The sequence below is a fragment of the Sorangium sp. So ce1504 genome (genome assembly GCF_051521635.1).
Lineage (GTDB): Bacteria > Myxococcota_A > Polyangia > Polyangiales > Polyangiaceae > Sorangium > Sorangium cellulosum_B.
Genome location: NZ_CP150365.1, coordinates 12,868,840 through 12,984,182, shown reverse-complemented (window position 1 = coordinate 12,984,182; position 115,343 = coordinate 12,868,840). Strand labels below are relative to the sequence as shown.

Genomic DNA, 115,343 nt, shown 5'->3' with positions numbered 1-115,343 from the left:
CTGCGAGACCGGGGGCAGATAGAGGGCGTCGAGCTCCGCCCGCGCGGCCTCGAGCGAGAGGGTCGGACCGACAAAGACGATGATGCTCATACGATCTCCTTCAGGCCCGCCGCGCTCCGGCGCTCGAGCGCTCGGCGGAACCGGCGGCCAGGGATGTAGTTGGGGAACGAGTGGATCCCTTCGAGCCCGGGAATCACGATCTTGACGACGGGGATGCCGAACTCCGGCTTCGTGAGATCGAAGGCGACGACGCTGTCGATCCCGACCGCGCGCAGCCGCTCGAGCTGCCAGGCGACGTCGTCCTCGAACGTGTCGCCCGCGAACGTCGGCCCCGCGGAGAACGGGCGCTCTCCGCGCGCCGTCAGCAGCCGGCGGACGTGCCGGACCTGATCGGGGCTCCGGTGGCGGTCGTACTCGCTCCGGAGGAGGTCGTCGCGCGCGCCCGAGATGACCGTGAGCCGGGTCTGCGCGGCCTCGGTGAGGGCGCGCAGCAGCGCCACGGCGCGCGACGGATGGCAGCCTTGCCCGCCGGAGCCGTGGAGCGCCCGGACGGCGTCCTCCGTCCGCTCGGCGATCAGGCACTCGTACGAGGGGATACCGACGTCGGAGGTGGTCTCCCACGCGCCGACGGCGATCCCGGCGGCCGAGAATTTCGCGAGCACCTCGCGGCAGCCGGGATCATCGATGCTGTCGAGATCGAGCCGCCTCGCGTCCCGCTCCTCGTCGGTGAGGGCCCCCCAGACGGCCGTGGCGTCGCGCTCGACCACCTCGCAGATACCGTAGCTCACCGCCTCGAGGAGCCCGTTCCCCGACGAGAGCCCGTTGGTCGAGCAGCAGAAGATACCCGCGTTGACGCGGCCCGTCGCGGTGGCGTTGACGTGCACGAGCTCGTAGGGGACCCACACGGGGGCGCCGCGCATGAGGTCGTAGCCCTCGGCCCACAGGAGCGGGGTGTCCTCGTCGAGCGGCACGCTCGAGGTCCGCGGCAGCGCGGAGACGTCGGCTATCGCGTGGGAGCGCCGGAGCTCGCGAGAGGAGCCGAGGAGCAGCGGCCGGACGATGTTCTCGCCGTGATAGGCCTCGATCGACTCCATCAGCCCCGAGACCTTCGCCGCCGCGAGCGTCAGCCCCTTTCCCTGGCTGACCGAGAGAGAGCGCGAGTTGGGGCGGCAGACGACGACGACCGGTATCCCGATCGCGTCGAGCCCCGTGACGTTGGCGATCCGCGTGATCCCCATCGCCGGCATGAAGCCCTTGATCCGATCCAAGGTCTCCTCGGGCGAGGCCGCGCGGTGGGTGCCGTTCATGAAGCGCTTCTTCTCGGGGCCCGAGAGCCCCGGCATGGGCGGAAGCTTGGTCTGAGTCTCCACGATGCTTCTCCTTCGCTCTGCGCCCATGGCGGGCGCGGCTCGAGTTCGTTCTCCGTTCAAGTGCTCTGCAAACCGAGGACCACCGGCCTGTCGCGGCGGCCGTCGCCGCGGCAGGCGTCGCGCCGCGCGCGGGCGATGGCCGTGACGAGCCGCCGCTCCTCCGGCGGCACGCCCGGGGTGAGCTCCGCGGCGCGCGCGAGCGCGGCGGCCCTGCCGGCGTCGTCCCCCGCCGAGGCGGCGACGTCGGCCTCGAGGTGCGCCGCGGCGAGCGCGAGCAGGGGCGCGCTCCGCGGGGCGGCGCCCCCGAGCGCGGCGAGACGCGCGCGCAGCCGATCGAGGTGCGCCCCCGCCGCGCCGGCCTCCCCCCGCGCGAGGGACGACTCGGCGCGCGCGTAGAGCACGGCGAGCTCGCCGTAGGGCGAGCGCCACACGCGGGCGCGCGCGGGCCGCGCGCCGTCGAGCCACGCGCGGACCGGGGCCGCGTCGCGGCGCGCGAGACCGAGCGAGATCGCGTTCTGCGCGGCGAGCGAGGCGAGGTCGAAGAGGCCGATCCACGCCGCGTGGCAGGCCGCGATCTCGAAGAGCGCCGCCGCTTCGGCGAGCTCGCCCGCGGCCGCGACGCTGCTCGCGAGGCGCACGCGCACCATGAGGGCGCGGCGAAAATCGGCGAGCTCCTCGGCGAAGGCGAGCGCCCGGCGCTGGTGCGCGAGGCCGCGCTCGTGCTCGCCGCTGGCCGCGTGCGCGGCGCCGCGCCACGCGTGCGCGGCGGCGAGGCACTGCAGCGGTGCGTCGCAGCGCGGCGCGGCGAGCAGGGCGTCGAGCCGCGCCTCGTGCTCGGCGCGGCGCTCGTCGGTGGCGCACGCGAGCGCGGCGTCGAGCTCCGCCCAGCAGCGCTCCGCGGCGGACACGCCGGGCGCAAAGCGCTGCGGAGCGACCTCGTCCCGGAGCGCGTCGAGCGCGGCGGTCTCGCCCAGGTTGTGGAGCGCGGCGAGGAGGACGCGCCGCGCGAGCGCGCGGCGGCGCTCCGGGAGGCCGAGGCGGAGCGCCGCCTCCGCCGCCTGCCGCGCGAGGGCGGGGCGCGACATGCGGAGCATCGTCCTCGCGAGCGCCACGAGCGCGTCGGCCCGCGCCGCGGGCGAGAGGCCGGGCGACGCCAGGGCGTCGCCGAGGATCGCGGCGGCCTCGTGCAGCGCGCCGGCGCGGCAGAACGCTTCGCCCCGCGCGACCGTCGCAGGCCCCGGCGTCGCCGCGGGGGCGGCCGCTTCGCCTCCGGGCGCGGGCGGGGGCGCGACGCGGAGGAGCCCCGGCCCCTCCTCGATCTCGGCCACGATCGCGGCCCACCCGGGGCTCGGGCGCCCGCTCGCGGCGATGACGAGGGCGAGCGGCTCCGTCTCCAGGGCGCGCGCGAGGAACGCGACGGCGTGCTGCGTGTCGGCGTCGGCGCCGTCGACGTCGCGGAGGACGAGCACCGTGGGCTCGAGCGTGTGCTCCGCGAGGAAGACCCGGAGCGCCTCGGCCACGGAAGCCGGGTCGGGCGGCAGCGGGCACTCCGGCGCGTCGTGCGCGGCCTCGATGCGGCCGAGGGCAGCGAGGAGCGCGCCGCCCGCCGGGTGGGCGTCCGCGAGGGCGCGCAGCAGCGCGAAGGGCGCGGACATCCCGCCGGCGGGCGCGGCGGGCGCGATGAACCGGAGGCCGTCGCGGCGGGCCGCGTCGCGGAGCGCGTCGAGCGCGGCGCCTTCGCAGGGGTCGAGGAGCGCGGTGACGGGCCGGCGCTGCTCGGCCGCGCGGGCGAGGCGCTGCCACGCCTCGCCCGGCGAGACGCCCGGCGGGCGAGCCCGCGGCGGCTCGTGCGGGGCGCCTGCCTCGGCGAGCGCGTCGGCCACCCACACCTCGAAGGCGAGCGTGAGCCCGAGGCGGTTATGGAACGTGTGGGCGAGGTTGAGCACGACCGTCGCCAGCGGCACGCCGAGGGCTCCGCGCCGCGACGCCTCGGCGAGCTCGGGCAGATCGGCGTCGAACGCGGCGAGGAGCGCGCGCTCGCCGTCGACGAGCTCGCCGAGCGCGGCGAGCCCCTCTCCCCGCACGAGCGCGCGCACCAGCGCCACCGACTCGTCGTCCGGCGCTGCGCAGACGAGCTCCATGCCCGAGATCGCGCGGGCGAACGTGCGCCAGTGCCGCGCGTACCCCGCGAGGAACGACCGCCGCGCGTCGCCCGCGACGCCCGCGCGCGCGAGCAGCGCGTCGAGCGCGCACGCCGCGACGAGGGCGCGCGCCCGCGGTCGCCCCGCCGTCTTCCGGATGCAGCCGAGCGCGAACCTGCTCGACGCGAAGAACTGCCGCTCCGCGATCTCCATCCCCGCGGGCCCTCCGTGCTTCTCGAGCTCCGGCTCGTACGCGGCGGCCTCCGTGCGCGACACGGCGGTGCAGCACGCCGCCGCGGCGTCCACGCGCGCCGCCTCGTCGACGGGGTCGTGCCCGGGCGCCACGCGCACGCGCAGCCGCAGGTGGTCGCCTCCCTCGGCGTACCGGAGGAAGAAGAACCGATCGATCGCGCCGCGCTGCTCGAGCTCGGACACGAGCGGATCGATCAGCCCGAGGAGGAGCGCGTCCGTCCCCTCGCCCTCGAGGCCCCGATCGTGGAACAGCTTCCGGTAGATCCAGCTCATCGCGCGCTCCTCTCGCCGTCGATCTCGACAAGCAGCTCCGCCGCGTGCGGCCTCCCGTCGAGGCGCAGCCACGACGCCTCGGGCTCCGGCAGGAGCTCGGTGAAGACGAGGTACCCGCTCCTCACGTCGCCGGGACCGCCGAGCAGGCGAGCCAGCCCGATCAGCGTGAACGGGCTCTCCCAGTCGACGTACATGTTCGTCTCGGTGAAGCCGTAGCCGGCCACCTCCCGCCCGACGTACCGGGCGAACCCCCGGCTCGGGAGATCGAGCTCGCGCCGCAGGCGCGCGATCGCGCGGAAGTACGACGCGTACGGCTGCTTCGGCTCCTTGCGCGGGATCGCGCTCACCGGGATCGCCCACCGCGCGCGCTCCACCACGACGCGACCGACCGTGAGGCGCGGGCGCCGCGGGGCCAGCGCGACGCCACGGGCCAGATCGAGGCGATCGAGCACGTTGTAGAGATCCGCCCGCTCCGCCACCGTGTCGTCGCGGAGCCGCGGCGAGAGCGCGCGGAGCAGGAAGTGCGGATCGGGGAGCGCGGCGTCCCGCAGGAAGCCGAGGTGGATCGGCTCGATCTCGCGGCCGAGGCGCCGCGATCGGAGCCGGAGCTCGACCGTCGCCGCGTCGAAGCGGAGGGAGAGATCGCGGAGCGGCAGGACCTTGTCGCCGGGCGCGCTCGGCTCCCACGGGAGCTCGAGCGCCCACTCCGTGAGGCGCGGGTGCACCTGGAAGTTGAGGCCGAGCGTGGGCGAAAGCTCGACGGGGAGCGGACCGTCCTCCTGCGCCAGGCGGCGGCGGATCGCCTCGAGGGCCTCGGGGGCGCGCCCCTCGGCGTCCGCGAGGTAGCGCGACAGGTACTTCGCGCGCCCGGCCTGCGCGCCGTTGAGCACGACGCGCGGCTCTCCGCCGTCGCGCGGGCAGGGAGGCGCGATCTGGAGGAAGAGCGCCATCGACGACGGCGCGTCCGGGGCGGCGAGCCCCTCGAAGAGGCCTGGATCGAGGCGCACGACGTCGCCCGTCGCCGCGGCGGCGACGCGGCCGAGCTCCGCGTCGATCCAGCGGATCGGCTCGGACGCGCCGCGGATGACAGCGACGCGCCGCGGGTCCTCGAGGATCTCGGTCACGAAGCCGCCGACGTCGTCGCACACGCCGTCACGGCCGAACCGCTCGACGAACGCCGCGCAGAGCCGGCGGTGCGCGGCCCCGCAGGCGCTCGCGCGCACGAGGCGCACGACCGGCTCGAGCGCCTCGGCGAGCGCCCCGCGTGCGGCAGGGAGCTCCGCGCCGAAGGCGCCATCCACCATGACATCCTCGAGCATGGACGAGCGCCCAGGGCCGCGGCCGAGCTCGGCGGCGAGGCGCGCGCGCGCCTCGACGCCGGCGGTCGCGTAGTCCTCGAGGCGCCGCGCGACCGAGCGGAGCTCGTCCGGCGCGCCCGCGCACCCGATCTCGCCTAGGGCGTCCGCCGCGGCGCGCAGCGCCGCAGGGGTCGGCCCCATCGGGACGCTCGCCGGCTCGAGCATGCCCGCCTCGACGAGCTGCTCGAGGACGTCGCGGCACGCTCGCTCGTCGGCGTCGTCCGACGCGAGCGCCCGGGCGGCGTCCTCGAGCGTGCGCCCCTCGGCGCCCTCGACGAGGCGGGCGACGGCGGGGGTCCACCCGAGCGACATCAGCTCGCCCGACCCGGCGCGCGAGAACACGACCGACGGCGCGGCGCCCGCCGCGAAGCGCCGGAGCGGGTTCATCCGGAGCGGCAGGCGCGCGCGTGCGTGGGCGTGAGCCGACGGCTGAGAAGACATCGCGCGCGCGACGAGCTCCCCGGCGTGCGCGAGCGCGAGCTGCGGGAGGCTGCGCCACCGCGCCTCCTCGGGCGTGCGCGGCGTGCGCGGCGCGCGCGCCACGTCGCAGACGCCTGGGGGCAACGCGGAGAGGTCGAGCAGCGCGACGCCAGCGAACCCCGCGAACGGCGTCGTCCGCGCCGTCGCGCGGAAGACGTAACGCGCGATCGTGGCCTCGCGGATCTGCTGCGCCGAGGTGAGCGGCGCGCCGCTCGGGATCTCCGCGAGCTTCTGCGCCGTGGTATAATGGTCGGCGCTCGAGAGCAGGATCCCGCCGAGCAGGCGCGAGCTCCCGAGCGTCTTCCGGAAGCGCTCCGACGCGGCGATCCACTCCGCGGTGAACGTCGCCTCGTAGCGCTCCTCCAGCGCGGCGCACCGGGCCGCGCGCGCGTCGACGAGCGCGAGCGCGGCGCGCGCCCCTTCCGGCGGCGCTGTCCTCGCGCCCTCGAGCGCGCCGGCCGCCACGGCCTTCCCGTTGAACAGCCGCCGCTTCACCTCGAGCGCCGCGCGGCGCAGCGCCTCGTCCTCGCAGCCGCGCACGACGTCGAACATGCGCGCCGCCGCGTCCGCCCGCGCGGCCGCGAGCTCGAGCTCGGCCACGGCGAGCTCGCGCTCGACCGCGGGGCTCTCGCGGAGGCGGAGCCCGGCGAGCGCGTCGGCCGGCATCCCCGCGACGCGCAGCGCGCCCCACGGCGCGATCTGGAGCCCGCGGCTCATCGCGGCTGCCCTCCGCGAGGCGCCTCTCGGGAGGTCGGCTGGCGGTGCCCTCCGACGGCGAACGCGAAGAACGCCGTATGATCGCGGCCGTCGAGCCCGAGGACCTCGTCGACGACCGCGGGGGCGAAGCCGCCGGTCGCCGTGTAGGTGAGGCCGAGCGTCTCCGCGACGAGGTAAAGGCGGTCGGTGAGCCACCCCGCCGCGAACGCCGCGCCCCGGTAGCCGCGATCGCCGAACGCCACGAGCCACCGCCCGATCGGGACCACCAGGAAGAGCACCGCCGCGCCCATGGCGTGCTCGCGCTGCAGGATCGCGGTCTCGGCCATCCGCGCGCGCGGCGCCGGGCCGATCGGCGCGAGGCGGTGGTCGCCGCGGTCGTACCGGTGCGCGCCGGGCGGGACACCGTCGACGTCGAAGACGACCGGAAACAGCAGCGGATCGAGCGTCGCGTCCGCGAGCCCTGCCGGCCGCGCCGCGGCGGTCGCGAGCAGCGTCCCGAGCGTCGCCGCGTCGAGGGCTCCCGCCGAAAGCCTTCCGCTCCGCCGCGCGGCGATGACCGACGCGAGCGAGCGCTGGACCGGCTCGAGCGCGCGCGGCGCGGGCAGCGAGAGGGCGCGCTCCGCGTCCCCGGGCAGCGGCGACGGCGCGGGGAGCGCCGGCTCCGGCGACGGCCGCGCCTCGGGGTAGCGGCTCGCGACGACGAGCTCGGCGACCCCCCGCAGGGGCTGGGTCGCCGCGGCGAGCGTGGACGAGATCCTGTGATCAGCGAGAGACATCGCGGGCCTCCGTGGCTGCGCCCGTGAGCGCGATGAGGAGATGCGGTGCGAGATCGATGCCATCGACGCCGACCACGCGCGCGACGACCTCGTCGTCGAACGTCCAGACCGTCGTCGCCGCGAGGCCGAGCTCCTGGGCGAGGAGCTCCACGCGGTGGGCCATCAACCCGGCGTCGAGCAGCGCGTAGGTGTACCCGCGCGCGTAGTACTTCGAGCACGCCCGCGCGACCGAGCCGACGACGACGATCACGGCGCCCGCGGACTCCACGGCCGCGGCGTGCTCGGCGCTCCCGCCCGCGAGCACGGCCCGCGCGAGGGCGCCCGCGGCCACGCCGGCGCGGAGCGGCGTGAGCGCTCGCGCGGCGAGCTCGAACCGGTGGACGCCGGCCGCGATCCCGGGGACCCGCGCGGCGGCGACGTACGCCTCCGCCGAGCCGAGGTTCCCGGCCGACGCGGTGGTGCGACGCACGTGCGCCTCGCCCTCGGCGCGGCGCTCGACGCGCCCGCCGAAGCTCAGCTCGAGCAGCGCGCCGAGCGCGCCCGCGTCGAGCGTCCCCGTCGCGTCGCGCCGGCGCGACAGCGCGGCCCCCACCGGCGCGCCGAACGCCCCGCCGAGCGGCGCGGCGACCTGCGCGGCGTTCGTCGCGCCGGCGCCCTCCGGAGGCCGCCGCGGCGACGGCGCGGCCGGCGTGCTCTGCAGCTTCCGCACCTCCGGGCTGATGTGCGCCTGCATCCCCGCGTGCTGGCCGATGTGCCACGGCTGGACGACCGTCGTGTTGTGGAACATCCGCGCGAGGCTCTCCGCGTGGCCGGACGAGAGCGTCGCCGTCCGCGGCGGCGCGTCGCCGCCGCAGAGCGGGCAGCTGGGCAGCCTGGTCATGAAGGGGTGGAGCGCCGTCTCGCCGGCGCCGGGCCGCCACACCTCGACGTGCTCCAGCGGGGCCACCGCGAGCAGGCCGCTCGCGTGGAAGATCACGTGCTGCGCGACCCGGCTCACGAGCGCGCGCCCCCAGAGCGCGCGAAGAGCGCCGTCGTCGAGCGCCGGATCCGCCGCGGCGGCGCCGATCTGGAGCCGGACGCACGCCGGGCACGCGGACGCCCCGGGGATCGTGAGCGGCCCGATCGTCCACGTGCCGGGGTTCGCCGCGAGCATCGGGACGCGCGCCGCGATGCACGCGCGCGCCGCCGCCTCGAGCGCCTCCTGGTCGCCGATCACCACCGCCAGATCGACCTCGCCCTGCGCGAGCTCCCCGGCGCTCGCGGCGAGGCGGACGTCGGCGACGCCCGCCTCGCGGAGCATCGTCACGAGCATCCCCGCGAGCTTCGCGTCGCCGTCCCCCATCGCGCGCACGCGCGCGCCTTCGAGCGCCCGCTGCGCTTCCCCCCGGCTGCGGTTGCGCCCGGTCCGGCGGAGATACCTGCTGAAGAACGCGCGCTGCGCCCGGCGCGGCTCCTCGGCCTCGTCGGCCGCGGCGCCCTCGCCCTCCTCGAGCATGCCGTGCATGTGCATCAGGTGGATCGCGTCCCGCAGGTCGGAGGCGACGACGCCCGGAAACGCGGCCTCGACGTCGCCGACGGTGCGCGTCCCGTCGAGCAGCGGCACGAGGTTCTCCATCACCCACGGGAGCGACGCTCCCTGGATGATCTGCGCCTCGCCGCCGAGGACGTGGAGCTCTCCGCCCGGGAGCGTCACGCGGAGGAGATCCTCGACGAAGCGCGGGCGCTCCGGGCAGCGGAGCTCCCAGTAAAGCTCGGCGAAGCGGCTGAGATCGCGGGCCTCGTAGGCATCATCGGACGGGCTCATCGGTCACCTCCCACGCCGGACGATCCGGCGATCGCGAGCGGGTGCTCGGCGAAGTACCCCGCGAGCGACGCCCCGCGCCCCGCCGCGTGCTCGCCGGCGGCGCACCGCCCGCACAGCCCGACGCGGGCGAAGCGCCGCGCGCGGAGCGCGCCCGACGTGACGTCGCACTCCCAGAAGCGCCCCATGCGCGCAGCTCCGGCGCGGGGCGGCTCGGGCGCGCCGCGCTCCTTGGAGAGCGCGAGCGCCTCCGCGGCGAGCAGCGCCGCGGCCTGCTCGGTGACGGCCGCGAGCTCGCCCTGGAACCAGGGGCCAAGGTCGCCCGAGGCCCCGAGCGCCTCGATGGCGTCGTGCGCCTCGAGGTCCAGCGCGACCGAGCGCACGCGCCGCGAGAAGCAGGCGAAGCACGGCGTGCGACCGGGGACGATGGACGGCCCGATGCGGAGCTCGTGCGCGAGCAGCGTGCCCGACGTCCAGGCGACGCGCGCCGCGAACGCCGCCGCGTCGAGCGCGAGCGCCGCCGCGGGCCGGGGGCGATCGGTCGCGAGGACGATCACCGCGTCGGGCAGCGCCTCCGGCGCGCCCGTGCCCAGCGCCGACGTCGTGACCCGCGCCCCCGCGCCGGTCAGGAGCTCCGCGCAGCGAGCGCCGAGCTCTCCGTCACGGAGGACGTGCACCGCGGGCGCGCCGGCGGCGCGCTCCGAGGCCGGGCTCTCCTCAGGCGAACGGGATCGGATCATCGGTGATCGACTCCTCTTTGCGAGCGCCGTACCCGAGCCTCTCCGGCGCGTCGTACAGGCGAGGGTGCGCGAGGTACCGCGCGTGGTGGGTGAAGCTGATGGGCAGGAGCTCGGGCACGATCACCTTCACGACGACGATCCCGAAGTCGCGGACCTCGGGCATCGTGACGTCGACGGCGACCACCTCCATGCCGAGCGCGGCGAGCCGCGCGACGATGGCCGCGAGCGGGTCGTCGCCCTCGATGGGGTGGGGGAAGGCGGTCGCGACCGGCGCCTCGCGGGTGGCGAACGCGAACCGCGCCGGGCCGTCGGGTCCCGCGTAGAGGCGCCCGAACGACTCGGGTGTCTGATCGGCGTCGGTGAAGAACGACGCCCGGGTGACCGGCGGAGCGGGCTCGCTCAGCGCCACCCGCAGGCTCCCCACCTCTTCGAGGACGCGCGCCGCCGCGGCCTCACCGTCGGGGCGGCAGGCCGCCATCGCGATCGCGTGCGGCGCGCTGTGCGCGCACGTCTGCACGGCGCCGATCACGGGGACGCCGACGTCGGTCGTGAGATCGAGCAGCGCCGTCTCCGTGCCCGCGGCCTCGGCGCTGCGGAGGAGCGCCGCGACGAGCGGGCTCCGCGCGCTCCCGGGCGCGATGCGCGGCATCCGGAGCTGGTGCAGCCAGAACAGCGCGAGGCTGTCGCGCTCGATCACCTCGCACAGGCCGGAGAGGATCGCCTGCCGGAAGCTCGCGCCCGCCGCGAACCCCGTCGAGAGCGGGAAGAGCGCGTGCTCGCGGATCGGCAGCGGCAACCCCATGTACGTCGCCGTGAGCGGCACCCAGATCGGGCGCTCGTGGGTGAGCGAGAAGCCGCGCACCCAGAGCTCGTCGCGATCCGGATCGGGCTCGCGCAGGTGGAAGGCCGACGGCGCGCGGGCCCGCTCGCGCGCAGAGCAGCGCGGCAGCCGCGCGGGGTCGAGCGCGCGATCGCCGAGCGAGCGCGGCGTCGCGCGCAGCACCCCCTCCGTCGGGTACATGACGCCGCAGTAGCGCTCGAGGGCCTCGCAGACGGCCCGGATCTGGGCCGTGGTCTCGTCGACGGCCGTGCCGGAGCCGGTGAGCGACCCGAGCTTCGTGCCCACGCTCGACGGGCCCGGGTGGAGCGCCGCGGGCCTGCCGAGGAACGCGGTGAAGCCGTGCATCTGCCCCTCGAAGCCGGGGGGAAAAATGAAACGCCGGACACGGCGGATGATCCCGCAGCGCTCGTCGATGAGCGGCGCGAGGCGATCGATGAGCGAGATCTCCGGCATGGCGGCGGCTCCTCGAGCGGGGCGGGCGGCGCCCCGGGAGCCCGGACGCACGACGCGCGTCCGGGCCGCCCAGGGTGCGCCTACGGGTTCACTTCTTGTCGGCGCCGAGCTCGACGCCCTTGGCGATCGCGGCCGAGACGAGGGCGTCCTGGCCCATGACGTCGATCGCCTTGTCGTGCATGCGGATGACGCTCTCGAGCTGCCCCTCGTCGAGGCTGTCGAAGGACGAGTTCGACGAGACGCTGATCGAGCTGACCGAGGAGAAGCACCCGCTCGTACAGGCGGAGCTCAGCGGGACGGCCTGAAGCGTCTCGTTGCTCTTCTCGCCGATCTTCTTGAGGGTGAGCTCGAGACGCTGCACGCCGGCCTTCGTGTCGACGACGTCGGTCGCGCCGGCGGTCGTCTGCGTCTCGAACATCGACTCGGTATTCTGGATGGTGAGCATGGCAATCTCCTTACAGACGTTGACTACGTATCGACGCGCGCGGTCGCTCGCGAGGATTCGCGAACGACCGCGCGCGCCCTCTCGGATGCGCTCCGAAGAGTCCTTGAGGTCCAAGGCGGCATGTCGCCTGTGACACCCCGTGTTCGTCGAGCCGGACAGCGAGCGTGCCTTCCGGCGCCGCTCCAGCCCCGAAGCTCGCGGTCCTTCAAGCAACGCGCATGCCGCGGAGCCCGAGCTCACGACCGCAGCCCGGGACCGGCGGAGCGCCGCCCAGGGCCGGGCGACATCCCCAGGATGCGGCCCTCGATGCGCAACTACGCGCGCAAGTGAGCGAGGTTTCGCTCAACATGCGCACGCAGATCTCCGAGGCGCCTCGGGGACGAGGAGCGCGTATCGTTCCCGCGAGGCACCGAAGCACCATGCGAAAAGACCGGCTCGCCCTTTCTCTCCTGCAGATCGCGCTGCTCGCGGCGTGCGTGCAGCGCCTTGACCCGGGCGACGGCGCAGGGACGGACGCAGGGCCCGCGTTCCCGTGCCCACCGGGCGCGCTCGAGACCGGCGCGGACTGCGTGCCGGCGGGGGTCCCGCCCGGGCGGTGCGGGAGCGGCTTCACGCCCGATGGAGCGCAGGGCTGCGTGCCCGTCCTGCCGGCGGAGGCGGGCCCGCCAGGTCAGATGGCCGTCCCCGGCGAGGCGGCGTGGCGTGAGGTCGCTCCGTGCGGGACGGGCCCGTGGGGCGGCGCGCCGATCGATGAGACGACCGAGTTCGTCGACGCGGCCTACGCCGGGGCGGACGGCGACGGCACGGAGGCCAAACCGTGGACGACGATCCAGGACGCGATCGACCACGCGGCCGAGGGCGCCCTGATCGCGATCGCGGAGGGCAGCTACGTCGAAGAGCTGCTGATCTCAGGGCAGCCCGTGCGGCTCTGGGGCCGGTGCCCCGCGCGCGTCGAGATCGTCGGGCCGCCAGCGGCGATCGCCGTCCAGGTCGACAGGGGCGCGAGCGCCACGGAGATCCACGACCTCGCTGTCCGCGGGCAGGGCATGGGCCTCGGTGTGGCGAACGCGCGCGATGTCTTGATCGAGCGGGTCTGGGTCCACGACACCAGCGATGTCGGCGTCCTCGCCGCAGGCCTGGAGTCCGAAACGAGCCTGACCGTGCGCGGGGCGCTCGTGGAGCACACCACGGGCGCGGGCATGGTCGTGGCGGACGCCGCCGTGACGCTGGAGGGCACCGTCCTGCGCGATATCGATCTCGCCACTGGGGACCCGGGGCACCCGTTCGACGGCCATGCGATAGCGATGCAGGTCGAGTCGTTCGAGCGCCGCGCGAGCGTGACGGCGCGATCCGTCGTTATCGAGCGCGTCGGGGGGCTCGGGTTCAGGTTCTCCGGGGCGGACGGCGTCGTCGAGGACAGCGTCGTCCGCGACGTCGCCTGGCTCGCGGCGGAGCTGCCGGGCACCGGGCTCACGGCGACCCATATCCCGGGGTTCGATCCGGGGACCCTCACGGTCCGGGGCAGCGTCCTGGAGCGGAACCACACCGCCGCCATCGCGATGATCGGCGCAGAGGCGACCATCGAGGCGACGGTCGTGCGCGACACGGGCCTGGCGCCGACGGAGGGCGATCCGGGCCACGGCATGGGCCTCTACACCGAGCCGAGCCGCGTCGACGGCCGCCCCGCCCGCGTGGCGCTGCGGCACGTCCTTGTCGAGCGGAGCCGCGAGAGGGGGGTCGTCATCAACGGCTCCGACGTCGAGATCGACGGCCTCCTCGTGCGGGAGATCCTCCCCGGCGCGCCGGACTACGGCGCCGGGATCGAGATCACGCACGATCAGCGGCGCGCGAGCGCCCAGGTGCGCGGCAGCGCGGTGGAAGGCAGTTACGGGATGGGGATCGCCGTCTTCGGCGCTGACGCGACCCTGGACTCGACCGTGGTGCGCGACACGAGGCCGCTGCCGTCGAACGAGGAAGTCGGCCGGGGCGTCAATGTCCAATCGCTGCCCGACCTCGGCGAGCGCGCGAGCGCGCACCTGCGCAACGTCCTTATCGAGTCGAGCAGGGACGGCGGCCTCTTCCTCAGCGACTCGGACGCGACCGTCGACTCGACGACGATCACGGACACCCTGGGGCGCACGCTCGACGGCGGGAACGGCTACGGCTACGGCATCATCGCCTACAACAACGAGACAGGTCAGGCGGACGCCCTCGTCCGGGACAGCGTGATCGAGCGGAGCACCGCGGCCGGCATCTACAACGTCGGCGCGACGGTGCGGCTCGCGTCGACGACCTTCACGTGCGAGCCGCTCGACCTCGTGAGGTACGTCGATGAGCGCTCCCCGGCGGTCTACGAGGATCTGGGCGGGAACGTCTGTGGCTGCGATGGCCGCACCATCGACTGCAAGGCGGAGCCGACGCGCCTCGAGCCCCCCCGCGCGCTGCCGCCGCCTCCGCCTCTGCCCGCAAGCGAGGACTGAGACAGCCATTCGCCGGGTACCACGTCAAGCCCCTCGCCCGCCTATCGGTCGATCTCGGGCGCCACGACGTCGAAGCTCGCGATGAGCGCCACGAGGTCGGCCAGGAACAGCCCTGGGCTCTTGGCCTCGATCATCGCCATCGCGGTGAAGCTCCCTGTCCGGAAGCGCGCCCGATACGCCTCCTCCGCGCCGCGCCCGATGACGTAACAGCCCATGTCGCCGCGGGCGCTCTCGATGCGAGCGTACGCCTCCCCGTCGGGCCGCATCTTCTTCGGCAGCTTGCCCAGGATGTCGTCCTCCGGGTGCTCGTCGATCTTGTCGAGCGCCTGGCGGAGGATCTTCGCCGACTCGCGGCACTCCTCGACACGGACGTAGAACCGGTCCCAGCAGTCTCCCACGGCCCCGTAGCGCCCGCGGCCCACGGGGACGTCGAACTCGAGCTCGGGGTAGACCGAATAGGCGTCCTCCTTGCGGAGATCCCATTTCACGCCGGACCCGCGCAGGTTGGGGCCGACGAGCCCCCAGTCCTTCGCCTCCTCGGCCGTGACCACGGCGACGTTGGCGAGGCGCTTGATGAAGATGTCGTTCAGGCTGATGAGCCGGTCGAACTCGACCATGATCGGCTCGAAGCGGTCGAGCCAGTGCCTCACCTTGTCGGCCCACCCCTTCGGCATGTCGAACGACACGCCGCCGATGCGGTGGTAATTGAAGGTGAGCCGCGCGCCGCACAGCTCCTCGATGAAGTCGTTGATGTACTCCCGCTCTCGCAGCGCCCACGGGAAGGGCGTGACCGCGCCGACGTCCATCGCCATCGCGCCGAGCGCGATCATGTGGCTCCCGATCCGGTTGAGCTCGCAAGAGATGACGCGGAGGTACTGCGCCCGCTTCGGCACCTCGATGCCCATCAGCTTCTCGCAGGCGCTCGCCCAGGCCTCGTTGGCGAACATCGCAGCGATGTAGTCGACGCGATCCGTGTACGGCATGAAGCCGCTGTACGTGCAGCGCTCGCCGATCTTCTCGATGCTCCGGTGCAGGTAGCCGACGTCCGGCACCGCCTTCCGGATGATCTCGCCGTCCGTCGAGATGACGAAGCGGAGCACGCCGTGGGTCGACGGGTGATGAGGCCCCATGTTGAGGGTCATCTCGTCTTCCATCTCGGCGCCCGGCTCCGCGCCCCCGCGGTCGACGCTGAAGATGACCTGGCTCATGACGCCTCCGCGTCCTTCTTCGGGAGCTTGATCTTGAAGAGCTCGACGGGGTTCGGCCGCTGCGTCGGGATGCCGCGGTACTCCGCCTTCTCCTGCCAGTCCTTGCGCAGGGGGTGCCCCTCCCAGTCGTCGGGCAGGAGCAGGCGGCGGAGATCCGGGTGCCCCTCGAAGCGCACGCCGAGCAGGTCGAAGCACTCCCGCTCCTGCCAGTTCGCCGCCGACCACACGTCGACGAGCGTCGACACCGCCGGGCTCTCCCGGTCGAGGAACACCTTGAGGACGACCCGGTGCTTCTTCGCGTACGAGTAGATGTGATAGACGACGACGATCTTCTCGAGATCGGGATAGTCGACCCCGGTGATGCACTCCAGGTAATCGAAATCGAGCTCCGGCGCCTCGCGCAGGAGCCGGCACACGGGCTCGAGCTTCGCGGGCGCGACCTTTAGCCAGGCGTCGCGATCCTTCGGGGACACGGGGTGGAAGTCGAAGACCGCGTCTTCGCCGAGCTTCGCCTGGAGCGCCTGGAAGATAGCTTCGGGTGACATGGGAGATCCGGGAGGTGTCGAGAGGAGAGGGCTCAGCCGCCCGTCGCGCCGCGGCGGCCAAGGGCCCGCTCGCTCTTGATCTTCTCCTGGATCTTGAGGAGCCCTTCGAGCAGCGCCTCGGGGCGCGGGGGGCAGCCGGGCACGTAGACGTCGACCGGGATGATCTGATCCACGCCCTTGCAGACCGAATAGGCGTACTGGAAGAGGCCCCCGCAGTTCGAGCAGCTGCCCATCGAGATGACGAAGCGCGGCTCCGACATCTGGTCATAGAGGCGCTTCACGCGGGTCGCCATCTTGTAGGTCAGCGTCCCCGCGATGATGAACAGGTCGCTCGACCGGGGGCTCGGCCGCGGCGCGGCCCCGAAGCGCTCGAGATCGCCGCGGGGGCCGCCGGTCTGCATGAGCTCGATGGCGCAGCAGGCCAGGCCGAAGAGCATGTACCAGACGCTGTTCGACCGGCCCCAGTTGAGCAGCCAGTTGACGGTCTGATCGACGCTCGTCGTGATGACGCCGCCGCCGTCGCTCTCGTACTTCGCTTCCCACCCGCGGGGCGGGGCCATCAGGTTCAGGTTCGATGTCATGACTCCGCACCTCCCTCGGCGACCGCCGCCTGACCCGGGAGGCCCGCCGGCGCGCCTCCGCTCGCGTCCGCGAGCGGCGCGCGCGGCTGGCCCCGGCCGCTCACGTTCTGAGCCCCGCGCGGATCCCCCTTGATGGATCGGATCCAGTTGAAATCGCCCTTCACCCAGACATAGGCGAAGCCGAGCATCAGGATGGCCACGAAGAGGAAGATCTCGATCAGCGCGAAGAGCCCGTTGCCCTGGTCCACCCAGCGCTTGAACACGGCCGCGACCGGGTAGATGAACGCTATCTCGACGTCGAAGATGATGTAGACGAGCGCGATGATGTAAAAACGCGGGTTGAAGTTGAACCACGCGGGCCCGACAGGCGCTTCGCCGCACTCGTACGTCTCGACCTTCTCGGCGTACATGTTGTTGGGGCGCAGCAGCTTCCCGAACAGCAGAGAGCCGAGCATGAAGCCGATCGCCACCAGAAAGAACGCGGCAACGCTGGCGTAGGCCATCAACATCGGGCTGAACCTCGCTCGGCTCGCCCCCCTCGTTTCAGGCGAGAGGGGTCGGATCCAGGGGGTTATATGTAGGTGAAAAGCTGCACCGCGGCAAGCCAGCAGACCCTGGCCGCGCCGGCGCTGCTGCTCGGGATCGACAGGACGCGCCGGGCTGGGATATCGCTCGAGCGTGGGTCTCGTTGACGTGACGGTGCTCGCGGCCGTGCAGGGGGCGGCGCAGGCGCTGCCCATCTCGGCGACCGGGCACGGCGCGGCGGCCCGGCTCTGGCTCCGCGCGGCCGACGGCGACGCCTGGGTCATCGCCGCGCAGGCGCTCGCGGCGGCGGCGGCGCTCGCGCTCGCCGTGCGGCAGCGGCTCCTCCACGCGCTCGGCGAGGGCGCCCGGGCGCTCACGACGCCGTCGCTCTTCAGGGCGTCGCCGCCGGCGCGCGACGCGGCGGGGCTCGCGCTGGGCGCCGCCGTGAGCCTGATCGTCGCGGCGGCGCTCGGTCCGTACGTCGCGCCGTGGCGGGACGCGCCGCTCGCGGTAGGGCTCGGCCTGCTCGCCACCGGCGCGGCGCTCGCCAGCACCGCGCTCGCGCCGCAGCGGGACGGCCGCGACGAGACCGACGCGCCGTCGATCGCCGGGGCGCTCGCGGCCGGCGCGGCGCACGGGGTCGCGGCGCTGCCTGGCGCGTCGCGGGTCGGGGCGGCGCTCGTCGTGCTGCTCTGGCTCGGCGTCCGGCCCGCGCGCGCCGTCGAGCTCGCGCTCGCGCTGAGCCTCCCCGCGCTGCTCGTCTCGGGGCTCGCCGAGGCGCGCGCGTTCCACGGCCCGGCGCCAGGGGCGGGCGCCGTGGCGCTCAGCCTCCTCGCCGCCTTCGTGAGCGCGGCCGCGGCGGCCTCCGCGCTCCGCGCCCTCGCCGAGCGGCGGCGCGTCGGCGCGCTCTCGTTATGGGTCGTCCCCCTCGGCCTCGCGATGGTGGCCTACGCGCGCGCGCTGCCCGGCCTCGCCTGAGCGACCCTCGGCGGCCGCGCCGCAACCGTGCGACCCTCTTCGCCGTCCAGACCGCACGTCCAACCGCGGAGAAGCGCCGATGACCCCGACCGACCCCTCCATCCATGTCCTGATCCTCGCCGGCGGCGCGGGCACCCGCTTCTGGCCGGCGTCGCGCGCCGCGCGCCCGAAGCAGCTCCTGCCGCTGCTCGGCGGCGAGCCGCTCCTCGCCGCGACGGCGCGCCGCGTGCTCCCGCTGTGCGCCCGCGGCGGGCGCGCGGGCTGGGAGCGCGTCTGGATCGCGACCGGCCAGCACCTGGTCGCGCCTACCCGCGCGGCGCTGCCCGAGGTGTCCGAGCGGCGCCTGCTGGTCGAGCCAGCGCCGCGCAACACGGCGCCGTGCATCGGCTGGGCGGCCGCCACCGTCGCGCGCGACGACCCCGAGGCGGTCGTCGTCGTGCTCCCGAGCGACCACCACATCGCCGACGTGCCGCGGTTCCTCGAGGCGCTGGGGGCCGCCGTCGCCTCGGCCCAGGGCGGCGCGATCACGACGATCGGCGTCCGCCCGACGCACCCGGAGACGGGCTTCGGCTACATCGAGGTGGACGAGGCCGCCGGGGCGGAGGGCGCGGCGCCCGCGGAGCCCCGCCGCGTGCGACGCTTCGTCGAGAAGCCGAGCCGCGAGCGCGCCGCGGAGTTCGTGGCGAGCGGCCGCTTCCTCTGGAACGCGGGGATGTTCATCTTTCGCGCGGGCGACATGCTGGCCGCGATCCGCGCCCACCTGCCGGCGCTCGCCGCGGGCCTCGACGAGATCGACCGCGCCGCCGCGCTGGGCCCGGGCGACGAGGCGGAGGCCGTCCTGCGGGTGTTCCCGAGCCTACCGGCCGTCAGCATCGATCACGGCGTGATGGAGCACGTCGCCGGGCTCGCCGTGGTGCCCGGCGACTTCGGCTGGAGCGACGTGGGCAGCTGGCAGAGCGCCTGGGAGCTCGCCGACAAGGACGAGCGAGGCAACAGCGCGCCCGCGGGGTCGGTGCTGATCGACGCGCACGGCAACCACGTGGTCGATCTTCGCGCGCGCGCCGCGCCCGACGATCGCCGGGTGATCGCGCTCGTCGGCGTGGAGGGCCTCGTGGTGGTCGAGACCGACGACGCGCTGCTCATCGTGCCGCGCGATCGGGCCCAGGAGGTGAAGCACGCGGTCGACGAGCTGAAGGCGCGAGGGCAGGGCCGGCACACGTGAGCGCCCTACCCGCGCGGCTCCCCCCGCCGCGCCACCGCCCGCGCGTAGATCTCGCGCCGCGGTAGCCCGAGCTCCACCGACAGCTCCTCGGCGATGTGCTTGGCCCGCCTCCCCTGGGCGAGCTCCCGATCGATGCGCGCGTCGAGCTCCTCGTCGCTCGGGCGCGCGCCCTCCGCGGCCGGCGCCGCGGGCGCGAGCACGAGCGTGATCTCCCCGAGCCACTCCCGCTCGATCGCCGCGAGCTCCTCCACGCTGCCGCTCAGGATCTCCTCGTGCACCTTCGTCAGCTCGCGCGCGACGACGGCGCGCCGCCCGGGCATCCGCTCGGCGAGGTCGGCGAGCGTCTCGCGGAAGCGCCGCGGCGACTCGAACAGCACCACCGCCTCCGGCGTCGACGTGACGAGGGCCAGCGCCTCGCGCCGCTCGCGCCCGCCGCGGGGCAGGAACCCGACGAAGCGGAAGCCCCCCGTCACGAGCCCCGACGCGCTCACCGCCACCATCACCGCGCTCGGCCCGGGGATCGCCACGACGCGCGCCCCCGCCTCCGTCGCCGCGCGCACGAGCGCCGTCCCCGGATCGCTCACGACAGGCGTGCCGGCGTCGGTCATGAAGGCGATCGACTCGCCCGCCGCGAGCCGCGCGGCCGCGCGCGCCGCGTCCGCCTCCGAGGCGTGCGCGTCGAACCGGTCGACCGGCTTGCCCGAGACGCCGAGGTGGCCGAGGAGCGCCCGGGCCCGCCGCGTGTCCTCCGCGAGGATCCGGTCCGCCCCGCGCAGCGTCTCGACCGCGCGCAGCGTGATGTCGCCGAGGTTGCCGATCGGCGTCGCCACGACGTAGAGGCACCCGCGATCGCTCGACCCGCCCTGCTCGCCGCCGCTCGACACGGCCTAGTCCATCTCGACGGCGTCGCCGAGCTCCTCCTGGAGGTACGTCCGCAGCTTGGACTGGAGCCGCGCCTCGAGCTGGCGCACGCGCTCGCGCGAGATGCCGAACTCGTTGCCGAGCTCCTGGAGCGTGAGCGGATCCTCGGCGGCCATGCGCTTGTCGAAGATGATCACGTCCTTGCCCTTCAGCGTCTCGCGGAACTTCGAGAGCCGATCGTGGACGAGCCTGCCCATCTCGCTCGCCTCGTACGCGGTGTCCGGGCTCGCCCCCGACGACACGAGCAGCTCGACGCGCGGGATCGTCCGGCCCTCGAGGTCGCCGACCGGGGCGTCGAGCGAGGCCTCGCCGCTCGCGAGGCGGCGGTCCATGTCGACGACCTCCTTCTCCTCGACCGACAGGCGCTTCGCGATCTCCGCCGCCGTGGGCTCGATGCCCATCGCCGAGAGCTTCGCCTTCTCCTTGTTGAGGTTGAAGAAAAGCTTCCGCTGCGCCTGCGTCGTGCCGAGCTTCACGAGGCGCCAGTTGTTGAGGATGAAGCGGAGGATGTACGCGCGGATCCACCAGGCCGCGTAGGAGGAGAGCTTCACGCCGCGGTACGGGTCGTAGCGCTTCACGGCCTGCATCAGGCCGATGTTCCCCTCCTGGATGAGGTCCATGATGTTCTTGTAGGCGCGCCGGTACTCGTACGCGAGCTTGACCACGAGCCGCAGGTTCGCCGTCACGAGCCGCGCGGCGGTCGCGACGTCCTGCGTCTTCGTGTACTTGATCGTCAGCTCCTTCTCCTCGTCCGGCGTGAGCAGCGCGTGGCGCTGCACCTCGCGCAGGTAAGCCTGCAGCGGGTCCGTGCGCGACAGCGCGGCGTCGCCGCCGCCGCGGCCCTCGCCGCCGCTGGCCCGCGCGGAGCGCGGCAGCTCGATGTCGTTCAGATCGACGCTCGCGTCGTCGATCACCTCGCCGACGACCTCCACGACGTCGCCCTCGTCGACGTCGCCCGCCCTCGCGGCGCCGCTCTCGGGCGCGCCGTCCGCCTCGTCGTCGTCCTCGCGGTCGTCCTCGCGCGGGCCCTCGTCGTCGCTCGCCGCGGGCTGCGCCTCGCCGCCCGAGCGCCCGCCGTCCTTCGCGGTGGAGCGCGCCCGGCGCTTTGCGGCAGGCCGGGGGGCCGCGTCCGAGTCGGGCCGGAGGTCCGCGCCTTCATCCTCCGCTCCGGCCTCGGGCCCCGCCTTCGCCACCCCGTCGGGCTGGGGCGCTCCGGTCCCCTTCGTTCGCTTCGTTCGCGGCTCGCTCTTGCTCTTCGCCACCAGGACCTCGTCCTCGAAGTTCTAGTACAGCCCCGTCGCACCGCGCCACCTGTGCCGGCGCGTGGGCGCTTCGCGATCCGGAGGCTACCCGCTCCGCGATCCGCAGGTAAGGAAGAGAGCGCGCGAGATCGGAGAACGTGCTACACGCCAGCCTCCTCCACGTGGACTCGCACCGCCCTCCGCGCCCGCGCTCGCTGCGCCCCTGGTACCTGGTGGCCACCATGCTGCTCACCTGGCTCATCGGCGTGCGCGGCTTCATGGCCGGGTGCGGGACGGCCATGTACCTGCGCGCCGGCATGGCCCCCGACGTCATGGCCGTGGCCGAGCAAGCGCGCGACCAGGGGGATCCGTTCCAGTTCACGTTCCTCGTGCTCGAGGCCGCGCAGGCGCGCGCGCTGAGCCTGTACCAGGACGTCTCCTTCCCCCTCAGCATCGGGAAGCTGCTCCTCGGCGGGCTGCTCGTCGTCGCGAGCGGGCTGGCGCTCGGCGGGCGGCCCGGCACGCGCGGCTTCGTCCTCCAGGTCCTCGTCGCCAACCTGGCCTTCGCCGCGGTCGAGTACGCGCTCACGCGGGGCGTCCGCGGCGCCTGGATCGACATGGTGGCGCAGGCGGGGGCGCTCCTTCCGCCGGACATCCCCGAGCGCGCGGGCCTCACGAACCCCGGCCTCTGGTGGACCGCCGAGCGGGTGCGCTTCGTGATCTTCGAGCTGGCCGTCCTCGGCTCCGCCGCGGTGGCGCTGACGCGGGAGCGCACCAAGATGTACTTCCAGGCGATCGCCCGGACGGTCGACCCCGGCGACGAGCCATGAGCTCCGCGGAGAGGATCGCCGGCGCGGATCCTCGATCGACGCTCACGCAGGCCGAGGAGCGGAAAGTCGCCATCCTCCCGGACGACCTCGCCAACCAGATCGCGGCGGGCGAGGTGGTCGAGCGGCCGGCGAGCGTCGTGAAGGAGCTCGTCGAGAACGCGCTCGACGCGGGCGCGCGCCGCATCCGCGTCGACATCGAGGGGGGCGGGGTCGGCCTGGTGCGCGTCGCGGACGACGGGCGCGGGATGAGCCGCGAGGACGCCTCCCTCGCGGTGCTCCGCCACGCCACGAGCAAGATCGCCCGGCTCGATGACCTCCGCAGCATCCAGAGCTTCGGCTTCCGCGGCGAGGCGCTCCCGAGCATCGCCTCGGTGAGCCGCTTCTCGCTGCGGACGCGGCGCGACGGCGAGTCCGAGGGGACGGAGATCCGGATCGAGGGCGGCGGCGCGGCGCAGGCCATCCCCTGCGGGTGCGCCGCCGGCACCGTGGTCGAGGTGCGCGATCTCTTCTTCAACGTCCCCGCGCGGCGCAAGTTCCTGCGCGCCGTCGGCACCGAGTCGGCGCACGTGTCCGAGATCGCGCAGGCGGTCGCGCTCGGCGAGCCGGGCGTGACGCTGATCCTCTCGCGCGACGGGCGCGTCGCGCGGGAGTGGCTGCGCACCTCGAGCCGCGCGGAGCGGGCGCGCGCGATGCTCGCGGGCGAGGAGCTCGCGACGTGCGCTGGCCAGCGCGGGCCGCTCACGGTCGAGGCGTTCGTGTCGCGGCCGGAGCGCGCCCGCTCGGGCGCCAGCTGGCTGTGGATGTTCGTGAACGGCCGGCACGTGCGCGACCGCTCGCTGGCGCGCTCGATCGCGCTCGCCTACGGCAGCGTCCTCGAGCCGGGCCGGTACCCCATCGGCGCGGTGTTCATCGATCTGCCCGCCGAGCTCGTGGACGTGAACGTCCACCCCCAGAAGGCCGAGGTCCGCTTCGCCGACGGCCGCGCCGTCGCCGACGCGCTCTACAAGATCGTCGCCGCGCAGGTGGCCGCGGCGTTCGGCCTGCCCGCGCCGGCCCCCGGCGGCTTCCAGGGCCGCAAGGGCAAGCTCTTCGAGGACGCGGCGTCCCCGCCCGGAGACGCCTGGGTCTGGTCGAGCGGCCCTGCGGCGGAGGCGCCCGCGGCGGGCGCGTCGACGCCCACGGCGGGCGCATCGGGCGAGCCGCAGGCGCCGCCGGGCGATCCATGGGGCCTCGGCGGCGACCTCGGCGGGGTCCCGCCGGCACGTCCTCACGCTGCGCCAGCCGGGCCGGCGGCGCCGGCGCAGCTCGGGGCGTGGGCCGACATCGCGGCGCTCGATTTCCCGGCGCGCGGCGGGCCGGGCGAGCCGCCGGGGTCGCCGCCCGTCCCCTACCCGGATCTACCGGCGCGCGGTGCGCCGGTGCTCGCCGCGGCCGAGCGCGTGGTCGCCTGGGGGTCGCTGCGCTTCCTCGCCCAGGTGCGCAACACCTTCTTCGTGTGCGAGGGGCCGGACGGCATCTACTTCCTCGATCAGCACGCGGCGGCGGAGCGCGTGACGTTCCACCGCCTGCGCGCGTCGTACGACGGGCGCGACGTCGCCACGCAGAAGCTGCTCTTCCCGGTGATCGTCCAGGCGGCCCCCGCGGAGGTGTCGCTCGTCGAGGAGGCGCAGGAGGCGATCGCGCGGCTCGGGCTCGACGTGCGCCCGGCGGGCGCGGCGCAGCTCGCGGTGCACGCGGTGCCGACGCTGCTCCGCCGCGCGGCGCCCGAGCGCCTCGTGCGCGACCTCGTGGACGAGCTCAGCCACTCGGGCGAGCGCGCCTTCTCGGGCGCGGTGGACCTCGCGCTGGCGACGATGGCCTGCCACGGCTCGCTGCGCGCGGGCGACCCGGTGGCGCCGGAGGAGGCGCGGGCGCTGCTCACGGCGCTCGACGAGGTCGACTTCGCCGGCCACTGCCCGCACGGTCGGCCCATCGTGATGCGCGTCGGCTGGCCGGAGCTGGAGCACCGCGTGGGGAGGCGGTGAGCGAGGCGGCGCTCGACCTCGCCCCGGACGCCGGCGCGGCCGCGCCGCCGTCGTGGGAGACGATCGCGCCGCCGGCGCCGGGTGAGCTGCTCGTCGTGGTCGGCCCGACCGCGAGCGGCAAGACCGAGCTCGCCATCCGGATCGCGGAGCGGTTCGGCGGCGAGGTGGTGAGCGCCGACAGCGTGCAGATCTACCGGGAGTTCGACCTCGGCTCCGGGAAGCCGACGCCCACCGAGCGGGCGCGCGCGCCGCACCACCTGGTCGACGCGGTCGATCCGCTCCAGGCGATCGACGCCCAGCGCTTCGCGGAGCTCGCGGAGGCGGCGATCGACGACATCCGCGGCCGCGGCCGGGTCCCCGTCGTCTGCGGCGGCACGTTCCTCTGGGTGAAGGCGCTCGTGCTCGGCCTGTCGCCCGCGCCGCCCGCCGATCCCGAGGTGCGCACGCGCCACCGCGCGATCGCCGACGCCGAGGGGCGCGCCGCGCTCCACGCGCGCCTCGCCGCCGTGGATCCGGAGAGCGCGGCCCGCCTCGCGCCCAACGACCTCGTGCGGGTCAGCCGGGCGCTGGAGATCTACGAGCGCTCGGGCCGGACGCAGAGCGCGTGGCACGCGGAGCACGGCTTCCGGGAGCGCCGGCACGCCGCGCGCCTGCTCGCGGTGCACCGGGACCGCGCCGAGCTCGACCGCCGCATCGACGCCCGCGTCGCCGGGTGGCTGGAGCAGGGCTGGGTGGACGAGGTCCGCTCGCTCCTCTCCCGCGGCTACGGCGACGCGCGGGCGATGGGCTCCGTCGGCTACCGGCAGGTGCGGGAGCACCTGGAAGGGCGCCTGCCGGCCGACGAGCTCGCGCCGGCGATCGTGCGCGCCACACGCACCTTCGTGCGCCGGCAACGCACGTGGTTGAGGGACCAGGCAATCGCGTACGTCGCGCTGCCATGAGCCATAAACCATAATAATTCCAATATTTTACACCAGGACCACCCGCCGGCGAGGCGCCGCGGGCGCCGCTCATGCGCGCTCTTCGCCGGTCCCACCGCCGCCGCGGCGCCGGCCCGCTCCGGCCAGGGGAGCGCGCCACCGGACCTCGCCGTCGCAGCGCGGGCAGGCCGCGGTGGACGGCCGCGCCTCCTGGGCAAACGCGACGCGCCCGCAGTGCGAGCAGACGGTCATGTGGCGCTGATAGATGTCCGGGCCCGAGAGGATCGCCGCGGCGAAGAGGCTGAGCACGACGTCGCTCAGGAAGTCGCTCTCGCACGGCGCCGGCAGCCAGCCTGATCGGTCGCCCACCACGGTCCAGCGGACGCGCGCGCTGTACAGCGCTGCACGGAGAAACTTCCCCTCGGGGTCCGGTGCCACGAAGTCGAGCAGCGCGCTCCCCACGCGCCGGCGCGCGCGCGCGGTGAGCGCCGCGACCGCCTCGGGCCGCTCGTCCAGCTCGCCGAGCGCCACGCTCTCCGCGCCCGGCTCGCGCACCGCGCGCGGGGGCCTCATCCACCCCGGAGCGATCACGTGCTCGCCGAGCCACGCCCTGAGCTCATGCGGCTCCCAGGGGCGGGTCGTCACCTGCATGAACTGGAGCGCCCCGGCCAGGCTCGGGCTCGCGAGCATGCGCCCGCGCAGGGCGACGAACGACCGGGCCCTCCCGGCATCGGCGCGCGCGCTCCACCCGAGCCTCCTGCTCCGGCTCGCGAGGTCCGTCGGCGCGGCGCCGGCCATTGGGATCTTCAGGGAATTGCTCATGAGTTCCATGGGGTCTTCCGCCCCGCTGTGCGCCGCGGGGAGCGGCCGGCGAACCGGCGATGTGCGGCGCGGTAAGCGCCCGGCGTGCCAGCCGCCGCGGAGGCCCGGATCTCCTCGCGCGCGCATGCGGCGCGCGCAGATACGGCATGTTCGCGCGCGCCGGCGGCGCCGCTGAGGCCTCGAAACCGCCGTCCGCCGAGCGCGGTTGCGGGGTCCAAGCATCAGGGGGGCCACCAGCGCGTCATCGACACCGCAGCTCGCTGGGCTTCATGGGCTCACCCCGGCGGCGCGGGCGCGCGCGCGCCCAACGCCGCGCCGCGCCGCGCCGCGCCGCTCCGGGTCGACAGCCTCCCTCGGACGATGTCGAACCCCAGAGGGCGAGAGGGCGGGGCCCTTCTCGCCTTTTTACGTCCATGCTAACCGCATCTCACCTCCGACAAGGAACGGATCGAGAGAGCTCACCACGGAGCACGGCGTCTCCTGCTCCACGCGAAAGGACGACCATGACGCGAGAGTTGAATGACGTGCAGGCGATCCAGAATGTCGTTGTCCGGATCGCCCACCACATCGATAAGCGGCGCTGGACCGAGCTCCGCGGCCTCTATGCCGACGTCGTGGTGGCCGATTTCACGTCGGTCTTCGGGGGCGAGCCGCAGGAGCAGAAGACGGACGATCTGCTCGCGGGCTGGAGCAAGTTTCACGACGCGATCGACGCATCACAACATTTCCTCGGCCCCCTCGATATCGAGGTGAAAGGAGAGCACGCCTCCGTGGAGTGCCATGTCCGCGCCCACCATCGGTTCGCGCGCGCGCCGGGCGGCGAGGACTGGCTGGTCGCGGGCCACTACCGCTATGAGCTCGCCAGGCACGCCGGCGGCTGGAAGATCTCCAAGGTCAGGTTCGAGATGTCGTACCAGACCGGCAACACGAACATGTTCGAGGAAGCGCTCAGGTGAGCCCGCCGCGGGTCACCGCGGGTGTTGCGGCGCGATCGCCAGGCCGAGCGCGTGCGCCGCGCGCAGGGCCGCGACGCGGAGGTGGCCGTCCGGCAGGCGCTCTCGCCCCGCGACGAGCTCGATCAGCGGCACCCACGAGAGCCGCCGAGCGGCATCGGACCCCGGCGCGAGGTCGGGCACGGCGGCAGCCGAGGCGGGCGCGCCGGCCGAGGCAGGCGCCGCGGTGACCACGAAGGCGAGCGGCTGGACCAGCTCCGGGGTCAGCCCTGCCGAAGGGCGGTAGGCCCCGCCGAGCTCGACGGCCGCCCCCACCCGAACGCCGTACTCGGCCTGCAGCCGCTCGCGCACGAACGCCTCGGCGGCCGAAAGCGCGCTCACGCTCCGCGGCAGCCGCCACGCCGGCGCGACCAGGATGCCGCTGTCGCCCGAGAAGCTCTGGGCGGCCGGCAGATCGTGGTCGTCCACGCCGAGCACGACCTCCCCCGACGGCGCCCGCGCGAGCAGCGCCGTCGAGACCGTGAGCACCCCGAGCGGCCGAGGCACCACGTACTCCAGCTCCCGCGCGGCCACCACGCCGCCGTCTGCGGTCAGCTCCTCGAAGCGCGCCCGCCGTACCTCGAGGAACCCCGCGCTGGCGCTCGGGTCCACCCGCGAGAACCTCCGGCGGCTCGGGCGCCCGAGCAGCGCGGCGAGCGACGTCGGCTGCACGGCGGCCACGCCGCCGTCGTCGTCGCCGGCGCCGGCACCGCCAGCAGCGCCCGCGCCGGCCGCCGCGAGCGGGATCTCGTCGCCGATCCACGGCCCGAACGGCAGGCCGAAGCGCGCCAGGAGGTCGTAGACGTTCAGCTCGAGCCGCGCGTCGGGCAGGCCGCCGACCTGCGCGGCGCGGAGGAGCTGGCGCGCCTCGATGGCGCGGATGCGCCCCGAGGTGCCGAACCCCGACACGTCCTCCGAGGGCGCGTTCACATACGTGGGCTCGACCTCCACCAGCATCGAGCGCACCTCTTCGAGGATGCCGCCCGGCGACGGGTAGTACGTCGTGCCCGGGATCATGCGCTGGATCGCCGCCGCCCGCACCCCGGCCGCCCGCTCCAGCGCATGCTCGACCGTGTGCCCGACCGGGAACTCGGTCTGCACGACCGCGATCGGCTCGGCCAGATAGTCCGCCGGCCCGCTGCCGTCGAGGGGAGGCGTCTCCTCGCGGCAGGCGCGCGCGATCGGCCGCGGATAGCTGGTCCGCGCCAGCACATACGCCGTCTCACCCGCGAAGAAGAACGGCACGATGTCCAGCGTGGGGTGCGGCCGCGCCGCCAGGTCGAACACCTGCCCTGTCGCCCGATCCTGGTGGTGCTCGATCCGCAAGAACTGCCGGGCGCCCTCCGCGGGCGCGAGCCGGAACGCGACCCCTTGACCGGCCTTCACCTTCTCTCCGACGATCAGGTAGTTGGTGGGCGGATAAGGCAGGCAGGCGCCCGTGGTGTCCCGGAGCTCGAAGCGACCGACGAATCGGTTCCGCACGATCCAGGGGTTGCGCAGCGGCGTCGACGACAGCACGCGCAGGCCGAGCCGGGCAAAGAGCGCCTCGAACTGCGCTTGAGAAAAATAGGTATACTCCTCCTTGACCTCGGCTTCCCAGTCAACGCGGTAATCCTTCCTCAACACGAACTCGACAGCATGCTTGTGGGCGAGCCGGTACCGGCGCCACCCCGGGCGCGGCGCGGGGAGCGCGCCGGAGGGCTCGCGCGGGGCGCGCGCCAGCGGGAACCCCGGCTCCGGCGAGAGCGAGCGAAACTCGCCCGCGAACCGCTCGAGCAGCGCCGCCGTCGAGGCGCTGCGGGGATCGCGGCCGTCGTCGCCGTCCTCGGCGGGCACGTCAAGAAACACCGTCTCCGGCCCGGGATCGACGAAGTCCCTCACCACGAGCACCCCGCCCGGCGAGAGCTGCTTCACCTGCGCCGCCAGCGCTTCCGCGGCGTTCGCGTGGCGGTAACCGCCGTAGGAGGTGACGTGGTGGAGCACCGACGAGTCGAAGACGCCGTCGAGGCTCTCGGGCGGGAATACCGTCGTGGCGATGTCGCCCAGCTGAAAGCCCAGGTTCGGCTGCTGATGGGCGCGGCGCGCGAGCTCGACGACCGTCGGATCGATGTCGACGCCGATCACCTCGAGGCGCGGGTAGAGCTGGGCCAGCGCGGCGCTGCCCTGCCCCGAGCCCATGCCCATGTCGGCGACGCGGCCCTCGCACAGGAGGTGCGCTGCCGTGAGCGCGACCTTCTGGCGCATCGACGCGTCCATCGCGGACAGGTACCGCGCGTACGCGGACAGGTCGTCTCGCCGTTGATCTGCCTCGTACCCCGCCGGCGCGCGCGTCGTCATGGTGACGAGTGTACGCCGGGCACAGGACGGGGGTCGACGGCGGCGTGCGCCCGGGAGCGCGCAGGCGCCCGGGCGCGACGCGGCGGTCGCGGGGAACCGGAGCGCGCGCGCCGGGAAGCGGCGCGCCGGCCGCCTCAGCTGGCCGAAAGGCCCGGGAGCGGCGACTTGGACCGCAGGTTCGGATCGCCGAAGCCGGCGAAGTCCGTGACGCCCATCGCGTCGCACAGGCTGAGCAGCACGCGCTCGTGCCGCTCGCCGCTCTTGATGTACCGGCCGCCAGGGGCCGTCTTCAGATAGCCGCCTTCGCCGCTCGCCAGGACGAACTTCATCTCGTTCTGGTTGTGGTTCGGCGAGTCGCCCATGTCGCGGCACCACGCGATCAGCGTGTTGTCGAAGAGCGTCCCGGAGCCGTCGGCCTCCGGGATCGCCTTCAGCTTGTTGATGAGGTCGACGAACCGCTGCGACAGCCACTTCTCCAGCTTGATCAGGTCGAGGTGCGCCGGTGCGCCGGTGTGGATCATGGCGCCGTGCTCGTCGCCCTTCAGCCCGATGTCCGGGAGATCGACGTTCATGGCCTGATCCGAGCCCCACTGGATCGCGCCGACGCGGGTGATGTCGCACGCGAACGCGCCGACGAGGAGATCCATGTGGAGCAGGTTGGCCTGGAGCGGGTTGGCCGGATCGGTGGAGGGCTTGGTCGGCACGCTGCAGCCGCCGGTCTGGCCGGACGACGCGTTGGACAGCCGCTCCTCGATCTGCCGGATCGAGTCGATGTGCAGCTCCAGCTTGTACTTCTGCTCGGAGCCGAGGTTCCCCTCGAGCGCCTTGATCTCGTTCTTGAGGTGGTCGAGGACGCTCTTGCGACGGCGCAAGAGATCGTCTGACGACGTGTTCGACGGGATCGCCGAGCCGAACAGGGTGGAGTAGGCGGACGTCGGAGAGGCGATGCCCGGCAGGTTGTCCTTGCGATAATACGGCGATCTCCCGCCGTTCACCGTGCTCTCGGCCCCCAGCAAGAGCGAGGGGATCTGCGTCTTCGTGCCGGCGGCGATCAGCTTGTCCGCGATGAACTGGTCGACGGAGATCAGCTTGGCGGGGTCGCTGAAGCCGAGCCCCGTCAGGGCGTCGGGCGCGCCGTGGTTGTTCCCCGGATTCCCGCTGGGGAGGCCGTCCACGAGCACGACGTGCTGCTTCACGTCCGCGAGCGGCGACGTCGACTCGCTGAACGTGGGGGCCTCGCCCGAGACGCTCGTGGGCTTCCAGATCGATGGCGCGGTCCCCATCGTGCAGAACAAAAGGAGCCGCTTGGGCTTCCGCCCGGGCGCCGCCTCGGCGATGGAGTCGAGGAATGGGTTGAACAAGAAGCCGGCACCAACGCTGGCCCCCAGCCCCTTGAGGAAATCTCTACGACGACTGCTGCGCATGAACGACCCTTTCACGCTACCGATCTCGCGCCAACGGAGCTCGCCGCGACAGGTGCGTGGGGGCGCACCTGTCGCGGCGAGCGGCCTCGCGCCCTCGGTGTCAGGTCGCGGCGATGCCGGGGAGCGGCGTCTTGCTGCCCAGCGCCGGATCCCCGAAGCCGGAGAAGTCCGTGACGCCCATCGCGTCGCACAGGCTGAGCAGCACGCGCTCGTGCCGCTCGCCGCTCTTGATGAACCGGCCGCCAGGGGCCGTCTTCAGGTAGCCGCCGTTGCCGCTCGCCAGGACGAACTTCATCTCGTTCTGGGTGTGGTTCGGCGCGTCGCCCATGTCACGGCACCAGGCGACCAGCGTGTTGTCGAGGAGCGTCCCGGAGCCGTCGGCCTCGGGCGTCGCCTTCAGCTTCTTGATGACGCCGACGAACTGCTGGTGCAGCCACTTCTCGAGCTTGATCAGGTCGAGGTGCGCAGGGGCGCCGGTGTGGATCATGCCGTTATGCTCCTCACCGCTGAGCCCGATCTCGCTCAGGTTCGCGTTCATCATCTGATCCGAGCCCCACTGGATCGCGGCGATGCGGGTGATATCGCACGCGAACGCGCCGACGATGATATCCAGATGGAGCTGGTTGGCCTTCAAGCCATTGGTCATGTCGCCGCTCGGCGTTCCCGGGACGGAGCAGGCGCCCGTCCCTCCTCCGCCTCCCGGGGTCATGGTGTTCGAGAGCCGCTGCTCGAGCTGGCGGATCGACTCGAGGTGCAGATCCAGCTTGTACTGCTGCTCCTTCCCCAGGTTTCCCTTGAGCGACGTGAGCTCTTTCGTGAGGTTGTCGAGGACGCTCTTGCGCCGCTTCAGCAGGGCCTCGGCGGCGCCGTTGTCGTTGCTGCCTTGGTTGTTGGACGGCGTGAAGCCCGTGAACACGGTCGAGTAGGCGGACGTGGGGGAGGCGATCGGCGACAGGTTGGTCCCCTTGTAGAACCCCGTCTTGCCGCCCTCGACGGCGGCGCCGAGCAGGAGCGAGGGGATGGGCGTCGACAGCCCGCTGCCCTTCAGCTTCTCGACGATGTACTGGTCGACCGAGATCAGCCCGTACGGGCCGTTGCTGTAATAGCCCATCCCGGTGAGGCCGTCGGCGGACCCGTGGTTGTTGCTGGGGCTCCCGCTGGGGAGGCCGTCCAGCATCACGATGTGCTCCTTCACCTCCTCGAGCGGCGAGGTGGACTCGCTGAACGTGGGGGTCTCGCCGGAGACGCTCTTGGGCTTCCAGATCGAGGGGGCCGTCCCCATGGTGAAGAAGATCAGGAGCCGCTTCGGCTTCTTCCCGGGAGCCGCGTTGGCGATGGAATCATAGAAGGGAGAGAACAGAAGGCTGGCCCCCAGGCTGGCCCCGACACCCTTGAGAAACTTCCTACGACTGTGGCTGCGCATGACCGATCCTTTCACTCGCTACCGATCTGTTCTTGGGTTGCAGCCGTGGGGTCACGGACCTTGAACTCTGCGGGTGAAGTGCGGCGCGCGCGTCAGCGCGAGCCACACGCTCTTGAGACGGAACTCGTCCGCCGCGGCCTCCTCCTGGACCTTCTCGTACGTGCAGCCGTCCTGCTCCCAGGTGCCGCCGAACGCGTAGTACGACCAGTAACGGACCATGCACGCCTTGACGTCCTCGCTCGCCGCGAGGTAGTCGGCCAGCTCGGTGACGCCGCTGAAATTGAAGTCTTCGCCGGTGGGCGGCTCGACGACCGTGCCGGTCACGTCGACGGGGATCCCGTTCTCATCGTTCCGCCAGCGGCCGAACGTGTCGTAGTGCTCGAAGCCGACGCCGATCTTGTCGGTCAACTTGTGGCAGCCCGCGCAATATTCGGCCTTCGTGTGCTGCTCGACCATCTCGCGCGTGGTCGCCGGCGTCTCCAGGGGCTTGACGTTCGGATCCACGCCGGGCGGCGGGGGCTCGAGCGGCTGGCAGAGGAGCCGCGTGCGGACCATCTTGCCGCGCTGGGTCGGCGAGGACAGCTTCGCGCTGCCATGCCCCGTCAGGAAGCTGCCGTGGGCCAGGATGCCCCCGTCGCGCTGCCCTGGGGTGAGCGTCACCTTCGTCAGCTCGGTGCCCCCGGCGCCGTTGATGCCGTAGTGCGAACCGAGGCTGGAGTTGATGAACGTGTAGTCCGCCTGCAGGAGGTTGGCGAACGTGCCGTTCTGGTTGAACGCGGTGTCCACGACGAGCGCCTGCGTCTCGGCCATCATGTCCTTGCGCAGGGCGTCCGTGAGATCGAAGACCGTGTTGTCCTTCACCGCGGTGACGAGGCGGTTCAGCTGGAGCCAGCCGCGCATGAACCGCATCATCTCCTTCTCGGCGAGCGGCCTTGTCGCCGAGTCCTCCAGCAGGCGCAGCGCGTGCTGGGCGATCTGCTCGCTGGTCAGGTTGGCGCCCTGGGCGGCGGCCGCGTCGGCGGCCTGCAGCAGCGCCTCGTCCGGCATGGTCCCGGTCAGCAAATACGAGAGGTTGCTCGCGATCTCGTGCGGGGTGAGCTCGTAGACGCCCGAGCCGCTCGCCTCGGTCCCGATCTCGTGGCGATAGAGGAAGTACGGCGACTGCAGCATGGCGCCCACGACCACCTTGGCGCCGTCCTCGAACGACGTCTCCGCCCCGAACAGCGCGTCGTAGGACGCGACGCGCTCGTCCGTGAGCTTGTCGCGGAACGCGCGGCGGCCGAAGTCGCGGATGAACTCGGTCCGGCAGCTCGCGTCCAGGGTCCTGCACGTCGTCGTGGTGATGCTGGCGAGCTTGTTCGTCACCGCCCAGTCGGCGGTCGTCTCGGCCCAATCCATGATCTGCTGGGCCGTCAGGTCGCGAATCACGAGCGCGTTCGCGTCGGCCGAGAACCCGAGCACCTGCGGATCGTTGAAGATGCTCGGAAGCGCGACGGACTGGTCCTTGAACAGATCGCGGACAGTGGCTTCAAATTGATCCACCGTCAGGCGACGCACCACGCGCGGGCCCGGGGTGCTCTTGTCCGCAACCTCGCATTCCGACACCTCCGGGATCTCCGGGGGCACGTCCGGCGGGTCGCCGATCGGCGGGCCGCCGCCGTCGCCGCCGCTGCTGCTACTGCCGTTGCCGGTGCCGTCGCCGCTGCTACTGGTCTCGGAGGGCGTCCCGTCGGGATTTCCGAGGTTGCCCAGGCAACCGAGCGGGCCGGCGAGGAGAAGCGCCACTGCGGAGTAGCGGCGACACGCTTTCGCCGAAACTAAGCTATTAAGCGTGCTCATCATTGCTTGAGAAAAGCTGATGTCTCTCATGTTGTCAAGCCCCGATCAAGCGGTGTCGCCTCGATAATCCATGCGCATACCCGCGCGCTTCAATGGCCTGTCACCGAATCGTCCGCGTCATTTGTGTTGTTTGCGTTGATTGCGTTCGCCGCGTTCGAATCGTTTTCAGCGTCGTTTTCAGCGTCTTTGCCCTGCCCGCTCGCCCGCATGCGTCATGGTGGGCCCTTGGCAGCTCTCCCCGGAGCGAAGTCGAGTTCGACGCTCCGCGTTGAGCCGACTCGCGGTGTCACCCGCCACGCCAGAGAGCTCGACCTCCCACCGGATCCGAGGTCGAACCGGAGCCGCTGGATCGCCAGGCGCGTTTCGACCTCAGGGCTCTGGGCGAGCCGCTGGGCAAGGCCTTCGTCGTCCATGAGCGTCGACAAGCGATCCACGGCGGGCGGTAAAGCAACCCTCGTGCCGAGTGTTCTCGCGGGGTTACCTCGCGCCGCTATGCCCGGTTTCTGGATTTTTTCGAAGGTTGCGAGGGGTGGACGCCGAGGGGTCCAGGAAGGGCGATCCACCGCTTCCGCGATCCATCCGTGCGCCGCTGCAACCGGGCCCCCAGGGCCAGCCGCGTCAGCCCTTGGACCAGGCGCTGATCGAGCGATAGCTCGCGACGGACTCCTCGATGACCTCCAGGGCGCGGTTCCTGTCGTACATCGTATCTACCTCTGCGAGCTTGTTCTCGAGCGTCTTGTAGTCGATGAAGAACCGCATGAGCTCCTTGGTCACGTGCGGCGGCAGCTCCTCGTGGGTCAGGTAATGGGCCACGGAGGGGTCGTCGACGGCGACCGCGATGATCTTGTCGTCGACGCCCTTGTCGTCGCGCATGAAGAAGCCGCCGATGGCGCGCGCCCTCACGATCGTGAGCGGCACGACCGGCTCCTGCATGATGACGAGGACGTCGAGCGGGTCGCCGTCGCCCGCGTGCGTCTGAGGGATGAAGCCGTAATTGGCCGGGTAGTGCACTGACGAGTAGAGCACGCGGTCGAGCATCAAGAGCCCCGTCTTCTTGTCGAGCTCATACTTGCACTTCGATCCTTTCGGGATCTCGATCACCACGGGGAAGAAGTCGTGTCGGCTGTCGGGGAGCAAGATGTCGTGAAGCGGATGGGTCATTGAATCGTCCTGGGCTTTCGCCCCCGCCCGGGAGGCGGGCGAGGGGCGCACACGATACCAGGAGTTCGATCCGGTGAGATCGGGGTCCAGACACCCCCGTATTCCCGCTCTGGGACGAGATGAGCCACGCCGCCGCCGGGGCCCTCCCGGCGCGGGCCGGCGGGGGGCGCAGGACCGACGTTGGCGAGCATGGGCAAGGGCGGTCGCTCGTGCGATGAGCTAGCGCGAAGCCGCCGGGTCAGACTCGCCGGCGGATCTCCGGATACCAAGTGCGCTCCCCATGAGACCGTTCCCCACACGCGCCCCAGCCGCGCGACCAGAGCGAGCGCCCGCGCTGCGACGCACGGCGCCCAGGGCGCTGGTGGTCCTCGCCCTGGGCGCGGCCCTCGGCGGCCCCCCCGCGGCAGCGGCGCGCGCGCCGGACGCGACGTCGGCCAAGCCGCCCTCGCCCGTCGCGAGCGCGCAGGCCGGGGCGCCCTCCGACGACGGCGCCTCGGCGGCCGCCGCCCCGCCGGCCGAGGGCCGACCCGTGGTCTCGCCGGTGCAGCGCCCGGACGAGCGCGACCTCCGCGACGTCCGACAACGCGCTTGCTCCTTCACGCTGCCCGTCTGCGTGCACGCGCCCGCGGACGTCCCCGGCGCCGCCCTCCTCGAGAGCCTCACCCACCTGGAGGCCGCGATGCGGGCCTACGACGCGCTCGGTCTGCCGCGCCCGCTCCCCGATGGCGCGCGGGGCGGCGGCCCAGCGTACGATCTCTACCTGGAGCGCGGCCCGCGCCGCGGCCCGACGCGCGTGGGGCACGATCTGCGGGCGCTCGGGGAGCGGTTCGACGCCGCGAGCGCGTTCGCCATCATCGCAGCGCCGGGGCGCGGCGGGTGCGCGAGCGCGTCCGACGCGGCCTACGCGCTCGGAGCCGCCGTCGCCGTGCGCCTCGACGCCGGGGCGGAGGAGGGCGCGATCGCCATGACGGCGAGCTACCTCGCCGCCATCGCGGCGCCCTGCGCGGCCGAGGAGCTCGCCGCGGTCGACGCCTTCCAGCGGGCGCCCGAGCGGGCGCTCACCGGCGCGGCGCTCGGCGCGCTCGACGGCGGCCTGCTCTTTCCGTGGTACCTCGACGACGCGTACGGCACCGGGACGCCGGCGCAGGTCGCGACGTCGCTGCTCGCCATCGCGGCGCAGTCCACGCCCGCGGGCGCGGCGCGCTTCCACGCCGAGCCCGACACGTTCGATGCGCTCCGGGCGTCCCTGCGATCGCGCGGCGAGGATCTCGACGACCTGCTCCTCGAGTTCGCCATCGCGCGAGCGTTCCTGGGCAGCCGCAGCGACGGCGCGCACCTCTCCGACGCCGAGCGCTTCGGCGATTTCGGCCGGGTTCGCTTCGAGTGGTCGCTGCCCTACGCCACGCTCCCGCGGCGGGTCGCGCCCCTGCGCCCGATCGAGCCGACCGGCGCGACGTATCTCTGGCTCGATCTCTCGGCGGAGAACGCGGCCGCTCGGCCGGATCTCAGGACGGCCGAGATCACCTTCGTGGCCGACTGGGAGCTGCCCGCGCTGTTCCGCTGGGCGATCGTGAAGGTCGACGTACACGGCGCCGAGGCCGGCCGCGTCGACGTGGCCGGCGTCTTCGGCAGCAGCCGCGCGCAGCGCACGGTGGTGGGGCTCGACGGGCTCTCGGGGCTGCTCGTCGTGGGCGTCAACGCGGGGAGCATGATCCGCAGCCTCCCCTTCGATCCCGACGACGCGCCGTTCATGCCGCACGCGTACACGGTCTGGCTCTCCAGGTAGGCGCCGCGCCGGCCAGCGCTCGCGCCGGGCGCCGGCCGGCGGCGCTCTCGCCTCGGCCTGCGCAGGCCGCCGGCCGGCGCGTCACGCCCTCGCCTCGGCTCCTCGCGCGATCAGGTGCTGCGCGAACCACTCGCCGGCGAGCCGGGCGACCGCCGCGAGCGCGCCCGGCTCCTCGAACAGGTGCGTCGCGGAAGGCACGACGGCGAGGCGGCGCGGGCCCGCGAGGTCGTCGAGGGCAGCCTGGTTCAGCGCCAGCACCTCGGTGTCCGCGCTGCCCACGATGAGCAGCGTCGGCGCGCGCACCATCGCCAGGGCCGCGCCCGCGAGGTCGGGCCTGCCGCCGCGCGACACGACGGCGCCCACGACGCGCGGCCGCGCCGCCGCGGCGATGAGCGCGGCCGCCGCGCCGGTGCTCGCGCCGAAGTAGCCGACCGCGAGGTGACGGAGCTCGGGGCGCGCGAGCGCCCAGTCCGTCGCCCCGAGCAGCCGCCGCGCGAGCAGATCGACGTCGAAGCGGAGGTGGGCGCTCCGGCGATCCTCCGCCTCCTCCTCGTCGGTGAGCAGGTCGAAGAGCAGCGTGGCCAGCCCCCACCGCCAGAGCGCCTCCGCGACCGAGCGGTTGCGAGGGCTCCTGCGGCTGCTGCCGCTGCCGTGCGCGAAGATCACGAGGCCGCCCGCCCTCTCGGGGATCGCGAGGTCCCCGGGCAGCGCCGCCGTCCCTGCCTCGACGAAGAGGGGCCGCTCCGCCCCTTCCGGCCTCGGGACCTCGCGCCGCGCCTCGGCGAGCAGCGTGGCGACGGCGTCGTCCGACGTCTGCGAGAAATCCTCGTAATAGGCGCCGATCGCCTGGAGGCCCGGGTCCTCCTCGATGCAAGCGATGCCGTCGACCTCGCGGCTGAGCGACGACAGGCTCGACGGCGCGGCGACCGGCGCGGCGAGCACGAGCCGCCTCGGCGAGCGCTTGCGCAGGTCGCGCAGCGCGGCCCGCACGGTCCCGCCGGTCGCGATGCCGTCGTCCACGACGATCACCGTCCGCCCCTCGACGCGGGGCATCGGCCTGTCGCCCCGGTACCGGCGCACCCCGCGCTCCACCTCGGCGGCCTGCCGCTCCGCGATCTCGGCGAGCTCCGCCTCGGAGATCCCCAGCATCGCGACGAGGCCCCGATCGATGTACACCTCGCCCCCCTCGGCGATCGCGCCCACGCCGAGCTCCGGCTGCCCGGGTGCGCCGAGCTTGCGCACGATCCACACATCGAGCGGCGCGCCCAGCGCGCGCGCCACCTCGTAGCCCACCTCGACGCCGCCGCGCGGCAGGGCGAGCACGAGCGGCGCCTCGCTCCTGTACCCCGAGAGCAGCTGCGCGAGCCTGCGCCCCGCGTCCCTGCGATCCTCGAACAGCTTCGCTCGCCCCATCGCCCCCTCCCCTCACGTCCGCTCCTGCGACCCCTTCAAGAGCGGTGCCGCGCGGCGCGGGCTCGGCCGCGCGCGACGCGACGAGGGGCGGGGGGTTGACCGCGATACGGGCTCGACCGCGCCCGTCAGCGCCCCATCAACCGAACAGGCTCCACTCGTCCTCGATGAGCGAGAGCGCGTTGATCAGCTCGACCGCGAGCTCGCGCTCGAGCCACTCGTCGATGCGCTGGCCCGCGGCGATCGCGCTGAAGCCCGCGCGTGGGATGCGCTTCGCGAGGTGCGAGAGGCACGAGCCGGTCCGATCGAGGCGCGCGACCCAATCGGTGTCGCGATAGGCATATCTGGCCTGGTGGAACAGCGAGCCGCTGAGCGCCGAGATCCTGTCGCGGACGACGTCGGCGGGCTCGGCGCGGGACGCGATCGCCTCGCGCACCTCGCCGATGGCGCGCAGCACGAGGCAGACCGGCGCGCCCGGATGGAACGAAGTGCGCTTCGGTGAGAACGTCAGCCCGTCGAGCGCAAGGAAGTACCAGGCCTGCGGCGAGGACACGCGATAGAGGTATGCGGCGTTGCAGGCGTCGGCCGCCCTCATCGCGATCTGCCAGGCGCCTTGCTCGTCGATGCCGTCCTGCTCCGCGGGCATCCCGTCGATGCGCTCGATCCCGGCGCCGCTGGCGAGCGGGTCGGCCCACGCCATGACCAGGACCGAGGTCGCGCACGACCAGCTGCACAGGAGGCGCGCGCTCGCCTCGGCGGACACGCGCCCGCTCGGCGCGATCCAGACGAAGCGCCCCTCCTTGAGATCGGCGCGGTACTCGTGGAGCGCGGCGCCGTGGCCTTCGAGCTGCTGGAAGAGCTCCTCCCCCCGCGCCGCCCAGCGCTGGGCGAGGACCTCCTCGGCGCTTTCAGAGGGCGTGTCGTCCCAGTCGAGCTCAGGCGGCCGGGGCGGCGAGAACTCCGCGTCATCCGCTCCGCTCTTCGCCTTCGCGTTCCGGGGTCGGCGCTTCGGCGGCGCGGCGCTGGCCTGCTCGCCAGCGCGCGCTCTCGGGGGGCGCATCCTCGGCGCCGCCGGTGGCTCGGCCGCCGCGCGCTTCCCCGGCGCTGCCGGTCGCTTCGCGACGGCGGCCTCCACGAGCGAGGTCGCGCCCTTCGCCTTCCTGGGCCTGGCGCGCGAGCTTGCGGGCGCCCCCCGCTCCTGCCCGTCGCGCAGCGCGGCCGGCGGGCCCGCCTTCGCGCCCCCGCGCTCGCCCGCCTTGCCATGACGCCGCGCGCGCGCGGATCCGCTCGATGCCTTGACGGTGCGCCTGGGTTCGGCCGATGTCCCTCGACCGCGCGGTTTGGGCATTGCGACAGGCTATCACGAGCTCGAAGCGCAATATCGATGGAGGCGCCCCGGGAAACGCACATGGTGAGCCGAGCGCCAGATCGCTCGGAGCGCAGGTCCTGGAGCCCGGAGCCGGAGCGCGCGCCGCCGGGACGCGCATGTCGCGCGTGTTCAGGTCGTGTTCAGTTCGCTTCGCCGAGGGCGCGCCGAACTACCTTCTTGAATTTCGCGAGCGGCTGGGCTCCGCTGACCAGGTAACCGTTGATCACGAACCCGGGAGTCCCGGTGATGCCGGCGCTCCGGGCGGCCTGCGCGTCGGCCTCGACGGCGGCGCGATGGGTGTGCTCGTCGAGCGCCTTTGCGAAGCGCGCCGCGTCGAGCCCGAGGCTCGCGGCGTGCTGCTCCAGGGCCGCGCGGTCGAGGTTCGATGCGTCGTGAGCCTTGAAGAGCAGGTCGTGCATCTTCCAGAAGCCGGCCGGCCCTTTCTGCGCGAGCGCTTCCATGGCCGCTTCGGCGGCCAGCTGCGCCTCCGGGTGGAAGGGGAGCGGCAGGTGGCGGTAGACGACACGGACCTTGCCCGGGAACGCCTTGATGAGCTCGTCCATCGTGGCGGTGGCGCGCGCGCAAAAAGGGCACTGGAAGTCGGAGAACACCTGGATGACCACCTTGCCCGCAGCCGCGCCCTTGCTGGGGTGGCCCTTGGGCGCCGGCGGCACGGACACCTTCGGCGGCGGCGCCGGCGGGACCGCCTGCTTCTGGATGGCCTCGTACACCTTCGCGCGCGGCGTCCCGGCCACGACCATCGCCTCCGCCTTGGCGATCTCCTCGTCGATGATCGCCTGGAACTTCTCGATCGGCTGCGCGCCGACGAGGCTGCGGCCATTGATGAAGAAGTGCGGGGTCCCCTGGGCGCCGAGATCGTCGGCGAGATCCACGTCGGCCTCGATCTTGGCGGCGTGCTTGTGCGAGGCGACGGCGCGCTTCACCGCGTTGACGTTCAGCCGGAGGTCCGCGGCGACGGCCTCGAGGGCGGCGTCGTCGAGGGCGGCCTCGCCGGCGAGGAGGCGATCGTTGGCCTGCCAGAAGGCGTCGTTTCCCTTCTGGGCGCGGGCCTCGCGCGCGAGCTCTGCAGCGGGCTCGGCCCGGGGGTGGAACGGGAGCGGGTGGTCCTTCCAGACGACGCGCAGCTTGTCGCCGTACTGCGCCCTGAGCTTCTCGACCGTCGGCGTGACCCGCCTGCAGAACGGACACTGATAGTCGCTGAACAGCACCATCGTGACGAGCGCCGTATCCGCGCCGCGCACGGGCGAGTCGCCGACGGGCACGAGGTGCACCACGCCGCCGTCGCCTTCCTCTTCGGCGTCGTCGGGCTCCTCGGCAGGAGGAGCGAAGTTCTTCTTCGCGAGCGCCGCGTAGATCTTCTCCGGCGGCGTCCCCTCGGCGCGGAGCGCCTGCGCCGCGGCGAGCTGCGCGTCGATGATCTCCGCGAACCGCTCCGCCGGCTGCGCGCCGACGAGGAGGACGCCGTTGATGAACGCCGCCGGCGTGCCGTTCACGCCGAGCCGCCCGGCGAGCGCCATGTCCGCGTCGACCTTCTGCGCCGCCCTGCTCTGCTGGACGAGCTGCGGGATCTGGCCGGGGGTCACGCCGGCCCGCCGGAGCGCGGTGGCCTGGACCTCCGGCGAGAGCCGCTCGTCGGCCGTGAAGATGGCGTCGTGAAACGCCCAGAAGGCCTTGGGACCCGCGTGCGCGAACACCGCCATCGCGGCCTCGGCCGTCGGCCGAGCCTGCTTGTGGAAGGCGAGCGGGAAGTTCTTCCACACGACCCGCAGCCGCTCCGCGCCGTACCGCTGCTCCAGCTGCCTCAGCGTGCCGCCCAGGTGCTTGCAGAAGGGGCACTCGAAATCGGAGAACACGACGATCGTCACGGGCGCGAGCCGGCTGCCGCGCGCCGGATCCGCGCGGGTCACCGGCACCGGACCGGGGTCGCCGTCCGCGACCATCACCTCGTCATCGAACGTCGCTCCCGGATCAGCGGCTGGGCCCGGCTGCCGCGCGGGGGCGCCGCTGCTCTTCGCCTGCGAAGCGTCTGGAGGGGGCGGCGGCAGCGCGGAGCTGCAAGCCAGGGCGAACAGCAACGAGAGCCAGGCGACGGCGGCGATGGCGCGGCGAGACATCGCGCGAGTGTACTCCGGTTCCGCGATGACGCCTTCGCCGCGCGGGCGTCGCTGTGCCCAGCGCGGAACGCCTCGCCGCGCCGCCAGGCGCGATTGACGCCCTCGCCGCCTTCGGCCATGACGGGCGCGGCGCGCCGCTCTGCCGCGCCAGGAGAGCGCACCGGAAAGCCATGGAGAAGGTCTACAGCGCCGCCCGCGTCCAGCCGGAAGAGCACAGGGACGTCCTCGCGCAGCTCTGGAAAGAGAACCTCGCCCACGGCGAGGTATCGCAGGAGCTCGTGGAGCGGCGGATGCGCTGGTTCCAGGAGCAGAACCCGGCCGGCCCCCCGCGGACCTGGATGGGCTTTCACGGACCGGAGCGGGAGATCATCGGGAGCGGCTCGTTCTATCCGCGCGACCTGGTTGTCGACGGGCGCAAGCTCAAGGCCGGCGTGCTCGGCGACTTCGGCGTGACCAAGGCGCACCGCATCGCGGGGGCCGCCATGAGCATCCAGCGAGAGCTCGCGAGGGGCTGCCGCGACGCCGGGGTCGATTTCGTGTTCGGCTTCCCCAACAAGGCCTCATTCCCGATCTTCCAGCGCGCCGGCTACAAGAAGATCGCCGATTCCATCATCTGGGTCCGGCCCCTGATGGCCGCGTACAAGCTGAACGAGCTCGCTGCCTCGTCGGCAGGCGAGCAGCGGAACATCGTGAGCGCGGTGGTGCAGCGGGTCGCCGAGCGGGCCGCGTCGGCGGTCCCCCACCCTCGCTGGCGCGCGCTCTGGGAGGCGGCGGAGCCGGGCGCCCCGCCCGCCCCGCTCGCGCAGGCGCTGTCGACCGCGGCGGAGCGCGCCATCCAGCGGGCGACGGTGAAGCCGGACAACCTCCTGGTCCGGGCCGCGGGCAGCGCCCTCGATGCCTCGATGGCGCTCCGGGACACCGCCGCGCTGCTCGCGAAGGGGAGCCGCGTGCGCACCGAGCTCGTGGACGCCGCCGATCACCGCTTCGACGCGCTGTGGTCGCGGGCGAAGCCCTGGCCGGTCGTCGGCGAGCGGAGCGCCCAGTTCCTGAACTGGCGCTATGCGCAGCTCGGCAACGTCCGATACCGCTTCTTCTGCATGCTCGACCGGCACGACGGGCGGCTGCTCGGCTACGCCGTCTACTCGGTGCGGAACAACAAGGTCGAGATCAGCGACCTGTTCTGCGAGGACAACGGCCCCACGTTCGACGCCCTGCTGCTCGAGTTCTGCCAGGCGATGCGGCGAGAGGGGCACGTCTCCGTGGGCATGCTCCTCGTGACGCCCCCTTCGTTCAGCGCCCGCCTGCGGGCGCTCGGGTTCTTCTCCCGCCCCCACCCGCCGAACGTCGGCTCGCGGTGGCTCATCGTCCACCTCGATCCCGCCTTCCCCGACGAGCTGCGGCGCGTGCTGCTCGACGCGGAGAGCTGGTTCATGACCGACGGCGAGCTCGACGTCTGATCGCCCGGGCTCCCGCTTCCCGGGGGATCCCACCGATCCGCTGGACCACCTCCTCCCGCCGGTTACCCTTGCCTCTCCATGGATAACGAGGCGCCGGCCCTGTCCATCGCGCGGCTGCGCTCCGTCTGGGATGCGGAGGTAGGCCCCTCCGCGCGCCGCGCGCTCACCGCGGCCGCTTGCGCAGGGCTGTTCGGCGCGGCGCACGTGGCGCGCGTGGGGTCGCCGCTCGCCCGCGGGCTCGCCGGCGCCGGGCTCGCGCTGCTGCTCGCGGCGATCGCCGCGCGGGCCATCCTCGTGCGGCTGCGGCGCGGCGACGCCCGGCGCACGGTGCGCGAGATCATCGGTCGCACGGACGAGGCGCTCGGCGCCGCCACCCTGCGGGCGCTCACGCTCGCGGATCGCGCCGCGGCCGACGATCGCGTCGGCTCGCCGGAGCTCGCCGGCCTGCACCTCCGGCGGCTGCTCGGCCGCGCCTCGCAGGCGCGCGTCGTCGAGCGCGCGCGCCAGGCGGCGACGCGGTGGGCGAGCGCGGGCCTCGCCCTCGGCGCGGCGGCGCTCGCGGCGGCGGCGATCGAGCCGTCGCGCGTCGTCGAGGGGCTGGACGTCCTCGCCGCCCGCGGCGGCGAGGCTCCCCTCGATCTGCCGTGGATCGAGGAGGTCGAGATGACGGCGGCGCCGCCCGAGTACCTGCACCAGGGCGCGGAGGAGCTCCTGCCGTTCGCCCCGACGATGCAGCCCCGCGGGACCGTGATCACGGTGCGCGGCCGCCCCGTCCGCGCGGGGCGCGCGCTCGTGCTGACGGACGGCGGCGCCGAGGTGCCGTTCGTCGACGACGGCAAGGGCAGCGTCGTCGCCCGCTGGACGCTCGGCGAGTCGACGACCCTCCAGGCGGCCGCGCGCTTCGGGCAGGTGCGCGTCCGGCAGGCCGACGCGCAGCGCGTCGTGTCGATCCCGGACGACGCGCCGCGCGTCACGCTCGAGGGCGCGCCGCGCACGGTGAAGCTCCTCGACGAGCCCAGCATCCCGCTCCGCTACGAGATCACCGACGATCACGGCCTGCGCGAGGTCGATCTCGTCCTGCGCGCCGGAGCGAAGGAGGAGCGGCGGGTGCTCTCGCGGCCGGCGGCGGACGCGAAGGTCGACCGCGGAGGCTACGAGCTCCGGGCGCGCGATCCCTTCTTCCGCAGGACGTACGTGCCCGTCGAGGTGCGGATCGAGGCGCGGGACAACGATCCGATCGAGGGCCCGAAGTGGGGCAGGAGCGAGGCCATCCTGGTCGTCCCGCCGCAGGTGGGCGAGCCCGAGGCGCTGCGCTACGCCGCGCTCGTGAAGGCGCGCGACGCCCTCACGGATCTGCTCGCCGACCGCATCGGCCAGAGGACGCCGGAGGCGGGCGGCGCCAAGGCGCACGCGGCGCACGAGGCCGAGGTGCAGGCGACGGCCAAGGCGGCGGTCGAGGCGGCGCTCTCCGCGGATCACGGCGGGCTGCGGGTGCGGGGGCGCGTCGCGTCGCTCGCCCGAGGTCAGCTGGCCCGGCTCGACGCGGCGCTCGCCGCCGAGCGGAAGTCGACGACCCGCGCGGCGCACCAGGAGCTGCTCGACGAGACCGAGGGCGCGCTGCTCGCGTTCGACGCCGGCCTGCGCGGCCTGGGCCACCGCGACGCCCGGGCCGTCGCGCAGCGGCTCGCCGACGTCGCGGACGAGGCGGCGGCGGCGGCCGAGCTCCTGGGCAGCGGCGACCGCGAGGGCGGCGAGGTCCGCCTGGAGGCGGCCGTCGCGGTGCTGGGCGGCGGGGGGGTCGAGCTCGGCAAGCTCGGCGAGCTCGGCCTCGACCTCGGCGAGATCGTCGCGAACGACCTGCGCCGGATCGCGCGCGCCCGCGGCGCCAGCGACTGGCTGCACGCCGAGCTTTCGGCGCGCGACCTCGCGGCCCGGCTCAGGCGGCCGGAGCCTTCGTTCGGCGGCGGCGGCCGCGGCGGGGTGGAGTCGGGCGCGCCGCGCGGGCCTGACCCCGGGGACGCGTCGAACGCCGACGAGAGCGTCGCCCAGAGCGAGCGGGATCTCGAGGAGCTCGCGCGCGATCACGCCGCCGAGACGAACGCGGTCGCCGAGGAGCTCTCGCGCGCGTCGCGGCCCGAGGACATCGCGGCGCTCCGGGAGGAGGCGAAGAAGCACGCGGAGGCGATCCGAGAGGCCGTGCGGGACCTGCCGCAGCCGGGCGCGGCGCCGGGCTCGGCCGAGTCCGCCGCGGCGGCTGGCAGGGAGCAGGCCGAGGCGATGGCCGGCGCGCTGGAGCAGGGCCGCCCCGAGGAAGCGGTGACGAGCGGCCGGGGCGCGATGCGCTCGCTGGGCGACGCGAAGCGGCTCGGCGCGCAGGCCGGCGGCTTCTTCCCCGAGGAGCGCGCCGCTCGCGAGGCCGGCGAGGCGCAGCAGGCGCTCGCCGAGGAGCTGGCCTGGGCCGAGGAGGCGCTGCGCAAGCTGCGGCAGGCGGCGGCAGAGCGGGCGCGGGACGGCCTTGGAAAGTCGAGCCAGCGCGAGGGGTCGCTCGCTGACCGCGCGCGCGATCTCCGCAAGCGGGGCGAGCGCGGCGACGGCCGCATGCCCGAGGAGATGCTCGATCGCCTCGACGAGGCCGAGCAGGCGATGCGCGACGCCCAGCGCGCCCTCGCCGAGGGGGACGGCGAGGGCGGCAACGAGCGCCAGCGCGACGCGCAGCGGCTGCTCGAGATGTCGCGCAGCGAGGACCAGGGTCAGGACGGCGACGCCGAGTCGGAAGGGGATCGAAACATGGCGAGGAAGGCCGACATCCCGGACAAGGACAAGCACAAGGGCCCCGAGGAGTTCCGCCGTCGCGTGCTCGAGGGGCTCGGGGGGACCTCGGAGCCGCGGCTGCGAGAGGCGGTCAAGCGTTACGCGGAGGGGCTCCTGAAATGACGCGCACAGGCGGTGGGGCGGCCACGGCTCGGCGCGGGGCGACGGCGATCGCGAGGCGCGGCCTCCGGGCGGCGATCCTCGCCGGGCTCGCGACGGCGTCGGCGACCGCGTCCGGACGCCTCACGGTCGGCGATCTCGATCGCGCGGCGCGGGCCCGGGCCGCGATCCTGGAGATCGACGTCCCCGCGGCGCGGGACGCCCTGAAGGACGCGGATCCGGCGGACCTCGCGCTCGCGCTCGAGCGCGGCCGCCTCGCCATCTACGAGGGCGACTGCGACGCCGCCTCGGCGATCCTCGCGCGCCCCGATCTCGCGGCGACGGCAGAGGGCGCGGCGCTCGGGGACATCGCGCGCGGCTGCGCCCGGGCCACCGCGGCGACGGTCGTCGTGAACGACGAGGAGCGCGGCGTCTGGGTGCGGCTCCAGGACGACGACGATCGCGCGCTCGTGCCGCTCCTCGTCGACGTCGCGGCGAGGACGCGCGACGTGCTCGCGAAGGACCTCGGCGTCGAGCTCCTCCGGCCGCTGCGGATCGATCTCGTCCGCGATCAGTTCACGCTCTCCGCGATGACGGGGCTGCCCGAGGACGCGGCGCGGACGACGGGCACGGTCGCCATCGCCAAGTGGGGGCGGGTGACGATGCTCTCGCCGCGCGCCACGCCGAGCGGCTACCCCTGGCTGGACACGCTCGCGCACGAGATAACCCACCTCGCCCTGTCGCGCGGGACGCGCGACAACGCCCCGCTGTGGCTGCAGGAGGGCGTGGCCAAGCGCGAGGAGGTCCGCTGGCGCGAGCCCGACCCGCTGGACGACGTACCGTCCGCGGACGCGATCGCCTTCCTGGGCATCCAGAGGGGCCTCGGGCGTCCGCTCGACAAGATCGGCCCCTCGATCGCGATGCTCCCGAGCGCGGAGGAGGCGGCGGTCGTGTTCGCCGAGGTCGCGAGCTTCATCCGTTACTGGACGAGGGAGGCGGGCGACACGGCGCTGCCGCAGCTCCTGCGCCGGCTCAAGGACGCGAGCAGCGACGCGGACCTCGAGCGGGCGATCGCCGAGATCTCCGGCGCGGACCTCGCGGCCTGGGACAAGCGCTGGCGCGCCTACCTCGCCAGCGTGCCGGCCGACGTGCCGCTCGACCTCGCGCCCGGCGCGGACATGCCGCACCGGCAGGAGGTGAGCAAGCGGGTGCGGCTCGGCCAGCTGCTCCACGACCGCGGCCACCGCGCCGCCGCCGCGGTCCAGCACGCGCGCGCGCAGGCGCTCGCGCCGCACGAGCCGGCGGTGCGCTGCTTCCTCGCCGCCGCCTTGCTGGCGTCGGGCGAGCGCGCGAGCGCCTCGCCCCTCGTCGAGCGGGTGGAGGACGTGCACAGCCGCTACGGCCGGTGGTGGTCGCTGCACGGGCTGCTCCACGGAGGCCCCGACGGGGACCGCGCCTTCTCGGCGGGCACGGCGCTCGATCCGCTGAACCCCGACGTGGCCTGCGAGGAGAAGCTGCCGCCCGATCTCCCCGGCGATCCCCTCCGTTCGGCCCTCTGCGAGGCCGCGCGCCGCAGGGCGCGCTAGCCCGTCGCGTCCGAGATCCAAAAAAAGACGGCGAGCCGAGGAAATAGCGCCGCTCGACGCAATGGCGCGCGAGCGGCGGTTTGTTCGCGAGGGCGCCCGCTCCGGATTCCGTCGCGCCGGAGCGCGCTCCTACGGTGCGCGGGATGCCGAACCCTGGTCGCATCCCCTTGATGATCGCGCTGGGCCTCGCCCTGCCGGCCCCGGCCTACGCCCACGGCACGCAGCGCGCGCCGCAGCCGCGCGTGCACAGCGAGTTCAGCGCGTCCTCCGTGCTGGCATTTGGCCTGACACCGACGGCGGGCCTCGGCCTCTCGCCCGCCGCCGCTCTCCGCTGGTCCGACCTGTCCGTGTCGCTCGAGGCGCGGGCGCTCGTCGCGCTGGGCGGCCCTCCGAGCGATCTGCCGAGCGCCGGGCCGCGGCGCATCAGCGTCGGGCTGGGGGTCATGTCGCTCTGCAGGCACCGGGACGACGTCTTCCTGTGCAACGTCGTCCAGCTCGGCGCTGTCCGCGCGCCCGTCTCAGAGAGCGTCACCCAGGCGGAAGGCGACGTCCTCTGGCTGCTCACCTCCGGCGCGCGCGGCGGCGCCGAGTGGCGCATCGCGCGGTACCTCCAGCTGCGCAGCTTCCTCGAGCTGCACGTCGTCCTGGCGCGCCCTCTGCTCACGGCCGGCGCGGCCGCGCGGTGGAAGACATCGGCCGTCGCGGCGATCGCCGGGATCGGCCTGACGTTCCCGGTGGACCCGGGGTGAGGAGGGTCGCGCCTGCGCCCCGCGGCCCGCGTCTCCGCGGGCCTCGCGCGGCGCGGGCGTCGGGCCGGAGGAGGTCGCGCGCACAGCGCGGCCTCAGTGCTTCGCGCGGAGCGCGCGCGCCAGGGTGTTCCTGCCGACGCCCAGCCGCTTCGCCGCTTCCGTCTTGTTCCCCTCGCACGCCCGGACCATCGCCTCGACGTAGCGCCGCGTCACCTCGTCGAGGGTGAGCCCCAGCGGCAGCGCCACCCGCGCGTCGCCCTCGGGCGCCGCGGCGGCGTGCGGCGGGGCGCCTTCGCCCCGGCGCGTCGGGAGGTGCCCCGCGGAGATGCGGCCGTCCGGCGCGAGGGCGATGGCGCTCTCGACCCAGTGCTCGAGCTCGCGCACGTTGCCTGGCCACGTATGAGCGCGGAGGTGGCGGAGCGCGTCCGGATCGAAGCGCGGCGACGGCCTGCCGTACCTCGTCGCGTAGACGTCCGCGAAGTGCCGCGCCAGCGTCTCGACGTCGTCGGGGCCGCGCTCGCGCAGGGCCGGCAGATCGATCTCGACGACGCGCGCGCGGTAGTAGAGGTCCTTCCGGAAGCGCCCCTCGGCGACCGCGCGCTCGAGGTCGCAGTGCGTGGCGCACACGACGCGGACGTCGGCGCGGAGCGACTGGCGACCGCCGACGCGCTCGAAGGAGCGGTCCTGCAGGAAGCGAAGGAGCTTGCCCTGGATGTCGAGCGGCAGGTCCCCGAGCTCGTCGAGGAACAGCGTGCCTCCCTCGGCGAGCTCGACCTTGCCCGGCACGCGCCGGTCCGCGCCGGTGAACGCCCCCCGCTCGTGGCCGAAGAGCTCGCTCTCGACGAGCTGCGCCGGCAGCGTCGTGCAGTCGACGGTGACGAAGGGCCTCGTCTGGCGCCGCGAATTGACGTGGATCGCCCGGGCGAACAGGCTCTTGCCGGTGCCTGTCTCCCCGCGGAGCAGCACGGTCGCGTCGGTCTGGGCCGCCAGCTGGACCTTCTCGTACACGGCGGTCAGCCGCTCGCTCCGGCCGACGATCCGATTGAACGGCCCCTGCAGCACGACCCCCGGGCCGCCGCCCTCGGCAGCGCGGAGCGTCGTCAGCGAGAGGGCGCGGGCGAGCTGCGTCGCGAGGGCGACGAGGTAGCGCTGGTCCTCCTCGTCGAAGGGCGCGCCAGCGCGGTTCAGCAGCTGGACGACGCCGCGGACCGGCGCGGCGCCGTCCTCGCGGATGGGCGCGACGAGCATCGAGCGCGTCGTGTAGCCCGTCGCCCGGTCCGCCGACGGATCGAAGCGCGGGTCGCGCGAGGCGTCGTCGACGCGCACGACCTGTCCGGTCGTGGCCACGTGCCCGGCGATGCCGCGCTCGAGCGGCTGCCTGAGCGAGGGGAGCTCGGGCAGCAGGGCGACGCGCGTCACGAGATCGCCGCGCTCGGCGTCGACGAGCCAGATCGTCGCGCGGTCGGCGCGGAGCGCCTTCGCGAGCCGCTCGCACGCCGTGCCGAGGAGGGCGTCGAAGTCGACCTCCCGGGCGAGGAGGGAGGCGAGATCGACGAGCAGCGAGAGGCGCGACATGGATAGCGGAGCAGCGTCCAGCATAGAGGGCGCCGCGCTTGTCGTCATCCGCGTCATCACGCGGCCCGCGCGAGGGCCTCGACGTGGATGCAGAGCCCCTCGCGCGCGGCGACCGAGCCAGGGAAGAGCTCGCGGGAGAGGCGCTCGATCTCCGCGACGCCGGCGTCCGTCCGCTGCGGGTCGTGATGGAACAGGACGAGCTTCCGCGCGCCGCACGCCCGCGCGATCTCCGCGCCCGCGACGTACGTCGAGTGCCCCCAGCCGACCTTCGAGCGCCCGCCGTCGCCGCGGTACTCCTCCGGGGTGTACTGCGCGTCATAGATGAGCACGTCGGCGCCGTCCGCGAGCGCGCGCAGCGCCGGATCGACGCAGGCGTAGTGCTCGGTGTCGGTCGCGTAGACGACGCTGCGGCCCTCGTGCTCGACGCGGTAGGCGAGGACGCCGCCCGGGTGGTTGAGCTTGGCGATCCGCACGTGCACCTCGCCCACATCGAACGCCTCGCCCGGCCGCGCCTCCCGCACGGCGATCTGCGCGCAGAGCTCGTCCATGCGGACGGGGAAGCTCGGCGCGGCCATCTGCGTCGAGAGCACCTCGCGGAGGCTCCCGACCCCGTGCGCGCTGCCCACGAACGACAGCCGCGAGCTCGGCAGGTACGCCGGCACGAAGAACGGCAGGCCCTGGATGTGGTCCCAGTGCAGGTGCGACAGCAGCACCGTTGCCTCGACCGGTCCCTCCCGGAGCAGGGCATCTCCGAGCTTGCGTACGCCCGTCCCTGCATCGAGGATGATCCGCGACGATCCGCAGCGAACCTCCACGCAGCTTGTGTTTCCGCCCACCGCAGCCGTCTCCGGCCCAGGCGAAGCGATGCTCCCGCGAACTCCCCAGAACTTGATCTCCATCGTTGTTGCGAGCCTCCTCGGCCCTCTTCAGCGAGCGGCGTGCCAGGAGGCATGTACTTGAAATCGCTCAGCTTTTCTGCTGCGCCCGCGGAGGTCGATCGAAGTTGCAGCGCGAGGTCCGGATCGCCGCTTCAGAATGGAGCGCGTCGAGCGGACGGCCCGCGGGCCCTCGCGCCCCCATTTGCGCGGAGCGGCGCTTCGCGATTGACGCGCTCGCAGCGACGTGGAGAAACGTGGGGCGCGGGGGACGGGCCTGGCGTCGCGCCTCGGATCGCGCTGTGCGTCGCGTCAAGGCTGAGCTCCCTCGCTGGTTGGGGACCGCGCCGACGCTGGAAGGTTCGCCTGACCCGAGCGTTGACCAAGGTCCTTCCTGAGGCCTAGCATTCCTGCACCGCTCTCTTTCCCGCATCGTTACCGCTGCTCCGCACAATGACCGTTGCCACCTACGCCGCCGCACAGCTGTTGCGGGTGCTTCCGCGAGAGCGCATTACCCGGGCCGTTGGCCGCCTCTGCGACGCCAGAGCACCCGCCGCCGTCTTGAACACGGTGGTGAAGCTCTACGCGCGCGCGTACCGCGTCGACATGGACGCCGCCGAGGTGCTGACGAGCCCTTACGAGAGCTTCGACGCGTTCTTCACGCGCAAGCTCCGCGAGGGGATGCGCCCTGTCTGCTCCGATCCCGGAGCCATCACCAGCCCTGCCGACGGACGGGTCGAAGCGATCGGCCCCGTGACCGAGGGCGGGCGGCTGACCATCAAAGGGCAGCCCTACCGCGTGGAAGACCTCGTGGGCGACCCCGCAGAAGCCACGCGCTATGACGGCGGGCAGTTCGCGATCGTCTACCTGTCGCCCCGCGACTACCACCGGGTCCATTCGCCCGTCGCCGGGCGGGTGAGCCTCATCCGCTCGATGCCGGGGGAGCTGTTCCCGGTGAACGCGATCGGCGAACGCCACGTCCCGGGCCTCTTCGCGCGCAACCGGCGCGTCGCGATCGTGATCGACACGGAGCGCCAGGGGCGCGTTACGGTGGTGATGGTGGGCGCGATGATCGTCGGACGGATCACGGTGAGCGCCGTCGACGCGCGCGACGTGCCGCTCGGCCTGCACACGATCTCGCCGGCACTTCCGGTCGCGTGCGGCGAGGAGATCGGCAAGTTCCACCTCGGATCCACCGCGGTCATGTTCGTGGAGCGCGGGGTGGCGCCCCCCTGGAGCAGGGCTCCTGGGCCGATCCTCTACGGCGAGCCGCTGGACGGAGGGGGCCAGCGATGACGAGCGAGCGGCCGCGCAACCCCCTGGCTACGCCCGCCCAGGAAGGCGGCGCCTCCGGAGAGCCCGACGCGCCGCTGCCGGGCGAGGCAGGGAACGCGGCCGCACCGGCGCCGCAGGGAGAGCAGGGCTCGCTCCTCGCGCGAGCGTCCGCTCCACGGCCCGAGCGCTCGCCCAGCGCGCGCCCGCAGCTCGCGACGACGACGCCGCTGCCGCGCCTCGATGTCATCGCGGGCATCGCGGACGGGAGCTCCAGCGGGCAGATCGCGGAGATCCCGGACCTCGATCTCGACCCGCGGATCGCCGGACCGCCCACGGAGCGCTCGCGGCACGGCGCTCCCCTGCCGACGAACCCCAGCTCCAGGCGGTCCTGGCAGTCGCTCGCGACGGAGGTGGAGCGGGCGGCGGAGGTGGAGCGCGGCGAGGGCGCGAAGACCGGGCGACGGCGCTCGCGACGGCTCGTGAACGTGTCTGGAGACGCAGCGCAGCAGGGCGACGATCAGGTCGCCACGCACGACCGCGCCACCGTGCCCGAGGATGCCGCGGCGCAGCGCTCGCGCGACGAGGCGGACGACGACGGGTGGCCTAGCGCCTCCGAGAGGCGGCCCAGCTACCCGACGCTCGATGCCCCCAGGCATCCCAGCGAGCCCGCGCTGGATGGATCCAGGCCCCCCAGCAAGCCGGCGGCGGCGACGGCGGCGGCGGCGAACCTGGCCGAGCTGGTCGCGCCCCGTGCGGTCCCGCGCCCGTCACCGAAATCCTCGAGCATGCCGCCGACGCCGGCGCCGAGCGGACTCATCATCGATCCCGATTCGGTCGCGGTGATCCGGCCGCTGCAGATTGTCAACATCGAGTCGGACCTGCCGCCGGTGCCGCCGGTCACCTTGGCCATCGAGCCCGCCAGACCGCCGCTCTTGACCGATCCGGCGGAGCACGAGTGGCCGCCGCTCCAGTTCAGGATCCGGCCGGACGATGTCCCGACCGGGATGGGCCTCGAGTCGTTCCCGGAAGGCCTCTCCGAGGGCCCGCCGACGGCGCGCGACGCCGCCTTCGACGCCCTCCAGCCGCAGCCTCGAAGGCGGCCCAGGAGGCAGGCCTCGGCGCCGGAGATCGACGCGCACCCCTTGGACTGGCCGCTGGGGGCGGGCGCGGACGAGGTCGCGGAGCTCGAGCCCGAGTCCGAGCCCGTCGCCGAGGCGAAGGCCGAGCTGTCGGGCGCTTCTCCCGCGGGCGGCGAAGGCCAGCAGGCGCAGGGCGACGCGACGCGCATCACCGTGCCGCCGAGGAGCACCGAGGTCGAGCTCGAGGAGGTCGAGCCCGAGCGCGACGCCGAGCTCGCCGACCCGGGCTCGGCCGCGCAGGCCGATCCGCACGCCACGCACCCCAAGAAGCCACCGCCGCCTCCCTTGCCGCCGCGGCGCCCGCGCGCGCAGGCGCTGGCATCGCCGGATCTCGCGACGTTCACGAGCTCGGTGCCGCCGCCGCCCGCGTCGGCGCCGCCCGTGTCGGCGCCTTCGTCGCACGGCGAGCCGTCCGCGTCCGCGCGGCCCGCCGCGGCGCCCGCCGCGGCGCCCGCGGCGAAGCAGGTCGAGCACGATTCCGGCCCCTCGACCGAGCCCGCCGCGCGCCGGAAGCGCCCGTGGTGGGAAGAGCTCTTCGGCGACGACTTCCTGCGCACGCTCGACAAGATCGACAGCAAGGTGGTTCGCCGCGAGGTCGATTTCATCGAGGAGCGGCTCGGCGTCGAGAAGGGCGCGGTGATCCTCGATCTCGCGTGCGGCGCAGGCGGCCACGCGATCGAGATCGCCAGCCGCGGCTACAGCGTCGTCGGCTACGACCTGTCGCTCGCCATGCTCGCCCGCGCCGCCGACGAAGCGCAGGACCGCGGCCAGAAGCTGAACTTCCTCCAGGGCGACATGCGCGAGATGACGTTCGAGGAGACCTTCGACGGCGTCTACTGCTGGTCGACGAGCTTCGGCTACTTCGACGACGAGAAGAACGCGGATGTCCTCGCCCGCATCCGCCGCGCCCTCCGCCCGGGCGGGATGCTCCTGCTCGACATCGTCAACCGCGACTATGTGGCGTCCCGCCAGCCGAGCCTTGTCTGGTTCGAGGGGGACGGCTGCGTCTGCATGGATGAAATGCATGTGGATTTCTTCACGAGCAGGCTCAAGGTGAAGCGCACCGTCATGTTCGAGGACGGCCGCTCGCGCGAGCTCGACTACTCGCTCCGCCTCTACGGGCTGCACGAGCTCGGCAAGGTGCTCCACGAAGCGGGCTTCAAGGTCACCGAGGTGACCGGACACCCTGCGCACCCCGGCGTCTTCTTCGGCTCCGAGTCGCCGCGGCTCATCGTCCTTGCCGAGCGGAGCTGAGGCGCTAGGGCTCCCCGCGAATGAGCTTCGAGGCCGCGATCGCGCGCGCGCTGCCGGGGATCCCGCGCAGCGCCTCCCCCGTCGATCAGATCGCCTACGCCCGCGATCTCTGGCCGCGGCACCACCTCGCGGTGACGGAGGGCCGCATCGCCGAGCACCGGCCCGGGATGATCGTCTGGCCGTCCTCCGCGGAGGAGGTCGCCCAGGTGGTGCGCTTCTGCGCGGACGAGGGGCTCCCCTTGGTGCCTTTCGGGGCGGGCTCGGGCGTGTGCGGCGGCGTGTTGCCGGACGAGCGCACGGTCGTGCTCGACCTCAAGCGGCTCTCCCGCCGCCGCTCGCTCGATCGTCAGGCCCCGTCGGTCGAGGTCGAGGCCGGCGCGCTCGGCATCCGCTTCGAGGAGGAGCTCAACGCCGAGGGCTTCACGCTCGGCCATTTCCCGTCGTCCATCCTCTGCTCGACCGTGGGGGGCTGGGTCGCGGCGCGCAGCGCCGGCCAGTGCTCCGGGCTCTACGGCAAGATCGAGGACATGGTCGCGTCGCTCGAGTGCGTCGTCGGCCGCGGCGAGATCGTCCGCTTCGATCGGCGCGCGCGAGGCCCGGATCTCACGCCGCTCCTCATCGGCAGCGAGGGCGTGCTCGGCGTGGTCACCGCCGCGACGCTCCGGCTGCACCCGGCGCCGCCGGCGCGCGCGTTCGCCGCGTTCTCGTTCCCCAGCGTCGAGGCCGGATGGGACGCGATGCGGGCGATGTTCCAGGCCGGCCTCCGCCCGGCGGTCTCGCGGCTCTACGACCCGTTCGACTCCTTCATGGCCCGGCTGGGCGCCGTGCGCCGGCAGCGCGCCCACGCCGGCGCAGCCGATGAATCCTCCGAGGGGGCGGCCGCTCGGGGGCACGGCGCGCGCGGCCCTGGGGCCGGCGCCGCGGTGCTGCGCGGCCTGCTGCGCGCGCCGGGGCTCCTCAACCAGATCGTCGACGGCGTCGGGTCGCGCGTGCTCCGCGGCGCGACGCTCATCCTCATCTTCGAGGGCACGGCGCGCGCGAGCGCGGACGACCTCGCCCGCGCCGCGGCGATCGCGGAGCGCGGCGGGGCCAGGCCGCTCGGCGAGGAGCCCGCGCGCCACTGGCTCGCGCACCGCTACAGCGTGAGCTACCGCCAGGCGCCCGTGTTCATGGCGGGCGCGTTCAGCGACACCATGGAGGTCGCCGCGCCCTGGTCGCGCCTCGACGGGCTCTACCGCGCGGTGCGCGGCGCGCTCGGGCGCCACGTGTTCGTGATGGCTCACCTGTCCCACGCGTACCCGGACGGCTGCAGCATCTACTTCACCTTCGCTGGCAGCGCGCCGAGCGTCGCGGCGGCCGAGGCGAAGTACGACGCGGCCTGGCGGGCGGCCCTCGACGCCGCGATCGACGCCGGCGGGACGCTCTCGCATCACCACGGGGTCGGCCGGAGCAAGGCGCCACGGCTCGGCGCCGAGCTCGGCCTCGGCGTCGACGTCATCCATGCGCTCCGCGGCGTCTTCGACCCCGCCGGCGTCATGAACCCTGGCAACCTGCTCCCGCGCGAGGCGTCCCCCGCCGCGCGGCGCCCGCTGCCGCCGCCGCCCGCGGCGCCTGTGCTCGACGGCGACTCCATGCTCGTGCACGCCGCCGGTACCGATCGCCTCGGCGACATCGAGCGCGCCCTCGAGCAGCGCGGCCTCACGCTGGCGATCGACTTCAGCGCGACCTCGCCCGAGCTGACGCTCGACGCGTGGATCGCGGCGGGCGCCCCCGGCGCCCCGGATCCGTGGAGCGATCCGGTCGATCACCTCGTCGCCGGGTTCACCGCGCGGCTCGCGTCCGGCGCCGAGCTCGCGGTGCGGCCCGCCCCGCGGCGCGCGGTGGGCCCCGATCTCTTCGCGCTGTTCCTCGGCGTGGGTGGGCGCGTCGGCGCCATCACGTCCGCGCACCTCCGTGCCCACGGCGCGTCGCGGTCCCGCGCCCTGCCGACCGCGCTGGCGAGGCAGCCGTCGCTCCGTGACGACGAGGCGGCGTGGCTCGACGCGGCGGTGAGCGCCGCCCGCGGCGTCCGCTGAGCGCGGTCGGCGCGGCGCTCACTCGGAGCGCGGACGGCGCGGACGGCGTTCAGCCGGGAGGCCAGGCCATCGGCCTTCCACCCATCACGTGGACGTGGATGTGGAAGACCGTCTGGCCGGCGTTCGCGCCGCTGTTCACCACGGTCCTGAAGCCGCTCTCCGCGATGCCGGTGAGCTCTGCGACCCGCCGCGCGGCGAGGAGCAGCCGGCCGAGGACGGCCTCGTCCTCGGCCGTGGCCTGGGCGATGCCCGCGATGTGGCGCTTCGGGATGACGAGCGCGTGCGTGGGCGCCTGCGGGTTCACGTCGTGGAAGGCGATGACGTGCTCGTCCTCGAACACGACCTTCGACGGGATCTCCTTGTTCGCGATCTTGCAGAAGATGCACATGGCCGCCTCCTACTCCCAGGGTGCTTGCGAGTCACGCCGCGCCCGGTCACGCGGCAGCGCCCTGGTCCCGGGGTCCGGCTCTCCCGGCTCCCCCTCGCCAGGAGACTCCAGCGCTGCGCCGGCCTTCCCCTCGGGCAGCAGCCGGGCGAGCGCGCGCTCGATCCGCGACGTGTCCGCCGGCTCGGGGAGGAGCTCATGCGGCAACGCGGCGCCTGTCGCCGAGCTCGGCGCGGCGCCCCCGCCGCCCGGCTGCTCGGCCCGCGGGACCGCCCCGCGCGCGACCGCGGTGCGGAGCACCGCGAGCTCCAGGGCGTCGAGCGCGGCGGTGCGCTTCAACCCGAGCGACGGCACGTCGTAGGTGAGCAGCGCGCCGCCGCTCGCGGCGGGCGCGAGCCCGGCGCGGTCCGCGCCCGCGACCAGCTGCCGCACGATGCTCCTGAGCAGCGCCGCCCGCCGCCGCACCCGGCGCGCCTCCGGATCGGCGTACAGCGAGAAGAAGCGGTTTCGCGAGAAGGTCGACGGCGCCAGCACGAGCGCGACGAGCAGCGCCTCCAGATCGACGGGCGGCGCCCCTCTCTCGATGGACGGCGCCCCCATCACGTGGCGGGCTCCAGCGCGGGCCCCGAGAGCCCGCCGCGCCGCAGGAGCTCTGCCTGGCGGTGCGTGCGCAGCGCGCCGATGAGCTCGTCGAGGTCCCCTTCGATGATCTTGTCGAGCTTGTGCAGCGTGAGGCCGATCCGGTGATCCGTCACTCGGTTCTGCGGGAAGTTGTAGGTCCGCACCTTCTGCGCCCGCTCCCCCGTGCCGACCATGGTCCTTCGCTCGGCGCTCTGGGCCTCTTCCTGCCGGCGCTGCTCGAGCTCGAGCAGCCGGCTCCGGAGCACCTTCATCGCCTTCGCCTTGTTCTTCAGCTGGGAGCGCTCGTCCTGGCACTTCACGATCATGCCCGTCGGCAGGTGCTTGATCTGCACGGCGCTGTTCGTCGTATTGACGCCCTGGCCGCCGGGGCCGCCCGACGCGGCGATCGAGATCTCCAGGTCCTTGTCGTCGATGTGCACGTCGACCTCGTCGGCCTCGGGCAGCACGGCCACCGTCGCGGTCGAGGTGTGGATCCGCCCCTGCGTCTCCGTCGAGGGGACCCGCTGAACGCGGTGGACGCCGCCCTCGTACCGGAGGTGGGAGTAGACGTCCTGCCCCGTGATCAGCGCCGCGACCTCCTTGTAGCCGCCGGCGGAGGCCTCGCTCAGGTTGAGCACCTCGACCTTCCACCGCTTCGTCTCCGCGTAGCGGCAGAGCATGCGGAAGAGATCGGCGGCGAAGAGCGCCGCCTCCTCGCCGCCCTCGCCGCTGCGGATCTCGATCACGGTGTTCCGCGTGTCGTTGGGGTCCTTCGGGAGGAGGAGCACCTCGAGCTCGGCGGCGAGCCGCTCGCGCTCGATCTCGAGCTCGGGAAGCTCCGCCTGCGCGAGCTCGGACAGGTCGGGATCGCTCAGCGCCTCGCGATCCTCGGCGATGCGCCGCTCGACGTCCCGCAGCCGGGCGAAGGCGGCGACGACGGGCTCGATCTCGGTCCGCTCGCGGTTGAGCCGCTGGAGCTCGGCCGGCGCGGAGAGCACCGCCGGGCTGCACATGAGGTGCTCGAGTTCCTGAAAGCGGCGCTGAACCGCCTCGAGTTTCGCGATAGGTAGCATCTGCAATCCGAAGACGACGCGGGGTTGGACGGCGGCGAGGGGCCCGGCGGAGCCGGCGCGCTAGCCGTGGGCGCCTGCGTAGCCGGGGTCGGCCAGCAGCTTGGAGTAGTCGGCGAACACCCGATCGGGCTGGACTGGAGCGGCCACCGAGGCCTCGCGCCAGAGCGTCGCACGGAGCGACGCGAGGGCGATCTCCAGCTGCGCATCCTCGGGCTCCGCCGTCGTGATCTTCTGGACCAGGAACCCCGGCCAGAGCAGCGCGCGGAGCGGGCCGGTGGTGCAATAACGCGCGAAGATCCGCTGGATCTCGAAGGTGACCGCGGCGATCAGCGGGAGGAACGGCAGCTTCATCAGGAAGAACGTGACGCTCTCGACGAGCCGGCCACCAGGCAGCTTGGGCAGGAGCGCGCCCAGGGACGCCCCGGCCACCGAGAACACCACGATCGACACGAGCGCCACCATGACCAGGAACGTCGTCCCGCAGCGGGGGTGCATGGCCGTCTTCCGGCGCGCGTTCTCGACCTCGAGGACCTCGTGCGCCTCGTAGGTGGAGATCGCCTTGTGCTCGGCGCCGTGGTACTGGAAAACGCGTCGAACCTCGGGGATCTGGCGGATCAGCAGGAGGTAGCCGACGACGATGGCGAGCTTCGCCACGCCGGTGATCGCCTGGAACGCCGGCGACGTGACCTCGAGACCGAGGCCTAGGAGCTTGTTGACCAGCTCGGCGCCGGCCTGGGGCGCCGCCACGAAGAGCAGGACCGCGAAGAGGATCGGGATCATGCCCATCCCTCCTCCCCGCTTCTTCCCCTCTGCGCCGCCGCCCGGCGCGGGGCTGCCCGTGACCTGCGCGGGCTCCACGTCCTGCGCCGCGATCGCCGCCATGCTGAGCGCCAGGGAGGTGAGGTTCACCCCGCCCGCCTGCCCTGCGCTCGGGCGCTTCGACTCCGGCCCCTTGGCCGAGCCCGCCTCCTCGGCCGAGAGATCTTGCTCGTAGAGGTCCGCGGACCAGCGGAGCGCCTGGGATCCCAGGCGGAGCGACTCGACGAGGGTCGCGACCCCCCGCACGAACGGCCAGGTGCGCGGCCCCTTCGAGACGGCGGTCATCGGCTGCTCGCGCACGACGAGCTCTCCCGAGCGGCGCCGGCAGACGATCGCGACCGAGCTCGGCGACCGCATCATGACCCCTTCGATGACCGCTTGGCCACCGATATACGGACGTGCAGGCTGATCGCTCATACGCGTTCCAATCTAGCGCATAACACGGCCAGCGCATCGGCCCGACCGACCAGCGCCGCACAGGTGAATGTGCCGACGTTGTCATGTTCGCGTCCGCCGCGCGCGACGTCTCGGCCGCTCACGCTCCGCGCAGGGCTAGCGGGCGCTAGGCGAACGAACCCATCCGCCACGCCCCGGGCGGGCGCGGCGTGACGGGCGAATCCGGTGAAAGAAGGGATATCGGGCGTAGAGGGACGATCGGCCCGGCTACTTGCCTGCGGTCGCGTACTTCTTGCGGAAGCGGTCGACGCGGCCGGCGACGTCCATGATCTTGTGCTTGCCCGTGTAGAACGGGTGGCAGGCGGAGCAGACGTCGGTGGTGAAGCTGCCGCGGGTGGAGCGGGTCTCGACGACGGCGCCGCACGCGCAGGTGATCGTGGAGGCCTTGTACTCGGGGTGGATGCCGGGCTTCATGGTGAGTCCTTCGGGTGTTGCGAGGGAGGGCGCCTATAGCTCAGCGCGTCTTGGACCGCAAGAAGCCCCTCAGACGCGCCCGCTCTTCTATCTCTCGTCTCGTCCGGTTCTCGTCCGGCCCGCTCGACATCGTTTGCACGAGTTTGCGCGAGTTCGCGCGGATTTGCGCGAAGCCGTGCAGCGAGGTGGCTCTGGCGTTGCCGGCCGAGCCCGCCGCGCTTCCCCCAGGAGCTAGGCCCCCGGCTCGAGACGCTGGCGGTGCGAAGCGCGGACACCTTAGGTGCGGCGCGACCGGGCTCCGGTCAAGGTGCGGGCAGCCCCAGCCCGCGCGCACGGCAATTGCTAGGGGCGGCGTTGACGCTCGGGCGCACATGGTTAGTTTCGCGGTCGCGAGCCAGCGAGCTCGCGAAAACTCGGCGAAAGTATCCGGATTCCCAGCGGTTTTGACGGCTCTGGAGCGGTGGCTCGCGGCAGCTGTCAGCTGAGCCCTGCTGGCCGGTCGGGTCTTCTCGCCCCCCGTGGTCATCAGGCCGTCGCGCAAACAGTTCTCGGAGGGTTCAACGTCATGGGCAAGATCATCGGCATCGATCTCGGCACGACCAACAGCGTCGTCGCGGTGATGGAGGGCAAAGAGCCCAAGGTCATCGTGAATGAGGAGGGCTCGCGCCTCACGCCGTCCGTCGTGGCCTGGGACGACAAGGGCGAGGTGCTCGTCGGGCAGATCGCCAAGCGCCAAGCGGTCACGAACCCCACCAACACCATCTACTCGGCCAAGCGCTTCATGGGTCGCCGCTACGAGGAGGTGCAGGAAGAGGCGAAGCGCGTCCCGTACACGGTCAGCAAGGGCAAGAACAACGACGCCTCGATCGCGGTGCGCGGCAAGCAGATGTCGCCCCCCGAGGTCTCCGCGAAGGTCCTCCAGAAGCTGAAGAAGGCCGCGGAGGACTACCTCGGCGAGAAGGTCACCGAGGCCGTCATCACCGTGCCGGCGTACTTCAACGACTCGCAGCGCCAGGCGACCAAGGACGCGGGCCGCATCGCCGGGCTCGACGTGAAGCGCATCGTCAACGAGCCCACGGCCGCCGCGCTCGCGTACGGGCTCGACAAGAAGAACGAGCAGGTCATCGCCGTCTACGACTTCGGCGGCGGCACGTTCGACATCTCGATCCTCGAGGTCGGCGACAACGTCGTGCAGGTCATCTCGACCAACGGCGATACCCACCTCGGCGGCGACGACGTCGACCACCTCGTGATGGACTGGCTCGCGGCCGAGTTCAAGAAGGACACCGGCATCGACGTCTCGAACGACAAGATGGTCGTGCAGCGGCTCAAGGACGCCGCGGAGCAGGCGAAGATCGAGCTGTCGAACGTGCAGGAGACGACGATCAACCTGCCGTTCTTGACCGCGGACGCCTCGGGGCCGAAGCACCTCCAGAAGCAGCTCACCCGGGCGAAGCTCGAGCAGATGATCCGGCCGCTCATCGACCGCACGCTCGAGCCGACCCGCAAGGCGCTCGCCGACGCGAAGAAGTCGCCGCAGCAGATCGACGAGATCGTCCTCGTCGGCGGCTCGACCCGCATCCCGCTCGTCCAGGAGACGGTCAAGAAGTTCTTCGGCAAGGAGCCCCACAAGGGCGTGAACCCGGATGAGGTCGTGGCCGTCGGCGCCGCGGTCCAGGCGGGCGTGCTCTCGGGCGACGTGAAGGACCTCGTGCTGCTCGACGTCACGCCGCTCTCGCTCGGCGTCGAGACGCTCGGCGGCGTGATGACCGTGATGATCTCGAGGAACACCACGATCCCGACCCAGAAGAAGGAGATCTTCTCGACCGCGACCGACAGCCAGCCCAGCGTCGAGGTCCACGTGCTCCAGGGCGAGCGCACCGAGGCCCGCTACAACCGGACCCTGGGCCGCTTCCACCTCGAAGGGATCATGCCGGCGCCCCGCGGCGTGCCGAAGATCGAGGTGACGTTCGACATCGACGCGAACGGCATCCTCTCGGTCCACGCCAAGGACACGGCCACCGGCAAGGATCAGCGCATCACGATCACCGCGTCGGGCGGCCTGAAGGAGGACGAGATCAACCGGATGGTCAACGAGGCGGCGACGCACGAGGCCGAGGACAAGCGCCGGCGCGAGGAGATCGAGCGGCGCAACAAGCTCGATAACCTCTGCTACACGCTGGAGAAGACGATCAGCGAGAACAAGGACAAGCTGCCGGAGGGCGACGTCTCGGCGCTGAACGGGATCATCGCCGAGGGGCGGTCGGCCATCGAGAAGCAGGACGACGCGGCCGTGAGCGCGGCGCTGGAGAAGCTCGAGAAGGAAGCGCACCGCATCGCGAGCGTCATGTACGAGAAGGCCGGCCCGCCGCAGGACGGCGGCGGCGCCGCGCCCGGCGGCGCGCCGGGAGGCCAGCCGCCGCCCCCCGCCGGCGGCAAGGGGAAGGATTCGGTCATCGACGCGGAGTTCGAAGAGTCGAACTGATCGCCGCGAGGAGCCCGCTCCTCGACGGTGTGCGACGAGCGCGGATTCCTCCGCGCGCGTTCGCCAAGCGGCAAGCGCCAAGCGCAACGAGCGCGGATTCGTCCGCGCTCGTTCGCATTTGGAGCGGCCGCCGCGCGGGGGGCGGCGCATGCAACCGTCGCCTGCGCGGCGCGCTCCTTGGGCGTCGACTCGGATGTCCGGGAGCCGTATAACCGGCGCTCATGCGAACTCTCCTGCCGATCGCCCCCCTGGTCCTGATGGCCGGTTCCCTCGCCTGCGGGCCGTCCCCCGCGCCTGTCGCGCCGACCGCAGGACAAGGCGAGGTCAAGGCCGGGCCTGCCCAGGTCGCCGCCAGCCCAGCGTTCGATCTATCCCCGGTCGCCGAGCCGGCCGACATCGTCGGCGTGCTCCGCTGGAGCAACCCCGCCGCCACGCTGTCGAGCATCGCGACGTGCGCGGGGCTGCCTCCGGCGCTCGCGGAGACGGGCGCGCAGGCGTTCTCCTCGGGTGTGCTGGGCGAGCTCGTGAGCCCTTCCATCGACACGGACCAGCTCGCCACGGTGCTCGCGCTTGACGCGCCGGTGCACCTGATCGTCGCGCTCGATGACAGCTCGAAGCGGGGCAAGCCCGTGGCGGCCGTGTCGTTCGGGCTCACGTCGCTCGAGCGGGCGAGGGGCGCTCTCGAGGCGGGCGCCGCCCTCACCGAGGTGAAGCCCGGCATGTGGAAGATCGGCGGCAAGGAGCCCTCGTCATCGAGCTGCTTCCTCGCCGCGTCCGCCGGCTCGGCGCCCGCGCGGCTCCTCTGCGGCGATCGGGACCGCGACGTGACGGCGCTCGGACCGTACCTCGCGCGCACGCTGCCGACGCTCGCGCCCGAGGCGCGCGATCTCCACGGCGAGGTCCGCTTCGTCCCGCTCAGCACGAAGTTCGGCGGCATGGCGAAGCAGCAGCTCGGCGGGCTCCCGATCCTCGCGCAGAGCCAGCTCTCGATCGGGCAGCCCCAGTTCGACCGGGCGCTCACCGACGCGGCGACCTCCGTTCAGCAGGAGCTCGAGGCGCTCATCAACGACGCGAGCAAGGCGGTCGTCGATCTCCAGGTCGACAACCAGTCCTGCGTGAACCTCACGGCTGCCCTGGAGCTCCGGGGCCAGTCGTCGTGGCTCGCCAAGACGATGGCCGACAGGGCGAACCGCGCCGCGGCCGCGCCGGCGCTGTACTGGCGCGCGCCGAAGGACAGCGCCGGCGCGTTCTTCGACCACGGCTACGACCCGGCGCACTACGGCGGCATCCTGAAGACGCTGCGCGAGATGCTCGAAGGGTGGCTGGAGAAGGAGAAGATCGGCAAGCCCGCCGATCGCAAGGCGCTCGCCGACCTCCTCGCGCTGCCGATCGACCAGGGGCCGAGCGTGTCCGCCCACGGGTACCCGGACGCGCCTCCTGCCGCTGCCCAGGCCGGAAAGCCGACGCCGAACGAGGCGCTCGACAAGATGATGGGGGGCTTCGTCGGCTGGAACCTGTTCGGGTTCGAGGAGGCGCCCGACGCGCTCATCAAGTACGTGAAGAACGCCGTCACCGCCTACAACACGCCCGGGCTGCGCAAGCGGCTCCCGGAGATCGACATCGATCCGAAGGATCTGCCGACGGTCAAGACGGTTCAGGCGCCGAAGGAGCTCGGGAAGTCGTCGCTCGCCGTCGAGATCCAGATCGTCCGCGATCTACCGCCGCTCGACGGCGACGCGGGCTCGACCCCCGCCGCCAAGGGCAAGCAGAAGCCCAAGCTGACGATGACGCTCCACCTCCTCGTCATGGGCGAGGAGAAGACGACGTGGGTCGCCTTCGGACACGACAAGGGCGACCTGCTGAGGCGACTCGCCACGGTGAAAGCGGGCGCGCCCGCCGCAGCGACGCTCGCGTCACGTCCGGGGCTCGAGAAGCTGAAGACCGGGAAGTTCGCCTGGGGTGGATTCTCGACGCTCGCCCCGATCACCCGCACGTTCCAGAGCGTGCTCTCGACGCTGGATCAGCCCGGCGCGGCGCCGGTGGCGCTGCCTCAGGAAGCTCGAATCTTCGGCGAAGCGCTGGCAAAGCTCCCCCACAAAGGGGAAGGGCTGATGTTCGTCACGACCCAGCAGCAGGGCGGCGCGGCGCCGCGGGCCGAGATTTCTATCAACGTGTCGAAGCCCGTGCTCGAGGACATCGGCGCGCTGGTCGCGGCAGGGCTTCGAATGGCCGGCATCACGAAGCCATAGGCTCGTGGATGCGCTATCACCACAGCCAGTAAGCTGGCGCGGCTGCTCCTGCTCGTTCGTGTTCCCTGGTCACCACGCCGCGCGTGCTTCGTCCGCCCACGTTCAAGATCGGTACGCGAATTGCCACCGAAAATATGAGAGGAAACAATGAACAACCGTGAAGGTGCGAGTCGCGACGGAATGAGCCCGGCGCGGCCAGAGACGTCCGCCACGACGGCAGCCGCCATGCCGAGGCCGCCCGTGCGCCACGCGGCGCCCGAAACGGACGACTCCGATCTGCCGGACCTGACGCCGGAGCAGCTCGACGAGCTCAGGCAGGCGCTCGAGGAGCGCCGGGCGAGCCTCGTCGCCAACATCGATGAGCGGCAGCACGCAGAGCGCGACATCTCGCGCGAGGTGGGCGACGAGATGGACGAGGCCAACGCCGAGGGCGCGACGTCGCTGACGTCGAAGCTCCTGGAGCGCGATGTCCGCGTGCTCGCCGAGATCGACCGTGCTCTCGCGAAGATGAAGGAGGGGAGCTACGGGATGTGCGAGGGCACCGGCGAGCCCATCGGTTACCGCCGCCTCAAGCTGCGTCCCTGGGCGCGCTACAGCGTCGCGTACCAGGAGCAGATCGAGCGCGAAGAACGGACCGGCGGCGGCGCCTGATCGCTCCCCGCCAGCAGGCACCGCACGTCCCTCCCCGCCAGCGCGGGCGAGAGGCGTGCGGCCTGCGTTAGCGGAGGCGCATGTCCGCGGGAGCGCTCGAGCTCGTGCCGAGCGCTCTGGTCCGCGCAGCGGTCACACGCACGAGCAGGACCCGCGCGACGAGGCACCTCATCCGCCCATCCGCTGGATGAACGGGACGATGCGCTCGACGAAGGGCTGCTTGTGATAGCGGTCGAACTCCGCCCAGGTGCAGAGCGTCCGCGGATCCTTCACGCGATCGACGAAGAGCACGCCGTCGACGTGATCCTTCTCGTGCTGGAAGGTGCCCGCTGACAGCCCGCGCACGATGCGATCGATCGGCCTCCCGTCGCGATCCAGGCCGGTGAGCCGGATCTCGGTGGTGCGGTCGACAACACCCCTCAGGTTCGGGACGCTCAGGCACCCTTCGTAGTTCTCGAACGTCTCCTGCGTGAGCGGCTCGATCACCGGATTGACCACGACAGTGAGCGGGATGTTCGGCTTGTACGGATAACGGGGGTTGTTCTGCACCTCGACCGCGAAGATGCGCACCGGCACATGGACCTGGGTGGCGGCGATGCCCGCGCCGTTCGCGTCGCGCATCGTCTCCACCAGATCGTCGATGAACGCCTGCATCGCAGGGGAGGAGAGCTCTTCTGGCGTGACCTCACGCGCTCGCTGCCTGAGGACAGGGTTGCCGATGTGGGCGATTTTCAGGAGCGTCACGCGGCGATCGTACCATGGACGCGCGCCGTCGGCCTGGCCGGCCATGGCGGCGCCCAGGCGCTGGTCCATGCGGCGTGCGGCGGCGTCAGCTATGGAGACGGGGCATGCACTACTTCCCTGACGAGCCTTGCGTCCCCGAGCAGCAGCAGGCGACCGCCGCCATGCACCTCCGCTTCGAAGACGTCAGCCAGAACGGGCGGGTGATGCTGGACGCGCTGCCGCACGGCCTCGGGCCCGCGGTCTGGGTGAAGCTCCTGCGGGCGAGCCCCGTCGAGGCGCTCATGCTCACGCAAGGGATCATCCCGATCCTCACCCGCCTCATCATCGAGGGCGGAGAGGGGCCGATCGCGACGCGGGAGCCGCTAGAGCTGCAGGGCCGCTACCAGCTGGCGCACACGGAGGACGCCACCTCCCAGGTGAACCGGCTGATCCTGGCCATGTGGCTCTCGGCCAGCGGGCGCCGCAGCCGGACCTACGGCCCGCCGCCGCCCGGCGCGGGCGAGCCGATCCAGGTCGGTCGCGTGTTCGCGGAGCACGTCTTCACGCGGCCCTTCGCGGCGCCCGAGGCGCGCAAGGTGCTGCGCTTCGAGTCCCCGGATCTGCCGGCGGTGCCGCCCGAGCGCTACGACTTTCGCTCGCCGGAGGCGTTGATGGGCCTGCCCGAGGGCGCGGAGCCGCTCGACGCGAAGCCGACCCTGGATCCGATCCCGGTGGCGTTCGGCCTGGATCACACGGACGGGAACCAGCACGTGAACTCGCTCGTGTACCCGCGGCTCTTCGCGGAGGCCGCGCTGCGACGTCTCTCGGCGCAGGGCCACAGCACGGCGGTGCTCGCCCGGAGGGTGGAGATCGCCTACCGCAAGCCGTGCTTCGCGGGCACGCAGGCGAGGATCATGCTGCGCACGTTCACCCTCGGCGGCGCGCTCGGCGCGCTCGGCGCGTTCGTGCCGGACGCGCCGGAAGACCCCGCCGGCGCAGCCCCCGGGGCGCGCGCAACCTGCTACATCCGCACGCTGTTCCAGGGCTGAGCCGGCGCGAACGCGAAGACGGCGCGCCCTCTGGAAGGACCGGCGTTCCGGGTCGACGCCGCGCGCAGCGGCGCGCGCGATGACCGGCCCGCTACGCGCTCACCGTGCGGGGAAGGCCGGCGCGATCGGCGATCTCGTCGTGGAAGGCGCGGAACGTCGACTCCTGGGGCCAGGAGGGCGCGTCGGCGAGGAGCTCCTCGACGCGGGTGAGCTCGCCCTCGTCGATGGCGACGACGGCCGCGGCGTAGCGCATGGCCCAGAAGACGAGCGGGCTGGCCTCGCTCGCGCGCTCCAGCAGCGCGCGGTCGCCCGGCACGCTCGTGTGAGCGAAGGCGCGGGCGAGCGCGCCGGCTGCCGATCGCAGGGTGACCACCCGGCTGCGAAAGGGCGAGCTGATGTCCGGGAGAGGGAGGCGCGCCAGGCGACCCGCCTGCGCGAGCGCCGTGTCGCGATCGCCCTCGAAGGTGCAGAGGAGCGTGTCGAGGAAGAGGCGGTGCTCGAGGGCCGCTTCCCACGCGGGCCCCCGCTCGGCGGCGGCCATGGCCGCGCGCGCCTTCTCGACCCAACCATAGGCCGCGAACGCCGTCGCCGTCATGAGCGGTGCCATCGTGGCGGGGTGCGGGACGCGGTGAAGCGACGACGACCAGCGCCGCAGCACCGAGCCCACATCGCCCGAGCGCAGCAGCCGGCGCAGCTTGCGGCGCGCGAGCCAGCGAGCCGCGGCGAACACGAGAACCACGCTGAGCACCGCCGCCATGATCACCGGCTGCTGCCAGGCGAACCGGAGCGCGGCCGCTGCCAGCGCTGCGGAGCCGATGAAGAGAAGCACCGGAATCAGCCGGCTGCCCCGTCCCTCGTCCTCGGAATCGAACGGATTCACGACACCTCCAAGCGTACGGGGCTTCCTGAACGAGGCAAGCCCTGGCCGATGCCGCTCCAGGTCGATCGCTCGGCGCACACCACCACCCTTTGCACACCCCGATCGCAGCTCACGCTCACACCTCACTGGCACCGCCCTCACCCCCGATGGCTCCGAGGAGGGAACCCAACGTGGGCGACGCTGCGTTCGCGAAGGGCGCCGAGACGCCATGGCCCACGAATCGCCGCCGCGCGCGCCGTGGGGCTCGACATGGGGATGAGGTTCGACTACGAAGTCCCTGCGTCAGGCAACAGCGCCTGGACCTCATGGGTCCGCCGACAGCGCGCCGTGAACCCCGCCAGGCCCGGAAGGGAGCAACGGTAGCGGAAAGCGAGTGTGGCGGGCCCACTTACTTTTTGTCGGTCAGTTGTGGGCCCGACGCGCTTCTGCGCTCACCTCGGGACGCGGTCCCAGAGCCGGGCCGCCGCCGCGCTGATGCAGGCCTCAAGGGGCGTCGAGCGCCGCCGGCGCGATGGGCGCGACGGGCACGGAGAACAGCGCCTCCGGGCTCGTCACGATGCGCGGGACATCCGCGTCGCGCAGCGGGCTTATGCCGTCAGCGGGCAGACGCTGCTGCACGATGCCCGCCGCTTCGTCGCCGCCCTCCAGCGTCACGGCGGAGAGGCGGCTGTCCAGACCGACGCCGCCGTCGATGAGCACGCTCGCGCGGCGTGACGGGCTGATGGAGGGGTTGAGGGACTCGAGCCCGTTGCCGCTCAGGACGAGCCCGAAGATCGCGGCCTGCGCGCGCTCCTGCCAGCTCACGCCGTCGCCGACGACCTCCTGGGCGAGCCCGCCGTCCGCGCTCACCACCGCCGAGTCGGCGAAGGTCCCGGCGATGCGCATGCCGTCGATGATGATGCCGCGCGCGTCGCCGCTCATCCCCAGGCCGATGGCCCGGTTCTTCTCGAGGAGGCCTCCCGTGAGCTGGACGGTCTGCTCCGGCGTCGTGTGCTGGATCCAGATCCCGGGCTGGTTGCCGCTCACCTCGAAGCCCTCGCCGCTCTCGCCGAGGGCTGCGTTCGCTCGATCGATCAGGAGACCGAACCCGGTGTTGTCGGCGACTTTGAGGGCCGCCGCGTCGAGGGTCGAGCAGCCGGACACGGAGATGCCGCCGCTCGGATCGAACCCGCTCAGGCCATTGCCGCTGACCTCGACGCCAGACATCGAGGCGCGCGCCCCGACGAGCGACACGCCGACCACCTTGCTGTCGCGGACGAGCGCGTCCTCGACGTGGAGCTCCACCGGCGCCTCGCAGTCACAGCCGCCGGTGCACTGCGCCCACAGCCCCGGCCCCTGCGAGCCCGAGACGACGGACCGCACGACGGAGACGCGGCCGGCGTCGAACGCGCTCAGGCCGTACCGCGCCGAGCCCTCGATCGCCGACGCGACGAGGTCGAGCGACGCGCCGAGGCCGAGCGTCACGCCGTCGGACGCGCTGCCGACGACGCGCACCGCCTCGATCCGCGCCCGGGCGCCGGCCGCGATCCGCACGCCGCCCTCGCCCACGGTCAACGCCCGGAGGACGGCGCCGTCGCCGGCCGCGAGCGAGACCGCCGCGACGCTCACGGAGCCAGCGCCGCGGCCGAGCAGGCTCACGCCGGGGGGCAGATCGATCGGGCCGTAGGCGCCAGGGCCGAGCGCGATGCACGCCCCAGGTCGAGCGGCGTCGGTGGCCTGCGAGAGCGCGGCGGCGCTCGAGACCTCGATCACCTCGGCGCAATCGACCGACGCGGCGCAGAAGTCCCCGCCGCAGAGCGCTCCCGCGGGGACACCGATGCACGCGCCAGACGCCGCGCGCGCGCCAGGGCACCCGCCCGGCGGTGCGGGATCCGACGCGCACCCGAGCGCCGCCGAGCCGAGCGCGGCCGCGGCGGTCAGAACGATAGCTGCCTGATTCCAAGACTTGATCATGACGAACGTCTCCCGCGCGGCACGTCGCGCTACCTGACGAGAAAGGGTCAGCGCCTCAGGGATCCGAGAGCAGCGCGCGGCACTCGGCCGCCCGCGCCGCGAGCTCGCCGTCCCGGAAATGCGCCGCCAGCGAGGCGGAGAGCTGCGCCACGGCCGCCTCGGCGCGAGGGCGGGTCGAGGCGTCGCGGAGGGCCGCGCGGCAGATCCGCGCGAGGCCGAGCGCGACGTCCGCGAGGTACACGCGCCCGCCGCCCACCTCGGCGAGTCGCAGCGCCGCGCAGCCGGACTCGAGCGCCTCCCCGACGTGGCCGGCCGCGAGCAGCGCGGCGGCGAGGTTGCGGTACGCGTCCGGGAGATCGGCGCCAGCGCCGGCCTGCTCGCCCAGCCTCACGGCGCGCCGCGCGTGCTCCAGCGCGGCGTGCGGGCGCGCGAGACGGAGCTCGACCTCCGCGAGGTTGTTGTGGCCCGACGCGATCGCCTGGAGATCACCGAGCCGCTCCTTCAGCGCGAGCGCTCGGGCGAACACCTCCCGCGCGCCGCCGAGATCGCCCTTCGCGAACAGCACGGCCGCGACGCCGTTCAGCGCGAAGCCCAGCGCCTCTGGGTACGCGCGCTCGTCGACGGACCGCGCGGCCTGGCGGTAGCAGCGCTCCGCCTGCACCACCCGACCGCGCGAGTAGAACACCGTCCCGAGCGCGAGGAGCAGCTGCGACGCCGCCACGCGGCGGCGGTCGTCGCCTCGATGCAGCGTCCGGCAGATGCGCAGGCTCCGAAGCGCGACCGCGCGACACGCGTCGAGGTCGCCGGCGCGCCGGTGGAGCGCCGCGAGCAGCCCGTACATGGGGAGCGTCTCCGGGGCGGCGCCGCCGCGCTCCGCGAGCGCGATCGCGCGCTCGATCAGCGCGCGCGCGTCGGCCGTCGCGCCGCGCACCTTGAGCACGAGGGCGAGGCGGAAATCCACGCGCGCATCCCAGAACAGCGCGGCCTCCGGGCCTTGCGCGGGCGGCGCGGAGGCGCGCCGCTCGACGCGGAGGATCCGCGTCCGCGCCTCGAGGTACGCGCGCTCCGCCTCGTCGAGTCGGCCCGCCCTGCGGAGGGCGTCGCCGACGTCGAGCAGCAGCGCCGCGCGCTCGTGCCAGGCGAACAGCCGGCGCTCGTCGCCCCCCGGCGCGGTGGCCGACGGGGCGCGCGCCGCGGAGCCCCTCGCCGGGGCGCCGTCCGCCGCGCTCGCGTGGATCTCCCGGGCCCGCTCGAAGTGCCGCAGCGCCTCGGCGTTCTGCCCGAGCGACGACGCGCTCGCCGCCGCGCGCGTGTAGGCGAGCGCCGCGCTCCGCGCGTCGCCGCCGCGATCATGGTGGAGCGCCGCGAGCGCCTCCCCGAGCCCCCGCGGCGCGCGCGCAGGCGAGCGTCCCGCCGAGACGCCGTCGACCCAGGCGGCGACCGCGCGGTGCATGGCCCGGCGCACCTTGAGGCTGAGCGTCTCGTAGGCGATCTCCTGGGTCGCCGCCTCGGCGAAGACGTACTCGCAGTCCTCGGGGAACGTCGACGCGTCACGCGCCTGGATGATCTGCTGATCCCGGAGCCGCCGCAGCACGTCTGCGGTGCTCGATCCGCCGCCGTCGAGCGGCGCGGCGCCGCGGAGGTGGTCGATCGCGCCCTTCCAGAACGTCCTGCCGACCACGGCCGCCTGCGCCAGGACCGCGCGCGCCTCGCCGTCGAGCCGATCGAGCCGCGCCTGGACGATGCCCTGGATCGTCGCCGGCAACGAGAGCCGGGCGAGCTGCTCCTCGTGCAGGATCCAGGGCTCGCCGAGGCGCCGCTCGAGCGCGCCGGCGTCGATGAGGAGGTACAGCGTCTCGGTCAGCGTGAGCGGGTTGCCCTCGGCGCGCTCCGCCAGGGCACGGATGGCCTCGGCGGAGCAGCGCGCGACGAGGCGGAGGCGCTCGCGCGCCATGTCCTCGATGTGCCGCCGCGGCAGCGGGCCGAGATCGAGGCGCGCGTGGCTCGCCTTCCCTTCGCCCCAGTGCGGCCGCCGCTCGTAGAGCTCGGGCCGGGCCGCGCCGACGAGCAGCAGGGGCGCGTCCGACAGGCGCACGGCGAGATCGTCGAAGAGGTCGAGGCTGGCGTCGTCCGCCCAGTGGATGTCGTCGAGCAGCACGACGACGGCTCCGCGCGCGGCCATCGCTCGCAGCAGCATCGCGACGGCCGCGGCCACCCGCTTCGCCACCTCGGCGCCGCCCTCGTCGGGGACGATCGCCGTCGCGGGCGCGGCTTGCGCCGCCGGGCCCGGGCAGAGCACGGCCGCGACCTCCGCCAGCGCGTCCTCCAGGGCGAGCGGGTGCGGCGCGCCGCCGGCCTCGCCTCCGGCGTCGACGCCGAGGACGCCGCTCGCGAGCTTGCGCAGCACGACGTCGCGCGCGTCGCCGTCCTGGACGCGGAAATGAGCGCGGAGGAGCGACGCGGCGAGGTGGTAGCTCGCATCCATCGACAGCGACGAGCACGCCGCGCCGAGCACGATGCACGGCTCCGCCTGCGACAGCGCCCTCGTCCGGACCTCGTCGAGGAGACGGCTGCGGCCGATGCCGCCCGCGCCGATCAACGAGACGAACATCGCGCGCCGCTCCGCGATGACCGTCTCCAGCGCCTCCGAGAGGCGCTGCACCTCCCCCGCCCGCCCGATGAAGCGGGTGCCGAGGCCGAGGAAATCGGATCCCGCGCCCGATCCGCTCGCGAGCTTCAGCACACGGAAGCCCGGCGCGCCGTCGCCTTGCGGCTCGACCTGGAAGAGCCCGGCCACCTGCCGGAACGTGGGCTGCGCGATCATCACCGCGCCGGGCACGGCGGCCTGCTGGAGCTGCGCGGCCGCCCTCAAGGCCTCGCCGGAGGCGTCGACCGGGGCGCCCCGCCCAGTCGCGCCGCTCACGAACAGCCTCCCTGTGCTGATGCCCACGCGCAACCTCGGCCGGGAGCGCGGCGGCAGCTGGACAGGGAGCGACCCGGCGTCGAGCGACGCGAGCTCCAGCCCGGCGCGGACAGCGCGCTCGGCGTCGTTGTCGCTCGCGCGCGGCGCGCCGAACAGCGCGGTGACGACGCCCTCGCTCCTGCCCTGCACGACGCCCCCGAGCGCCTCGACGCGCTCGCGGACGAGCTCGCGGCACGCCTCGCGGAGCTCCAGCTCCTGCTCGGGATCGAGCGGCTCCTGCCCGTCGTCGCCGGCGACGACGATCTCCGCGGAGAGCACGGTGCAGACACGGTACTCACCCGCGGGCGCCGCGACCTTCGCCCCGCCCGCGGGCGCCGCGACCTTCGTGGCGTCCGCGGGCGCCGGGGCGGCCGGGAGCGCCGCGCTCGGACCCCGCGGAGACGCCTGGTCCGCCCTCGGCGAGATCGCGGAGAGCGGGGCAGCCGGCGGCCGGAGCGCGGAGCCGGCGCGCGCGGACGCGAGCGCTTCTCCGAGCTCGCGCGCGTCCCGGAAGCGCGCTGCGGGCTCGACCGCGACGGCCCGCGCGACGACCGCCTCGAGCGCGGGGCTCGCCTCGACGCCGAGCCCCGCGAACGACGGCCGCCTGCGCGGGTCCACGGCGGCGAGGTAGAGCTCGGCCCAATCGCGCCCGTCGATCGGCTGCTTCCCCGAGGCCAGCTGCAGCAGCACGAGCCCGAGCGCGAACACGTCCGTCCAGGGCCCCGTCGCGCCGAGCTTCGGCTCGAACTGCTCCGGAGCGCCGTAGAGCGGCGTGAACACGTGCAACGTCGGCGACGTCGCGAGCACCTGCGTCGTGTCGCTGGGGCTCACGCCCCGCGCCGCGGCCACGGCTCGCCTCGTCTCCGCGAGCGCCTTCGACAGCGGCATCGACGCGTCGATCACCTTTGCGATGCCGAAATCGACGACCTTGATCGTCGTCGCGCCGGGAATCTCGACGAGGAACAGGTTCGCCGGCTTGACGTCGCGGTGAGAGACCCGCTCGTCGTGCGCCATCGCGAGCGCGCCCACCGCGGGCGCCAGGAGCTCGATCGCCTCGTCGACGGAGTACGGCGCGCGCCCGGAGGCGCGCCGCGCCTCGATGTGCTGCGCGAGCGTCTCTCCCTCGAGCCACTCCATGACGATGTACGGCGTCCAGCAGCCCTCCGGCGAGGTCGCGGCAGAGACGTCGAGCGCCTGGACGATGCCCGTCGTCCGGCGCGAGAGCCGGTGCAGCAGCCGGGCCTCGCGCTCGAACGTGTCGAGCAGCGACTGCCGCTCTTCCGGCAGGAGATCTGCGGGGATCTTCAGGCACTTGACCGCCACCTGCTCCTGGAATCCCAGGTGGGTCGCCCGGTAGACCACGCCGAACGTCCCCTCGCCGGCCACGGCGTCCACCAGCAGCTTGCCGCCGATGGTGCTGCCCACCCAGCCGAACGGGTCCCGCGCGATCATCCGCGGAAATTCTACTGCCCGCGCCGCGGCACCGGGAGCGCGCCGCCTCGCAGCGATGACGATCGCTGCCCCGCGCGCGCTGGACCACCTCGACCGCCACGGCCGGGGAGCCCCGCGAGCCCCGCGGGCGCGAGGTGCGCGCGACGGCAGTCGCCCTGCGCGCGCGTCCGTGCTACGCAGCCGGCTGCTGGGCGTGCCCTCGGTCCTGGCGACCGTCCCGCGAACGCTGCCGCAACGGTCCCCGGAACGGATCGCACGCGCGCAGCGGCAGGGCGTCGCTCGTCGTCCGGCGCGACTCTGGGGTGCGATGTGGCTGAGCCGGAGATTCTTTCCCGCGATGGTGGCTCGCTCGAGCTCCTGATCATCACCCAGAGCTCGATGAGCACCCGACAGCTGCCGGGCTCGGGCAGCGTCGTCCTGGGCAGGGACGAGGACGCCGGCATCTGCGTCCCCGACTCCTCGGTGTCGCGCCGGCACGCGGTGCTGCACCTCGGCCCGCCGCTCCGGATCGAGGACCTCGGCAGCAGCAACGGGACCCGCGTGCGCGCCCGGCACTGCAGCGCGGCGACCGAGCGCCTGATCGATGTGGGCAAGAGCACGCCCGCGCGGGGCGCTGCGGTCGAGCTCTCGCCCGGCGACGTCATCTACCTCGGCGCCGCGCGCGTCGTCCTCCGCCAGAAGGGCGGCGAGCGGGACGCGGGCAAGGACGTCATCGTCAAGGACGACGCGATGCGCGCCGTCTACGAGCTCGCCGAGCGCGTCGCGAACGGCCCGATCAACATCCTCCTGCTCGGCGAGACGGGCGCCGGCAAGGAGGTGCTGGCCGAGGCGATCCACAGGGCCTCGCCGCGCGCGAGCCGCCCGCTCCTGCGCCTGAGCTGCGTCGCGCTGTCCGAGTCGCTGCTCGAGAGCGAGCTGTTCGGCCACGAGCGCGGCGCCTTCACCGGCGCCGTCCGGGCGAAGCCGGGGCTGCTCGAGACGGCCGAAGGGGGCACCGTGTTCCTCGACGAGATCGGCGAGCTGCCGCCCTCGATCCAGGCCAAGCTGCTCCGGGTCATCGAGGAGCGGAAGGTGATGCGGGTCGGCGGGCTGACCCCCATCAAGATCGACGTCCGCTTCGTCTCGGCCACGCACCGCGACCTCGAGGCCGAGGTGAGCCGCGGCGCGTTCCGGCAAGACCTGTATTTCCGGCTGAACGGCGTGACCCTCTCCATCCCGCCGCTGCGCGAGCGGCCCGGGGAGGTCGCGGCGCTGGCGCAGCTCTTCGCGGAGCGCACGGCGAAGGAGCTCTTCCCCGGCGAGGCGAGCGCCGCGTCCGTTCCGATCTCGCCCGCGGCCCTGGCCGGGCTCCAGCGCCACAGCTGGCCAGGCAATATCCGGGAGCTGCGCAACGTGCTCGAGCGCGCGGTGATCCTCGCCAACGGGGCGCCCATCGGGCCGGAGCACCTGCTCCTCTCCCCGCTGGCCGATCCCACCCGTCCATCGCATGCCATGCCCCTTCCGGCGCGCCCGCCGCAGGCGCCCTCGAACGCGCGTGCGCCGGCGCCGGCGCCAGCGTCTACGATTGCGAGGAGCGTGCCCGACGGCGCGAAGAGCGCGCCGGACGGCGTGGACCCGGGCCCCACCCGGCTGCGCGACGCCATGGAGGCCCACGAGCGCGAGCGCATCGTCCAGGCGCTCGAGCAGTGCATGGGGAACCAGACGCGCGCCGCGGCGCTGCTCGGGATCTCACGGCGCACGCTGGTCGAGCGGATCCGCGTGTACGGGCTGCCGCGGCCGCGCAAGGCCTGAGCGTTGCGCAGATCGCCGCGCAACCTGGCGTCGACTGCGCGAGGGCTCGCTCAACCGAGCGGCCGCCCGCGCAACACCTCAGGCGGGCGTCTCGCGCCGCTCCAGCGGGGCGAGCTCGATCCCGAGCTCCGTGGCGAACCGGAAGATGCGCTCGTCGCGGTAGAACTCGCCGAAGACGACGCGCGAGAGCCCGGCGTTCGCGATCATCTTGAAGCACCCCCAGCAAGGCGAGGCCGTGACGTAGACCGTCGCGCCGTCGATCCGCACCCCGTTCCGCGCGGCCTGGATGATGGCGTTGGCCTCCGCGTGGATCGTGCGCACGCAGTGGCCGTCCTCGATCAGGTGCCCCTCCTCATCGCAGTGAGGCAGCCCCCGGATCGAGCCGTTGTACCCGGTCGCGAGGATGCTCTTGTCGCGCACGATCACCGCGCCGACGTGCTTCCGATCGCAGGTCGCCCGCGACGCGACGACCTCGGCGATGCGCATGAAATATTCATCCCACGAAGCCCGATGCGTCATCGCTCACCTCCACGACGGGGGATCCGCGCCCGCCGCCCCCTCGACGTCCCTTCGACGCCAAGCGACCCGCGCTCGCCGATCCCTCCAGAATGTTCAGGGATCCGCCCTCCGGTCCCCCTCGCGAAGGGCCCGGCGTCGCGCGCCCGCGGCCCCGGCTGAGCCGCGCCGCGCGCCCAGCGCGCGCTTCTATCACGACGCCGGGCGCCGCGGAGCCCCCCGCGGGCACGGGACCGCGCGAGGCGCCTCGACAGCGAGGCCCGGCGCGTGGTAGCGCGCGGGGGTGAGCTCCGCCGCCCCCCGAAGGTCAGATCGCCGCATCCTCGTGCTCGGCTCCGGGGGGCGCGAGCACGCCCTCGCGCGTGCGTTCGCCCGATCGCCCTCGGTCGCCGAGGTGATCGTGGCGCCCGGGAACGCCGGGACCCACGCGCCAGCGGGCGCCGGCCGCGCCCCGATCCGCCGCGTCGACCTCCCGTCCCTGTCGCCTGCCGAGGCGACCCGGCTCGCCGTCCGCGAGCGCGCCGACCTGGTCGTCGTCGGCCCCGAGGCGCCGCTCTGCGCCGGCGTCGCCGACGCGCTCGCCGCCGAGGGCGTCGCCGTCTTCGGGCCGAGCCGCGAGGCGGCGCGCCTCGAGGGGTCGAAGGCGTTCCTCAAGGAGTTCGCCGCCCGCCACGGGATCCCGACCGCGCCGTTCCGGATCGTGCGCTCCTTCGACGAGGCGGCCCGCGTCATCCGCGAGCGCGGCGCGCCCATCGTCGTGAAGGCCGACGGGCTCTGCGCCGGCAAGGGCGTCGTCGTCGCGACGACCGTCGACGAGGCGCTCGCGGCCGCCAAGGACATGCTCGTGGATCGCCGCTTCGGCGACGCCGGCGCGACCGTGATCCTCGAGGACGCGATCCAGGGCGAGGAGGCCAGCCTGCACGCCATCAGCGACGGCGAGGCGATCTTCGTCCTGCCGGCGGCGCGCGATCACAAGCGCGTCGGCGAGGGCGACACCGGGCCGAACACGGGCGGCATGGGCGCGTTCGCGCCGAGCGCCCGCGTCACCCCGGCCCTGACCGCGCGCGTCGAGCGCGAGATCCTCCGGCCGACGATCGACGGCATGCGGGCGGAAGGGAGGCCCTTCCGCGGGGTGCTGTTCGCGGGCCTGATGATCACGCCCGCCGGGGACCCCATCCTGCTCGAGCACAACGTCCGCTTCGGCGATCCCGAGTGCGAGGCGCTGATGGAGCTGCTCGAGGGCGACGTCGCCGAGCTCTGCGCGTCTGCCGCGGCGGGCGCGCTCGCTCCCGGGGCGGCGCGCGTCGCCCCCGGCCGCCACGCGCTCACCGTCGTGCTCGCGGCGCGCGGCTACCCCACGGCGCCGGTGACCGGCGACGTCATCCGCGGCCTCGACGCTGCGGCCGCGGTGGAGGGCGCCTTCGTGAACCACGCGGGCACGGCCGAGCGGGACGGCGCGGTCGTGACCGCGGGGGGCCGCGTGCTCGCCGTCACCGCCGCGGGCGACTCGCTCGCCGAGGCGCGGGAGCGCGCCTTCCGCGCCGCGAGCGCCATCGACTTCGACGGCAAGGTGCTCCGCCGCGACATCGGGGTGGACGGAGCGCGCGCGGCCGGGTGAGGCGGCACCATGGAACCCATCGTCGATCTCGCCCCAGGCGCTGAGGAGAACCCGCTCGCGGCCTACCTCGGTCACCTCATCCGCGAGCACCTCGCGCGCGACCCGAAGCGCGCCTCCGATTTCCGGGCGCTGCGCGGGTCGGTGCTCGTCGTCGCGCAGGACGCCGATACGTCCATGACGATGCGCTTCGACCACGGGCGGCTCACCATCCACGACGGCGCCATCGGCATCCCGTCCGTCACGTTCTGCGGCGACGAGTCGGCGCTCCGCCGGCTCCCCGACGTCGCGTTCCACCGCTGGCTGCGCCTCCCGAAGCTGGGGGTGCTGCACCGCCGACAGAGCGGCCCCCTGCGCGACCTCGCGCGCCTCGTGGCCCGCGGGGAGCTCAAGATCTACGGCCTCGTCGCGCACCCAAGGCTCCTCCTCAGACTGCTCCGGGTCCTCTCTCGCCTCCCCTGAGAGCCTCGCCCAAGCCGGTAGCAACGCCGCGCGACGACACGCGGCACCATGCGACGACGATGCGGCGACGATGCGGCGACAATAACTGGTGTGATACTGTAAGGCGGAAGCGGACGTCCCGTCCGCATTGCACGGCCGTTCTTGTGGGCTTGCAAACCAATGCTACACGGCCCGAAAGCTGTCTTTTGACGGCCTGTTGGGCTGTTGGTATGGCTCGATCATGGGCATCCGATTGCGCTACCTCGCCCACGATCTCGAGGTGCCGCTCGGCGAGTTCTTCATCGGACGGAGCGCGGACTGCCAGCTGTCGCTGGACGACCCGCTGGTGTCGCGCAGGCACGCGCTGCTGACCGTCGGTGAGGGCGGCGTCGCGATCGAGGATCTCGGCAGCCGCAATGGCGTGCTCATCAACGGGGCTCGGATCGCGGGGCGCCAGATCCTGTCGGACGGCGACAAGATCGCGATCGGGGGGCAGGAGATGTTCCTGCTCGGGGCCATCGAGCCGAGCTCGGCGCACTCGCCGCGGAGCGCGCCGCTCTGGACGAGGCAGCAGAACGCGCGCACGGTCGACATGAGCGAGATGCCCGCAGGCGAGGACGACGGCGCGACGGCCATCGCCTCCCGGAGGTCGCTCCCCGGGCTCGTCCCCCAGCACCCGGACAAGCGCGTGCACGCGCTCAGCCTCATCGGCAGCGTCGCCGACAAGGCGCTCGCCCTGGGGCGCGTCGACGAGGCCGAGCGCATCCTCCAGCGCTCGCTCAGCGACATCCTCACGAAGGCGCGGGACGGGGGCGTCGGCGCCGTGCAGCCCGAGCTGGTCGAGAAGGCAAGCATGTATGCGGCCCGCCTCGCCGCGGCGACGGGTCGGGGCTCGTGGATCAACTATATTTTCGAGCTGAATACCCGGCTCGAGCTCCTCCTCCCCGCCTACCTCGTCGATGAGCTGTATAGTGTCCTGCGCAAGGTGAAGGCCGTCGACATGTCCATTCTCCGTGGCTATGCGAAGCGGCTCCGCGAGCGCGCAGGCGAGCGTACGCCGGCGGAGCGGTTCATCCTCCAGCGCATTGAAGGGCTCGAGCGCCTCGGCGCACTGAAATAGACCATGCCTTTCCGCCTCCGGTACTTGGCGCACGATTTCGAGCTCCCCGAAGGGCCCTTCGTGATTGGCCGGAGCGGCGACTGCCAGCTCTCGCTCGATGACCCGCTGGTGTCGCGGCGCCACGCGACGCTGCAGGTGCGCAACGACGGCGTGGCCTTGCACGATCTCGAGAGCAGGAACGGCGTGTACGTCAACGGCACGCGCATCTCCGGCCAGCGCGAGCTGACCGACGGCGACCGCATCATCATCGGCAGCCAGGAGATGCTGCTCTACGGCGGGGAGGAGTCGCGCCCCCACGACGCCTACGGGGTCGAGTTCCGCCGCGCGACGGCGACGCTCGGCGCGATGGCGCTGACCGAGATGCGCAAGATGTCGGACGACCCGACGGAGCTCACGAGCCCGACGGGAGACGGCGGATCCAAGGGCTTCCAGTCGCTGCGCCTGCTCGCGAGCCTCGCCGACAAGGCGCTGGCGATGGGCCGCAGCGAGGAGGCAGAGCGCATCCTGCAGACGGTGCTGATCGACATCCTGAGCCGCGCGCGGACGAACGTGCCGCTGGAGATGCCGGCCGCCGAGCTCGCCGCGCGCTACGCGGCTCGCCTCGCCGGCGCCACGACCAAGGGGACGTGGGTCAACTACGCGTTCGAGCTCTTCACGATCGCGCGCCGCCCGCTGCCCGGCCCCGTCGTCGACGAGCTCTACACCGTCGTCCGGCGCGTCAAGACGCTCGATATCCAGCCGCTCAGGATCTACCTCGACGACCTCCGCCGGATGGCTCCGTCGTTCGGTCCGACCGAGCGGTTCTTGATGCAGCGGATCGAGGGTCTCGAGCGCCTCGTCGCGGCGAAGTAGCCTCCGCATCGCCGCCGTGCGTCGCGGGAGCGGCGGCCTCTGGCGGCACGCGCGACACGCGCGAGGCCGGCGGCTGCGCCGCGCGAGCGGCCCCGTGTGGGGCAGGCGGCGGCGACACACGTGGAGCCGGCGCCGCGGAGGGCTGGAGCGGCGGCGACACACGTGGGGCTGGCGCCGCGGAGGGCTGGAGCGGCGGCGGTGCGTTGCGGGGACGCGCGATCGCCTCGGCTTCCTGCCAGCCGAGGTTCCTCGCGGCGGCCTTCGCGATCGCGTCGCGCAGCTCGGTATCGGCGACCTTCCCGAGCTCTCGCCGCACCTCGACCGGGAGCGGCGCCTCCTTCGGGGTCGGGCGGACCTCCTCGCGCCACGGCGGCCGCGCGACCGGCTCCACCTTGCCCACGCGGAACCGGAGGGACTGCACCGGGAGGCCGCGCGACCGGAGCTGCGCGGTGATGGCGTCGCCGAGCAACGAGAGCTCCTGCGCCCACATCGAGCTCGCCGCGCGGACGTGGAGCACGCCGCGCTCCAGCTTGAGCGGCCGCGCGCGCGCGGCGATCCGGGACCCCACGGCCGCTTCCCACTCGCGGAACGGCATCGGCGAGGTGTCGACCTCCGCCGGCGCCGAGAGCGAGGACCCGCGCTGGATCAGCGCACCCAGCCGTTCGATCCCACCTCCGCTCCGACGCGACATGCGCGCCGAGCGTAGCAGCCTGACAGCGCCGTGCTCCGGCAGAGCGCGCCGTCCAGGCTCGCCCAGCGTCACGGACGGCCAGCCCCTACGGCGCCGCCTTGTGACCAAGGCGGCCGCCCGCCAGGGCGAACCACCCGCCCTCGGCTGCCTGGCGACGAACGATCGTGAGGGGCGCTCTCGGTACCGAAGGTGGGACTCGAACCCACAAGCCCTTGCGGACAGCGGATTTTGAATCCGCCGCGTTTGCCATTCCGCCACTTCGGCTCAGCGCTGCGATGTCAGCGAGCTCCTGGAACCGTAGATCACCGGGCACGATCCTGGCAACGGTTTGAGCGCCTGAGAGCCTGAGAGGCTGCGAGCTTGCGAGCCCGAGAGCGGTCGCGCGGGCAGGAGGCGCGGCGAAGCCAGGAGCAGCGCCGCCGCGCCGCCGCCACGCATCGAGGCGCGGCCTGCGATCGCGGCGCGGCGAGAGGTCACACCACGAAATCCAGCATCTGGAGGCGCGTCAGGTAGTCCTGGAGCGCAGAGGCGTACTCGTCGATCAGGAGATCGAGCTTCACCAGCGCGCCGTGATCGTCGACCGCGTCGATGGTCCCGCTCACCGGGATCTCGCGCGCGGGCAGGACGAGCACGCCGCTCCAGTGCGCGCCCTTCGCGACGTCGCGCAGACCGGCGAGGCGCAGCCAGCCGTCCGAGAGCTCGACGACGGGGATGAGGGCGCCGCTGTCCAGACGGACCGAGCTCTTCAGCGTGTGAGCCGGCTCGACCATGTAGTGGGAGCGCCGGTTCTTCTCGATGAGCTCCTCGAGGGTCGCGCAGATGACCTTGCTCAGCGGCGTCTCCTCGCTGTCGAGCACGAGATCGAGGAGCCGCTTCATCGCCTTCTGCGTGCGGATCAGGTTCGCGCGGGTCTCCTCGAGGCGGCGCGCGTCGCGCCGGATCTTGCCGGCCACGACGTTGAGCAGGTTGTTGTAGAAGGGGTACGCGACGTCCCCGTGGTCCTCGAAGAAGTCCTGGAGCTCGGCAACGCCGATGCGCCAGATCTCCGAAGGCTGCGTCGTCACCGCCGTCGTCGTCCGCCGGAAGCCGGTCAGCGCGCCGAGCTCGCCGATGGGCGAGATGGGGCTCAGGCGGAAGCGCGTCTCGCCCGCGTCGAGCAGCGCGACCTCGCCCCGGACCAGGAGGAACAGGTGCGCCGGGGCGCTCCGGGCCTCGAAGAGCACGTGGCCGGACGGGACCTCCTGGCGCTGGAACGCCTTCATCAGGTCATCGAGGTGATCCTCCGTGATTCTCTCGAACAGCGGGATCGCGTGCAGGTCGGATGGGCGGACCGCCATGGGATGACACTCCTCTTCAACATGGGTCGGGCTCCGCGTCCGCTTCGTCGCGGGACACGGAGCCTTGCGGCGCGCACGAGCTCTGCGTGGACCGCGGGAGCGGCATCCTACTCCAGGTCCCGAGCCGAGGAAGAGGGATGGCCTCGCCGCAGCGAGGTGCGCGCGCAGGACCGCGAGCCCGCGCACCTTCTCGCATCGTAGCCGCGCAGCGCGTCGTCGCGTCGTCGCGTCGGCGAGCGGCGAGCGGCGAGCGACGATCGCGCGGTCGCTCGGTCGACGGTCGGTCGGCCGACGGGCGCCGACGCGCGCCCGAGCGCCGTGGAGGTTTGCCCCGCTGGCAGGATCGGGTAGGTGCCGGTAACGTCGCCCGGGTGATGCCGTCCGTTCGCCAAGGGCTCCCCGCCGCGATGCGCGTCTCGCCGCTGCGCCGCTCGCTGCTGCGGCTCGCCGCCATCGGCCTCGCCCTCCTCGCCGCCTCGTGCGGCTCCGCGTCGTCCGGAGCGCCGGTCAGCGCGGAGCCGGCGCCGCCGCCGAAGCCGCGCAACGCGGCCGCGATCGCGCAGTCGATCGCCGGGGGGAAGGTCTCGGTGCTCGTCTACGGCGACAGGACCCGGGGACACCCCATCATGGCGCGGCTCGCGGGGCTCGATCTGTGGGGCCCCGTGCTCACCGGCACGGGGCTCGATCCGGAGCGGGACGTCGAGCGCGCCTTCGTCACCGCGCCGCGCGCGGACGCGGCCCACGAGGCGGTGGTCGTCGTCCAGCACAGCGTGCCGCCGGATAGGCTGGCGTCCGGCCTCGACGCGCTCCTCTCGCGCAGCCAGCCGCCAGGGACCCGGGAGAGCGGGCTCGGCGTGCCGGCGGTGCGCGTGACCATCAAGGGGCACACGCGCGTCGTGGCGACCGTGGAGCCCGACTTCCTCGTGGTCTTGCCGGTCGCGCGGGCGCGCGAGGCGCGGCGCTTCCTGGGCACGGGCGGCTTCCCCGATCCGACAGGCGACGAGGCCGCGATCGCCGCGGCGATCGACCCGGCGCGGACGCTGAAGGGACCGCGGGAGGCGCCCCGGGTGCCGCCCACCCTGAGATCGCTCGAGGCCACCGTGACGCTGACCAAGGACGGCGGCGCCACGGTCGCGCTCGACGGCGCGAGCGAGAGCCCCGAGCTCGCCGCCCGCGACGCGGCCTTCCTCAACGAGGAGATCGAGCGCGCGACCTCGTTCCGCATCGCCATCGTGACGGTCCGCGTCGTCGACCCGATCGTCTTCTTCGCCGAGGGGGACCGCGTGAAGTCGAACCGGCGCGTGACGCCCGGGGAGCTCGACAAGCTCTTCGGCCTGCTCAGCGCCGTGCTGCCGCGGTAGGCTGCCGCCCGATGCGACTCGTCAAGATCGGAATCGCCAACGTCAACGCGACCGTCGGCGCCGTCCGCTCGAACACCGACCGGTGCCTCTCGCTCGCCCGCGCGATGGCGCGCGACGACGTCACCCTGGCGGTCTTCCCGGAGCAGGTGATCGGCGGCTACGCGGCCGAGGACCTCGTGCAGTGGCCGGCGTTCGTCGCGAGCCAGCAGCGCGAGCTCCGCCGGTTCGCCGAGGAGACCGCGCAGCTCCGCACCGTGTTCGTCATCGGCGTGACCGTCGGCGTTGGAGGCGACCTCTTCAACGCCGGCGCCATCGTCCACGCCGGCCGGGTGCTCGCCTTCTCCCCCAAGGAGAAGCTGCCGACCTACAACATCTTCTACGAGGCGCGGACGTTCTCGCGCGGCATGCCGCTCATGGAGCTCGACGCCGACGGCGTGCTCTGCGGCGATCGCGTCTACGCCTTCGATTTCGGGACGATCGCCGTCGAGGTGTGCGAGGACATCTGGTCGCCCGACGGCCCGATGCGGCGCCGCTGCTACGCCGGCGCCGAGATCGTCTGCAATATCTCGGCGTCGCCGTTCCGCGCCGGGGTGACGGGCACCCGGCGCGAGATGATCGCGACCCGCGCCTCGGACAACCAGTGCACGATCGCCTACGCGAACCTGGTCGGCGGCAACGACGGGCTCGTCTTCGACGGCGGCGGGTTCATCAACCAGAACGGCCGGCCGATGCTGGAGGCGCCGCGGTTCCGCGAGGGGTTCTCCGCGTCCGTCGTCGACCTCGACCGGACCACGCGCTGCCGCCGCGAGGCGAGCACCTGGCGCAGCGATCTCGAGGAGTTCCGCCGCGCCTCCGCGCGCATGGTGCAGGTCCTCCGGATCGACGGGGAGACCGCGGACCGCGCGCGCCTCGCCTACCCCGCCCCGCCGGCCGGCACGACGCCGTTCCTGCCCTCGGCGGCGCTGCCCGCGATCTCCGCGCGCGACGAGCTGCTCGACGATTTCTACGAGGCGCTCGCGCTCGGCGTCGCCGACTACTACCGCAAGATCGGCGCCTTCAAGAGCATCGGCCTCGCGCTCTCGGGCGGCCGCGACTCGCTCCTCACGCTGCTCGTCGCCTGGCGCGCGGTGCAGCTCATCCACCCGGGCCTCGAGGGCTCGGCCCTGCGCGAGCGGATGGGGGCGTCGCTGCGCGCGTTCTTCATGCCCTCCCGCTACTCCAGCGACGCCACGCACCGCGCCGCCGCGCAGATCGCCGACGATCTCGGGGTGTCGTTCGCGGTCATCCCTATCGAGGACGCGTTCCCCCGGGAGCTCGAGGCCGCCCAGGCGATGGTCGGCGAGGGCGGGCAGCTCACCGAGCTCACGAAGCAGAACGTGCAGGCGCGCATCCGCGGCGGGCGCATGTGGAACTGGGCGAACACGAGCGGCGCGCTGTTCCTGCAGACGGGGAACATGAGCGAGAAGGCGCTCGGCTACACCACGGTGGGCGGCGACCTCGAAGGAGCGTTCAGCGTCATCGCCAACCTGCCGAAGACGGTGGTCATCGCGCTGCTCGAGCGCCTCTCGCAGCGCTTCCGCTTCCAGGGCATCCAGCAGACGCTCGCCACCACCGCCGGGCCGGAGCTCGCCGAGAACCAGTCGGGCGAGGCCGAGCTCATGCCGTTCGAGGTCCTCGACGCGTGCCTCCACCTCTACGGCGCCGAGAAGCTCGCCGCCGACGAGGTCGCGGCAGCGCTCCCGAGCCTGTTCCCCGACAAGGACCCCGCCGCGCTGCGGGCCTGGGCCGAGAAGTTCGCGACGCTGTTCTCGAGATCGATCTTCAAGTGGGTGCAGTCGCCCATCGCGATCCACCTCGGCTCGCTCGATCTCGACCGCGAGCGCGCGCTGCAGCTGCCCGTGGTGCAGCGGACCGAGTGGAAGGGCGGCTGAGCCAGCCGCCAGGGCGCGGCCGCCGCCCTGCGCCGCGCGATCGGCGCTTCGATCCGCGGCGCGCCGGCGGGCAGCGCGTCAGTTGGCGGCCTTCTCGACGGAGGCCAGGGGCCCCTGCCTGCCGTCCTTCCCGTCCCTCGAGGCGCTCTCGATCCCGTCGTGGCCGGCAGCCATGCCAGGAGCCACGGGCGTCACGGCGGGGCGGATCAAGCCGTCCGCTGAGAAGCGCTCGAGATCCTCGGTGACGCGGCGGAGATAGGCCTGCTTGATGTGGAACGGCAGGAAGGCGCTCTTGAAGCCGGCCACGATGGTCGCCTTGATCTCCTTCAGCCCGAACCCCATCTTCGTGTGGCAGTGCCAGAGCTCGTGGGACACCGTCGTGTCGGTGACGAGCCGGTTGTCGGTGTTGACGGTCACGCGCAGGCCGAGGCTCTGGTAGAGCTTGAGCGGGTGCGAGGCGAGGTCGCGCACGGCGCCGGTCTGCACGTTCGACGACGGGCAGCACTCGAGCGGGATGCGGTGATCGTTGATGTAGTGGAGCAGGTCGCCGTCCTCGCGCAGGCGGCAGCCGTGGCCGATCCGGTGCGCGCCGCAGACGTGGAGCGCCTGCGCGATCGACTCGGGGCCGTACGCCTCGCCGGCGTGGATGGTGCAGTTGATGTTGTTCTGCCGCACGAGCTGGAACGCGGCCTTGTGGTGCTTCGCCGGGTGGTCGTACTCGGCGCCGGCCAGGTCGAACCCGACGACGCCGCGGCCCTTGTACGCCACCGCGAGCTCCGCCATCTCCAGCGACGACTCCGGCGAGATGTTGCGGATTCCGCAGACGATGACGTTGCTCTCGATGCCCAGCGCGTCGCGCGCCGTCCTGAGCCCGGAGAGCACCGCCTCGACCACGCTCGTGAGCCGCAGGCCGAGGCGGGTGTGCAGCATCGGCGAGTAGCGGACCTCCATGTAGCGCACGTTCTCGCGCGCGGCGTCCTCCGCGAGCTCGTAGGCGACGCGGTGGAGGGCCTCCTCGGTCTGCAGGACGCGCAGCGTGATGTCGAACGCCTTGAGGTACTCGACGAGCGAGCCGCAGTTCTGGCCCAGGTTCATCACCCTGCGCAGCTCCGCCGGCTCGTACGTGGGGAGCTCGACGTGGTGGGTGCGGGCGAGCTCGATGATCGTCTCGAGGCGCAGCGAGCCGTCGAGGTGGACGTGCAGATCGGTCTTGGGTAGTTGCCGGAAGAACTCCAGGGGGAGCTTGCCGGCTAGCTCGGGATGATCACTCATGAGCTATTCTGTCACCCGGCGACCAGCCGCGAAAGGCAGCGCAGGGCGCGACGTCGCTCACGATCGCTCTGGCGAGGACGAGGAGGGCGCGGCGCCGCCCTCGCCCGCCGCGCCGCGCGAGCGATCCCTTCCGCCCACGAGCACGGCGACAGCGGCCGCGCCGAAGAGGGCGACGAAGAGCCACGGGAGCGGCAAGCTCATGTCGTCCCCGGCGGCCTCACGGCGCAGCGCATCGCGGATCCGCTCGGGGTTGTACGCCACAACGAGCCGCCGGCCGACGTAGGTCGTCGGGAGCCCGCGCGCCTCCATCCGCCCATACAGCGCGACGTCCGCGTCGATGGCGGCCTGGGTCTCGGGCGCGGCGAGGCAAGCCGCGAGCTCCGCGGCGGAGAGGCCGAGCGGCGAGAGGACGGACGCGACGCGCTCGTCCGTGAGCTTGCTGGGCGCCGCGCTGTAGAGCAGCGCCGCGGCCTGCTCGCGCTTGTCCTCGGGCGTGCAGACGTAGGCCTTCGCGGCGGGGAGCGCGCCGGGGTGGATCGGGAGCGGCACCATCTTGCGCACGTGGCGCACCCTGTCGCCGTAGGGTTCCTCGATCTTGCTCAGCTCGGGGTGCAGCCTGCGACAGAAGGGACACTCGAAGTCGGTGAAGGCCACGATCGTGATCTTGCCCGGCTCCTGCAGCGCCGCGAGCTCCGGCGGGAGCGGCGGAATGACCGGGTGGCTGCCCCAGAGGAACGGCAAGCCGATCGCGGCCGCGGCGGCCGCGCCCCACACCGTGACGCCCAGCGGCCCGCCCTGGGCAGCGCGCTCGAACGCCCTGGCCGGCATGCGCCGCGCCTGCCGCGCGACGAGGGCGGACGTGATCGCCGCGGCGAAGGCCGCGAGATCGACCGCGATGCACCACGCGCAGAACGCGCCGATCACGAAGCTCTGGAGCCCGAGGAGCACCGCGGCGGCGAGGCCGCCGACGGCCGAGGCGGCCGCGATCGCGGCGTGGTGCCAGCGCGCCCGCGCGAGCAGCGAGGCGGTGAGGAGCGTCGTGAAGGCGGTGAGGCCGAGGTTCGGCAGCGGGACGCCGAGGAAGCGGCTGTACGGCGAGATCCTGACGGCGAAGCACCCCGACGTGACGCCGCAGAACGCGGGATCGCCCGCGTTCTGGTACTCGACCACGAGCGCCGCGCTCGCCGCGATGGCGACGAAGAGAGCGAGCCGGAAGAGCGTGACGAAGAACCGGGCGCGCCCAGCCTGCCGCTCGTCGCTCGAGGACAGCGACGCGGGCGCCTCGGGGCTCGCCTGAGGCGCCTCCGCGCGCCCAGGCCGTCCGTCGCGTCCTTCACGTCCTTCACGCCGGTCGCCGGCCGGACGCACCGCGAAGACGTTGCCCCTGCCGGCGAGGGCGACGAGGAGCACCAGCGCGAGGAGCAGGGCGATCGAGTTCAGCAGCATCGGTCGTTGCGGGTGCGTTGCAGGTGGAGGAGGGGTGGGTTCGAGGCATACCGGACCCGGGCGGAGACAGCCAGCGCGAGGAGACTCGTGCTAGTCGAGTTTCATGCGTTCTTCATCTCGCGGAGATCCCCCGACGACCGGCTCCGGCGCGCGCCGCCGGGAGGCCGTGGTCGACCTGCTGTCCTCGTTCAAGCGCGCCCTGCACGCGAACGAGATCGCCGAGCGCCTCGGGGTCGAGCCGAGCCGCTACGCGAAGCTGCAGCGGCTGCTCGAGGAGCTGTCGCTGGAGGGCAGCATCGTGGCGCTCCCCGGGCAGCGCTTCCGCACGAGCCAGAAGCAGGTCGAGGCGCGCGGCGCCGAGCGCGAGGGGACGCTGACGGTGCACCCGCGCGGCTTCGGCTTCGTGGCGCTCGGAGGGGCGGCCGAGGACGTCTACATCTCGCCCGAGGCGATGGGCGGCGCGCTCCACGGCGACACCGTCGTCGTGCGCGTCTCGACCCGCTCGCGGCGCGGCGTGGAGGGGGAGATCGTCCGGGTCGTCAAGCGGCGCCACGCGCGCGTGGCGGGCGTGCTGCGGCGGCGTGGCAGGAGCGCGTGGCTCGAGCCGGACGACGGGCGCGTCCGCGGGCCCATCGTGATCGTGCCGCGCGAGCCGGGCGGGCCGCTCGTTCCGCCCGACGCGGAGGACGGCGCCGCGGCGGTCGTGTCGATCGCCCGCTTCCCGGACCTGGCCGAGGAGAACCCGGAGGGCGTGCTCGAGGCCGTGCTGGGGACGCCCGGCGACCCGAACGTGGAGGTCGCCAAGATCCTGGTGCGCGAGGGGATCGAGGAGGAGCACGCGCCCGAGGCGATCGCCGAGGCCGAGGCGTTCGGGGGCGAGGTGCCGGCCGAGGCGCTCGAGGGGCGCACAGACCTCACCCACCTGCCCATGCCGACGATCGACCCGGAGGACGCGCGCGACCACGACGACGCGGTGTGGGTGATCCGCGAGGAGGACGGCTCGTACCGCGCCTGGATCGCGATCGCCGACGTCTCGCACTACGTGCGGCCGGGCACCGCGCTCGACCAGGCGGCGCTCGCGCGGGGCAACTCGGTCTACCTGCCCGATCGCGCGATCCCGATGCTGCCGCGGGCGCTGTCGTCGAACCTGTGCTCGCTGCTGCCGGGCGTGATCCGCCTGTGCCTGTGCGTCGAGGTCGAGCTCGACGCGACGGCGACGGTGCGGCGGGCCCGCGTCATCGAGGGGTACATCCGCTCGATCGCGAAGCTCACCTACCCCGGCGTGGCGCGCGCGCTCGGCTTCACCCCCGAGCCGCCGCGCAGCCCCGAGGCCGAGGCGCTCAGGAACGACCTTCAGGTGATGTGGGACCTCGCCCGGCTGCTCCGCGGCAGGCGGATGCGGCGGGGCGCGCTCGACCTCGACCTGCCCGAGGCGAAGGTGGTGCTCGACCCGAAGACGGGCGCGCCCGTCGACGTGCAGAAGCGCAGCCACGACCCCGGCGTGGCGAAGGCCTACCAGCTCATCGAGGAGATGATGCTCCTCGCGAACGAGACGTGCGCGCAGTTCGTCGTCGACCAGGGCATCCCCACGGTCTTCCGGTACCACGCGCCCCCGGACCAGGCGAAGCTCGAGCGCTTCGCGACGATGTGCGGCGAGCTCGGGCTCGCGTTCGACCCGGAGGACGCGGCCGACCCCAAGCGGCTATCGGTGTTCCTGAAGAAGCTCGACGCGCACCCGCAGAAGCAGGTGCTGCACATGCTGCTGCTCCGCGCGATGAAGCAGGCGGTGTACGACATCGCGAACGTGGGCCACTTCGGGCTCGCCTCGAGCGCGTACCTGCACTTCACCTCGCCCATCCGGCGGTACCCGGACATCACGGCGCACCGGGCCATCCGCGCGGTGCTGCGCGGCGAGCGCGTCGACAGGAGCGAGGCGGCCACCGAGCGGCTGCGCGAGGCGGCCATCACGGCGTCGGAGCGCGAGCGAAAGGCGATGGAGGTGGAGCGCGAGGTGGTCGACCTGCACCGCGCGCTCCTCATGCGCTCCCGGCTCGGCGACACCTTCGAGGGCACCGTCACGGGCATCGTGGGAGGGGGCGTTTACGTCAACATCGAGGATCCCTTCGTCGACGTGCTCGTCCGCATGGAGTCGCTCGGCCCGGATCAGTACGAGATCGACGACGAGGGGCTGCGCGTCATCGGCCGCCGCTCGGGGGACCGGATCGCGATCGGCGACGCGATGCTCGTGCAGATCGAGGACGTGGCCATCCTCCGGCGCGCCGTCTATGGCCGGCGCCTCGCCGGCGAGCCGGCGGCGGACGAGCCGAAGCCGCGCCGGCAGCGGCGCGACGCGGCGGACGCACGGCCCCCCCGTCGTGTCAAGATCAGCAAGAGCACCAAGCCCGTGAAGAGCGTTAAGACCAGCAAGCGCACCAAGGGCGGCAAGAGCGCCAAGGTGCGAAAGAAGCAGCGGTAGCAGCCCGCCCGAGGGCTCGATTCCCTGCCAGGCTTTGCCGCTCGAACGCACGAGCGCGCAGCACCTCTCCAGCCACGCTCGATCTCGCGGACAAGCGCGCGAAACCTCGTCGAAATCGTTGAGACGAACCGGCGAAACAGAACCGGTCGAACCAGTCGAAATCGTCGAAACGGCCGAGACAGCCGAGACAGTCGAGGCAAACGGTCGACCGCGGCGCTGCGAGGCGCGCATCGCCGACGCCAGATCCAAAGTCACACCCCCTCCGTGCCCCTCTGCGATTGACACCCGCTCAAAAGAGAGAGTGCTCCAGCATTTCCCTTGCGTTCAGAGAACCACTATGTTCTCAACTAACTCATTCTAGGAGAGAGGTAACCAATGCCCAAGCCGACGTATCCCGCTTACAACGCTGGTGACTTCCTGGTCGATTACGAGGAGAAGGTCTTCGAAGACGTCAAGGCGAAGCCGGGAGAGAAGGCGCTGGTTACCTTTCACACGGTGGCCTTCGAAGGGTCGATCGGCCTCGTCAACGTGCTGACGGCGATCCGCCTGCAACGTAAGGGGTTTGAGACATCCATCCTGCTCTATGGGCCGGGCGTCACCCTGGGGCTCCAGCGCGGCTTCCCCAAGCTCGGCAGCGAGGCGTTCTCCGGGCACCTCGCGGTGAACCAGCAGATCGGCCGGTTCATGGAGGAGGGCGGCAAGGTGTACGCCTGCCGGTTCGCGCTGCAGGCGCTCTACGGCCACGGCGAGCACGCGCTGATCCCGGGCATCAAGCCCATCAGCCCGCTCGACGTGCTCGACATCCAGCTGATCCACCGCCGGGACAACGCGTTCATGGTCCACTCCTGGACGCTCTGATCCGAGCGCGGTCCATGGAGTTCAACCGCAAAGTCCGGGCGGCCGCGGTGCAGGCCAGTCCCGTCCTCGGCAGCCGGGACGGGACGACCGAGCGAGTCGTCGCCGCGATCGCCAGGGCCGCGAAGGAAGGCGCCGAGCTGTGCGTCTTCCCCGAGGCGTTCGTCCCGTATTACCCGTACTTCTCCTTCGTGCTCCCGCCGCCCGCCATGGGGAAGGAGCACATGCGCCTTTACGACGAGGCGGTCACCGTCCCCGGCCCGGTGACGCGGGCCGTGGCGGCCGCCGCGCGCGCGCACGGGGTGGTCGTGGTGCTCGGCGTGAACGAGCGCGATCACGGGACGCTCTACAACGCGCAGCTCGTCTTCGACAGCGACGGCTCCCTGGTGCTCCACCGGCGCAAGATCACGCCGACCTATCATGAGCGCATGATCTGGGGGCAGGGCGACGGCTCGGGGCTCAGGACCGTGGACACCGCGGCCGGGAGGCTCGGGGCGCTCGCCTGCTGGGAGCACTACAACCCGCTCGCGCGGTTCGCGCTCATCGCGCAGCACGAGCAGATCCATTGCAGCCAGTTCCCCGGCTCCCTTGTCGGGCCCATCTTCGCCGAGCAGATGGAGGTGACGATCCGGCACCACGCGCTGGAGTCGGGCTGCTTCGTGGTGAACGCCACGGCCTTCCTGACGCCGGAGCAGGTCCGGGAGGTCGCTCCGAACGAGCAGATCCAGGGCGTGCTGCGCGGCGGGTGCATGACGGCGATCGTGACGCCCGAGGGCGTGCACGCGTGCCCGCCCGTGACCGACGGCGAGGGTATGGCCGTCGCGGAGCTCGATTTCGCCCTGATCACGAAGCGAAAGCGGATGATGGATGCGGCGGGGCACTACGCCCGGCCCGACTTGCTGCGGCTTTGGATGGATACGGCGGAGCGCTCGATAACGCTCGGCGCGGGCAGCCCCAAGGCCTCCTCCCTTGCCCCTGCGGCGGTGGACCATGGATACCCAGACGCTGATCACCGAGCTCCAGTCGTTCGGCCTGAGGCTGGCTGAAGCCCCCGAGGGCGCCCCCGAAGCGGGCGCCGCGCCCCCGCCGGAGCCCGCCTCCGGCGAGGCCTCCGGCGAGGCCTCCGGCGAGGGCGACGGCCGCCGCGCGGCGTGGACCTCGCGGCGCGGCGGCGCGGGGCCGACCCAGCACGTCGCGGCGACGCTGCGCGGGGCCACGGTGATGATCCCGATCCACACCGACCAGGCGGCGGCGTCGCCGTTCGTCGCGCGGCTCGGGCGCGACGGCGCGGGGACCGTGGAGCGGGACGGCCAGGAACTCGCGCCCATCGCCCTCGTGAAGACGCCGCGCTTCTACGCCCTCTCGACGAAGGACGGCATCCCCTACCCCAAGATCGCGCTGCTGCACGGGGCGGACGTCCTCGCCTCGACGGTGCTCCAGACGTGCATCCGGTACACGGAGCGCGAGAAGGCCTGCACGTTCTGCGCGATCGGGCAGTCGCTCGCGGCGGGGCGCACCACCGCGAAGAAGACGCCGGAGCAGCTCGGCGAGGTCGCCGAGGCGGCGGCGCGGCTCGACGGGGTGCGGCACGTGACGCTGACCACGGGCACGCCGCGGTCGGCGGATCGCGGCGCGGCGCACCTCGCCGACTGCGCGCGCGGCATCAAGGCGCGCGTCGATCTGCCGGTGCAGGCGCAGTGCGAGCCGCCCGACGATTTCGCCTGGTTCGAGCGGATGCGCGCCGCCGGCGTCGACAGCCTGGGCATGCACCTCGAGGCGGTCGAGGACGAGGTGCGCGCGGCCGCGATGCCGGGCAAGGCCGAGGTGAGCGTGGCCCGCTACTTCGAGGCGTTCGAGGCGGCCGTGCGCGTGTTCGGGCGCGGCCAGGTGTCGACGTACCTCATCGCGGGGCTCGGCGACTCCCTGGCGTCGCTGCTCGACGCGAGCGAGCGGCTCATCGCGCTGGGGGTCTATCCGTTCCTCGTCCCGCTCGTGCCCATCCCCGGGACGCCCGGGGCCGATCGCGCGCCGCCCTCGGGGGACTTCATGCGGGCGCTCTACGAGCACATCGGCCCGCTGCTCGCGCGGGCGGGGCTGCGCTCGACCGACGTGAAGGCGGGCTGCGCCCGCTGCGGCGCCTGCTCGGGGCTCTCGGGCTTCGAGGCAGAAGGCCGGCCCGCGGCGCGGTCGGGATCCGGCGCGGCATGGACATCAACCTCGGAGAGCTCCGATGACGCCACGTTACAGCTTCGAGCTTGTGCAGAGCAGGGACACGTACCTCGAGTACCTCCGCTTGCGCCGGGCCATCTTCTGCGACGAGCAAGGGCTGTTTAAGACCACCGACGAGGACGACTGGGACGCCTCCGCGTTCCCCATCGCCGCCCTGGAGCACGGGGCGCCCGGGGGCCCGCGGCTCGTCGGCACCGTGCGCATCTACGAGGCGGAGCCCGGCCTCTGGTACGGCGGCCGGCTCGGCGTCGAGCGCGCCCACCGCAAGCAGGGCGTGGTCGGCCGCGGCCTCGTCCACAAGGCGGTCACCACCGCCCACGGCTGGGGGTGCCACCGGTTCCTCGCGCTCGTCCAGGCGGCCAACGTCCCGTTCTTCGAGGGCATCCACTGGCGCTCCCTCGAGGAGCGATCGCACCGCGAGCGGCCGCACCACCTGATGGAGGCCGACCTCGACAGCTACCCGCCGAGCGACGAGCCCCGCCCGCCGCCCGGGCAGAGGTTCCGCTGATGCTCGGCGGCGTCGCGGCCGAGCTGCGCGGCGCGATCGGCGTCCTCGCGAAGCGGGACGTGCAGATCCCGGCGCGGTACCTGTCCGGCGCGCCGGGCGCGGCCGGCTCCGTCGAGCGACCCGCGGCGCTCGGCGACGACTGCGCGGCCATCCCCGACGGAGACGGCTACCTGCTCCTCGCCGCCGAGGGGATCTGGCCCGCGTTCCTCGAAGGGGACCCGCGGTTCGCCGGCTACAGCGCCGTGATGGTCAACGTCAGCGACGTCTACGCGATGGGCGGCCGCCCCATCGCCGTGGTCGACGTCGTCTGGGGGACCTCGGCCGGCGCGCTGGAGCCGGTCTGGGAGGGAATGGTCGCCGCGTCGCGCGCCTATGGCGTGCCGATCGTTGGAGGGCATACGAGCGCGCGCAGCCCGTACAACGCCCTCGCCGTGGCCATCGCGGGCCGGGCGCGGCGGCTCATCACGAGCTTCGCGGCGCGCCCCGGCGACGTGCTCGTCGCGGCGATCGATCTGCGCGGCGAGATGCACGCGGGGCACCCGTTCTGGAACGCCTCGACGGGCGCGGATCCGGCGCGGCTCCGCGGCGACCTCGAGGTCCTGCCCGCCCTCGCCGAGGCGGGCCTGTGCGACGCGGGCAAGGACATCAGCATGGGCGGCGTCGCGGGGACGCTGCTCATGCTCCTGGAGACGTCCTGCGCCGGCGCGGTGCTCGATCTGGAGGCCGTCCCGAGGCCGCGCGACGTCCCGCTCGCGCGCTGGCTGCTCGCGTTCCCGAGCTACGGCTTCCTGCTCAGCGTGCGCCCCCGGGTCGCCGGCGAGGTGCTCTCGGCGTTCGCGCGGCGGGGCATCGCGAGCGCGGCGGTCGGCGCCGTCGACGGCTCGCGGCGGCTCACCCTCCAGGCCGCCGGCGAGCGGCAGACGCTCTGGGACCTCTCCGCGGAGCCGCTCACCGGGCTCGCGCGCGAGGGCGCGCGATGAGCGCCCGCGCTGCCTCGGGCGCGCCGCTCTCGGTCGCGCTCCTCACCTACTCGACCAAGCCGCGCGGCGGCGTCGTGCACACGGTCGAGCTCGCGGAGGCGCTCCACGACCTCGGCGTCTCGGTCTGCATCTACGCGCTGAACAAGGACCAGGGCGGCTTCTACCGCGCGCCGCGCTGCCCCTCGGTCCTCGTGCCCGCCGCGCCCCCGCCGGCGGGGATCGACGCGGTCGTGAAGCAGCGCATCGCGGAGTTCGAGGACGGGCTGCGCCGCCTCGGGGCGCGGCACGACGTCTGGCACTCCCAGGATTGCATCAGCGCGAACGCGCTCGCGGCGCTGCGCGCCGAGGGGCGCGTCCCCCACTTCCTCCGGACCGTGCACCACCTCGACGACTACGACAGCCCGTACCTGCGCGCCTGCCAGGACCGCTCCGTGCGCGAGGCCGACGCGTGCCTCGTGGTCAGCGAGGCGTGGAGGGAGGCGCTCCGGGCCGAGCACGGCGTCGACGCGGCGATCGTCCCGAACGGCGTGAGCCTGCGCCGCTACACGGCCACGCCCGACGAGCGGGACGCGGCGCTGCGCGCGCGCCTCGACGCCACCGGATCGCCGCTCTTCGTGACCGTGGGCGGCGTCGAGCCGCGCAAGAACTCGATCGGCCTGCTCAAGGCGTTCCTGTCGGTGCGGAAGCGGCTGCCCGGAGCCCAGCTCATCATCGCCGGCGGAGAGACGCTGTTCGACTACGAACCTTACCAGCGCGAGTTCGAGGCGATCGCGCGCGCAGGCGGCGTATGGCCCTCGCCTGCGGGCGCGTCGCCGCCGCCGCTCGTCCTCGCGGGCGTGCTCCCCGACGCGCTGATCCCGCCGCTCTACCGGCTGGCCGACGCGTTCGTCTTTCCGTCCGTCCGCGAGGGGTTCGGGCTCGTCCTGCTGGAGGCGATGGCCTCGGGGGCGCCGGTGGTGAGCTCTGCGCAACCTCCCTTCACCGAGTTCCTCGCCGACGGCGAGAGCGCGCTGCTCGTCGATCCCTCGAGAACAGACGATCTCGCCGGCGCAATGGAGGCTATCCTGGACGAGGGCGTGAGGCGGCGCCTCCGCGCCGCGGGGCTCGAGACCGCGGCCCGGTACACGTGGGATCGTTCGGCCCGCATCGCGGCCGGCGTGTACCGCGAGTTCCTTGGATCCCGCCAAACCTAGAGCGAGCGACGTATGCCGGAGATGCGCTTCGTTATCGAGTGGCCGAGCGGCGAGCAGCAGGTCTGTTACTCTCCGTCGCTCGTCGTGAAGGAGCACCTCGACGTCGGGGAGAGCTACGATCTCGACGACTTCGTGTCGCGTTGCCGGACGGCGCTCGATATCGCGAGCGAGCGGGTCTTGAAGAAGTATGGGTTCCCCTGCAGCCTGGCGCGGGCCGAGGCGGCGCGCATCGCGAGCGCGGCCGCGCGGTTCCACGGCCGGAGCGGGGCCAAGGTCCGGGTCCTCAGGTTCGTCGAGTGACGGAGTCCTCAGGTTCGTCGAGTGACGGAAGGAGCAGGAGATGGTGACGAAGTCGAAGATGGAGCGCCTCCTCAGCGAGCGCCAGTTCCTCGTTTCCGCCGAGCTGACGCCCCCGCGTCACTACGATCTGGAGAAGTTGCTGAAGCACGCCCGAAATATGGCGGGCTGTGTGGATGTGGTGCAGATCAACGATCACCTGCTCTCGCAGGCGCGCTGCGCCAACATGGCAGTCGGCCATTTCGTGAAGCAGGAGGGGCTCGAGCCGGTGCTCCAGTTCTCGCTCCGCCACAAGAACAAGATCGCCCTCCAGGGCGACCTCCTCGGGATGGCGGCGCTCGGGCTCTCGAACATCATCGTCCTCGGCGGCTACCCGTGCGCCATCGGCTCCGATCCCGACGCGAAGGAGGTGAGCGACGTCGACAGCTACGCGGCGATCGAGCTGACCCGCCGGCTGACGCGCGAGGGGAAGCTCTTCAACGGAGACGTCGTCTCGCCGGCGCCCTACTTCCACGTCGGGACCATCGATTTCCCGTGCGCGGAGCAGGCGATCGCCGGGGCGATGGACCGGCTCGCCGCGAAGATCGACGCGGGCGCGAGCTTCATCCAGGTGCAGGCGGTGTTCGAGCTCGCGTCGATGCGCCGCTGGATGGCCGCGGTGGTGGAGCGCGGGCTGCACGAGCGGGCGCACTTCATCGCGGCGATCTTCCCGTTCGCGGGCGTGGATCGGCTGAGCTTCCTGCAAAAGGTGCCGGGCCTCGTGGTCCCCGAGCACCTGATCGAGCGCGTCCGCCTGAGCGGCGACGCGGAGGGGGAGAGCTACCGGATCACGCTGGAGCTCATCCGCGGGCTCCGCGACATCCCCGGGCTCTCGGGCATCCACATGCGGTCCATCGGCGCGGAGGACTGGGTGCCCCGGCTGGTCGACGAGGCAGGGCTCCGGCGGGCGGCATGAGCCTCCAGCGCGGGGCTCCGCGCGCCGGACGAGGCCCGGGGGCCGGTGCCTGGTGCCTGGTGACGGGCGCTTCGGGCGGCGCGCTCAGGCCTTGCGGGCGATCCAGAGCAGCGCGAGGCCGTTCATCCGGCGCTCGCGGCGGTCGACCTGGAGCCCTGCGCCGCCCAGCTCGCCGCCGAGCTTGTCCTCGGTGTGACGGTAGGTGACCTCCGCCGCGTCGGCCCACGCCAGCATCGCGTGGGCCGTCGACGGGTTGTACCGGTGGCCGCGCAGGTAGCCGGCCATCGCGGCGCGGCTCATCGTGGCCGCGGGCTCGAGCAGCGCCAGGCGGCCGCCCGGGCGGAGGACGCGCGCCGCCTCGGCCAGCACCGGGCCCGGCTCGGGCAGGTGCAGGAGCAGGTTCGACGCGGTCACCACGTCGAACGAGGCGTCGGGGAACGGCAGCCGCGTCGCCAGCGCCTCCCGGAACGTCACGTTGTCCAGGCCGAGCGCCTTCGCCCGCTGCGCGGCGCGCTCCACCATCGCCGCCGTCGCGTCGATCCCGATCGACTCGTGGCAGCGGCGACCCATCTCGCGGGTCAGGCGGCCCGTGCCACAGCCGAGGTCGAGGCACCGCTCCTCGACGCCCGGATCGACCAGCGTGACGAGCTCGTCGATGAGCGTCGCATAAGGGCCCTCCGCCTGCATGCGATCGAAGAAGTCGACGAGCTCGTGGAACGGGGTCGCCTGCTCTCGCGCCGCGTAGCGATCGCGCCACCGCCAGACGTCGTCGAGGGCCTGGTACGTGCCCCGGTAATACAGGAGCGGCGCGCCCGCCTCCCCCCGGCCCGACGCGAGCACGCGACCGACGTAGATGATGTGATCACCCCCGTCGTACGTGTGCTCCACCTTGCAGTCGAGGAAGGCCAGCACGTCCTTGAGGATCGGGCTGCCCGACTCGGCCACATGAGCCTCGGTGAGCACCGCCTGCCGATCGATGTCCGTGCCCTTGCCGGCGAACAGGTCCGAGAACTCCCGCTGCTGCTCCCGCAGGATGTTCACCGCGAAGACCCCGGACGCCGCGATGGCCGCGCTCGTGCGCGACCGCCTGTCCGCGCAGAACAGCACGAGCGGCGGGTCGAGCGAGACCGCGCTGAACGAGTTCACCGTCATCGCCTGCGGCGTGCCGTCCTGCACCGTGGTCACGAGCGTGACCCCGGTCGCAAACTGGCCCAGCACCTTCCGGAACTCCGCGGGATCGAAGAGCATGGGGCATAGTACGCGCTCGGCGCCCACCAGGGATCCAGGATCTGCGCAGCGCGCGCGCTGGCGCCGCGCACCGCGATGCGCGCATCCTGCGGCGGCGCCGCGCAGATCACGCGCCGGCGCCGCGCAGCGCGCGCACTGCGGAGCTCACTCGGCGTCGCGCCGCGCCAGGTCCGGCGCGAAGGCCGGTATGCAGAGCGCGAAGTACTCGCTCTCCTCGTCGAACGGGTTGCTGTAGCGGACGCGCTGATCGGGCTCCGTCCAGAGGGCCTGGCCGGCCGAGACGTCGACCGCCTCGCCCGCGATCTCGGCGCGCACACGGCCGCGGATCACGAGCGTCAGCTCGCCGAACGAAGGCGTCTGCGCCGGCTCGCTCCAGCCCGGCGGGGCCACCATGTGCGCCAGGCTGAACCCCTCCGTGCCGGTGTTCACGCGGCCGAAGATCTCCTCGATGAGCTTGCCGCCAGGGACGGGGATCCGGGCCCTGGAGGTGACGAGACGGTAGGGATGCGCCATGGGGTACCTCGCGATCACATCGCGCGCGTCCGATCATCGGACACACGGTAGAGCTGCATGAGCAGGTGACGGCCGCCGTACGGCTGCAGGTAGCGGATCGCGCCCGCCTTGCTCGCCATGAAGCGATGGTAGCGCCGCGCCGGCACGGCGATGAGATCGCCCGCGCCGACCCAGATCCGCAGCCAATCGTCGTTCGTGCAACGGATGTCGTAACAGCCCTGTCCCTCCACGAAGAGCCGCACCTCGTCGCCCAGGTGACAGTGCTCATCCGCCTCTCTCGCGCTCTCCGCCTCGTCGCGCGGCTTGCTCCCGTCGCGGCGGACATCCTCGTGCTCCGTCCATCCGCGCTCCGCGACCACGCGCTGCAAGGTGAGCGCAGCTGCGCCCGGGTCGAACGCGCCGCACTGGATCCCTTCCGCCTGAAGCTCCGCCTCGCTGGCCTCGCCCTCGCCGTCAGCTCTCATTCGGATCGCACGCATGCGCACCCCTCCGGGACTGCGCTCTTCGAACCCTGCGCGCGCGCGACGTCAAGACGCTAAGAGCGCCCCAGCAGCCACAACAGGCCAGCAATGCTGAGCGCCAGCACACCAAGCGCGAGCAGCGCAATGAGCGCCTCTGTGAAGCCCCATCCACTTCCCTGCGCCGCGCGAGACGCCGGAGCCGCTTCAGCGGGCTGCGCGAGCGGCGAACTCGTGCTCACCGAGGCAGGCGGAGGCGTCGGCGTGGAATGCGCTGCCTTCGGCTCCTCGAGCGAAGGCGGCTCGAACACCGCGTCTGGACGGAGCGGCTCACACGGGCTGCGCTCGATCTCCGCGAGCGCCTCGGCGGCCGGGTGCTCGAAGATGAGCCGATCACCCGAGATCGCGAGCACCTGTCCAGGACGCCAGATCGTATCGAACTGAGGCACTGGAACGCCGTCGAGCGAAGCGCCCGAGCGCGATCCGAGATCTTGAACCGAGAATTGATCACCCCTGCGGGTAATGGCCAGATGACGGCGAGAGACGTCCGGGTCGTCGAGGACGAGATCGGTGTCCTTGGCGCGCCCGAGGATGTAGGGCCGCGCCGCCTCCTCGATCCGCAACGCGCGGCCGCTGTCGGGGCCCTCGACCACGACCACGCGCGGCGCCGGATCCTCCCCTTGTGCGGCGAGGCCGCGCGCGACGAGCTCGAGGGCGAGCTCCTTGGCGGCGGCCGCCGGGGCGGCCTTCGCGACCGCCGGCTCGATCCGGAGCACGAGCCACACGCGCCCGATGCGGATGCGGTCGCCGGTCTTCAGGGGCATCGCCGTGCGCAGGGCGATGCGTGTCTTGCCGAGGAACGTGCCGTTCTCGCTGCCCTCGTCGAGGAGCAGGTACGTGGCGCCCCGCTGCCGGATCGACGCGTGCCGTGGGCTCACGCTCGTGTCGGGGAGGCGCACCTCGCAGCCCTCCGCGCGGCCGATGATGACGCGGGGCGCGTCCAGCGTCAGGGAGAGCTCGCCGCCGTCCGCCTTCCCCGCCCCGCCGGGCGCGAGCACCACGATCGTCAACGCCATCGATGCTGCCTGCGCGCGAGGGGGCGGCTCGGCCTCAAATCGCCGCCGTACGACGCATCCGCTCGGAGGCGCTGAGGAGCTGGCGCACCGCCTGGTCCTGCTGCCGCGCCGCCTCCTCGATGCGCTTGCCGGCCTCGACGAGCTGCTCGCCGCCGCGCGTCTGGCTGCGGTGCGAGGTGTTGAGGCTGTTGACCATGTGCGAGATCTGCTCGATCGCGCTCGTGATCTGGCGACCGCCGCGCGCCTGCTCCTGGCTCGACCGCTCCACGTGCTGCGTGATGGTCCGCATCTTCTCGGCGCTCTTCATGATGAGCTCCGAGCCGCGCGCCTGCTCCGCCGTGGCGGCGGCGATCTGCTGCACCGTCTCGGCGATGCGCCCGATCGCGTCCGTGACCTGCTTCGACCCCTTGGCCTGCTCGACCGTGGCGCGGGCGATCGCGCGCACCATGTTGGTCGACTTCTGCGAGCTCTCGAGGATCTTCTTGAGGGCCCGCTCTGCCTCGTTCGAGACCTCGACGCCGCGGTCGACGTTGTGAGCGCCGCGCTCGACGGCGGCGATCGCGTTCTTCGACTCGGACTGGATGGTCTTGATGAGCTCGGCGATCTCCTTCGTGCTGCCGCCGGCGCGCTCGGCGAGGTCCTTGATCTCGTCGGCGACGACGGCGAAGCCCTTGCCGTGCTCGCCGGCCTGGGCGGCGATGATCGCGGCGTTCAGCGCGAGGAGGTTGGTCTGCTCGGCGACGTCGTCGATGACGGCGAGGATCTGCCCGATCGCCTCGATGCGGAAGCCGAGGTTCGAGATGACCGCCACGGCCTCCTGGCTCGACTCCTTGATGCGGTAGATCTCGCCGATCGTCTTCAGGATCGCCTCGGCGCCCTTCTCGGCGTCGGTCGCCACCTCCTCCGAGAGCCGGGCCGTCTCGTTCGCGTTCGACTGGACCTGGTCGATCGAGACGTCCATCTGGTTCATCGAGGAGCTCGTCTCCTCGGCCGTCAGCGCCAGGGCGTCGACGTTCTTCGCGACCTCGCGGATGGAGTAGGCCATCTCCTCGATCGAGGAGACCGTCTCGCGCACGCTCGACCCGAGCTCGCCGACGTTCTCGGCGACCTCCTCGTTCGTGGCCGTCATCTCGAGGATGCTCGAGCTCGACTCCTCCGCGCTCGACGCGAGCGACTCGACCGACTGCGCGATGTTGGCGAGGGCGGTCGTCATCTCGCGGATGTACACGGTCGCCTGCTCGCTCGCGTGCATGACGCTGCTCACGCCGTCGCTGAGCTTGGGCAGCAGCTCGTCGAGGAGCACGGTGGCCTGCGCCAGCTCCGAGCGGCGCTGCTTGTCGCGCAGCTCCGCCTGGGTGATCCGCTCCGCGATGCCGCTGAGCTCGGAGTAGAGGCGCGAGAGCTCGGGCGACGAGCCCGGCGGGACGCGCACCCGCTCGCCGGCGGTGGCGCGGAGCACGGCGTCCACGAGCGCGTCGACGTCGATGTCGGGGCCGCGCTGCGCGAGCTCGTTCACCTTGCGGGTGAGCGTCGAGCACTCCCGCTCGAGGGTGTCGCGCTCCTTCGCGATGCCGTCACGCTCCCGGCTCAGGTTGTCCCGCTCCCGCTCGAGGGTGTCGCGCTCCTTCGCGATGCCGTCGCGCTCCCGGCTCAGGCCGTCGCGCTCCCTCGCGAGCTTGTCGCGCTCCTCCGCGAGCGCGTGGCGCTCCTCCGCGAGCTCGAGCTGGCGGCCGGCGATCTCGGCGATCTGCTCGTAGGTCTCGGCGACGTCGGCGGGGGCGCCCTCGGGGAGCTTGGGCCGCTTGCCCCGGGCGGCGCCGCGGAGCGCGTCGCGCAGGCCTCCCAGGGGGACGCCGCCCTTGCCCGCGAGGCTCGCGTACACCACCGCCACCGCCGCGGAGAAGCCGAAGACCATGAACAGCTGGCCCGAGAACTCCGCCAGCCACTTCGACGCGAAACTCAGCCCGAAGCCGATGAGCGCGAGGAGGACGGCGATGGGGATGGAGAGCTGCTTGGAGTTCATTTCGTGCGTTCCAGCGCGGTCGAGCTGCGGCGCGCGCGTTGGCCGGCGCGCCAAGGGCGACCCCGAAGGACGACCGAGCGTAAGAGGCGAGTGCCCCCCGGTGCAAGGAGAGCGCGCGGCAGAAGCGCGGCGAGCGCGGCAAGGGAGCCGCGGGCAGGCGAGCCGCGAACCGAGATCTCCTGGGCAGAGGCGCAGGGGGCGGGCCCGCGCGGTTGGGGGAAACGCGATGAACTTGGACGATCTCGACCCGATGGCGTATGCACGGAGGTTGCGGCGGAGAAGGAGCCCGCCGCGGGGGCTCGGCGCGGGCGCCGATTCCTCTAGGTTCGACCGCACCGACCCTGAACACCGCCGCGGACCGCGGCGGCCGCCCGGCCGTACCGGCGGCCGGGCGGGCGTGGCCGTCCCGCCATGTCCCTCGCCGCTCGCCTCCTGCTCGCCTTCGGGCTCGTCGCGATCATCGCGACGGCGTTCGTCGGGCTGACCCTCCGCGAGGCGTCGCGCGAGATCATCGAGGGCGGCTTCGCCGAGCGGATCGACGCGGCGCATGCAGGCGTCCGGCGGCAGCTCGCGTGGGAGGCCGACGCGCTGCGCGACCTCCTGCCGCCGCTCTGCCGGCACGACACGTTCGTCGACAAGGCCCACGTCGAGCTCGAGCGCGCCAAGGGCGACCCGGACGCGATGGACCCCGGGAGCCGCATCGCCCTCGGGCGGCTGGTCCCGAGCCAGGCCAAGGCGCTGCGCCTCGACGAGCTGTCGCTCGTCGCGGGCGACGGGAGCGTCCTGGGGGCCGAGGACGCCGCGCGCATCGGCGCGCGCGACAAGCGGCTCGCGGAGCTGATCCAGGCCCCCGGGGGCGCGCCGCGGCTCCGGCCGGCGAAGGCGGGCGGCGAGCCGTCGCTGGAGGTCCACTGCGCCCTGTCGAGCCACGGGGTGACCATCGGCCTCGTGGGGGCGCGGCGGATCGGCCCGGTCCTCGCGCGGATCGGCGAGGCGTACCATGTGCGCCTCACGGCGGCGCGGGAGGGGGAGCTCGCCCCTCAGAGCAGCGAGGCGGAGGTCGTGCGCGTCCTCCATTTCGCGGAGATCCCGGGCCTTGACGTTGTCGCGTCTGTTCCGCGCGATCCGCTGAGGCAGGCGCTCGCGCGGCTGGATCGCGCGATCGCGCTGACGGGCGCCACGGTGCTGGCGATCGCCGTCGCGATGGCCGTCGTGCTGGCGCGCAGCCTGTCGCGGCCGCTCGTGGCGCTGGCCCGCGAGACGCGCGAGGTGATGAGCGGCGCGCCGCGGCGCGTGGAGGGGCGCGGGGGGCGGGAGATCGCGGATCTCGCGGCGGCGTTCAACGCGACCATCGACGAGCTCGCGGCGATGCGCAAGCGCCTGGCCGCGACCGAGCGCATCGCCGCGCGGCGCGAGGTCGCGCGCCAGATCGCCCACGAGATCAAGAACCCGCTGGCGCCCATCCGTGCGGCGGTGGAGACGCTGCGCCGGCTCCGTCAGCGCGACGACCCGGCGTTCGACGACTACTTCGCGGAGGCGACGTCGACGGTCCTGAACGAGGTGCACCGGATCGCGAACATCGTGACCGAGTTCACCCAGTTCGCGCGCCTGCCGCCGCCGAACCTCACGCCCATCGACCTCGTCGCGGTCGCGCGCGGGGTGGTCACGCTGCACGCCGCCCCGGCGTCGGGCGAGGCGACCTCCGGCGCGGGCGCGACCTCCGGCGCGCCGTCGCCGCGCGTGGAGCTCGTGGCGGATCCGATCCCGGAGGTCTCGGCCGATCGCGATCAGCTGATCCAGGTCCTCACGAACCTGGTCCAGAACGGGCTGGACGCCGCGAGCGCCATCCGGCGCGACCCGCGCGTCTCGGTGACGATCGGCCCGCTGCCGAACGACCGCGTGCGGATCGTGGTGCGCGACAACGGCCCGGGCGTGGCCGAGGAAATGGTGCCGCGCCTGTTCGAGCCCTACGCGACCAGCAAGGACAAGGGGACGGGGTTAGGCCTCGCGATCGCGCAGCGGATCGTGTTCGAGCACGGCGGTGAGATCACCTACCGCAAGGCCAAGAAGGGGGGCGCTGTCTTCGAGATCTGGCTGCCCATCGCGGGCCCTCCTCTCCTGGAGAAGCCGCTGGGTGACACCACGGTGCGACCGCGGCCGCAGGCGCCGCGGTCGGGGGCGTGAGGGGCGGCTAGAGAGGCTGGTTGTCGTATTCGCAGGCCGAGCTGCAGCCGTCGCCGCTCGTGTTGTTCGCGTCGTCGCACTCCTCGTACAGGCTCTGCCGCACGCCGTCGCCGCAGTACGGCCCGTAGATGCACCCCGGCGCGCACTTGCCGTAGCCGCCGGTGTTGTTGCCGTCCCCGTCGTCGCACTGCTCGGGGCCGTTGACCACGCCGTCGCCGCAGCGCGGGCCGTAGACGCAGCTCGGGCCGCACTCGCCGTAGCCGCCGTCGTTCACGCCGTCGTCGCACTTCTCGCCGAGGTCGGCCTGCACCACCGAATCGCCGCACTGGGCACCCTTGCGGCAGTTCTCGCTGCAGCCGGTCGCCTCGTTCGGGGGATCGCACTGCTCGCCCCACTCCTCGTCGATGTGGCTGTCGCCGCACTGGGCCGCCGGCGTGCAGTCGGGGAAGCAGCTGCCGTAGAAGCCGTCGTTCACGCCGTCGTCGCAGGTCTCAGCGCCGTTGACGGCCGCGTCGCCGCAGTACGGCCCGTACGAGCAGTGCTGCGTGCACCCGTTGTAAGCGCCGTTGTTGTCGGCCTCGCCGAGGTCGCAGTCCTCCTCGTCGGGCTGCACCACGCCGTCGCCGCAGCGCGGGCCGTAGAGGCACATCAGCGCGCACTCGCCGTAGCCGCCGTCGTTGACGCCGTCGTCGCACTCCTCGCCGTAGCTCGCCTGCACCACCGCGTCGCCGCAGAGCGCCCCGAGCTGGCAGCCCACGCAGTTCGGGTCGGCCGGGTCGTCGCACTCCTCACCCCACTCCTCGTCGACGTTGCCGTCGCCGCACCGCGGGGCGGGCGTGCAGTTCGGGTTGCACGTGCCGTAGAAGCCGTCGTTGCTGCCGTTGTCGCACTGCTCGGGGCCGTTCGTCGCGCCGTCGCCGCAGTACGGCCCGATCTCGCACTCGCGCGTGCAGCCGCCGTAGCCGTTCGCCGTGTTGCCGGAGCCGAGGTCGCACGCCTCGTACGGCGCGTTGACCGCGCCGTCGCCGCACCGGGGCGGGGCCACGCACCCCGGCGCGCAGGCGTTCGAGGCGTTGGCGTACGCGCTGTTGTTGATCCCGTTGTCGCAGGTCTCCGGGCCGTTCCTCTGACCGTCGCCGCAGTACGGCCCGAGCTGGCAGTTGTTGCACTGGCCGTAGCCCGTCCCGTTCTCGCTGCCGTCGTCGCACTCCTCGCCCGGCGTCACGACCGGCTCGTCGACCCCGCACTGCGGCGAGCACACCGACGTGCCGGCGCTGAAGCCCGACAGCGTGAGCTGGTAGTTCGACCCGACGACGTGGCGCTCGGCCTGGAACACCGCGATCTCGTAGACCTTGCCCGGCTCGAGGTTCAGGTCGACCTCGTAGGGGGTGCGGGCGTCCGCCGGGCAGGCGTTCTGGGTGCACGGGGTCACGCGGGCGTCGCCGTTGTCCAGGATGGTCACGCTCTCCTGGAGCTGCCCGTGAATGCCGCCGATGTCCGCGGTCAGCGTGTTCTTGATGAACACCCAGACGTCGTCGTCACCGAAGAAGGTGAGCACCGGATCGGCCGCGGCGCCGTTCGGATTGAACTGGAACCAGTACCGGACCTCGCTCGTGAAGTAGTAGTTGTGCGAGGGGTTGCTCTGCTGCGCCTTCTCCAGCCCGGCGGAGACCAGGTTGCTGAGCACGGGATCGCCATTCGGCGGGGTGGGGTCCACCGGCCAGAACGGGCTCCGCTGGTACACGTACCTGCCGGCCTGCGGGGTCAGCTCGATGGTGGTGACGAGCGTCCTGTTGTACGTCGGGTTGTCCCGGTACCACCACTGGAAGTTGTTCTGCCCCGTGGTCCAGCCGTTCGCGTCGCTCGGCGTGACGAAGGCGGGGCCGAACCTGCTGACGGGCTTGCCGGCGGCGTCGAGCGTCGGCTGGACCATCTTGTCGATCTGATTGCCGCTGGGATCGATCTCGAAATCGAAGTGCCCGACGAGGGTGTCCGTCAGGTTGTTGTCGCACGCGGTGTTGCTGACGTTGCGGTCGTACGAGGTCGGGCACCAGCCGATGAAGTCGCGGATGACCATCGGCAGCCGCATCTCGGTGGGCTGAACGGTGCAGGCGTAGCCCGGCTCGATCGTGCACGTGGCGGAGCAGCCGTCGCCGCTCGCGGTGTTGCCGTCGTCGCACGCCTCGGTGGCGTCGCCGGGCAGGAGGATGCCGTCGCCGCACTTCGAGATGCACGCGCCGCCGCTGCAGTCCGGCTCGCCCTTGCAGTCCGGCGTGCAGAGGTCGCGCCAGTTGCCGTTGCCGTCGTCGCAGGCCTCGGTGCCCTCGCGGACGCCGTTGCCGCAGACGGAGTAGCCCGTGCAGTCCTGGGGCACGGCGTTGGTGCACACCCGCCCGGGCTCGATGCGGCACGTATCGTCGCAGCCGTCGCCGGAGACGAGATCGTTGTCGTCGCACTGCTCTGCGCCGCGCTTGAGCCCGTCGCCGCAGATGGTCTTGCAGGGGAACCCGACGCGCGAGCAGTCCCAGCCCACCTCGATCGTCTGGCAATCGGCGCTGCAGCCGTCGCCGCTCGCCGGGGGCTGCGTCCCGTCGTCGCACACCTCGGTGCCGCCGATCTTGCCGTCGCCGCACACGGGCGGCGGCGGCGGGGTGCAGCGCCCGCCCGCCGGCGGGCACGTCCAGCCGACCTCGATCTTGCACTGCGCGGTGCAGCCGTCGCCGCCCTCAGGGGACGTCCCCCCGCCGTCGTCGCACTGCTCGCCGAGCTGCACCGTGCCGTCGCCGCAATAGGTCCTCACGGTGCAGGCCTGGCCGGGCTTGCAGACCCAGCCCTCCTCGAGCCGGCAGTCCGCGGAGCAGCCGTCGCCGCTCGCCGGCGGGTCGTCGCCGTCATCGCACTGCTCGTTGCCGCTCACGCGGCCGTCGCCGCACAGGTAGAGCGGGATGCACGGCTCGCCCGGCTCGAGGCACACGTACGCCGGGTCCTTCACCTGGCAGTCGGCGGAGCAGCCGTCGCCATCCGCGGCGTTGCCGTCGTCACAGAGCTCGCCCGGCTGCACCTTGCCGTCGCCGCACTCGATCAGCCGCACGCAGGGCGATCCGGGGGTCGGGCAGTTGTAATAGGGCTCCTGCCGACACAGGCTCGAGCAGCCGTCGCCGCTCGCGGTGTTGCCGTCGTCGCACCCCTCGCCTGTCTCCTTGGCGCCGTTGCCGCAGACCGGCAGCCGCGTACACGGCTGATCGGGCCGGCTGCACTGGTAGCCCGCCTCGCGCTTGCAGTCCGCGCTGCAGCCGTCGCCGGACGCGGGCGGGTCGTCGCCGTCCTCGCACTCCTCCGAGCCGTTCACGCGGCCGTCGCCGCAGTCGTAGAGCAGGATGCACGGCTCGCCCGGCTTCGGGCACACGTACGAGGGGTCGACGTAGTAACAGTCGGCGCTGCAGCCGTCGCCATCGACGTTGTTGCCGTCGTCGCAGAACTCGCCGGGGTCGACGACGCCGTCGCCGCACGCGATGGTCAGCTCGCAAGGCTGACCGGCCGTCGGACACTCCCAGTAAGGCTCGACCTGGCACTGCCCAGAACAGCCGTCGCCCGGCAGCGTATTGCCGTCGTCGCAGGCCTCGGACGCCTGGTTCAGCGCCGCGTCCCCGCAGGCGGGGTCGGGAGGCAGGAAGCACTCGGGGGGCGGATCGTCGACCTCGCACGGGTCCGGCTCGCCGCCGCCGTTGCCGCCGAGGCCGATGCCGCTGCCCACCGTGAACTCGGGCTCACCGCCGGTGCCGCCGGCGCCGCCGACGCCAGGCGCGCCGCCGCCGGAGTTCGCGCCGCTCCCGGAGCCGGTCGCATCGCTCGTGGTCGCGCCGCCCCCGCCGCAAGCGACCGTGATCTGAAGCAATCCCACCGCCAAAGCCAGATAAGAAGTCCTTAAACCCACGGCCACCTCGATAACGCACGTTGCGCTCTTCCCGAGCAAACGGCGCTAGACACACTTTATCGTAAAAGTGCACCCCCGCTCCAGGCGAAATCGGCGGCGCTGCTGTGCTCGGCGCAGCTCTTCATCCTGCTCACCGCCGGTAGCCGACGTGGTTCTGCGCCTTGGTTCTGCGCCCAGGCGTCCACCTCGGTTCTGCACCTTGGTCTCGGCGCAAATTTCGATAATAATGTCTATTTCCACCGTAGCTTAACTCGGCTTCTGCCGACGAGCTCGCGGCTTGATGTCGAATCGAGCACGGCCGGAGTTCGATCTTGACATCGCCGGGCGCGCTGCGGATCAGGGCGGCGGCGAGGTTTACGCGGGCCAGCCGCCGCTCATCCGGCGATCACCATGATCTCGGTCGCCTTGATGAGCGCCTGCACCTGCTTGCCGACGGAGAGGCCGAGCTCCTTCGCCGCGTCGCTCGTGATGACCGCGACGAGCTCCGTGCCCCCCGGCCCCTCCATCACGACCTTGGCCATCACGTCGCCCACCACGAGCTCCGTGATCTTCCCGGGGATCTTGTTCCTGCCGCTGATCTGCATCTCCTGCCTCCTCCCGCGCGATCCTACCGCGGAGCGGCCGGGGCGCCGGTCCGCGCCGCGGCCCGGCGGGCGCCGCGGCAGCTCAGGCCGCCTGCGACTGCCCACCTCGGGGCGGACGCGACTGGCCGTCTCAGGCAGGCAGCGACTGCCCGTCGATCCGACCCGGCCTGCGCCGCGCGACCTCGATCCCCGAGATACAGACGGCCAGCCACACGGTGCCTGCGGCGAACCCCGCGAGCACGTCGCTCAGGTAGTGCACGCCGAGGTACATGCGGCTGAAGCCCATCGCCACGGTCCAGCCGAGCGCGAGCGCGACGAGCACGAGGCGAGCGCGCAGCGTCCGGAGGAGCAGGAGGCCCAGGTACGAGAGCATGCCAAAGGCGACGAACGTGCCCATCGAGTGTCCGCTCGGGAAGCTCCACCCCGCGGCCACCGCGAGCGGATCGGCGAACGTCGGCCGCGGCCGGGCGAACAAGGCCTTGAGCGCGAAGTTGAGGAGCCCGCCACCGGCGAGCGCGAAGAGCCACCCGACCGCGAGGACCCGCCGGCCCCGCCTCAGCAGCGCCGCGGCCACGACGACCGCGAGCAGCGCGAGCGCCCAGAAGCTGCCGAGGAGGGTGAACGCGCGGAGCGCCGCCACGCCGGCGCGGCTCGACGACGCGTGGAGCGCGCGCGCGAGCGCGAGATCGACGTCCACGATCGGCTCGCCCTCGCGCACCCCCTCCGCGAGCGCGACGAACACGAGCGCGGCCATGCTGAGCACCAGCCCGAGGCCGAGGTGGATCACGAGGTACTCGGCCGCGGAGAGCTCGCGCAGCACCCTCGCGACCGCGGGGAACCGGGCCGAGAGGCGCTGCGTGGCCGGGTGCGCGGCCGCCGCGGCGTAGGCCCGGACGGCCCACGCCCACAGCGCCCGCGCGTGGCGGTCGGAGAAGCGCGCGACGGCGACGAGCCCGAGGAGCACCCCCACCGTTCCGATCAAGAGCAGCGCGAGCAGCAGCAAGGGCCGCGCGCCGACCGCCGAGGCCAGCTGCTCGGCGGGGAGGTCCAGCGCTTCCATGCCGGAGCTCTATAGCGGGGCGCATCTTCGTGCGCCACGGGCTCATCCCCGTCGTCCGGCTCGGTGCGGCGTACGTTCGATCTCGCTCAGGGGACGAGCGACACGACGGCTTCCGGCGTCGCGAGATCGCTGATGTTGGCGACCCGAATCTCGTCCTCGGAGACGGAGTAGACGTAATCCTCCATGAAGACGCTCCGCTTCACGAACGACGTCGCGTTGCTCCACCAGCTCCCGCAGCTCGGGCCGTTTCCGCCCGCGCTCGCGTCGGGCAGCGGGTGGGGCACGCCGCCGACGGACGTGAAGCCCGCGCCGGTATCCACCTTGTAGACGAGCAGCCCGCTGAACGTCATCGTGTCGCCGAAGTCGCCGCCGCTCCCGCCCTCGCAGATGACCATGGGGATCCCGAGCAGCCCCCGCTGGGTGAAGTAGTTGAACGCGAGGTGGTTGGTCGCGGCGTCGCTCGCGGAGCCGCGCGTCCCGATCACCTCCTTGTGCGTGAGCGTCGGCGCGTCGAGGTCCGTCACGTCGAAGATCTGGAGCATGATCCCCTGGAACCACGCGAAGTCGCCCTGATCGTCGGCGTCGTAGCCGATGCTCATGACGTGCCCCTCGTCGATCATGTGCATGTAGGTCGAGAAGCCGGGGATCTTCAGCTCGCCGCGCACCCTCGGCGCCTCGGGATCCGAGAAGTCGATGGTGTAGAGCGGGTCGGTCTTCTTGAAGGTCACGACGAACCCGACGTCGCCGTAGAAGCGGGCGGATCGGATGTCCTCGCCGGGCGCGAGCTGGTCCACCATCCCCTTGACCACGAGCGCGCCGCCCTCCTGCTTCAGCGACGCGACGGTGTTGTGCGTGTCCGGATCGGGCAGGTGCCCGGTGGTGGTCGCGATGCGGAGATAGCCCTCGTGCTCGCTGAGGGCGAACTGGTTGAGCACGCGCCCCTTCACGACGCCGCTCCCCAGGTACGCGCTCGGCGCCGCGCGCTCGCTCAGCGCGAACTTGTGGAGGGTCGTCGCGTCGGGCGTCGTCTCGCCGTCGTCGTAGAACCAGCCGTACGTCTCGCCGTACTGGTGCCGGCTCGCCACGTAGAGAGAGTCCGCGGTCGCGTAGACGGCGCCGGGCCTGCCCACGATCGTCGTCTGGCCGAGCGCCTCGGTGCCGAGCTCGGTCGAGACGACCGAGAGGAAGCTCTGCCCGTCGCCCGTGTTCGACAGGTAGAAGTTCTCGCAGCTCGCGAACGGGGCGTCGCTCCTCGGGTGCGCCACGCCGTCCCGGTACAGCGTGTCCTCCACGGTGGGCAGCTGGATGTCGAGCGGGGCCGCGTCGATCACGGCGAGGTTCTTCTCCACGAGCTTGTCGTACGCGCCGTTCACGGCGGCCACCGTGGACGGGTTGACCCCCTGCTCGGACAGGGTGCAGACATCGATGCCCTCTGGCCAGGTAGAGAGTCCCTCCACCACCGGCTCGGGGGAGGCCACGACCGTGTGCACCGCGCTCCCGATGCGCCGGGCGTTGAGGAACGATCCGGAGAACTTCAGCGTCCGCACGACGGTCGGCGCCGTGAGATCGCTGATGTCGAGCTCGGTGACCATGAGCGGCGTGCCGTCGCCCGTGAACTCGCAATCGTATCCGTACGTGCACTCACCGCCGTGATAAGGGAGCTCGCCGTCAGGCGACGAGGACGGGGACAGCGACGAGTACACGAGGGCGCGCTTCTCGTGGACGAAGAGCTTCTTCGGATCCCCCTCGATCGCGACCGACGCGACGCGGTGCGTGTCGGCGGCGGGCCACGCGTCGAAGATCTGGAATTGCCCGTGGGCCAGGATGTAGACGTGCTCTCCGTCGTTCTTGATGAAGTCGGCCTCGTCGACGTCCGCTTCCTGCGTGTTGGTCGTCGAATACTCCGTGGCAGCCCCGTCGTCGTCCCCCCCTGCCTCCTCGCCCGGCGCCGAGACGGGCCCTCCCGTGGAGGAGGAGGAGCCGGAGGAGGCGGATGCGACGACCCCGCCGTCCGCTCCGGACCAGTAGCACCCCTCCTCGAGCTGCTGCAGGGCGGACTTCCGCGCCACGTCGACCGACTTGATCATGTTCTGCTTCAGCCGTTCGCGAAGCAGCGCCTCGACATCGTCACAGCTCGTCGCGGGCGTGAGGGCACTCTGTGCCAGGCCCGTCTCCGCGGGCCCGCCCGATCCGCTTCCGCGCGAGCAGGCGGCGAAGCTGGCGCCGAGCGCAAGCAGAGAAACAAGCGTACAACCCCTGTAGAATGATCGCATGTGAGTCTCCGTGTCCGTCTGTCGTTCGGATCGATGGCCTCAGGAGAAGCACTCGACATGCCGAGCCATTTTGTTTGTAATTACCGGAAGATACAATCCATCACCAGCTGGCACACCCCGGCACATATTGCGCCTGAACCCTCATCGCGCCGAGTCGGTGCGCGGGCGCCGGAGGGCTCAGAGGAGGAACAGGAACGCCGCGGTGACCAGGGGTGCGTATACGACGAACGCGACAAGCAGGAACCCGAGCAGCTCCTTGAACTCCACGCGTGCCACGGCGAGCAGCGGCAGCGCCCAGAACGGCTGCACGAGGTCGGTGGCCATATCGCCCCACGCGTAGGCCAGGACGACCTTGCGCGGCTCGACGCCGAGGTCGGAGGCTGCCTTGAGCAGGTAGGGCGCCTCGATGGCCCACTTCGAGCCGCCGGAGGGGACGAAGTAGTTCACGATGCCGCTGTACCAGTAGACGATCGCGGGGAACGTCTCCCGCGAGCTCAGGGCGACGAACGCCTCGCCGATGCGGTCGGTGAGGCCGGTGGCCTTGAAGATGCCGTAGATGCCCGCGTAGAGCGGGAACTGCAGGACGATGCCGTGAAGGACGCTGGCGGCCTCCTCGGAAGCCTTGATGAGGCGCGCCGGCGTGCCGTGCAGGAGGACGGCCAGGGTGAGGAAGATGAAGTTGACCGTGTTGATGTTGATGTTCCGCCAGCCGCTCCACAGCACGGTTGTCGCGTAGACAAGCCCCGCGGCGCCGAAGAGGAGGTTCAGCACGGGAGAAAAGTCGAGGAGGGACGCGAGCGACGGCGCGGCCGGCGGCGCGGGCGGGTCGAAGCGGCCAAAGCCCTCCACCACCTTCGGGTCGACCCTGACGGTGCGGTCGGGCGTCGGGTGGAGGAGCCCCGCGAGCAGCGTCATCACGGCGACGACCGAGAGGAGGAGCGCCAGGTTGAAGGCGGAGAGCAGCGTCTCGTCGATGGGGATGATACCGGTGGTCTTCTCGAGGAAGTGGCCCGGCGTGGCGACGAGGAGCGGCGCGGAGGCGGAGAACCCGGAGTGCCATGTCGCGCCCATGCCGAAGTACGCGCAGGCGACGAGGAGGCGGTAGTCCACGTCGGGCTGCCGGCGCACCACGAAGCGCACCAGCATGGCGGACGCCACGAGCGACAGGCCCCAGTTCAGGTACGACAGCGCCATGGAGACGAACGCCATCAGCATGACCGCGCGCCGCGGCGTGGCC

86 protein-coding genes, 1 tRNA gene and 1 other RNA gene (2 of these 88 only partly in view) are annotated in these 115,343 nt (G+C 72.9%); 37 read left to right on the top strand and 51 right to left on the bottom strand.

All coding sequences use genetic code 11. The features are described from left to right. The 9 genes from WMF39_RS49055 to WMF39_RS49015 form a co-directional block, all read right to left on the bottom strand. On the bottom strand, positions 1-90 hold the 5' end (the start) of the coding sequence (locus WMF39_RS49055) for a TfuA-like protein (protein ID WP_437743319.1). It extends 1,317 nt beyond the left edge of the window; only the first 90 of its 1,407 coding nucleotides appear in the window; the start codon lies at positions 88-90; its stop codon lies beyond the left edge, outside the window. Beyond that, the gene (locus tag WMF39_RS49050) at positions 87-1,370 is read right to left on the bottom strand and encodes a YcaO-like family protein (RefSeq protein ID WP_437743318.1); all 1,284 of its coding nucleotides are present in this window, start codon (positions 1,368-1,370) and stop codon (positions 87-89) included. The genes WMF39_RS49055 and WMF39_RS49050 overlap by 4 nt, the downstream gene beginning before the upstream one ends. A gap of 56 nt (positions 1,371-1,426) precedes the next feature. Continuing rightward, a complete protein-coding gene (locus WMF39_RS49045; protein WP_437743317.1) occupies positions 1,427-4,036 on the bottom strand; it encodes a thiopeptide-type bacteriocin biosynthesis protein in 2,610 nt (869 codons plus the stop codon). After that, on the bottom strand, positions 4,033-6,591 hold the full coding sequence (locus WMF39_RS49040; RefSeq protein WP_437743316.1) for a lantibiotic dehydratase: 2,559 nt from the start codon (positions 6,589-6,591) through the stop codon (positions 4,033-4,035). The genes WMF39_RS49045 and WMF39_RS49040 overlap by 4 nt, the downstream gene beginning before the upstream one ends. Then, positions 6,588-7,367: a nitroreductase family protein gene (locus tag WMF39_RS49035; RefSeq protein ID WP_437743315.1), complete on the bottom strand. Its 780-nt coding sequence runs from the start codon at positions 7,365-7,367 to the stop codon at positions 6,588-6,590. The genes WMF39_RS49040 and WMF39_RS49035 overlap by 4 nt, the downstream gene beginning before the upstream one ends. Beyond that, complete coding sequence (locus tag WMF39_RS49030) at positions 7,354-9,171, bottom strand: SagB family peptide dehydrogenase (protein ID WP_437743314.1); 1,818 nt, start codon at positions 9,169-9,171, stop codon at positions 7,354-7,356. Before WMF39_RS49030 ends, WMF39_RS49035 begins: the two co-directional genes overlap by 14 nt. Beyond that, positions 9,168-9,908 carry a hypothetical protein gene (locus WMF39_RS49025; RefSeq protein WP_437743313.1) on the bottom strand — a complete coding sequence of 247 codons (741 nt, stop codon included), beginning with the start codon at positions 9,906-9,908 and terminating at the stop codon, positions 9,168-9,170. Before WMF39_RS49025 ends, WMF39_RS49030 begins: the two co-directional genes overlap by 4 nt. After that, complete coding sequence (locus WMF39_RS49020) at positions 9,886-11,202, bottom strand: YcaO-like family protein (RefSeq protein WP_437743312.1); 1,317 nt, start codon at positions 11,200-11,202, stop codon at positions 9,886-9,888. The genes WMF39_RS49025 and WMF39_RS49020 overlap by 23 nt, the downstream gene beginning before the upstream one ends. An 88-nt stretch (positions 11,203-11,290) precedes the next feature. After that, the gene (locus tag WMF39_RS49015) at positions 11,291-11,647 is read right to left on the bottom strand and encodes a hypothetical protein (protein WP_437743311.1); all 357 of its coding nucleotides are present in this window, start codon (positions 11,645-11,647) and stop codon (positions 11,291-11,293) included. Positions 11,648-12,066: 419 nt separating this feature from the next. Between WMF39_RS49015 and WMF39_RS49010 the strand changes: the two genes are divergently transcribed. Continuing rightward, complete coding sequence (locus tag WMF39_RS49010) at positions 12,067-14,127, top strand: hypothetical protein (protein ID WP_437743310.1); 2,061 nt, start codon at positions 12,067-12,069, stop codon at positions 14,125-14,127. Positions 14,128-14,168: 41 nt separating this feature from the next. On the opposite strand, the gene WMF39_RS49005 is transcribed toward WMF39_RS49010, so the two are convergent. Genes WMF39_RS49005 through WMF39_RS48990 form a run of 4 tightly spaced genes read right to left on the bottom strand, consistent with a single transcriptional unit; the run spans position 14,169 to position 16,970 of the window. Further along, on the bottom strand, positions 14,169-15,335 hold the full coding sequence (locus WMF39_RS49005) for an NADH-quinone oxidoreductase subunit D (RefSeq protein WP_437743309.1): 1,167 nt from the start codon (positions 15,333-15,335) through the stop codon (positions 14,169-14,171). Further along, positions 15,332-15,880 carry an NADH-quinone oxidoreductase subunit C gene (locus WMF39_RS49000; protein WP_437743308.1) on the bottom strand — a complete coding sequence of 183 codons (549 nt, stop codon included), beginning with the start codon at positions 15,878-15,880 and terminating at the stop codon, positions 15,332-15,334. Before WMF39_RS49000 ends, WMF39_RS49005 begins: the two co-directional genes overlap by 4 nt. A gap of 32 nt (positions 15,881-15,912) precedes the next feature. Then, positions 15,913-16,461 carry an NADH-quinone oxidoreductase subunit NuoB gene (gene nuoB / locus WMF39_RS48995; RefSeq protein WP_012241670.1) on the bottom strand — a complete coding sequence of 183 codons (549 nt, stop codon included), beginning with the start codon at positions 16,459-16,461 and terminating at the stop codon, positions 15,913-15,915. Beyond that, a complete protein-coding gene (locus WMF39_RS48990; protein WP_437743307.1) occupies positions 16,458-16,970 on the bottom strand; it encodes an NADH-quinone oxidoreductase subunit A in 513 nt (170 codons plus the stop codon). The genes nuoB and WMF39_RS48990 overlap by 4 nt, the downstream gene beginning before the upstream one ends. Before the next feature lie 169 nt (positions 16,971-17,139). Between WMF39_RS48990 and WMF39_RS48985 the strand changes: the two genes are divergently transcribed. Continuing rightward, the gene (locus WMF39_RS48985; RefSeq protein WP_437743306.1) at positions 17,140-17,964 is read left to right on the top strand and encodes an undecaprenyl-diphosphate phosphatase; all 825 of its coding nucleotides are present in this window, start codon (positions 17,140-17,142) and stop codon (positions 17,962-17,964) included. Positions 17,965-18,043: 79 nt separating this feature from the next. After that, the gene (locus WMF39_RS48980) at positions 18,044-19,186 is read left to right on the top strand and encodes a mannose-1-phosphate guanylyltransferase (protein ID WP_437743305.1); all 1,143 of its coding nucleotides are present in this window, start codon (positions 18,044-18,046) and stop codon (positions 19,184-19,186) included. A gap of 5 nt (positions 19,187-19,191) precedes the next feature. Here the strand turns inward: WMF39_RS48980 and rsmI are convergent, their stop codons facing one another. Continuing rightward, a complete protein-coding gene (gene rsmI, locus WMF39_RS48975; RefSeq protein ID WP_437743304.1) occupies positions 19,192-20,070 on the bottom strand; it encodes a 16S rRNA (cytidine(1402)-2'-O)-methyltransferase in 879 nt (292 codons plus the stop codon). A gap of 3 nt (positions 20,071-20,073) precedes the next feature. Next, entirely contained in the window at positions 20,074-21,369 is a 1,296-nt protein-coding gene (locus WMF39_RS48970) for an RNA polymerase factor sigma-32 (RefSeq protein WP_437743303.1), read from the bottom strand. 221 nt (positions 21,370-21,590) lie between these two features. On the opposite strand from WMF39_RS48970, the gene WMF39_RS48965 reads away from it, so the two are divergent. The 3 genes from WMF39_RS48965 to miaA all read left to right on the top strand — a co-directional run bounded on the left by WMF39_RS48965 (position 21,591) and on the right by miaA (position 25,143). Continuing rightward, entirely contained in the window at positions 21,591-22,178 is a 588-nt protein-coding gene (locus WMF39_RS48965; protein ID WP_437743302.1) for a hypothetical protein, read from the top strand. Beyond that, positions 22,175-24,202: a DNA mismatch repair endonuclease MutL gene (gene mutL, locus WMF39_RS48960; RefSeq protein ID WP_437743301.1), complete on the top strand. Its 2,028-nt coding sequence runs from the start codon at positions 22,175-22,177 to the stop codon at positions 24,200-24,202. Before WMF39_RS48965 ends, mutL begins: the two co-directional genes overlap by 4 nt. Positions 24,203-24,264: 62 nt before the next feature. Beyond that, positions 24,265-25,143: a tRNA (adenosine(37)-N6)-dimethylallyltransferase MiaA gene (gene miaA / locus WMF39_RS48955; protein WP_437748132.1), complete on the top strand. Its 879-nt coding sequence runs from the start codon at positions 24,265-24,267 to the stop codon at positions 25,141-25,143. A 69-nt stretch (positions 25,144-25,212) separates the two neighbouring features. On the opposite strand, the gene WMF39_RS48950 is transcribed toward miaA, so the two are convergent. Further along, on the bottom strand, positions 25,213-25,944 hold the full coding sequence (locus WMF39_RS48950; protein ID WP_437743300.1) for a hypothetical protein: 732 nt from the start codon (positions 25,942-25,944) through the stop codon (positions 25,213-25,215). Between the two features lie 503 nt (positions 25,945-26,447). Here WMF39_RS48950 and WMF39_RS48945 point away from each other — a divergent pair. Then, entirely contained in the window at positions 26,448-26,900 is a 453-nt protein-coding gene (locus WMF39_RS48945) for a nuclear transport factor 2 family protein (protein ID WP_437743299.1), read from the top strand. Between the two features lie 12 nt (positions 26,901-26,912). On the opposite strand, the gene WMF39_RS48940 is transcribed toward WMF39_RS48945, so the two are convergent. From WMF39_RS48940 to WMF39_RS48920, 5 genes are all read right to left on the bottom strand, one after another. Then, positions 26,913-29,273: a methyltransferase domain-containing protein gene (locus tag WMF39_RS48940; RefSeq protein ID WP_437743298.1), complete on the bottom strand. Its 2,361-nt coding sequence runs from the start codon at positions 29,271-29,273 to the stop codon at positions 26,913-26,915. 134 nt (positions 29,274-29,407) lie between these two features. Then, positions 29,408-30,697, bottom strand: a complete 1,290-nt coding sequence (locus WMF39_RS48935) for a DUF1552 domain-containing protein (RefSeq protein WP_437743297.1) — start codon at positions 30,695-30,697, stop codon at positions 29,408-29,410. Between the two features lie 100 nt (positions 30,698-30,797). Continuing rightward, positions 30,798-32,120, bottom strand: a complete 1,323-nt coding sequence (locus WMF39_RS48930) for a DUF1552 domain-containing protein (protein WP_437743296.1) — start codon at positions 32,118-32,120, stop codon at positions 30,798-30,800. A gap of 51 nt (positions 32,121-32,171) precedes the next feature. Next, positions 32,172-33,905, bottom strand: a complete 1,734-nt coding sequence (locus WMF39_RS48925; protein ID WP_437743295.1) for a DUF1592 domain-containing protein — start codon at positions 33,903-33,905, stop codon at positions 32,172-32,174. A 672-nt stretch (positions 33,906-34,577) separates the two neighbouring features. Next, positions 34,578-35,120 (bottom strand): inorganic diphosphatase, encoded by a 543-nt coding sequence (locus WMF39_RS48920; protein ID WP_272096779.1) that lies wholly within the window; start codon positions 35,118-35,120, stop codon positions 34,578-34,580. Positions 35,121-35,400: 280 nt separating this feature from the next. On the opposite strand from WMF39_RS48920, the gene WMF39_RS48915 reads away from it, so the two are divergent. Further along, entirely contained in the window at positions 35,401-36,906 is a 1,506-nt protein-coding gene (locus WMF39_RS48915; RefSeq protein WP_437743294.1) for a hypothetical protein, read from the top strand. Between the two features lie 81 nt (positions 36,907-36,987). Here the strand turns inward: WMF39_RS48915 and WMF39_RS48910 are convergent, their stop codons facing one another. The 3 genes from WMF39_RS48910 to WMF39_RS48900 form a co-directional block, all read right to left on the bottom strand. Beyond that, positions 36,988-38,319: a phosphoribosyltransferase family protein gene (locus WMF39_RS48910; RefSeq protein WP_437743293.1), complete on the bottom strand. Its 1,332-nt coding sequence runs from the start codon at positions 38,317-38,319 to the stop codon at positions 36,988-36,990. 136 nt (positions 38,320-38,455) lie between these two features. Beyond that, positions 38,456-39,664, bottom strand: a complete 1,209-nt coding sequence (locus tag WMF39_RS48905) for a hypothetical protein (RefSeq protein ID WP_437743292.1) — start codon at positions 39,662-39,664, stop codon at positions 38,456-38,458. A 161-nt stretch (positions 39,665-39,825) separates the two neighbouring features. Continuing rightward, complete coding sequence (locus WMF39_RS48900; RefSeq protein ID WP_437743291.1) at positions 39,826-41,820, bottom strand: DsbA family protein; 1,995 nt, start codon at positions 41,818-41,820, stop codon at positions 39,826-39,828. A 170-nt stretch (positions 41,821-41,990) separates the two neighbouring features. On the opposite strand from WMF39_RS48900, the gene WMF39_RS48895 reads away from it, so the two are divergent. The 4 genes from WMF39_RS48895 (at position 41,991) to WMF39_RS48880 (ending at position 48,522) form a co-directional block, all read left to right on the top strand. Beyond that, positions 41,991-43,277 (top strand): GNAT family N-acetyltransferase, encoded by a 1,287-nt coding sequence (locus WMF39_RS48895; RefSeq protein WP_437743290.1) that lies wholly within the window; start codon positions 41,991-41,993, stop codon positions 43,275-43,277. 78 nt (positions 43,278-43,355) lie between these two features. Beyond that, positions 43,356-46,211 (top strand): DUF4175 family protein, encoded by a 2,856-nt coding sequence (locus tag WMF39_RS48890; RefSeq protein WP_437743289.1) that lies wholly within the window; start codon positions 43,356-43,358, stop codon positions 46,209-46,211. After that, positions 46,208-47,773, top strand: a complete 1,566-nt coding sequence (locus WMF39_RS48885; RefSeq protein WP_437743288.1) for a hypothetical protein — start codon at positions 46,208-46,210, stop codon at positions 47,771-47,773. Before WMF39_RS48890 ends, WMF39_RS48885 begins: the two co-directional genes overlap by 4 nt. A gap of 143 nt (positions 47,774-47,916) precedes the next feature. Beyond that, a complete protein-coding gene (locus WMF39_RS48880) occupies positions 47,917-48,522 on the top strand; it encodes a hypothetical protein (RefSeq protein WP_437743287.1) in 606 nt (201 codons plus the stop codon). A gap of 93 nt (positions 48,523-48,615) precedes the next feature. Here WMF39_RS48880 and WMF39_RS48875 read toward each other — a convergent pair whose 3' ends face one another. Both WMF39_RS48875 and WMF39_RS48870 read right to left on the bottom strand, forming a co-directional pair. After that, on the bottom strand, positions 48,616-50,097 hold the full coding sequence (locus WMF39_RS48875) for a sigma-54-dependent Fis family transcriptional regulator (protein WP_437743286.1): 1,482 nt from the start codon (positions 50,095-50,097) through the stop codon (positions 48,616-48,618). A 56-nt stretch (positions 50,098-50,153) separates the two neighbouring features. After that, a complete protein-coding gene (locus WMF39_RS48870) occupies positions 50,154-50,996 on the bottom strand; it encodes an MBL fold metallo-hydrolase (RefSeq protein WP_437743285.1) in 843 nt (280 codons plus the stop codon). Positions 50,997-51,425: 429 nt separating this feature from the next. On the opposite strand from WMF39_RS48870, the gene asd reads away from it, so the two are divergent. The 3 genes from asd to WMF39_RS48855 are packed head-to-tail and all read left to right on the top strand — an operon-like array spanning position 51,426 to position 56,715. Beyond that, positions 51,426-52,268, top strand: a complete 843-nt coding sequence (gene asd, locus WMF39_RS48865) for an archaetidylserine decarboxylase (RefSeq protein WP_437743284.1) — start codon at positions 51,426-51,428, stop codon at positions 52,266-52,268. Continuing rightward, complete coding sequence (locus tag WMF39_RS48860; RefSeq protein WP_437743283.1) at positions 52,265-54,640, top strand: methyltransferase domain-containing protein; 2,376 nt, start codon at positions 52,265-52,267, stop codon at positions 54,638-54,640. The genes asd and WMF39_RS48860 overlap by 4 nt, the downstream gene beginning before the upstream one ends. Positions 54,641-54,660: 20 nt before the next feature. Further along, a complete protein-coding gene (locus WMF39_RS48855; RefSeq protein ID WP_437743282.1) occupies positions 54,661-56,715 on the top strand; it encodes an FAD-binding protein in 2,055 nt (684 codons plus the stop codon). Between the two features lie 49 nt (positions 56,716-56,764). Here the strand turns inward: WMF39_RS48855 and WMF39_RS48850 are convergent, their stop codons facing one another. The 5 genes from WMF39_RS48850 to rpmE all read right to left on the bottom strand — a co-directional run bounded on the left by WMF39_RS48850 (position 56,765) and on the right by rpmE (position 60,483). Continuing rightward, complete coding sequence (locus tag WMF39_RS48850) at positions 56,765-57,103, bottom strand: histidine triad nucleotide-binding protein (RefSeq protein WP_437743281.1); 339 nt, start codon at positions 57,101-57,103, stop codon at positions 56,765-56,767. 9 nt (positions 57,104-57,112) lie between these two features. Then, the gene (locus WMF39_RS48845) at positions 57,113-57,700 is read right to left on the bottom strand and encodes a hypothetical protein (protein WP_437743280.1); all 588 of its coding nucleotides are present in this window, start codon (positions 57,698-57,700) and stop codon (positions 57,113-57,115) included. Further along, positions 57,700-58,794, bottom strand: coding sequence for a peptide chain release factor 1 (gene prfA / locus WMF39_RS48840; protein WP_437743279.1), 1,095 nt, complete (start codon positions 58,792-58,794; stop codon positions 57,700-57,702). The genes WMF39_RS48845 and prfA overlap by 1 nt, the downstream gene beginning before the upstream one ends. Before the next feature lie 60 nt (positions 58,795-58,854). Further along, complete coding sequence (locus tag WMF39_RS48835; RefSeq protein ID WP_437743278.1) at positions 58,855-60,030, bottom strand: DUF1385 domain-containing protein; 1,176 nt, start codon at positions 60,028-60,030, stop codon at positions 58,855-58,857. A 246-nt stretch (positions 60,031-60,276) separates the two neighbouring features. Beyond that, entirely contained in the window at positions 60,277-60,483 is a 207-nt protein-coding gene (gene rpmE, locus WMF39_RS48830) for a 50S ribosomal protein L31 (RefSeq protein WP_012241637.1), read from the bottom strand. Positions 60,484-61,048: 565 nt separating this feature from the next. On the opposite strand from rpmE, the gene dnaK reads away from it, so the two are divergent. The 3 genes from dnaK to WMF39_RS48815 all read left to right on the top strand — a co-directional run bounded on the left by dnaK (position 61,049) and on the right by WMF39_RS48815 (position 65,868). Then, positions 61,049-62,968, top strand: a complete 1,920-nt coding sequence (gene dnaK, locus WMF39_RS48825) for a molecular chaperone DnaK (protein ID WP_437743277.1) — start codon at positions 61,049-61,051, stop codon at positions 62,966-62,968. 221 nt (positions 62,969-63,189) lie between these two features. Continuing rightward, positions 63,190-65,217, top strand: a complete 2,028-nt coding sequence (locus WMF39_RS48820; RefSeq protein ID WP_437743276.1) for a hypothetical protein — start codon at positions 63,190-63,192, stop codon at positions 65,215-65,217. A 225-nt stretch (positions 65,218-65,442) separates the two neighbouring features. After that, complete coding sequence (locus tag WMF39_RS48815; protein ID WP_437743275.1) at positions 65,443-65,868, top strand: TraR/DksA family transcriptional regulator; 426 nt, start codon at positions 65,443-65,445, stop codon at positions 65,866-65,868. 168 nt (positions 65,869-66,036) lie between these two features. On the opposite strand, the gene def is transcribed toward WMF39_RS48815, so the two are convergent. Continuing rightward, positions 66,037-66,612: a peptide deformylase gene (def, locus tag WMF39_RS48810; protein ID WP_437743274.1), complete on the bottom strand. Its 576-nt coding sequence runs from the start codon at positions 66,610-66,612 to the stop codon at positions 66,037-66,039. A gap of 104 nt (positions 66,613-66,716) precedes the next feature. Between def and WMF39_RS48805 the strand changes: the two genes are divergently transcribed. After that, positions 66,717-67,640: a hypothetical protein gene (locus WMF39_RS48805; protein WP_437743273.1), complete on the top strand. Its 924-nt coding sequence runs from the start codon at positions 66,717-66,719 to the stop codon at positions 67,638-67,640. 91 nt (positions 67,641-67,731) lie between these two features. Here the strand turns inward: WMF39_RS48805 and WMF39_RS48800 are convergent, their stop codons facing one another. After that, positions 67,732-68,520, bottom strand: a complete 789-nt coding sequence (locus tag WMF39_RS48800) for a hypothetical protein (RefSeq protein WP_437743272.1) — start codon at positions 68,518-68,520, stop codon at positions 67,732-67,734. Between the two features lie 303 nt (positions 68,521-68,823). Here WMF39_RS48800 and ffs point away from each other — a divergent pair. Beyond that, positions 68,824-68,913: signal recognition particle sRNA small type (gene ffs / locus WMF39_RS48795), an RNA gene on the top strand. 90 nt (positions 68,914-69,003) lie between these two features. Here ffs and WMF39_RS48790 read toward each other — a convergent pair. Together WMF39_RS48790 and WMF39_RS48785 are read right to left on the bottom strand one after the other, a co-directional pair. Then, on the bottom strand, positions 69,004-70,473 hold the full coding sequence (locus WMF39_RS48790) for a hypothetical protein (RefSeq protein ID WP_437743271.1): 1,470 nt from the start codon (positions 70,471-70,473) through the stop codon (positions 69,004-69,006). A gap of 55 nt (positions 70,474-70,528) precedes the next feature. Further along, the gene (locus tag WMF39_RS48785) at positions 70,529-74,887 is read right to left on the bottom strand and encodes a protein kinase domain-containing protein (RefSeq protein ID WP_437743270.1); all 4,359 of its coding nucleotides are present in this window, start codon (positions 74,885-74,887) and stop codon (positions 70,529-70,531) included. A gap of 309 nt (positions 74,888-75,196) precedes the next feature. Here WMF39_RS48785 and WMF39_RS48780 point away from each other — a divergent pair, with 309 nt between their 5' ends. Further along, complete coding sequence (locus WMF39_RS48780; RefSeq protein ID WP_437743269.1) at positions 75,197-76,678, top strand: sigma 54-interacting transcriptional regulator; 1,482 nt, start codon at positions 75,197-75,199, stop codon at positions 76,676-76,678. 78 nt (positions 76,679-76,756) lie between these two features. On the opposite strand, the gene WMF39_RS48775 is transcribed toward WMF39_RS48780, so the two are convergent. Then, positions 76,757-77,197 (bottom strand): deoxycytidylate deaminase, encoded by a 441-nt coding sequence (locus tag WMF39_RS48775; RefSeq protein ID WP_272096750.1) that lies wholly within the window; start codon positions 77,195-77,197, stop codon positions 76,757-76,759. Between the two features lie 280 nt (positions 77,198-77,477). Between WMF39_RS48775 and purD the strand changes: the two genes are divergently transcribed. The 4 genes from purD (at position 77,478) to WMF39_RS48755 (ending at position 81,222) form a co-directional block, all read left to right on the top strand. Continuing rightward, on the top strand, positions 77,478-78,812 hold the full coding sequence (purD, locus tag WMF39_RS48770; protein WP_437743268.1) for a phosphoribosylamine--glycine ligase: 1,335 nt from the start codon (positions 77,478-77,480) through the stop codon (positions 78,810-78,812). Between the two features lie 9 nt (positions 78,813-78,821). Next, on the top strand, positions 78,822-79,271 hold the full coding sequence (locus tag WMF39_RS48765; protein ID WP_437547888.1) for a hypothetical protein: 450 nt from the start codon (positions 78,822-78,824) through the stop codon (positions 79,269-79,271). Between the two features lie 220 nt (positions 79,272-79,491). Then, entirely contained in the window at positions 79,492-80,370 is an 879-nt protein-coding gene (locus WMF39_RS48760) for an FHA domain-containing protein (RefSeq protein WP_437296770.1), read from the top strand. 3 nt (positions 80,371-80,373) lie between these two features. After that, a complete protein-coding gene (locus tag WMF39_RS48755; RefSeq protein WP_012241622.1) occupies positions 80,374-81,222 on the top strand; it encodes an FHA domain-containing protein in 849 nt (282 codons plus the stop codon). Here the strand turns inward: WMF39_RS48755 and WMF39_RS48750 are convergent. The 3 genes from WMF39_RS48750 to WMF39_RS48740 form a co-directional block, all read right to left on the bottom strand. Next, positions 81,113-81,817 (bottom strand): DciA family protein, encoded by a 705-nt coding sequence (locus WMF39_RS48750; RefSeq protein WP_437748131.1) that lies wholly within the window; start codon positions 81,815-81,817, stop codon positions 81,113-81,115. The genes WMF39_RS48755 and WMF39_RS48750 overlap by 110 nt on opposite strands. A gap of 277 nt (positions 81,818-82,094) precedes the next feature. Next, a tRNA-Leu gene (locus WMF39_RS48745) sits at positions 82,095-82,177 on the bottom strand. A gap of 209 nt (positions 82,178-82,386) precedes the next feature. Beyond that, positions 82,387-83,250: a Crp/Fnr family transcriptional regulator gene (locus tag WMF39_RS48740; RefSeq protein WP_437743267.1), complete on the bottom strand. Its 864-nt coding sequence runs from the start codon at positions 83,248-83,250 to the stop codon at positions 82,387-82,389. A gap of 374 nt (positions 83,251-83,624) precedes the next feature. On the opposite strand from WMF39_RS48740, the gene WMF39_RS48735 reads away from it, so the two are divergent. Both WMF39_RS48735 and nadE read left to right on the top strand, forming a co-directional pair. Next, complete coding sequence (locus tag WMF39_RS48735; RefSeq protein WP_437743266.1) at positions 83,625-84,611, top strand: hypothetical protein; 987 nt, start codon at positions 83,625-83,627, stop codon at positions 84,609-84,611. Between the two features lie 11 nt (positions 84,612-84,622). Continuing rightward, positions 84,623-86,542 carry an NAD(+) synthase gene (gene nadE, locus WMF39_RS48730; protein ID WP_437743265.1) on the top strand — a complete coding sequence of 640 codons (1,920 nt, stop codon included), beginning with the start codon at positions 84,623-84,625 and terminating at the stop codon, positions 86,540-86,542. A 78-nt stretch (positions 86,543-86,620) separates the two neighbouring features. Here the strand turns inward: nadE and add are convergent, their stop codons facing one another. Further along, positions 86,621-87,814 (bottom strand): adenosine deaminase, encoded by a 1,194-nt coding sequence (gene add, locus WMF39_RS48725; RefSeq protein WP_437743264.1) that lies wholly within the window; start codon positions 87,812-87,814, stop codon positions 86,621-86,623. A 57-nt stretch (positions 87,815-87,871) separates the two neighbouring features. Continuing rightward, on the bottom strand, positions 87,872-89,260 hold the full coding sequence (locus WMF39_RS48720; protein ID WP_437743263.1) for a vitamin K epoxide reductase family protein: 1,389 nt from the start codon (positions 89,258-89,260) through the stop codon (positions 87,872-87,874). 103 nt (positions 89,261-89,363) lie between these two features. Between WMF39_RS48720 and rnr the strand changes: the two genes are divergently transcribed. The 9 genes from rnr to WMF39_RS48675 all read left to right on the top strand — a co-directional run bounded on the left by rnr (position 89,364) and on the right by WMF39_RS48675 (position 98,753). After that, entirely contained in the window at positions 89,364-91,736 is a 2,373-nt protein-coding gene (rnr, locus tag WMF39_RS48715; RefSeq protein ID WP_437743262.1) for a ribonuclease R, read from the top strand. A 375-nt stretch (positions 91,737-92,111) separates the two neighbouring features. Beyond that, the gene (locus WMF39_RS48710; RefSeq protein WP_012241614.1) at positions 92,112-92,594 is read left to right on the top strand and encodes an MSMEG_0572/Sll0783 family nitrogen starvation response protein; all 483 of its coding nucleotides are present in this window, start codon (positions 92,112-92,114) and stop codon (positions 92,592-92,594) included. A gap of 14 nt (positions 92,595-92,608) precedes the next feature. Further along, positions 92,609-93,637 carry a Nit6803 family nitrilase gene (locus WMF39_RS48705; RefSeq protein WP_012241613.1) on the top strand — a complete coding sequence of 343 codons (1,029 nt, stop codon included), beginning with the start codon at positions 92,609-92,611 and terminating at the stop codon, positions 93,635-93,637. Continuing rightward, positions 93,582-94,925 carry an MSMEG_0568 family radical SAM protein gene (locus WMF39_RS48700; RefSeq protein ID WP_437743261.1) on the top strand — a complete coding sequence of 448 codons (1,344 nt, stop codon included), beginning with the start codon at positions 93,582-93,584 and terminating at the stop codon, positions 94,923-94,925. The genes WMF39_RS48705 and WMF39_RS48700 overlap by 56 nt, the downstream gene beginning before the upstream one ends. After that, positions 94,822-95,328 carry an MSMEG_0567/Sll0786 family nitrogen starvation N-acetyltransferase gene (locus WMF39_RS48695; protein WP_437743260.1) on the top strand — a complete coding sequence of 169 codons (507 nt, stop codon included), beginning with the start codon at positions 94,822-94,824 and terminating at the stop codon, positions 95,326-95,328. The genes WMF39_RS48700 and WMF39_RS48695 overlap by 104 nt, the downstream gene beginning before the upstream one ends. Then, on the top strand, positions 95,328-96,308 hold the full coding sequence (locus tag WMF39_RS48690; RefSeq protein WP_437743259.1) for a sll0787 family AIR synthase-like protein: 981 nt from the start codon (positions 95,328-95,330) through the stop codon (positions 96,306-96,308). The genes WMF39_RS48695 and WMF39_RS48690 overlap by 1 nt, the downstream gene beginning before the upstream one ends. Beyond that, positions 96,305-97,501: an MSMEG_0565 family glycosyltransferase gene (locus WMF39_RS48685; protein WP_437743258.1), complete on the top strand. Its 1,197-nt coding sequence runs from the start codon at positions 96,305-96,307 to the stop codon at positions 97,499-97,501. Before WMF39_RS48690 ends, WMF39_RS48685 begins: the two co-directional genes overlap by 4 nt. A gap of 12 nt (positions 97,502-97,513) precedes the next feature. Further along, on the top strand, positions 97,514-97,801 hold the full coding sequence (locus WMF39_RS48680; RefSeq protein ID WP_437547865.1) for an MSMEG_0570 family nitrogen starvation response protein: 288 nt from the start codon (positions 97,514-97,516) through the stop codon (positions 97,799-97,801). 40 nt (positions 97,802-97,841) lie between these two features. Next, positions 97,842-98,753 (top strand): methylenetetrahydrofolate reductase, encoded by a 912-nt coding sequence (locus WMF39_RS48675; RefSeq protein WP_437743257.1) that lies wholly within the window; start codon positions 97,842-97,844, stop codon positions 98,751-98,753. Positions 98,754-98,837: 84 nt separating this feature from the next. Here WMF39_RS48675 and WMF39_RS48670 read toward each other — a convergent pair whose 3' ends face one another. The 5 genes from WMF39_RS48670 to WMF39_RS48650 all read right to left on the bottom strand — a co-directional run bounded on the left by WMF39_RS48670 (position 98,838) and on the right by WMF39_RS48650 (position 104,071). After that, positions 98,838-100,001, bottom strand: a complete 1,164-nt coding sequence (locus WMF39_RS48670) for a flavin reductase (protein ID WP_437743256.1) — start codon at positions 99,999-100,001, stop codon at positions 98,838-98,840. 144 nt (positions 100,002-100,145) lie between these two features. Next, entirely contained in the window at positions 100,146-100,514 is a 369-nt protein-coding gene (locus tag WMF39_RS48665) for a cupin domain-containing protein (protein WP_437547860.1), read from the bottom strand. A gap of 14 nt (positions 100,515-100,528) precedes the next feature. Further along, positions 100,529-100,993: a 1,2-dihydroxy-3-keto-5-methylthiopentene dioxygenase gene (locus WMF39_RS48660; protein WP_437743255.1), complete on the bottom strand. Its 465-nt coding sequence runs from the start codon at positions 100,991-100,993 to the stop codon at positions 100,529-100,531. 56 nt (positions 100,994-101,049) lie between these two features. Beyond that, complete coding sequence (locus tag WMF39_RS48655; protein WP_437743254.1) at positions 101,050-102,048, bottom strand: FHA domain-containing protein; 999 nt, start codon at positions 102,046-102,048, stop codon at positions 101,050-101,052. A 34-nt stretch (positions 102,049-102,082) separates the two neighbouring features. Further along, the gene (locus tag WMF39_RS48650; RefSeq protein ID WP_437743253.1) at positions 102,083-104,071 is read right to left on the bottom strand and encodes a methyl-accepting chemotaxis protein; all 1,989 of its coding nucleotides are present in this window, start codon (positions 104,069-104,071) and stop codon (positions 102,083-102,085) included. 411 nt (positions 104,072-104,482) lie between these two features. Between WMF39_RS48650 and WMF39_RS48645 the strand changes: the two genes are divergently transcribed. Next, positions 104,483-106,255, top strand: a complete 1,773-nt coding sequence (locus WMF39_RS48645; protein WP_437743252.1) for an ATP-binding protein — start codon at positions 104,483-104,485, stop codon at positions 106,253-106,255. A gap of 7 nt (positions 106,256-106,262) precedes the next feature. On the opposite strand, the gene WMF39_RS48640 is transcribed toward WMF39_RS48645, so the two are convergent. The 5 genes from WMF39_RS48640 to WMF39_RS48620 form a co-directional block, all read right to left on the bottom strand. Further along, complete coding sequence (locus WMF39_RS48640; RefSeq protein WP_437748130.1) at positions 106,263-110,150, bottom strand: DUF4215 domain-containing protein; 3,888 nt, start codon at positions 110,148-110,150, stop codon at positions 106,263-106,265. Positions 110,151-110,563: 413 nt separating this feature from the next. Next, a complete protein-coding gene (locus WMF39_RS48635; protein WP_437743251.1) occupies positions 110,564-110,773 on the bottom strand; it encodes a TOBE domain-containing protein in 210 nt (69 codons plus the stop codon). 130 nt (positions 110,774-110,903) lie between these two features. Beyond that, on the bottom strand, positions 110,904-111,833 hold the full coding sequence (locus WMF39_RS48630) for a phosphatase PAP2 family protein (RefSeq protein WP_437743250.1): 930 nt from the start codon (positions 111,831-111,833) through the stop codon (positions 110,904-110,906). 86 nt (positions 111,834-111,919) lie between these two features. Beyond that, positions 111,920-113,920 (bottom strand): beta-propeller domain-containing protein, encoded by a 2,001-nt coding sequence (locus WMF39_RS48625; protein WP_437743249.1) that lies wholly within the window; start codon positions 113,918-113,920, stop codon positions 111,920-111,922. A 363-nt stretch (positions 113,921-114,283) separates the two neighbouring features. Next, positions 114,284-115,343, bottom strand: partial view of a short-chain fatty acid transporter gene (locus WMF39_RS48620; protein WP_437743248.1) — the 3' portion only. It continues 278 nt past the right edge of the window; only the last 1,060 of its 1,338 coding nucleotides appear in the window; its start codon lies off the right edge, out of view — the gene reads right to left on this strand; it ends in the stop codon at positions 114,284-114,286.

Bases quoted from the DNA above. Each gene is read 5' to 3' on its own strand.
- WMF39_RS49045 (WP_437743317.1), bottom strand. From the start codon at position 4,036: ATGAGCTGGATCTACCGGAAGCTGTTCCACGATCGGGGCCTCGAGGGC.
- WMF39_RS49040 (WP_437743316.1), bottom strand. From the start codon at position 6,591: ATGAGCCGCGGGCTCCAGATCGCGCCGTGGGGCGCGCTGCGCGTCGCG.
- WMF39_RS49035 (WP_437743315.1), bottom strand. From the start codon at position 7,367: ATGTCTCTCGCTGATCACAGGATCTCGTCCACGCTCGCCGCGGCGACC.
- WMF39_RS49030 (WP_437743314.1), bottom strand. From the start codon at position 9,171: ATGAGCCCGTCCGATGATGCCTACGAGGCCCGCGATCTCAGCCGCTTC.
- WMF39_RS49025 (WP_437743313.1), bottom strand. From the start codon at position 9,908: ATGATCCGATCCCGTTCGCCTGAGGAGAGCCCGGCCTCGGAGCGCGCC.
- WMF39_RS49020 (WP_437743312.1), bottom strand. From the start codon at position 11,202: ATGCCGGAGATCTCGCTCATCGATCGCCTCGCGCCGCTCATCGACGAG.
- WMF39_RS49015 (WP_437743311.1), bottom strand. From the start codon at position 11,647: ATGCTCACCATCCAGAATACCGAGTCGATGTTCGAGACGCAGACGACC.
- WMF39_RS49010 (WP_437743310.1), top strand. From the start codon at position 12,067: ATGCGAAAAGACCGGCTCGCCCTTTCTCTCCTGCAGATCGCGCTGCTC.
- WMF39_RS49005 (WP_437743309.1), bottom strand. From the start codon at position 15,335: ATGAGCCAGGTCATCTTCAGCGTCGACCGCGGGGGCGCGGAGCCGGGC.
- WMF39_RS49000 (WP_437743308.1), bottom strand. From the start codon at position 15,880: ATGTCACCCGAAGCTATCTTCCAGGCGCTCCAGGCGAAGCTCGGCGAA.
- nuoB (WP_012241670.1), bottom strand. From the start codon at position 16,461: ATGACATCGAACCTGAACCTGATGGCCCCGCCCCGCGGGTGGGAAGCG.
- WMF39_RS48990 (WP_437743307.1), bottom strand. From the start codon at position 16,970: ATGTTGATGGCCTACGCCAGCGTTGCCGCGTTCTTTCTGGTGGCGATC.
- WMF39_RS48980 (WP_437743305.1), top strand. From the start codon at position 18,044: ATGACCCCGACCGACCCCTCCATCCATGTCCTGATCCTCGCCGGCGGC.
- WMF39_RS48965 (WP_437743302.1), top strand. From the start codon at position 21,591: ATGCTGCTCACCTGGCTCATCGGCGTGCGCGGCTTCATGGCCGGGTGC.
- mutL (WP_437743301.1), top strand. From the start codon at position 22,175: ATGAGCTCCGCGGAGAGGATCGCCGGCGCGGATCCTCGATCGACGCTC.
- WMF39_RS48950 (WP_437743300.1), bottom strand. From the start codon at position 25,944: ATGAGCAATTCCCTGAAGATCCCAATGGCCGGCGCCGCGCCGACGGAC.
- WMF39_RS48945 (WP_437743299.1), top strand. From the start codon at position 26,448: ATGACGCGAGAGTTGAATGACGTGCAGGCGATCCAGAATGTCGTTGTC.
- WMF39_RS48940 (WP_437743298.1), bottom strand. From the start codon at position 29,273: ATGACGACGCGCGCGCCGGCGGGGTACGAGGCAGATCAACGGCGAGAC.
- WMF39_RS48935 (WP_437743297.1), bottom strand. From the start codon at position 30,697: ATGCGCAGCAGTCGTCGTAGAGATTTCCTCAAGGGGCTGGGGGCCAGC.
- WMF39_RS48930 (WP_437743296.1), bottom strand. From the start codon at position 32,120: ATGCGCAGCCACAGTCGTAGGAAGTTTCTCAAGGGTGTCGGGGCCAGC.
- WMF39_RS48920 (WP_272096779.1), bottom strand. From the start codon at position 35,120: ATGACCCATCCGCTTCACGACATCTTGCTCCCCGACAGCCGACACGAC.
- WMF39_RS48915 (WP_437743294.1), top strand. From the start codon at position 35,401: ATGAGACCGTTCCCCACACGCGCCCCAGCCGCGCGACCAGAGCGAGCG.
- WMF39_RS48910 (WP_437743293.1), bottom strand. From the start codon at position 38,319: ATGGGGCGAGCGAAGCTGTTCGAGGATCGCAGGGACGCGGGGCGCAGG.
- WMF39_RS48905 (WP_437743292.1), bottom strand. From the start codon at position 39,664: ATGCCCAAACCGCGCGGTCGAGGGACATCGGCCGAACCCAGGCGCACC.
- WMF39_RS48900 (WP_437743291.1), bottom strand. From the start codon at position 41,820: ATGTCTCGCCGCGCCATCGCCGCCGTCGCCTGGCTCTCGTTGCTGTTC.
- WMF39_RS48895 (WP_437743290.1), top strand. From the start codon at position 41,991: ATGGAGAAGGTCTACAGCGCCGCCCGCGTCCAGCCGGAAGAGCACAGG.
- WMF39_RS48890 (WP_437743289.1), top strand. From the start codon at position 43,356: ATGGATAACGAGGCGCCGGCCCTGTCCATCGCGCGGCTGCGCTCCGTC.
- WMF39_RS48885 (WP_437743288.1), top strand. From the start codon at position 46,208: ATGACGCGCACAGGCGGTGGGGCGGCCACGGCTCGGCGCGGGGCGACG.
- WMF39_RS48880 (WP_437743287.1), top strand. From the start codon at position 47,917: ATGCCGAACCCTGGTCGCATCCCCTTGATGATCGCGCTGGGCCTCGCC.
- WMF39_RS48875 (WP_437743286.1), bottom strand. From the start codon at position 50,097: ATGTCGCGCCTCTCGCTGCTCGTCGATCTCGCCTCCCTCCTCGCCCGG.
- WMF39_RS48870 (WP_437743285.1), bottom strand. From the start codon at position 50,996: ATGGAGATCAAGTTCTGGGGAGTTCGCGGGAGCATCGCTTCGCCTGGG.
- asd (WP_437743284.1), top strand. From the start codon at position 51,426: ATGACCGTTGCCACCTACGCCGCCGCACAGCTGTTGCGGGTGCTTCCG.
- WMF39_RS48860 (WP_437743283.1), top strand. From the start codon at position 52,265: ATGACGAGCGAGCGGCCGCGCAACCCCCTGGCTACGCCCGCCCAGGAA.
- WMF39_RS48855 (WP_437743282.1), top strand. From the start codon at position 54,661: ATGAGCTTCGAGGCCGCGATCGCGCGCGCGCTGCCGGGGATCCCGCGC.
- WMF39_RS48850 (WP_437743281.1), bottom strand. From the start codon at position 57,103: ATGTGCATCTTCTGCAAGATCGCGAACAAGGAGATCCCGTCGAAGGTC.
- WMF39_RS48845 (WP_437743280.1), bottom strand. From the start codon at position 57,700: ATGGGGGCGCCGTCCATCGAGAGAGGGGCGCCGCCCGTCGATCTGGAG.
- prfA (WP_437743279.1), bottom strand. From the start codon at position 58,794: ATGCTACCTATCGCGAAACTCGAGGCGGTTCAGCGCCGCTTTCAGGAA.
- WMF39_RS48835 (WP_437743278.1), bottom strand. From the start codon at position 60,030: ATGAGCGATCAGCCTGCACGTCCGTATATCGGTGGCCAAGCGGTCATC.
- rpmE (WP_012241637.1), bottom strand. From the start codon at position 60,483: ATGAAGCCCGGCATCCACCCCGAGTACAAGGCCTCCACGATCACCTGC.
- dnaK (WP_437743277.1), top strand. From the start codon at position 61,049: ATGGGCAAGATCATCGGCATCGATCTCGGCACGACCAACAGCGTCGTC.
- WMF39_RS48820 (WP_437743276.1), top strand. From the start codon at position 63,190: ATGCGAACTCTCCTGCCGATCGCCCCCCTGGTCCTGATGGCCGGTTCC.
- WMF39_RS48815 (WP_437743275.1), top strand. From the start codon at position 65,443: ATGCCGAGGCCGCCCGTGCGCCACGCGGCGCCCGAAACGGACGACTCC.
- WMF39_RS48805 (WP_437743273.1), top strand. From the start codon at position 66,717: ATGCACTACTTCCCTGACGAGCCTTGCGTCCCCGAGCAGCAGCAGGCG.
- WMF39_RS48790 (WP_437743271.1), bottom strand. From the start codon at position 70,473: ATGATCAAGTCTTGGAATCAGGCAGCTATCGTTCTGACCGCCGCGGCC.
- WMF39_RS48785 (WP_437743270.1), bottom strand. From the start codon at position 74,887: ATGATCGCGCGGGACCCGTTCGGCTGGGTGGGCAGCACCATCGGCGGC.
- WMF39_RS48775 (WP_272096750.1), bottom strand. From the start codon at position 77,197: ATGACGCATCGGGCTTCGTGGGATGAATATTTCATGCGCATCGCCGAG.
- WMF39_RS48765 (WP_437547888.1), top strand. From the start codon at position 78,822: ATGGAACCCATCGTCGATCTCGCCCCAGGCGCTGAGGAGAACCCGCTC.
- WMF39_RS48760 (WP_437296770.1), top strand. From the start codon at position 79,492: ATGGGCATCCGATTGCGCTACCTCGCCCACGATCTCGAGGTGCCGCTC.
- WMF39_RS48755 (WP_012241622.1), top strand. From the start codon at position 80,374: ATGCCTTTCCGCCTCCGGTACTTGGCGCACGATTTCGAGCTCCCCGAA.
- WMF39_RS48750 (WP_437748131.1), bottom strand. From the start codon at position 81,817: ATGCCGTTCCGCGAGTGGGAAGCGGCCGTGGGGTCCCGGATCGCCGCG.
- WMF39_RS48740 (WP_437743267.1), bottom strand. From the start codon at position 83,250: ATGGCGGTCCGCCCATCCGACCTGCACGCGATCCCGCTGTTCGAGAGA.
- WMF39_RS48735 (WP_437743266.1), top strand. From the start codon at position 83,625: ATGCCGTCCGTTCGCCAAGGGCTCCCCGCCGCGATGCGCGTCTCGCCG.
- nadE (WP_437743265.1), top strand. From the start codon at position 84,623: ATGCGACTCGTCAAGATCGGAATCGCCAACGTCAACGCGACCGTCGGC.
- add (WP_437743264.1), bottom strand. From the start codon at position 87,814: ATGAGTGATCATCCCGAGCTAGCCGGCAAGCTCCCCCTGGAGTTCTTC.
- WMF39_RS48720 (WP_437743263.1), bottom strand. From the start codon at position 89,260: ATGCTGCTGAACTCGATCGCCCTGCTCCTCGCGCTGGTGCTCCTCGTC.
- rnr (WP_437743262.1), top strand. From the start codon at position 89,364: ATGCGTTCTTCATCTCGCGGAGATCCCCCGACGACCGGCTCCGGCGCG.
- WMF39_RS48710 (WP_012241614.1), top strand. From the start codon at position 92,112: ATGCCCAAGCCGACGTATCCCGCTTACAACGCTGGTGACTTCCTGGTC.
- WMF39_RS48705 (WP_012241613.1), top strand. From the start codon at position 92,609: ATGGAGTTCAACCGCAAAGTCCGGGCGGCCGCGGTGCAGGCCAGTCCC.
- WMF39_RS48700 (WP_437743261.1), top strand. From the start codon at position 93,582: ATGGATACCCAGACGCTGATCACCGAGCTCCAGTCGTTCGGCCTGAGG.
- WMF39_RS48695 (WP_437743260.1), top strand. From the start codon at position 94,822: ATGACGCCACGTTACAGCTTCGAGCTTGTGCAGAGCAGGGACACGTAC.
- WMF39_RS48690 (WP_437743259.1), top strand. From the start codon at position 95,328: ATGCTCGGCGGCGTCGCGGCCGAGCTGCGCGGCGCGATCGGCGTCCTC.
- WMF39_RS48685 (WP_437743258.1), top strand. From the start codon at position 96,305: ATGAGCGCCCGCGCTGCCTCGGGCGCGCCGCTCTCGGTCGCGCTCCTC.
- WMF39_RS48680 (WP_437547865.1), top strand. From the start codon at position 97,514: ATGCCGGAGATGCGCTTCGTTATCGAGTGGCCGAGCGGCGAGCAGCAG.
- WMF39_RS48675 (WP_437743257.1), top strand. From the start codon at position 97,842: ATGGTGACGAAGTCGAAGATGGAGCGCCTCCTCAGCGAGCGCCAGTTC.
- WMF39_RS48670 (WP_437743256.1), bottom strand. From the start codon at position 100,001: ATGCTCTTCGATCCCGCGGAGTTCCGGAAGGTGCTGGGCCAGTTTGCG.
- WMF39_RS48665 (WP_437547860.1), bottom strand. From the start codon at position 100,514: ATGGCGCATCCCTACCGTCTCGTCACCTCCAGGGCCCGGATCCCCGTC.
- WMF39_RS48660 (WP_437743255.1), bottom strand. From the start codon at position 100,993: ATGCGTGCGATCCGAATGAGAGCTGACGGCGAGGGCGAGGCCAGCGAG.
- WMF39_RS48655 (WP_437743254.1), bottom strand. From the start codon at position 102,048: ATGGCGTTGACGATCGTGGTGCTCGCGCCCGGCGGGGCGGGGAAGGCG.
- WMF39_RS48650 (WP_437743253.1), bottom strand. From the start codon at position 104,071: ATGAACTCCAAGCAGCTCTCCATCCCCATCGCCGTCCTCCTCGCGCTC.
- WMF39_RS48645 (WP_437743252.1), top strand. From the start codon at position 104,483: ATGTCCCTCGCCGCTCGCCTCCTGCTCGCCTTCGGGCTCGTCGCGATC.
- WMF39_RS48635 (WP_437743251.1), bottom strand. From the start codon at position 110,773: ATGCAGATCAGCGGCAGGAACAAGATCCCCGGGAAGATCACGGAGCTC.
- WMF39_RS48630 (WP_437743250.1), bottom strand. From the start codon at position 111,833: ATGGAAGCGCTGGACCTCCCCGCCGAGCAGCTGGCCTCGGCGGTCGGC.
- WMF39_RS48625 (WP_437743249.1), bottom strand. From the start codon at position 113,920: ATGATCAAGTCGGTCGACGTGGCGCGGAAGTCCGCCCTGCAGCAGCTC.